Annotated in this window: 110 protein-coding genes (2 of these 110 cut by a window edge); 39 read left to right on the top strand and 71 right to left on the bottom strand. The window is 68.1% G+C overall.

Going from position 1 to position 113,674, the window contains the following annotated elements; genetic code table 11:
* The 10 genes from DNK52_RS13220 to DNK52_RS13265 all read right to left on the bottom strand — a co-directional run.
* A protein-coding gene (locus DNK52_RS13220) for an FHA domain-containing protein (protein ID WP_110241473.1) crosses the window boundary here: on the bottom strand, positions 1–332 show its 5' portion. It extends 187 nt beyond the left edge of the window; the window shows 332 of its 519 coding nt (coding positions 1–332); its start codon is at positions 330–332; the stop codon falls past the left edge of the window.
* A 115-nt stretch (positions 333–447) separates the two neighbouring features.
* Positions 448–831: a glycine cleavage system protein GcvH gene (gene gcvH, locus DNK52_RS13225; RefSeq protein WP_110241474.1), complete on the bottom strand. Its 384-nt coding sequence runs from the start codon at positions 829–831 to the stop codon at positions 448–450.
* 43 nt (positions 832–874) lie between these two features.
* Positions 875–1,750 carry a DUF881 domain-containing protein gene (locus DNK52_RS13230; RefSeq protein WP_239455588.1) on the bottom strand — a complete coding sequence of 292 codons (876 nt, stop codon included), beginning with the start codon at positions 1,748–1,750 and terminating at the stop codon, positions 875–877.
* Positions 1,734–2,066 (bottom strand): small basic family protein, encoded by a 333-nt coding sequence (locus DNK52_RS13235; RefSeq protein ID WP_110241475.1) that lies wholly within the window; start codon positions 2,064–2,066, stop codon positions 1,734–1,736. Before DNK52_RS13235 ends, DNK52_RS13230 begins: the two co-directional genes overlap by 17 nt.
* 26 nt (positions 2,067–2,092) lie before the next feature.
* Positions 2,093–3,022, bottom strand: a complete 930-nt coding sequence (locus DNK52_RS13240) for a DUF881 domain-containing protein (RefSeq protein ID WP_110241476.1) — start codon at positions 3,020–3,022, stop codon at positions 2,093–2,095.
* On the bottom strand, positions 3,019–3,624 hold the full coding sequence (clsA, locus tag DNK52_RS13245; RefSeq protein ID WP_110241477.1) for a cardiolipin synthase ClsA: 606 nt from the start codon (positions 3,622–3,624) through the stop codon (positions 3,019–3,021). Before clsA ends, DNK52_RS13240 begins: the two co-directional genes overlap by 4 nt.
* A gap of 74 nt (positions 3,625–3,698) precedes the next feature.
* Positions 3,699–4,748, bottom strand: coding sequence for a hemolysin family protein (locus DNK52_RS13250; RefSeq protein WP_110241478.1), 1,050 nt, complete (start codon positions 4,746–4,748; stop codon positions 3,699–3,701).
* Complete coding sequence (locus DNK52_RS13255) at positions 4,745–6,169, bottom strand: hemolysin family protein (protein ID WP_110241479.1); 1,425 nt, start codon at positions 6,167–6,169, stop codon at positions 4,745–4,747. The genes DNK52_RS13250 and DNK52_RS13255 overlap by 4 nt, the downstream gene beginning before the upstream one ends.
* A 132-nt stretch (positions 6,170–6,301) precedes the next feature.
* On the bottom strand, positions 6,302–7,018 hold the full coding sequence (locus DNK52_RS13260; RefSeq protein ID WP_239455590.1) for an acyltransferase: 717 nt from the start codon (positions 7,016–7,018) through the stop codon (positions 6,302–6,304).
* A 94-nt stretch (positions 7,019–7,112) separates the two neighbouring features.
* Entirely contained in the window at positions 7,113–8,000 is an 888-nt protein-coding gene (locus DNK52_RS13265; protein ID WP_110241480.1) for an oxygenase MpaB family protein, read from the bottom strand.
* 107 nt (positions 8,001–8,107) lie between these two features.
* Here DNK52_RS13265 and DNK52_RS13270 point away from each other — a divergent pair, with 107 nt between their 5' ends.
* On the top strand, positions 8,108–8,911 hold the full coding sequence (locus tag DNK52_RS13270; protein ID WP_110241481.1) for an SDR family oxidoreductase: 804 nt from the start codon (positions 8,108–8,110) through the stop codon (positions 8,909–8,911).
* On the opposite strand, the gene DNK52_RS13275 is transcribed toward DNK52_RS13270, so the two are convergent.
* The 4 genes from DNK52_RS13275 to DNK52_RS13290 all read right to left on the bottom strand — a co-directional run bounded on the left by DNK52_RS13275 (position 8,899) and on the right by DNK52_RS13290 (position 11,770).
* Positions 8,899–9,672 (bottom strand): VOC family protein, encoded by a 774-nt coding sequence (locus DNK52_RS13275; protein WP_110241482.1) that lies wholly within the window; start codon positions 9,670–9,672, stop codon positions 8,899–8,901. The genes DNK52_RS13270 and DNK52_RS13275 overlap by 13 nt on opposite strands.
* Positions 9,673–9,977: 305 nt before the next feature.
* Complete coding sequence (locus tag DNK52_RS13280; protein ID WP_110241483.1) at positions 9,978–10,712, bottom strand: FadR/GntR family transcriptional regulator; 735 nt, start codon at positions 10,710–10,712, stop codon at positions 9,978–9,980.
* 63 nt (positions 10,713–10,775) lie between these two features.
* Positions 10,776–11,462: an alpha/beta hydrolase gene (locus DNK52_RS13285; RefSeq protein ID WP_110241484.1), complete on the bottom strand. Its 687-nt coding sequence runs from the start codon at positions 11,460–11,462 to the stop codon at positions 10,776–10,778.
* Complete coding sequence (locus tag DNK52_RS13290) at positions 11,459–11,770, bottom strand: antibiotic biosynthesis monooxygenase family protein (RefSeq protein ID WP_239455631.1); 312 nt, start codon at positions 11,768–11,770, stop codon at positions 11,459–11,461. The genes DNK52_RS13285 and DNK52_RS13290 overlap by 4 nt, the downstream gene beginning before the upstream one ends.
* Before the next feature lie 57 nt (positions 11,771–11,827).
* On the opposite strand from DNK52_RS13290, the gene DNK52_RS13295 reads away from it, so the two are divergent.
* Complete coding sequence (locus DNK52_RS13295; protein ID WP_162598766.1) at positions 11,828–12,649, top strand: hypothetical protein; 822 nt, start codon at positions 11,828–11,830, stop codon at positions 12,647–12,649.
* Entirely contained in the window at positions 12,646–13,509 is an 864-nt protein-coding gene (locus tag DNK52_RS13300; RefSeq protein WP_110241487.1) for an NAD-dependent epimerase/dehydratase family protein, read from the top strand. Before DNK52_RS13295 ends, DNK52_RS13300 begins: the two co-directional genes overlap by 4 nt.
* A gap of 89 nt (positions 13,510–13,598) precedes the next feature.
* Here DNK52_RS13300 and DNK52_RS13305 read toward each other — a convergent pair whose 3' ends face one another.
* From DNK52_RS13305 to DNK52_RS13330, 6 genes are all read right to left on the bottom strand, one after another.
* The gene (locus tag DNK52_RS13305; protein ID WP_110241488.1) at positions 13,599–14,888 is read right to left on the bottom strand and encodes a hypothetical protein; all 1,290 of its coding nucleotides are present in this window, start codon (positions 14,886–14,888) and stop codon (positions 13,599–13,601) included.
* Complete coding sequence (locus DNK52_RS13310) at positions 14,888–15,505, bottom strand: neocarzinostatin apoprotein domain-containing protein (RefSeq protein ID WP_162598767.1); 618 nt, start codon at positions 15,503–15,505, stop codon at positions 14,888–14,890. The genes DNK52_RS13305 and DNK52_RS13310 overlap by 1 nt, the downstream gene beginning before the upstream one ends.
* Before the next feature lie 74 nt (positions 15,506–15,579).
* A complete protein-coding gene (locus DNK52_RS13315; RefSeq protein ID WP_110241490.1) occupies positions 15,580–18,474 on the bottom strand; it encodes a branched-chain amino acid ABC transporter permease/ATP-binding protein in 2,895 nt (964 codons plus the stop codon).
* The gene (locus DNK52_RS13320) at positions 18,471–19,217 is read right to left on the bottom strand and encodes an ABC transporter ATP-binding protein (protein WP_162598768.1); all 747 of its coding nucleotides are present in this window, start codon (positions 19,215–19,217) and stop codon (positions 18,471–18,473) included. Before DNK52_RS13320 ends, DNK52_RS13315 begins: the two co-directional genes overlap by 4 nt.
* Positions 19,207–20,580, bottom strand: coding sequence for a type 1 periplasmic-binding domain-containing protein (locus DNK52_RS13325; RefSeq protein WP_110241492.1), 1,374 nt, complete (start codon positions 20,578–20,580; stop codon positions 19,207–19,209). Before DNK52_RS13325 ends, DNK52_RS13320 begins: the two co-directional genes overlap by 11 nt.
* A gap of 66 nt (positions 20,581–20,646) precedes the next feature.
* A complete protein-coding gene (locus tag DNK52_RS13330; RefSeq protein WP_162598769.1) occupies positions 20,647–22,785 on the bottom strand; it encodes a hypothetical protein in 2,139 nt (712 codons plus the stop codon).
* 57 nt (positions 22,786–22,842) lie between these two features.
* On the opposite strand from DNK52_RS13330, the gene DNK52_RS13335 reads away from it, so the two are divergent.
* Complete coding sequence (locus tag DNK52_RS13335; protein ID WP_110241494.1) at positions 22,843–23,514, top strand: class E sortase; 672 nt, start codon at positions 22,843–22,845, stop codon at positions 23,512–23,514.
* Positions 23,515–23,557: 43 nt separating this feature from the next.
* Positions 23,558–23,719, top strand: coding sequence for a hypothetical protein (locus tag DNK52_RS16185; RefSeq protein ID WP_204163530.1), 162 nt, complete (start codon positions 23,558–23,560; stop codon positions 23,717–23,719).
* 28 nt (positions 23,720–23,747) lie between these two features.
* On the opposite strand, the gene DNK52_RS13340 is transcribed toward DNK52_RS16185, so the two are convergent.
* From DNK52_RS13340 to DNK52_RS13395, 12 genes are all read right to left on the bottom strand, one after another.
* Positions 23,748–24,500 (bottom strand): maleate cis-trans isomerase family protein, encoded by a 753-nt coding sequence (locus tag DNK52_RS13340; protein ID WP_110241495.1) that lies wholly within the window; start codon positions 24,498–24,500, stop codon positions 23,748–23,750.
* Positions 24,497–25,189, bottom strand: a complete 693-nt coding sequence (locus DNK52_RS13345; RefSeq protein ID WP_110241496.1) for a hypothetical protein — start codon at positions 25,187–25,189, stop codon at positions 24,497–24,499. Before DNK52_RS13345 ends, DNK52_RS13340 begins: the two co-directional genes overlap by 4 nt.
* The gene (locus DNK52_RS13350) at positions 25,189–25,992 is read right to left on the bottom strand and encodes an SDR family NAD(P)-dependent oxidoreductase (protein ID WP_110241641.1); all 804 of its coding nucleotides are present in this window, start codon (positions 25,990–25,992) and stop codon (positions 25,189–25,191) included. Before DNK52_RS13350 ends, DNK52_RS13345 begins: the two co-directional genes overlap by 1 nt.
* Positions 25,989–26,960 (bottom strand): hypothetical protein, encoded by a 972-nt coding sequence (locus DNK52_RS13355; RefSeq protein ID WP_110241497.1) that lies wholly within the window; start codon positions 26,958–26,960, stop codon positions 25,989–25,991. Before DNK52_RS13355 ends, DNK52_RS13350 begins: the two co-directional genes overlap by 4 nt.
* Entirely contained in the window at positions 26,957–27,697 is a 741-nt protein-coding gene (locus tag DNK52_RS13360; RefSeq protein WP_110241498.1) for a hypothetical protein, read from the bottom strand. The genes DNK52_RS13355 and DNK52_RS13360 overlap by 4 nt, the downstream gene beginning before the upstream one ends.
* Positions 27,698–27,737: 40 nt before the next feature.
* The gene (locus DNK52_RS13365; protein WP_110241499.1) at positions 27,738–28,958 is read right to left on the bottom strand and encodes an aromatic ring-hydroxylating dioxygenase subunit alpha; all 1,221 of its coding nucleotides are present in this window, start codon (positions 28,956–28,958) and stop codon (positions 27,738–27,740) included.
* A gap of 10 nt (positions 28,959–28,968) precedes the next feature.
* Positions 28,969–29,964: an alpha/beta hydrolase gene (locus DNK52_RS13370; RefSeq protein ID WP_162598770.1), complete on the bottom strand. Its 996-nt coding sequence runs from the start codon at positions 29,962–29,964 to the stop codon at positions 28,969–28,971.
* A gap of 5 nt (positions 29,965–29,969) precedes the next feature.
* Entirely contained in the window at positions 29,970–30,785 is an 816-nt protein-coding gene (locus tag DNK52_RS13375) for an oxidoreductase (RefSeq protein WP_110241501.1), read from the bottom strand.
* Positions 30,786–30,896: 111 nt separating this feature from the next.
* Entirely contained in the window at positions 30,897–32,339 is a 1,443-nt protein-coding gene (locus DNK52_RS13380; protein WP_110241502.1) for an aldehyde dehydrogenase family protein, read from the bottom strand.
* Positions 32,340–32,396: 57 nt separating this feature from the next.
* Positions 32,397–33,893, bottom strand: a complete 1,497-nt coding sequence (locus DNK52_RS13385) for an aldehyde dehydrogenase family protein (protein WP_110241503.1) — start codon at positions 33,891–33,893, stop codon at positions 32,397–32,399.
* A 2-nt stretch (positions 33,894–33,895) separates the two neighbouring features.
* Positions 33,896–35,191 (bottom strand): acyl-CoA dehydrogenase family protein, encoded by a 1,296-nt coding sequence (locus tag DNK52_RS13390; protein ID WP_110241504.1) that lies wholly within the window; start codon positions 35,189–35,191, stop codon positions 33,896–33,898.
* Positions 35,188–36,462, bottom strand: a complete 1,275-nt coding sequence (locus DNK52_RS13395; protein WP_162598771.1) for a flavin reductase — start codon at positions 36,460–36,462, stop codon at positions 35,188–35,190. Before DNK52_RS13395 ends, DNK52_RS13390 begins: the two co-directional genes overlap by 4 nt.
* Before the next feature lie 170 nt (positions 36,463–36,632).
* Between DNK52_RS13395 and DNK52_RS13400 the strand changes: the two genes are divergently transcribed.
* Positions 36,633–37,322, top strand: coding sequence for a GntR family transcriptional regulator (locus DNK52_RS13400; protein WP_110241506.1), 690 nt, complete (start codon positions 36,633–36,635; stop codon positions 37,320–37,322).
* Positions 37,323–37,411: 89 nt separating this feature from the next.
* On the opposite strand, the gene DNK52_RS13405 is transcribed toward DNK52_RS13400, so the two are convergent.
* Entirely contained in the window at positions 37,412–39,076 is a 1,665-nt protein-coding gene (locus tag DNK52_RS13405; protein WP_110241507.1) for a carbon-nitrogen hydrolase family protein, read from the bottom strand.
* A gap of 83 nt (positions 39,077–39,159) precedes the next feature.
* Between DNK52_RS13405 and DNK52_RS13410 the strand changes: the two genes are divergently transcribed.
* Positions 39,160–40,596: an MFS transporter gene (locus DNK52_RS13410; RefSeq protein WP_110241508.1), complete on the top strand. Its 1,437-nt coding sequence runs from the start codon at positions 39,160–39,162 to the stop codon at positions 40,594–40,596.
* A 90-nt stretch (positions 40,597–40,686) separates the two neighbouring features.
* On the opposite strand, the gene DNK52_RS13415 is transcribed toward DNK52_RS13410, so the two are convergent.
* From DNK52_RS13415 to DNK52_RS13425, 3 genes are read right to left on the bottom strand one after another with little or no spacing between them, the layout of a single operon-like run.
* The gene (locus DNK52_RS13415; RefSeq protein ID WP_110241509.1) at positions 40,687–41,265 is read right to left on the bottom strand and encodes a hypothetical protein; all 579 of its coding nucleotides are present in this window, start codon (positions 41,263–41,265) and stop codon (positions 40,687–40,689) included.
* A complete protein-coding gene (locus DNK52_RS13420) occupies positions 41,262–41,915 on the bottom strand; it encodes an isochorismatase family protein (protein ID WP_110241510.1) in 654 nt (217 codons plus the stop codon). The genes DNK52_RS13415 and DNK52_RS13420 overlap by 4 nt, the downstream gene beginning before the upstream one ends.
* Before the next feature lies 1 nt (position 41,916).
* Positions 41,917–43,125, bottom strand: a complete 1,209-nt coding sequence (locus DNK52_RS13425) for a CaiB/BaiF CoA transferase family protein (RefSeq protein ID WP_110241511.1) — start codon at positions 43,123–43,125, stop codon at positions 41,917–41,919.
* Positions 43,126–43,188: 63 nt separating this feature from the next.
* Between DNK52_RS13425 and DNK52_RS13430 the strand changes: the two genes are divergently transcribed.
* The 3 genes from DNK52_RS13430 to DNK52_RS13440 all read left to right on the top strand — a co-directional run bounded on the left by DNK52_RS13430 (position 43,189) and on the right by DNK52_RS13440 (position 46,323).
* A complete protein-coding gene (locus tag DNK52_RS13430) occupies positions 43,189–44,097 on the top strand; it encodes a hydroxymethylglutaryl-CoA lyase (protein ID WP_110241512.1) in 909 nt (302 codons plus the stop codon).
* A gap of 124 nt (positions 44,098–44,221) precedes the next feature.
* Entirely contained in the window at positions 44,222–45,529 is a 1,308-nt protein-coding gene (locus DNK52_RS13435; RefSeq protein WP_110241513.1) for a DUF4437 domain-containing protein, read from the top strand.
* 14 nt (positions 45,530–45,543) lie between these two features.
* Positions 45,544–46,323: a hypothetical protein gene (locus tag DNK52_RS13440; protein WP_204163532.1), complete on the top strand. Its 780-nt coding sequence runs from the start codon at positions 45,544–45,546 to the stop codon at positions 46,321–46,323.
* Between the two features lie 78 nt (positions 46,324–46,401).
* Here the strand turns inward: DNK52_RS13440 and DNK52_RS13445 are convergent, their stop codons facing one another.
* The 7 genes from DNK52_RS13445 to DNK52_RS13475 all read right to left on the bottom strand — a co-directional run bounded on the left by DNK52_RS13445 (position 46,402) and on the right by DNK52_RS13475 (position 52,861).
* On the bottom strand, positions 46,402–47,766 hold the full coding sequence (locus DNK52_RS13445; protein ID WP_110241514.1) for an aldehyde dehydrogenase family protein: 1,365 nt from the start codon (positions 47,764–47,766) through the stop codon (positions 46,402–46,404).
* Between the two features lie 67 nt (positions 47,767–47,833).
* Positions 47,834–48,589, bottom strand: coding sequence for an SDR family oxidoreductase (locus tag DNK52_RS13450; protein WP_110241515.1), 756 nt, complete (start codon positions 48,587–48,589; stop codon positions 47,834–47,836).
* Between the two features lie 3 nt (positions 48,590–48,592).
* Positions 48,593–49,060 (bottom strand): DUF3598 family protein, encoded by a 468-nt coding sequence (locus tag DNK52_RS13455; RefSeq protein WP_110241516.1) that lies wholly within the window; start codon positions 49,058–49,060, stop codon positions 48,593–48,595.
* 47 nt (positions 49,061–49,107) lie between these two features.
* Positions 49,108–50,136 carry a nitrilase-related carbon-nitrogen hydrolase gene (locus DNK52_RS13460; protein ID WP_110241517.1) on the bottom strand — a complete coding sequence of 343 codons (1,029 nt, stop codon included), beginning with the start codon at positions 50,134–50,136 and terminating at the stop codon, positions 49,108–49,110.
* Positions 50,133–51,179, bottom strand: a complete 1,047-nt coding sequence (locus DNK52_RS13465; protein WP_110241518.1) for an ABC transporter substrate-binding protein — start codon at positions 51,177–51,179, stop codon at positions 50,133–50,135. The genes DNK52_RS13460 and DNK52_RS13465 overlap by 4 nt, the downstream gene beginning before the upstream one ends.
* Positions 51,180–51,248: 69 nt before the next feature.
* Entirely contained in the window at positions 51,249–52,061 is an 813-nt protein-coding gene (locus DNK52_RS13470; protein WP_110241519.1) for an ABC transporter permease, read from the bottom strand.
* On the bottom strand, positions 52,058–52,861 hold the full coding sequence (locus DNK52_RS13475; protein WP_239455598.1) for an ABC transporter ATP-binding protein: 804 nt from the start codon (positions 52,859–52,861) through the stop codon (positions 52,058–52,060). Before DNK52_RS13475 ends, DNK52_RS13470 begins: the two co-directional genes overlap by 4 nt.
* Positions 52,862–53,168: 307 nt before the next feature.
* Here DNK52_RS13475 and DNK52_RS13480 point away from each other — a divergent pair, with 307 nt between their 5' ends.
* Complete coding sequence (locus DNK52_RS13480) at positions 53,169–53,858, top strand: FadR/GntR family transcriptional regulator (protein WP_110241521.1); 690 nt, start codon at positions 53,169–53,171, stop codon at positions 53,856–53,858.
* Between the two features lie 27 nt (positions 53,859–53,885).
* Here DNK52_RS13480 and DNK52_RS13485 read toward each other — a convergent pair whose 3' ends face one another.
* Together DNK52_RS13485 and DNK52_RS13490 are read right to left on the bottom strand one after the other, a co-directional pair.
* Entirely contained in the window at positions 53,886–54,698 is an 813-nt protein-coding gene (locus DNK52_RS13485; RefSeq protein WP_110241522.1) for an IclR family transcriptional regulator, read from the bottom strand.
* Positions 54,699–54,768: 70 nt separating this feature from the next.
* Positions 54,769–55,347 (bottom strand): hypothetical protein, encoded by a 579-nt coding sequence (locus DNK52_RS13490; RefSeq protein ID WP_110241523.1) that lies wholly within the window; start codon positions 55,345–55,347, stop codon positions 54,769–54,771.
* A gap of 185 nt (positions 55,348–55,532) precedes the next feature.
* Between DNK52_RS13490 and DNK52_RS13495 the strand changes: the two genes are divergently transcribed.
* Entirely contained in the window at positions 55,533–57,080 is a 1,548-nt protein-coding gene (locus DNK52_RS13495; protein WP_110241524.1) for a class I adenylate-forming enzyme family protein, read from the top strand.
* A 61-nt stretch (positions 57,081–57,141) separates the two neighbouring features.
* On the opposite strand, the gene DNK52_RS13500 is transcribed toward DNK52_RS13495, so the two are convergent.
* Positions 57,142–58,815: an alpha/beta fold hydrolase gene (locus DNK52_RS13500; protein WP_110241525.1), complete on the bottom strand. Its 1,674-nt coding sequence runs from the start codon at positions 58,813–58,815 to the stop codon at positions 57,142–57,144.
* Between the two features lie 159 nt (positions 58,816–58,974).
* On the opposite strand from DNK52_RS13500, the gene DNK52_RS13505 reads away from it, so the two are divergent.
* Both DNK52_RS13505 and DNK52_RS13510 read left to right on the top strand, forming a co-directional pair.
* Positions 58,975–59,907: a VOC family protein gene (locus DNK52_RS13505; RefSeq protein ID WP_110241526.1), complete on the top strand. Its 933-nt coding sequence runs from the start codon at positions 58,975–58,977 to the stop codon at positions 59,905–59,907.
* Positions 59,904–60,596 carry an SDR family oxidoreductase gene (locus DNK52_RS13510; RefSeq protein WP_162598772.1) on the top strand — a complete coding sequence of 231 codons (693 nt, stop codon included), beginning with the start codon at positions 59,904–59,906 and terminating at the stop codon, positions 60,594–60,596. Before DNK52_RS13505 ends, DNK52_RS13510 begins: the two co-directional genes overlap by 4 nt.
* A gap of 58 nt (positions 60,597–60,654) precedes the next feature.
* On the opposite strand, the gene DNK52_RS13515 is transcribed toward DNK52_RS13510, so the two are convergent.
* From DNK52_RS13515 to DNK52_RS13580, 14 genes are all read right to left on the bottom strand, one after another.
* Positions 60,655–61,695, bottom strand: coding sequence for an ABC transporter ATP-binding protein (locus DNK52_RS13515; RefSeq protein ID WP_110241528.1), 1,041 nt, complete (start codon positions 61,693–61,695; stop codon positions 60,655–60,657).
* Positions 61,692–62,735 carry an ABC transporter ATP-binding protein gene (locus DNK52_RS13520; RefSeq protein WP_162598773.1) on the bottom strand — a complete coding sequence of 348 codons (1,044 nt, stop codon included), beginning with the start codon at positions 62,733–62,735 and terminating at the stop codon, positions 61,692–61,694. Before DNK52_RS13520 ends, DNK52_RS13515 begins: the two co-directional genes overlap by 4 nt.
* Positions 62,732–63,733 carry an ABC transporter permease gene (locus DNK52_RS13525; protein ID WP_162598774.1) on the bottom strand — a complete coding sequence of 334 codons (1,002 nt, stop codon included), beginning with the start codon at positions 63,731–63,733 and terminating at the stop codon, positions 62,732–62,734. The genes DNK52_RS13520 and DNK52_RS13525 overlap by 4 nt, the downstream gene beginning before the upstream one ends.
* A 5-nt stretch (positions 63,734–63,738) precedes the next feature.
* Positions 63,739–64,704 carry an ABC transporter permease gene (locus DNK52_RS13530; RefSeq protein ID WP_110241531.1) on the bottom strand — a complete coding sequence of 322 codons (966 nt, stop codon included), beginning with the start codon at positions 64,702–64,704 and terminating at the stop codon, positions 63,739–63,741.
* Positions 64,705–64,806: 102 nt separating this feature from the next.
* Positions 64,807–65,715, bottom strand: a complete 909-nt coding sequence (locus tag DNK52_RS13535) for a hypothetical protein (RefSeq protein WP_110241532.1) — start codon at positions 65,713–65,715, stop codon at positions 64,807–64,809.
* Between the two features lie 143 nt (positions 65,716–65,858).
* Positions 65,859–66,644 carry an IclR family transcriptional regulator gene (locus DNK52_RS13540; RefSeq protein WP_110241533.1) on the bottom strand — a complete coding sequence of 262 codons (786 nt, stop codon included), beginning with the start codon at positions 66,642–66,644 and terminating at the stop codon, positions 65,859–65,861.
* Between the two features lie 40 nt (positions 66,645–66,684).
* The gene (locus DNK52_RS13545) at positions 66,685–67,134 is read right to left on the bottom strand and encodes a YybH family protein (protein ID WP_110241534.1); all 450 of its coding nucleotides are present in this window, start codon (positions 67,132–67,134) and stop codon (positions 66,685–66,687) included.
* A 44-nt stretch (positions 67,135–67,178) separates the two neighbouring features.
* Positions 67,179–67,883, bottom strand: a complete 705-nt coding sequence (locus tag DNK52_RS13550; RefSeq protein WP_110241535.1) for a hypothetical protein — start codon at positions 67,881–67,883, stop codon at positions 67,179–67,181.
* Between the two features lie 85 nt (positions 67,884–67,968).
* Positions 67,969–69,546: an ABC transporter substrate-binding protein gene (locus DNK52_RS13555; protein ID WP_110241536.1), complete on the bottom strand. Its 1,578-nt coding sequence runs from the start codon at positions 69,544–69,546 to the stop codon at positions 67,969–67,971.
* Between the two features lie 101 nt (positions 69,547–69,647).
* Entirely contained in the window at positions 69,648–70,373 is a 726-nt protein-coding gene (locus DNK52_RS13560) for a DUF3108 domain-containing protein (RefSeq protein ID WP_110241537.1), read from the bottom strand.
* Between the two features lie 48 nt (positions 70,374–70,421).
* Positions 70,422–71,861: an FAD-dependent oxidoreductase gene (locus tag DNK52_RS13565; protein WP_239455606.1), complete on the bottom strand. Its 1,440-nt coding sequence runs from the start codon at positions 71,859–71,861 to the stop codon at positions 70,422–70,424.
* A 115-nt stretch (positions 71,862–71,976) separates the two neighbouring features.
* Complete coding sequence (locus DNK52_RS13570; RefSeq protein WP_110241538.1) at positions 71,977–72,939, bottom strand: VOC family protein; 963 nt, start codon at positions 72,937–72,939, stop codon at positions 71,977–71,979.
* Positions 72,936–74,387, bottom strand: coding sequence for an FAD-dependent oxidoreductase (locus tag DNK52_RS13575; protein ID WP_110241539.1), 1,452 nt, complete (start codon positions 74,385–74,387; stop codon positions 72,936–72,938). The genes DNK52_RS13570 and DNK52_RS13575 overlap by 4 nt, the downstream gene beginning before the upstream one ends.
* The gene (locus DNK52_RS13580) at positions 74,384–75,259 is read right to left on the bottom strand and encodes a VOC family protein (RefSeq protein WP_110241540.1); all 876 of its coding nucleotides are present in this window, start codon (positions 75,257–75,259) and stop codon (positions 74,384–74,386) included. The genes DNK52_RS13575 and DNK52_RS13580 overlap by 4 nt, the downstream gene beginning before the upstream one ends.
* Before the next feature lie 162 nt (positions 75,260–75,421).
* On the opposite strand from DNK52_RS13580, the gene DNK52_RS13585 reads away from it, so the two are divergent.
* Positions 75,422–76,834: an MFS transporter gene (locus DNK52_RS13585; protein ID WP_110241541.1), complete on the top strand. Its 1,413-nt coding sequence runs from the start codon at positions 75,422–75,424 to the stop codon at positions 76,832–76,834.
* On the opposite strand, the gene DNK52_RS13590 is transcribed toward DNK52_RS13585, so the two are convergent.
* Together DNK52_RS13590 and DNK52_RS13595 are read right to left on the bottom strand one after the other, a co-directional pair.
* Entirely contained in the window at positions 76,825–77,634 is an 810-nt protein-coding gene (locus DNK52_RS13590; RefSeq protein WP_110241542.1) for an alpha/beta fold hydrolase, read from the bottom strand. The genes DNK52_RS13585 and DNK52_RS13590 overlap by 10 nt on opposite strands.
* 96 nt (positions 77,635–77,730) lie before the next feature.
* Positions 77,731–79,314 carry an ABC transporter substrate-binding protein gene (locus DNK52_RS13595; RefSeq protein ID WP_110241543.1) on the bottom strand — a complete coding sequence of 528 codons (1,584 nt, stop codon included), beginning with the start codon at positions 79,312–79,314 and terminating at the stop codon, positions 77,731–77,733.
* Between the two features lie 323 nt (positions 79,315–79,637).
* Between DNK52_RS13595 and DNK52_RS13600 the strand changes: the two genes are divergently transcribed.
* From DNK52_RS13600 to DNK52_RS13625, 6 genes are all read left to right on the top strand, one after another.
* Entirely contained in the window at positions 79,638–80,834 is a 1,197-nt protein-coding gene (locus DNK52_RS13600; protein ID WP_110241544.1) for a CaiB/BaiF CoA transferase family protein, read from the top strand.
* A 43-nt stretch (positions 80,835–80,877) separates the two neighbouring features.
* Positions 80,878–81,708 carry a cyclase family protein gene (locus tag DNK52_RS13605; protein WP_110241545.1) on the top strand — a complete coding sequence of 277 codons (831 nt, stop codon included), beginning with the start codon at positions 80,878–80,880 and terminating at the stop codon, positions 81,706–81,708.
* Between the two features lies 1 nt (position 81,709).
* Positions 81,710–83,212: an MmgE/PrpD family protein gene (locus DNK52_RS13610; protein WP_110241546.1), complete on the top strand. Its 1,503-nt coding sequence runs from the start codon at positions 81,710–81,712 to the stop codon at positions 83,210–83,212.
* Positions 83,209–84,675, top strand: a complete 1,467-nt coding sequence (locus DNK52_RS13615; protein ID WP_110241547.1) for a dihydroorotase — start codon at positions 83,209–83,211, stop codon at positions 84,673–84,675. Before DNK52_RS13610 ends, DNK52_RS13615 begins: the two co-directional genes overlap by 4 nt.
* A 23-nt stretch (positions 84,676–84,698) precedes the next feature.
* On the top strand, positions 84,699–85,715 hold the full coding sequence (locus tag DNK52_RS13620; RefSeq protein ID WP_110241548.1) for an MDR family NADP-dependent oxidoreductase: 1,017 nt from the start codon (positions 84,699–84,701) through the stop codon (positions 85,713–85,715).
* Positions 85,716–85,794: 79 nt separating this feature from the next.
* On the top strand, positions 85,795–87,219 hold the full coding sequence (locus DNK52_RS13625) for a phytoene desaturase family protein (RefSeq protein ID WP_239455608.1): 1,425 nt from the start codon (positions 85,795–85,797) through the stop codon (positions 87,217–87,219).
* Here DNK52_RS13625 and DNK52_RS13630 read toward each other — a convergent pair.
* The gene (locus DNK52_RS13630; RefSeq protein WP_110241549.1) at positions 87,182–88,687 is read right to left on the bottom strand and encodes a flavin-containing monooxygenase; all 1,506 of its coding nucleotides are present in this window, start codon (positions 88,685–88,687) and stop codon (positions 87,182–87,184) included. The genes DNK52_RS13625 and DNK52_RS13630 overlap by 38 nt on opposite strands.
* Before the next feature lie 107 nt (positions 88,688–88,794).
* On the opposite strand from DNK52_RS13630, the gene DNK52_RS13635 reads away from it, so the two are divergent.
* Positions 88,795–89,577, top strand: a complete 783-nt coding sequence (locus tag DNK52_RS13635) for an alpha/beta fold hydrolase (RefSeq protein WP_204163535.1) — start codon at positions 88,795–88,797, stop codon at positions 89,575–89,577.
* Here the strand turns inward: DNK52_RS13635 and DNK52_RS13640 are convergent.
* Positions 89,559–90,461 (bottom strand): LysR substrate-binding domain-containing protein, encoded by a 903-nt coding sequence (locus DNK52_RS13640; protein WP_110241646.1) that lies wholly within the window; start codon positions 90,459–90,461, stop codon positions 89,559–89,561. The genes DNK52_RS13635 and DNK52_RS13640 overlap by 19 nt on opposite strands.
* A 154-nt stretch (positions 90,462–90,615) precedes the next feature.
* Here DNK52_RS13640 and DNK52_RS13645 point away from each other — a divergent pair, with 154 nt between their 5' ends.
* Both DNK52_RS13645 and DNK52_RS13650 read left to right on the top strand, forming a co-directional pair.
* Positions 90,616–91,386: a CoA transferase subunit A gene (locus DNK52_RS13645; RefSeq protein ID WP_110241550.1), complete on the top strand. Its 771-nt coding sequence runs from the start codon at positions 90,616–90,618 to the stop codon at positions 91,384–91,386.
* Position 91,387: 1 nt separating this feature from the next.
* Positions 91,388–92,044: a CoA transferase subunit B gene (locus tag DNK52_RS13650; protein WP_110241551.1), complete on the top strand. Its 657-nt coding sequence runs from the start codon at positions 91,388–91,390 to the stop codon at positions 92,042–92,044.
* Positions 92,045–92,134: 90 nt separating this feature from the next.
* On the opposite strand, the gene DNK52_RS13655 is transcribed toward DNK52_RS13650, so the two are convergent.
* Positions 92,135–93,076, bottom strand: coding sequence for an NAD(P)/FAD-dependent oxidoreductase (locus DNK52_RS13655; RefSeq protein WP_110241552.1), 942 nt, complete (start codon positions 93,074–93,076; stop codon positions 92,135–92,137).
* A 117-nt stretch (positions 93,077–93,193) separates the two neighbouring features.
* Between DNK52_RS13655 and DNK52_RS13660 the strand changes: the two genes are divergently transcribed.
* Positions 93,194–93,760, top strand: a complete 567-nt coding sequence (locus tag DNK52_RS13660) for a helix-turn-helix domain-containing protein (RefSeq protein ID WP_110241553.1) — start codon at positions 93,194–93,196, stop codon at positions 93,758–93,760.
* Between the two features lie 4 nt (positions 93,761–93,764).
* Here the strand turns inward: DNK52_RS13660 and DNK52_RS13665 are convergent, their stop codons facing one another.
* Complete coding sequence (locus tag DNK52_RS13665; RefSeq protein ID WP_110241554.1) at positions 93,765–94,364, bottom strand: flavin reductase family protein; 600 nt, start codon at positions 94,362–94,364, stop codon at positions 93,765–93,767.
* 198 nt (positions 94,365–94,562) lie between these two features.
* Here DNK52_RS13665 and DNK52_RS13670 point away from each other — a divergent pair, with 198 nt between their 5' ends.
* From DNK52_RS13670 to DNK52_RS13695, 6 genes are read left to right on the top strand one after another with little or no spacing between them, the layout of a single operon-like run.
* Complete coding sequence (locus DNK52_RS13670; protein ID WP_110241555.1) at positions 94,563–97,391, top strand: DUF4040 family protein; 2,829 nt, start codon at positions 94,563–94,565, stop codon at positions 97,389–97,391.
* The gene (locus DNK52_RS13675) at positions 97,388–97,723 is read left to right on the top strand and encodes a sodium:proton antiporter (RefSeq protein ID WP_110241556.1); all 336 of its coding nucleotides are present in this window, start codon (positions 97,388–97,390) and stop codon (positions 97,721–97,723) included. The genes DNK52_RS13670 and DNK52_RS13675 overlap by 4 nt, the downstream gene beginning before the upstream one ends.
* A complete protein-coding gene (locus DNK52_RS13680) occupies positions 97,720–99,228 on the top strand; it encodes a monovalent cation/H+ antiporter subunit D family protein (RefSeq protein WP_110241557.1) in 1,509 nt (502 codons plus the stop codon). The genes DNK52_RS13675 and DNK52_RS13680 overlap by 4 nt, the downstream gene beginning before the upstream one ends.
* Positions 99,225–99,572, top strand: a complete 348-nt coding sequence (locus DNK52_RS13685; RefSeq protein WP_204163536.1) for a Na+/H+ antiporter subunit E — start codon at positions 99,225–99,227, stop codon at positions 99,570–99,572. Before DNK52_RS13680 ends, DNK52_RS13685 begins: the two co-directional genes overlap by 4 nt.
* On the top strand, positions 99,569–99,829 hold the full coding sequence (locus tag DNK52_RS13690) for an MrpF/PhaF family protein (RefSeq protein WP_110241558.1): 261 nt from the start codon (positions 99,569–99,571) through the stop codon (positions 99,827–99,829). Before DNK52_RS13685 ends, DNK52_RS13690 begins: the two co-directional genes overlap by 4 nt.
* The gene (locus DNK52_RS13695) at positions 99,826–100,206 is read left to right on the top strand and encodes a cation:proton antiporter (protein WP_110241559.1); all 381 of its coding nucleotides are present in this window, start codon (positions 99,826–99,828) and stop codon (positions 100,204–100,206) included. Before DNK52_RS13690 ends, DNK52_RS13695 begins: the two co-directional genes overlap by 4 nt.
* Before the next feature lie 71 nt (positions 100,207–100,277).
* Here DNK52_RS13695 and DNK52_RS13700 read toward each other — a convergent pair whose 3' ends face one another.
* Positions 100,278–101,507 carry an HNH endonuclease signature motif containing protein gene (locus DNK52_RS13700; protein WP_162598775.1) on the bottom strand — a complete coding sequence of 410 codons (1,230 nt, stop codon included), beginning with the start codon at positions 101,505–101,507 and terminating at the stop codon, positions 100,278–100,280.
* A 555-nt stretch (positions 101,508–102,062) separates the two neighbouring features.
* Here DNK52_RS13700 and DNK52_RS13705 point away from each other — a divergent pair.
* From DNK52_RS13705 to DNK52_RS13715, 3 genes are all read left to right on the top strand, one after another.
* Positions 102,063–102,299 carry a PLDc N-terminal domain-containing protein gene (locus tag DNK52_RS13705; RefSeq protein ID WP_110241561.1) on the top strand — a complete coding sequence of 79 codons (237 nt, stop codon included), beginning with the start codon at positions 102,063–102,065 and terminating at the stop codon, positions 102,297–102,299.
* Positions 102,300–102,454: 155 nt separating this feature from the next.
* On the top strand, positions 102,455–103,114 hold the full coding sequence (locus tag DNK52_RS13710) for a DUF305 domain-containing protein (protein WP_110241562.1): 660 nt from the start codon (positions 102,455–102,457) through the stop codon (positions 103,112–103,114).
* A gap of 100 nt (positions 103,115–103,214) precedes the next feature.
* Positions 103,215–103,613: a hypothetical protein gene (locus DNK52_RS13715; RefSeq protein ID WP_110241563.1), complete on the top strand. Its 399-nt coding sequence runs from the start codon at positions 103,215–103,217 to the stop codon at positions 103,611–103,613.
* 72 nt (positions 103,614–103,685) lie between these two features.
* On the opposite strand, the gene DNK52_RS13720 is transcribed toward DNK52_RS13715, so the two are convergent.
* Both DNK52_RS13720 and DNK52_RS13725 read right to left on the bottom strand, forming a co-directional pair.
* Entirely contained in the window at positions 103,686–104,276 is a 591-nt protein-coding gene (locus tag DNK52_RS13720) for an RNA polymerase sigma factor (protein WP_110241564.1), read from the bottom strand.
* Positions 104,273–105,112, bottom strand: coding sequence for a hypothetical protein (locus DNK52_RS13725; RefSeq protein WP_110241565.1), 840 nt, complete (start codon positions 105,110–105,112; stop codon positions 104,273–104,275). Before DNK52_RS13725 ends, DNK52_RS13720 begins: the two co-directional genes overlap by 4 nt.
* 262 nt (positions 105,113–105,374) lie before the next feature.
* Between DNK52_RS13725 and DNK52_RS13730 the strand changes: the two genes are divergently transcribed.
* The 3 genes from DNK52_RS13730 to DNK52_RS13740 are packed head-to-tail and all read left to right on the top strand — an operon-like array spanning position 105,375 to position 110,517.
* A complete protein-coding gene (locus DNK52_RS13730) occupies positions 105,375–107,456 on the top strand; it encodes a hydantoinase/oxoprolinase family protein (RefSeq protein WP_110241648.1) in 2,082 nt (693 codons plus the stop codon).
* The gene (locus tag DNK52_RS13735) at positions 107,453–109,273 is read left to right on the top strand and encodes a hydantoinase B/oxoprolinase family protein (RefSeq protein WP_110241566.1); all 1,821 of its coding nucleotides are present in this window, start codon (positions 107,453–107,455) and stop codon (positions 109,271–109,273) included. The genes DNK52_RS13730 and DNK52_RS13735 overlap by 4 nt, the downstream gene beginning before the upstream one ends.
* Before the next feature lie 50 nt (positions 109,274–109,323).
* The gene (locus DNK52_RS13740) at positions 109,324–110,517 is read left to right on the top strand and encodes an amidase (RefSeq protein ID WP_204163537.1); all 1,194 of its coding nucleotides are present in this window, start codon (positions 109,324–109,326) and stop codon (positions 110,515–110,517) included.
* A 32-nt stretch (positions 110,518–110,549) separates the two neighbouring features.
* On the opposite strand, the gene DNK52_RS13745 is transcribed toward DNK52_RS13740, so the two are convergent.
* The gene (locus tag DNK52_RS13745; protein WP_110241567.1) at positions 110,550–111,257 is read right to left on the bottom strand and encodes a FadR/GntR family transcriptional regulator; all 708 of its coding nucleotides are present in this window, start codon (positions 111,255–111,257) and stop codon (positions 110,550–110,552) included.
* A gap of 203 nt (positions 111,258–111,460) precedes the next feature.
* Here DNK52_RS13745 and DNK52_RS13750 point away from each other — a divergent pair, with 203 nt between their 5' ends.
* Complete coding sequence (locus DNK52_RS13750) at positions 111,461–111,940, top strand: Hsp20/alpha crystallin family protein (RefSeq protein WP_110241568.1); 480 nt, start codon at positions 111,461–111,463, stop codon at positions 111,938–111,940.
* A 167-nt stretch (positions 111,941–112,107) separates the two neighbouring features.
* The gene (locus DNK52_RS13755; protein ID WP_110241569.1) at positions 112,108–113,187 is read left to right on the top strand and encodes a phosphatase PAP2 family protein; all 1,080 of its coding nucleotides are present in this window, start codon (positions 112,108–112,110) and stop codon (positions 113,185–113,187) included.
* On the opposite strand, the gene DNK52_RS13760 is transcribed toward DNK52_RS13755, so the two are convergent.
* Positions 113,188–113,674 carry the 3' portion of a response regulator gene (locus tag DNK52_RS13760; protein WP_110241570.1) on the bottom strand. It continues 173 nt past the right edge of the window, so 487 of the gene's 660 nt are visible here — the last part of the coding sequence; the start codon falls outside the window, past its right edge — the gene reads right to left on this strand; its stop codon occupies positions 113,188–113,190.

Here is a 113,674-nt window from a genome sequence, read left to right on the forward strand (position 1 = left end):
TCGTCGAGGAAGATCGACGAGTCGGGGTGGCGCCCCACGGTCACCGTGTCGGTGTCGAGCAGGAACCGGCTGCCCGAGCCCGGACCCTTCTGGACGATCAGCAAGGCCGAGCCGACAGGAAGACCGTCGACCGCTGCAGCATCCACGGCACTCAGGTCGCGGTCCGAGGTCTCGACGCGCTCGACCACCGCATTGATGCTCGTGGTGGTGTCCGAGGCCTGTCCCTCGCTCCCCGTGGGTGCCGTCTCGGACGAGGCGAGACGAGTCCCGCACTGGGCGCAGAATCGCGCATCGTCGGGGTTGTTCTTGCCGCAGGCCGTGCAGAACGGCATGTGTCCTCCGATTCGCAGATGTCCGGCGTCCACCCGGCGGTCAAACCCTCAAGGTAGGACTGAGACCCAAGGTTGCACCGAAACTACCAGTCACAGCAACCGCCGGGTCGCTCGATCAAGAAAGAGAAGCCTGGTATCCGGCCGCGTCCAGCAGGCCATCCAGGTCCGAAGCATCCGTGGGGACGATCTCGAAGAGCCAACCGGCTGCGTACGGGTCGTTGTTGACCAGCTCAGGGGTGGCGTCCAGGGCGTCGTTGGTGGCGACCACTTCCCCGCTCACCGGCGCATAAATGTCACTGACCGACTTGGTCGACTCCAGCTCTCCACACGTCTCCCCCGCCGTCACGGTCTCCCCCGTCTCGGGGAGCTGGACGTAGACGATGTCGCCCAAGGCGTCCTGCGCGAAGTCAGTGATCCCGATACGAACCGCACCGGCACTCTCACCGGGGGTGCGGACCCACTCGTGCTCAACCGTGTACTTCAGGTCTTCGGGGTACATCTCCGGCTCCTTCGATCGAACTGCTCGGACGGTCGGGACGAGGTTACTGCCCTTCAGCAGGCTCCGCGAACTCCGCCGGGGGCAAGTCACGCACGCTCTCGATGTCGACCGACTCGAGCTCCTCGATCGCCACCTCGGCGCCCTCCTTGTTGCGCAGGTTCGACACCGGACCGCTGGGGAAGGTGACCCCGGAGTGCAGGGTGGAGGCGTCACCGACCACCTTGAGCACGTACGGCGAGCGCAACGGCTGTCCGTCCAGGTGGATGACGTCGTCGATCACCGAGAACGAGCTCGAGGCCACCAGCCTGACCGAGCGGTTGAACTCCATCGCCTCAGCCCCCGCGGTACGCAACTCCTGCACCATGTCGAGCAGGGAGTCGACGCTGACCCGGTCGGAGGTCTCGGTGACCGTGATCCGCAGGCCGGGTCCGGTGACGGGCACCAGGCCCGCCAGGATGTTGAGCGTCTCCAGACGATTCTCGGCCTGCTCGATGGCGGTGCGCCGAGCGCTCGTGTCGACCTGCAGGTCGCGGCGGGTCTGCTCGAGCTGGGCGATGTCACGGCGGGCGCGGTCGGACGTGCCGGTCAGGCCGTTGAAGATCTCGATGAGGTCTTCCTGACGCCGTCCCTCGTACGTGGTGTCGACATCGTTGCTGCGGACCTGGGTGACGGCAGCAAAACCGAGCACCGCCATCAGCACACCCACGACTGCCTGGGACCTGGACGGTCGCATGATGGAGTGCTTGATGCGACCGAGCGGGGTGACGGAGTCTGACTTCGCGGTCTCGTCCGCCTCGGCAGACATGGGGGGCGGTGCGACCTCGGGCTCTGCCGGCGGCTGCTCGGAGTCGACCGGCTTCTCGGAGTCGACCGGCTCATCGGGCGCGGCCGGCCTCGGGTCGTCAGGCGTGGAAGACATGGCGACGGATGGCGGCGGAGTTGGAGAAGATTCGGATCCCGAGGACGACGATCACACCGGTCTGGAGTTGGGTGCCGACCCCCAACTTGTCTCCGAGGAAGACGATGGCAGCTGCGATCACGACGTTGCTCACGAACGACACCACGAAGACCTTGTCGTCGAAGATCCCGTCCAGGTAGGCCCGAGCGGCACCGAAGACGGCGTCCAGCGCAGCAACGACTGCGATGGGCAGATAGATCTCGACGCTGGGCGGGACGTCAGGCTGCAGGAGCAGCCCGGCCACGATGCCCAGAAGCAGTCCGACGGCGGCAATCACAGGTGCAACTCCTTGTCCATGGCCACTCAGTCTGCCTTGTCTGCAGAAACAGCCGAACGCAACGGTCGTACGCGCGCTGCCGGAAGTTCGAGTGTGTCAACATCCTCCAACTGGAAGACGAATCCCAACGTACGCGCCACGCCGTAGAACAGTGAACCGTTTGCGCTCGCGAGGAGACGCCCCTCAAGTGTGTCCGGGTCGCCGATCCCCTCGACCACGTACGGTGGGTTGAGCGGCCGCACGTTGACGTGGATCGCGCTGCCGGAATTCTGGATCGACGACAGCACGGTCAACCGCTGACCATTGATGGAGATGGCCTCGGCACCAGCCGCCCAGAGACCGTCCACGAGCAGGACGAGGTCTTCGTCGCGGACCTCGGAGTTCGGCCCGCCCCCCGGAGCGTCGTCGACGACGATCCTGAGTCCCGGACCTCGTACGGCCAGGTAGCCGTTGCGCGCGCCCAGCCGGCTGACGCGGGCGGTCAGGCTGGACTCGCGCTCGCGCAACTCCCGCAGGGCGCCCTCCGAGGCTGCGTTCTCGTCCCGCAGTGCGCCGGCCCGGTTCTGGAGCTCACGCACCGACTCCTTCTCCAGTTGGATCCGTTCCACGAGACCGGCCTTGCCCAGCGCGCGCACATCGGCCTGCTGCGAGGTCTGGACGGCTGCCACGGCGATGAGGCTCCCGAGCATGGCCACCACGACGGCAGTGACGATCGCGAGCCGCCTGCCGGTGGTCGGTGCGGCCGACGTGCCGGCCGCAGCCCGTCGGTCTGCCACGTGCCGGTAGTCCAGATCCAGTGACTGCTGGGTCACCAGGCTCAGCAGGGGCATGGTCACGTGGTCCGGCAGCCGGGCACGGTCTGCCGCCCCGGTGGGAGGGACCGAGCTCTGCTCTGCGGGCTCGGCGTCGGGCCCGCCAGAGCGTTCGGTCCCGGCCAGGTACTCGTCGTGACTCATTCTCGGCCTCCGCCCCGAGGCACCCTGACCGTCTGGAGCAGGAGCGTGCGGACCTGCCACGCATAGACCAGGCCGGCCCACCAGTAGAGGCCGATGCCCCAGCACGCAAAGGCCCAGCCGAAGACGTTCGCCAAGGTCGAGAGGACGCTGTCCCCGCCGCCCAGCAGGAGCAGCGGGAACGCGTACAGAAGATTGAAGGTGGCGGCCTTGCCCAGGAAGTGCACGGGCAGGGTGGAGTGCCCACGGGTCCGCAGGAGCGGCACCAGGCCCCACAGCAGCAGGTCGCGCAGCGGCAGGATGAGCGCCACCCACCACGGCACGATGTCGCGCAGGGCGAGCGCCACCACGACGGCCAGGATGTAGAGCCGATCCGCGATCGGGTCGAGCAGCGCGCCGAGCTGGGTGCGCTGGTCCAGACGCCGCGCGAGGTAGCCGTCCAACCAGTCGGTCAGACCCGATGCCATCAGGACGACGAAGGCGATGGCGTCGAGCTCCGGGCCGAGGACCAGCCAGAGGAACAGTGGGATCCCAGCCAGCCTGAGCATGCTCAGGACGTTGGGAGCAGTCCACACGCGTGACTCACGCTCGCGGATGTCTGCCAAGGCTGCTGCTCCTGATCCTCTGTTCACGACGCCGCTCCACGACGACCGGGCCAGCCTACTCAGTCGGCCATGGCTCAGACCGTCTCCTCCTGGTGCGCCGCGTCGCGGATCTCGCCCACCAACTCCTCGAGCACGTCCTCGAGTGTGACCAGACCCAACATCTCGCCGTCGTCGCTGACCACCCGGCCCATGTGCGCGCCGCGGCGCTGGAGCGCTTCCAGCGCCGTGTGCAGCGGGTCGGTGGGGCGCACGCTGGCGAAGGGTCGGATCCACTTGTCGTCCACCACCCGGTGTCGACGCGTCTCGTCGGTCTCCAGCACGTCCTTCACGTGGAGATATCCCAGCAGCGAGCCCCCCTCGCCTCGCACCGGGAAGCGGGAGAAGCCAGTCGCCGCGCAGACGTCCTCGATCTCCGCCCCGGTGACCCCACGGGTGACCATGGTCAGGTCGTCGGGTGAGAGCAGCACCGAGGCGACCGTCTGTTCGGTGAAGCCCAGGGCGCCCGAAAGTCGGTCGTACTCGTCCGACTCGATCAGGCCCTCACCGCGTGACTCCTCCACCAAGGCCGCCACCTCCTGACGGGTGAAGACCGAGTTGACCTCGTCCTTCGGCTCGATGTGCATGGCACGCAGGACCACGTTGGCGCACGCATTGATGAAGAGGATCAGCGGCTTGAGGACGGTGACGATCACCATCATCGGCGGCCCGAGCACCAGGGCTGAACGCTCCGGGCCGGCAATGGCCAAGTTCTTCGGGACCATTTCGCCCAGCACGACGTGCAGGTAGACCACGATGGTCATGGCGATGACGAAGGCGATCGGGTGAACGAACTCCCCGGGCACGTTGAGGGCGGACAGCCCCGGCTCGATGAGGTGCGCCACGGCGGGCTCCCCCACCGCGCCCAACCCCAGGGAGCAGACCGTGATGCCGAACTGGGCGCCGGCCATCACCACCGAGATCTGCTCCATGGCGCGCAAGGTGGTGCGCGCCACTGCGGATCCCGCTTCTGCAAGGGGCTCGATCTGGGAGCGGCGAGCCGAGATCAGGGCGAACTCAGCGCCCACGAAGAACGCGTTGAGGGCGAGGAGCACAACGGCGATCACGACGGCCGTGAGGTCGCTCATGCTTTCACCCCTACCCGACGGTCATGCCCTACCCGACGGTCATGCCCTGCCCGGCTGTCATGCCCTGCCCGGCTGTCACGCTCTGCCGCAGGTACGGGCGGCGCCAGGACCAGTCGATCGATCCGTCGACCGTCCATCCGCTCGACCAGCACATGCATCACGTGGGTCTGGCTCTGGCCCTGACCATCGCGTACGGGCACCTCGATCTCCACCTCGTCCCCAGCCTGCGCAAGGCGACCGAGGACCTTGACGACGAGTCCGGCCACCGTGTCGTAGTGCTCGTGCTCGGGGAGCATCCACCCGGTCAGGTCCTCGACCTCGTCTGGGCGGAGCAGGCCGGAGACCGACCAGGTGCCGTTGCGACGTTGCCGGGCGCGCTCACCCCAACGGTCGTGCTCGTCGGCGATGTCACCGACGATCTCCTCGACGACGTCCTCCAACGTGACGATTCCCGCCTGGCCGCCGTATTCGTCGATGACCACGGCCATCTGGAAGCCGTCCTGACGCAACAGGGCCAGCAGGGGGTCGAGTCGCAGCGAGTCCGGCACGACGGTCGGCCGGACCATGATCCGGCGTACGCGAGTGGTGGCGCGCTCGTGCACCGGAACCGCCACCGCGTGCTTGACGTGGACCGTGCCGACCACGACGCCCTCGTTGTCGAGCACCGGGAAGCGTGAGTGTCCGCTCTGGCGGGCCAGTTCGATGACTGCGGCGGCGCGTTCGGACTCGGTGAGGCTGCTGGTGCGCACCCGAGGCGTCATGATCTCGCCGGCCGTACGGGTGCCGAACTCGACGGAGCGCTCCATCAGGTCGGCGGTCTCCGGATCCAGGGTCCCAGAGACTGCGGACCGCTGCACCAGGGAGGCGAGCTCACTGCTGCTGCGCGCGGAGCGCAACTCTTCCTGCGGTTCCACCCCCAGACGCCGCACGATCGAGTTCGCGGAGTTGTTCAGGCCCCGGATCGGCCACGCCATGATCTTGGTGAAGCCGCGCTGGAACCGTTGCGTGGCCCGGGCCGTCGCCATCGGGACCGAGAGTGCCAGGTTCTTGGGGACCAACTCGCCGATCAGCATGGTGAAGAAGGTGGCCAGCGTCAGCCCGATGCCGATCGAGATCGGCGTCACGGCAGACTCGTGGACACCGGCCCAGGCCAAGGGGCCGTCGACCAGCTGGGCGATGGCCGGCTCGGCCAGGAAGCCGATCGCCAGGTTCGTGATCGTGATCCCGACCTGGGCGCCGGAGAGCTGCGTGGAGAGGCTTCGCAGTGCGCTCTGCACGCCCTGGGCGCCGGCATCACCCTCCGCCGCTGCCCGGTCGACCGTGGCACGGTCCACAGTGACCAGCGAGAACTCGGCGGCGACGAACATGCCACACGCCAACATGAGCAGCAACGAGGCGCCCAACAGCATCAGCTCGGTCATCGGCTGACGTCCGGCGCGTGGGGGAAGTCGGAGGTGCGGAGGGGATGGCTACTTTGCGGGCCGTCCATTGCGTACAGGAAGTCCTTCGGAACTCGACGACGTGTGCGGGCCACTCTAGCCCGGTCCGTGGCGTCAGCCCACTGCTGCTTCCTCCGCGTGCAGGAAGAGTCCGAGCGCAGCGGCGACCTCGTCGGTGGAGACCTCCGGCAGCACGTCCTCGGGGCGAGCGACCGAGACCCAGCCCACGCCACGCTCGAGCCGGCGCACGACCTTCGCCGGCGAGCCGACAGCGACACAGTGGTCATCGATCCGGCCCCGCACCACGGATCCGGCGCCGATCACCACGTTTCGACCGATACTGGTGCCCGGCAGGATCACTGCCCCCCGGCCCACCCACGATCCGGCTCCGATCTCGACGGGGTCGTGCTTGCCGAACTGCAGACCGATCGGCACGTCAGGGTCCTGGTAGCCGTGGTTGGCATCCGAGATGTAGACGTCCTGGCCGAACCAGACGTCGTCGCCGATGACCACGGACTCGTGGGCCGTGATCGTGGCGCGCGCGCCGACCACGCATCGCGCACCGATCACCAGCCCGCGCTCGGGGGCGTTCGGGTCGTCGGGGCCGTAGCCGACGCCCAGCGAGCACGCCCGCCCGATCATCGTGCCCTCACCGATGTGCATGGAGCGGGTACCGAAGAGGGACATGGGCGGAAAGGCGATGCAGCTCCCCGAGCCCAGGGTGCCGAACTCGTCCCCCAGGGCCGTCCCCGGAGCGATCGCTCCCGCACGCTCGATCCATCGGTGCGCGGTGTGCAGAACTGCGGCGACCAGTCGCTGGCGTGGTTTCACGCGGCGGACCCTACCCGCGCTCCCTGCGGGTGTCCGGAGAGTGCTGACATCCCCGCTGTGACGTTCAGCGCTGTGACGTTCAGGTCTGTGACGTTCAGGTCTGTGACGTTCGGATCTGGGGCAGCACGATGGTCTGTCCCCCGTCGGCCAGGATCTTGGCCTCGGTGGCGGTCACGATGCGGAAGAGTCGCGTGTTGCGTCCCAGACGTACGCGGTCCGGCACGACCCGGAGCAGCGTGCGGACGATGCCGGTCAGGACCCGGTGCAGCAACGCGTGGGCGGGTGTCCAGCGCAGACCGAAGGCCCTCCGCACGCGATCGGGCAACAGGCCCACAACCACCAGGTTGGTGCCGCGTGAGCCGATCCGTAGGCGTCCGGGAACAGGCATGTCGGTGGCGATCGCACGACCCACGACCCGGGCCTCGTCGGTCACGTGGAACTCCGGTCCGTTCAACTTGCCCGCCAGCCACTCGTCGAAGTCCTCCACCGTGGCAGGCGCCACCGATCGCGGCATCCCGAACAGCTCTCCGAAGCGGATCCAGTCCTGCCACAACTCCTCCCGCTCCTGCGGTGAGAGAGGGCGCACGAGAGCCTCGAAGCAGACACGGGAGGAGTCGGCGAGCACGGCCATGGTCCAGAGCATGAGTTCAGGGTCGAAGGCGTCGTAGCGGGTGCCGGCCGGGAACGGCCCTTCGTCGCGCGGCAACTCCCCCTTGACGTGGGAGTGCATCCTCCGCACCTTCGCGAGCACGCGGTCGGCCTCGTCACGATCTCCGAAGAAGATGGACTCGAAGTCTTCTGCCGTGGCCGAGAGTCGGGCGAACGGCCTCTCCTTGGCCAGCGTCGAGGAGCTCGTCCCGACGTAGGGCACGGGCGAGGTGGCGCCGAGGATCAACGCGCGCTGTCCGTACGTCTGTCCCACGGCACGGTGCGCCTGCACGCTGCGCAGCAACGAACCCTCGGGGAAGTAGCCGTCGGCCATCGCAAGCTCCTCTGTGTGGCGGAAATTTCAGGCTAGCCCGTGGACGTAAGGGCGACGAATGTGGTGTCTACACCATATATTTCCTGTATTCCATCTCAGGAGGACACATGCAGACCGCCGTGATCACCGGTAGCACCAAGGGCATCGGCCACGCCATGGCTCGCGAGTTCAAGCGTCATGACGTCAACGTCGTCATCTGCGGACGCAGCGACGACGCCGTCTCCCAGGCCATCGCCTCACTGGGAGGTTGCCCGGGCAGCGGGAAGCTGCTGGGGCGCGCGACCGACGTCACCGACCCGGCACAGCTTCAGGCCCTGTGGGACTTCGCCGTCAGCGAGTTCGGTCGGGTCGACATCTGGATCAACAACGCCGGCGTGGCCCACACCACCACCCCGATCGTCGACACTCCGGTCGAGGACGTGACCACGATGGTGACCACCAACATGTACGGGACGATCTTCGGGTCCCAGGTCGCCGCACGGGGATTTGCGGCGCAGCGGAGTGGGCGACTCTTCAACGTCCTCGGCGGCGGCAGTGACGGTCGTATCCGGCCCAACATGGGTGTCTACTCAGCCACCAAGCGGGGTCTGGACCTCTTCACCAAGGCCCTCGTCAAGGAGACCGCGCAGAGCGGAGTCCTGGTGGGACAGATTCGACCCGGCGTCCTGATCTCGGACGGTTGGCTGCGCGAAGCAACCCGCGCGCCCGAACAGGTGACCACTCAGCGCAAGATGCTCAACATCATCTCTGACCACGTCGACGACGTGGCGCCCTACCTGGTGGAACAGATGCTGAGCACGCAGAAGACCGGCGCCGAGATCTCGTGGCTGACGACGGGCCGGTTGATGAAGCGCTTCATGACACCCGGCTATGCAGCCAAGAACGACGTGATGGCCCGTTACGGGATGTGACCGTGCGAGAGCCGGCAGCGCGCCAGGAACGCCTGGTCGCTCCGGCTCTCGAGCAGCTCCACCAGCACTCCGTCGGCCGTCGTGCCGTAGCGCACGGCGGCTGCTCCCCCGCTGGACTCCGTCACCGGGTGGTTCCACTGGACCCCTGTCGCCGCAGCACTGATCGCCTCGATCCCACGGACGTCCAGGCAGAGGTGATTGACTCCGTGATCGACCGGGCTGGGGGCGCCACCCAGCGCCTCCCCCGGCACGTACGTCAGCGCGACCGGGCCAGCGACGCCGGCGAAGACGTGCGCCGCGGGCTCCTCCACCAGAACCTCCACCCCCATCAGGCCGCGGGGACCGTCTCCCGCCGGCACCAGGCGGACCTCGGTGCCGTCAGGACACTCGACCACCCCCGGGCGCGTCACCGGGCTCCCTGTCGCGCGGGCCGCAAGGACAGCGCCCTCGACGTTGCTCACCGCCCATGTGAGGGCACTGACGCCGGGACGGCGCGCCGGTCTGGCTCGGGGCGCGGGTGAGGAGAACGCGAAGAGTTCCATGAAGGCTGCGTCCGTACGCAGCAGGAGCACGTCAGCCGCCGTGTCCAGCAGCCCGAGCGAGTCGTCGGCGGGAGTCGTCCCTACTGCCCACCCGAAGGCGCCGTACTCCTCCGCGCCCAGGACCTCGACCCAGAACCTGCGGGCAGCGGCCATGTCCTGGACGCTCACGCCGACATGGTTCACGGCGAGCAGACGCGCCGGGCCAGTGGTCAGATCCATCTTCGTCAGGGCATCGGGAGGTCGATGCGCTGGCACTTCTGGCACGTGCGACGAGTGGGAGCCTGGCCCACCCGTCCGGAGTTCCGCCATCCGTGTCCTCGCAGTCTGCAGCTGAGCGGCAGCCTGGCGGGGGAACTCGCGCCGGGAATGGTCGCCCCCCACAGGCCCGCCCTGCGGGTTGCGACTGCGGCTGCACCCAGCACGCCGACGGATGCAAGGACGACGCGAACTCTGTTGCTCATCACAACCTCCAGTACCGGGAACAGACAGAATATATTTTAGAGCCTATCCCGTCACCCAGGTCATCAGCCCCCGTTGGCGCGTCGTTCCCTGTCGATCTGCTCGTACGTCGGCTGGAGGTCTCCCAGGTGGGCCCGTTGAGCCTCTTCGGCGCCCTGGACGTCGCCTGCGCGGACTCGATCGAGAATGTGCCGGTGGTCGTGGTCCACCCGGTTCCAGAACTCAGGTGGCGCCTGACGCCGCACGAACCGCTCGTAGACGACCCCGAAGATGGGCGTGGCAACGGCTTCGAGGACCTTGTTGCCCGTGGCGCGCAAGAGGTTCAGGTGGAAGTCACGGTTGGCCCCGAACATCAGGTCCGGGTCCTCCCCGCTGGGGTCGAAGATGGTGGCGTCCAGGGCCTGCAGGTGCTCCTGCGAGTGTCGGGCGGCCGCGATGCCGGCAGCCGGGACCTCCAGCATGTAGCGCACCTCGAGCAGGGAGGCGACCGAGACGGCGTCGACGGACGTGAGCAGCGCCAGGCTCGACTGCACGAGCCCAGCGATGTCCCCCGGCTCGGGCGTCGCGACGAACGACCCGCCGGAGACACCCCGACGGGTCACGAGGAGACGCTCGGTGGCCAACGCTCGCAGGGCTTCGCGCACCGTGCTGCGGGAGACGCCGTACAACTCACACAGCTCGGACTCGGCAGGCAGACGGTCCCCGGGCCTCAACTGCGCGGAGAGTATCTGGGCGCGCAGGGTGTCGGCCAGTACGCGGTAGGCCGGGCCGGGCCCGGATCCGTCATCGCCGTGTCGCATGAGCGCACCTTAACGTCTCGACGGCCCTGCGGATCGCCGCTCGTCCCCTGTCCGGATGGAACGTCATCCGAGGAGTCCCAACAGCGCCGTGAGCACCACCTCCGGCGCAGTGATCGGCGCGTCATGGCCGGCCTCCAGGATGCCGTAGGGCACGCCCCTGCTGTCGAGGCGGCCACGGGTCATTGTCGAGGGGTATCCCGACGGCGTCCTTCGGCAGAACAGGTACTCCTGACGCACCCGCGCAGGGACGCCCGGCACCGGGTCCAGGGAGGGACCGATCGGTGTGGGAGTCATTCGGCTGCTCATCCAGGCCACCGTCGCTGCGTCGTACTCGGCATCCACGGCAGGGAGCCTCGGGGGAACGACCGCCCCGCGAGGTGGCAGGTCTCCACCTCCCGGACCCAGGTCCACACCCCGCTCCCCCGGCCCGGGGACCGCAGCGTCGAGATGCACCAGGATCCGGATCCGGTCAGGCACTCTGGCCGCGAGCGCCGTGGTGACCAGTCCCCCCTGGCTGTGTCCCACGAGCACCAGGTCGTGCAGGTCCTCGGCCTCCACCAGGGCTTGCACCTCGTCGACCCAGGTGTCGAGGGTCAGGACCCGGTCGATCTCACCCACGCGCTCACCGGCCCCTCGAAGACTGGGGGCGAACACGTCGTGTCCAGCAGCCACCAGCCCGGGACGCACCTTGCTCCACGCCCAACCACCTCGAAAGGCGCCGTGGACCAGCAGGAAAGGACACGGACTCACGCGATGAGCGGCTCTTCGTCAAGCACGACCTCGACGAATTCGCGCGGGTAGGAGTCGTAGGGCTGCAGGTGCGCGTACATGACCTGCGTGTGCTCGACGTAGCCCGGTCGACGGGTGCACTCCTCGTAGCTCTCCACGGAGTCGAACCAGCGGATGTGGGTGAAGTGGGTCGGGTCCTCGAGACCCCGCACCAGCTGTCGGCCCCGGAAGCCGGGGTGGTCGCGGAAGAACCGCGCGAACTCGCCACTGAGGTGTACGTACGCCTCGGCGTGGTGCCCGCCCGGCTTGGTCCAGGCCTGACTGATCACGGCTATCAATTTGAACCTCCTCTACCTGAATAGATCATATATCGGTATCCTGTGATGGTGAGCACAAGTAGCGCGCAGACCAAGACCATCCACGAGTTCCTGGCCGACAATCCCGACGTCGACAACTCGGAACTCTGGGCCACCTTCTGGCAGATCCTCAGCGATGCGAAGGACAGGATCGTTGCTGAGTTGCCGGTCCAGCCGCATGCATCGAGCGCGGGGCTCGACTACTGGGCCACCGAGGACGGCAGCTACGAGGGCGCGATGAACACCTTCGCCGGCGACCCGGACAACGGAGCGGAATGGTTGGTCCACTCGTGGATCGGCAACCGCAAGAACTCGATCCTCGACATGAACCTGCAGGTCTGGTTGGGGCCGCACATCGACGTGCCGCACCTGATCCTGGTCTTCGGCACGATCCCAGACATCTTCTTCTACAGCGAACTGGTCCCGCGCCACGACCTGATGGTGGACGTGGAGTACCTGGCCAAGCACTACGAGCCGCTCAACCAGGACTTTCTTGAGCTGCGTGGTGACGACCGGTTCAGCTGGTCGGTCAGCCACGGTTCCTACATGCGTGCCTTCCTCTCCCCCGTCGCGCACTCGTACGTGGCCAAGGACCGGTCGACGGAGACCGTCGAGGTCCTACGCAACGTCGTCAACACCCGGGTCGACAAGTGGTTGGAGGCGGTGCGCACGGCCACCGAGGTACCGACGGAAGAACGCGCAGCCCTGCGCGAGCGTGACCACAAGGTCCGCACCTATGGCTACACACTCGACCCGATGAACGAACTCTCGAAGAAGTTCCTGGGCGCCGAGCGTGTCGACGAGCTGGTCGCAGTCCGCGCCGGTTTCAAGCAGATGGAGGAACTCGCATGAAGGTCTTGGTCATCGGAGCCGGATTCGTCGGCTCTGCTGCCGCTGAGCAGCTGATCGCGCTCGGCCATGAAGTCACGGTCACCACGACCACCGAGGCGAAGGTCGCCGGGCTCACCGAGCGCTTCGGCAACGCCGTCGTCCTCAAGGGCAGCGACCGCGAGCTGGTCCACGCTGCGGTCGCTGACGCCGACGCCGTCGTCATCACCGCCGGCCCCTCGGCGCAGGGCTCCATGACGCCCGAGGGCCGCGCCAGGACGTACCGCGAGATCCTCGTCGGCACCGCGGAGAACGTCGTCTCTGCCCCCGGAGACGCGCACCTGGTGTGCCTGTCCTCGCTGTCTGTCTACGGCAACGCCGCCAACCACCTCGCCGAGGTGACCGAGGACGCCCCGGTCACCGACTCCGACGACCCGAGCCCCTCCAACTTCATCCTGATGGAGAACACCTACCTCTCCGCCGGTGACCGGGTCGCGGTGCTGCGTTGCGGTGACATCTTCGGTGAGGGCGACCCGCCGATCGAGGCCAAGGTCGAGATGGCGCACCAGTACCTGAACGGTTCCGTACCGTTCTCCGGAGACGCTCTGCTCTACCGCCTCCAGGTCGAGGACGCGGCCGAAGCCGTCGTCCACGCCGTGCACAACAAGATCAAGGGTGTCTTCAACCTCACCCACGCCGAAGTGCCGCCGACCAACTCCAAGTTGTTCGACACCATCTCGGTCTCCAAGGGCCTTCCGGCCCTCGAGTACCGCAACGAGATCGCGGGCCCGACCAAGCCGATCTCGGTGCAGCGCCTGATCGACAGCGGCTTCACGCCCAGCCGCTCGTTCGACCCGGCGCTGGCTGCCCTGCGGGACGCCTGAGACCAGCTGCTGAGTACGCCGGTCCTCACGGACAAGCAAGAAGGAGCCCCCGACCACTGGTCGGGGGCTCCTTCGTGTTCAGGTGGTGATCAGCTCTCGCGCACCCGTCGCGGCATCCAGACCAGGAGGCCGGCACCGGCGACGCCGAAGGCCAGGGCCCACAGGGTGATGACGGGCATGGCGTCGCCGCCACCCGTACGGGGCAGGGTGGTGCCGCCAGCACCGCCGTTGCCACCGCCACCGCTGTTGCCGTCACCGGGGCGCGGCGCAACGTCCTCGAGCGAACCGACACCGATGGTCATCGCACCGAGAGCGGCGCCGGAGTCGGCCTTGCAGTCGGCAGTGATGGTGAGTCCCATCATCGGCTCGAAGGCGAAGGCGAAGGTGTCGATCTTGACGTCGACCTCGTCCGCGTCCGTCTGCATCGAGGTCTCCAGTCGTGGCACGGGGACCTCGGCGTTGGCCTCGGCGTTGACCGTGCTCTTGCCGCTCAGGGTCACCGCTTCGCCACCCATGGTGCCCTTGACGGTGACCGTCATCTTTCCGCCGTCGATCGGCACGGGCGCGATGCCCGGGATATCCCCGAACGAGCCAGCGATGGACACCTTGGTGTCACCAGCCTTGGCCCTGACCGCAGCCACGGAGACATCGGCCTTGTACGGGAAGTTGGTGTTGAAGGGCTTGAGGAGACAGGTGAAGGCCATGTTGCCCTTGGCCGGTTGGCCGGTCTTGCCCTCTTCCTTGGGCTCCTTGGTCGGCTTCGGGGTAGGCGTCTCGCTCGGGGTCGGCTTCGGCGTCGGCTTCGTGGTCGGCGTCGGCTTGGGCGTGGGAACAGCGCCCACCTCCGGAGTGATGGCGTCGAGGGCCACTGCAGGATCCGCGGTGCAGGTCCCGCCGACACCGGCGACGTCGAAGTCGAACGAGTTCACCTCAACCACGACGTCGGACTCAGTGGTGGCCACCTCGCCCTGGATGTCCTTGGGAAGCGCCACCGGCTCCTTGGTGCCGTTCTGCTTGGGGTTCACGTCGGTGGTACCAGAGACGGCCAGTTCGGCGGCCGTGCCTGCGACCGAGACTCCCAGCTTCAGCTTGACCGGCTGTCCCTTCATGGAGATGAACTCCGGCACCACACCCGGAAGGTCGCTGAGCTCGGCGACCAGGGTGACCGGGCTGGAACCCTCGGCCGCACGAATGCCCTTGATCTTGATGGTCGCGTCGTAGTCGAAGTCTGCCGAGGCGCCGAACGCCGGCATCTCGCACTTGAAAGGGACACTCGCGGTGGCCTCGGCTTGGGCCGCCGCTGCCTGCTGCACTCCCCCGAGCACGAGACCTCCGGCCAGTGCGGCAGCGCCGAGGCTGCGCACGAATGCGGTACGCATCAGACCACACCATTTCCGCGACGGGGCATGAACCAGAGGGTGGCGCCACCCAGCAGCAGCATGAGCGTGCCCAGGACGAGGGCCAGGGCAATCTCCTGGCCGGGGCCGGTCTTCGGCAGTTCCTCGCCAGCAGCCGCGGGAGCTGCCGCCGGGGCCTCCTCGGCCGCAGGGGCCGCAGCCACATCACCGAAGGAGATGTTGTGGTACACGGTGTTGGCCGCGACCTCGGCGTCGGAAGCAGTGCCGGGCAGCGGCTGGGCGCCGATGGTGCACTGCTGCGTGGTGCAGTCGTAGGACCCGAACTTCTCCTTGACCACGATCGTGAGCGAGGCGATGTTGCCCGAGCCGTCGGCGTCCTTGAAGGTGGCACCGGTCGCGATGTTGCACATCGACGGCCCGTTGGCGCCCTCGACGCACTGACCGACGGCGATCTCCTTCATCCCGGGTGAGAATCCGGCACCGCTGATGGTCACGCTCTGGCCGTCCTTGAGGCCCTCGAGCTGGCTCACCTCGATCGTCGCGGCCGCGAAGGCCGGCGGCGCCGAGAGGAAGGTGACGAAGAGCAGGGCCACGGCACCGGCAAGCGCCCTGGTCCACAGAGTCTTGGTCTTTTTCACTGGTTCTCCTCGTGTCACGACCTCAGCTGGCGAGATCGAAGGTTGTTGCTGGAATTTTTTGTCGGTACGGGGCTTCAGGGGGTGGGAACGGGGAACGTCCTGGTGCCGTTCTGGGGGGACGGTTCATCAGGGTCGCGGGCCAGATGTAGACCCGAGCGGTGGATGGCCGCCGACTCCGCCCCCAGGTAGGAGCGGACGACCGCAGGGTCGTTGCGCACCTCGGTCGGAGTGCCGGAGGCGACCACACGACCCAGGTTCATCGCGATCATCCGATCGCTGATGTGCGACAGCAGGGGCAGGTCGTGCTCGATGACGACCATCGTGGTGCCCAGCTCACGCCGGATTCCGAGGAGCAACTCACCGAGGGCGTCGCTCTCGCTCTGCGCGATCCCGGCGGACGGCTCGTCGAGCAGCAGCACGCGGGGCTTCAGGGCCAGCAGGCCGGTGATCTCGACAACCCGGCGGGTGCCGGTCGAGAGTTCGCCGATCTCGCGGTCCGCGTAGGCGGTGAGGCCCATGCGCTCCATGAGTTCGTCCGCTGCCGCGGCCTTGGCCTTCTCGGCGGTACGGACACCCAGCAACGACCACCACAGACGGGTCGGCGCGACACGTTCCTGGGCGACCATGAGGGTTTCGCGCACGGTCAGCGTCTGGAAGAGGGCCGCGTCCTGGAAGGAGCGGACCAACCCCGCCACGGCACGCTGCTCGGGTGAGGCCCTGGTGACGTCCAGGCCGTCGAACAGGATCTGTCCGGAGTCGGGGGTGGTGAAGCCGGCGACCATTTCGAAGAGTGTCGTCTTTCCCGCACCGTTGGGACCGATGATCCCCACGATCTCGCCGGGCGACACCCGGAAGTCGACGCCGTCGGCGGCGACCACGCCACCGAATCTCTTGGTGATCTGGGAGATCGTGAGGATCGGCTGGCCGCTGTCGGAGCCGATGTGCTCCGCATCGAGGTCCGCGATCCCGTCCAACACACCGTCGAGGTTGACCGCGCGCTGCAACGGCGAGATCGCCGGCATCGAGGGCCCCAGACGTACGTGCACCGGGTCGATCCCCCGACGACGAGCGAGCATGTCGTAGAACATGTCCCGCAGCTTGAGGCCGACGCCGCCCAGCCCGTCGGGCAGCAGCACCACCACCAGGAGCCATCCGATGGCCAGGAGGGCCTGACCGACCAGACCCAGCCCGAAGAGGGCAGGGATCCCCACAATGATGAGGGCTCCGATCAGCGGACCGGAGGTGACGGTGAGCCCACCGATCACTGCGATGGCGACGACGTCGATGCTGGCGCTGCTCGGGAAGGAGTTCACCGTCAGCTGCGACTGGCTGTGCCCGATGACCACACCACCGAGTCCAGCGATGGCGCCGGCTACTCCGTAGAGCTGGAGCTTGCGCATCCTGGCCGGCACGGTCAGTGCGCGGCTGGCGTCCTCGTTGTCACGCATCGCCTGGAGGGAGCGACCAAAGCCACTCTCGCGGAGGTTCTTGGTGACCCAGAGCCCGAGCGCGAGCATCAGGAGGGCGAAGAGGTAGTAGTCGACCGCGTAGTCCAGCGGGTAGCCGAACCACGTGGGCTTGGCGGGCGCAATTCCGTCACCCAGGAAGATGTCGAGCCGGAAGAGCCAACTCGTCGACGCCAGCGCGAAGGCGAGCGTTGCCAGAGCCAGCGCCAGACCCTTGAGCCGCATGGCGGGGATGCCGATGAGCATGGAGGCGATGGCGCCGGAGGCCACACCGACGGCGACACCGAACGGGAAGCTCTCGGTTGCCGTGACCACGTGGATCGAGCCGGCCGCGGCGATGCCGGCGAAGGCGAACTGACCCAGCGAGAGCTGACCCGAGACCCCGGTGAGCAGGCTGACACTGAGGGCCACCAGCGCATAACCCGCCACCGTGGTCAGCGCCGAGGCCGTCTCGTTGGTGATCACGTAGGCCAGCCCGATGGCCAGGATGACGACCGCGGCCAGTGAGACGCGGGGCAACCACCGGACGAGGAAGATGTCCTTGTACGCCTCGGGGACCGGCGGTGCGACCACCCGACGCCAGGAGACTCGCTCGTTGCCCGCACGACCAAGTATCGGCTGACGCAGCAGAGCGACAATGATGATGAGACCGATCACGACGTTGACGAGGCCCGCGGTGTCGGGGTTGGACCGGAGGATCTGCTCGATCACGCCGACGCCCAGCGAGGCACCGACGGCGATCGGGATCGAGGTCATCCGTGCGATCACGGCGCCGGCCAGACCCTTGAGCAACAGCTCGGGCCCAAGACCGTCGAAGGAGACGCCGGACGTGGTCGGCGTGACCAGGATGGCCGAGAAGGCCGCGATGCCACCGGCGATCGCCCACGACAGCGTTGCCATCCGGCGGGCCGGAATGCCCTCGAGTTGAGCCGCGTCAGGGTCGTCAGCAGCGGCGCGAATGCCCATGCCGAGACGGTGGTGGTTGAGGAACCACCACAGCCCTGCCAACAGCGACGGACCGAGGATCAACATTGCGATGATCTCCGCCCCCACGGTCAACGTGGCGACCTTGAAGGTCGGGATGTACGGCGGCACCGGGAAGCTGATCCCGCTGGCGCTGCTGATCAACAGCGCACAGACGATGAGCAACTGGGAGATGCCCAGGGTGGCGATCATGCCGATCAGGCTCGGGCGGCCGACGAGACGACGTACGACGACGATCTCGAGGAGCGCGGAGATCCCGGCTGCCGCCCCGATGGCAATGACCACGGCCGCCCAGTACGGGACGTTCGCCTCGAGCACGAGCATCGCCAGGACGGAGGCGCCGAGCGCCCCGATCGAACCGTGGGCGAAGTTGACGAAACGGCTGGACTTGTAGACCAGCACCAGACCGATGGCCAACAGACCGTAGGTCAGGCCCGAGAAGAGTCCGATGACCAGTCGCTCGATGCCGAAGTCGAATCCGCCCAGGAAGAGCGGTACCAGTGCGGTGTGGAGGCTCATGCGTGCGCCTCCATGTGTCCACCGAGCATCAAGGCCTGGACCCGCGCCGGGTCGGCAGCCAGGACTGCGGCGTCTTCTTCAGCGATGATGGTGCCCTTTTCCATGACGTAGGCGCGGTGGACGAGGTTGAGCGCCACATTGACCGACTGCTCCACGAGCAGGATCGAGGTACCGCGGTCGTTGAGGCGGCGCACAAGATCCATCAGACCGCCGACCACGACCGGGGCGAGACCCAGGGAGAACTCGTCGACCACCAGGACCTTCGGGTCCCCCACGATGGTCTTCGCCAGCGCGAGCATCTGACGCTCCCCACCGGAAAGCGTGTTGGCCAACTGGTTGCGGCGGGCATTGAGTCGGGGAAAGACGGCCAGCGCCGCCTCGGTGGCTTCCTTGGTCCAACGCTGGTCAGCGTTGGCGAAGCCGTGCATGAGCAGGTTCTCGGTGACCGTCATCGAGCCGAACGACGACTGCCCCACGACCTGACAGAGTCCCGCTTCCACCCGCTTGCGCGACGAGGCCGAGGTGACGTCGGCACCGAAGAGGCTCACCGTTCCGGCGTCAGGGGTCAGGAGACCACCGATCACCTTCAGCAGCGTGCTCTTACCGACTCCGTTGGGTCCCAGGAGAGCGACCATCTCGCCCTCGTCGACCCGGATGCTGGTGTCGAAGAGCACCTGGAGAGGGCCGTACGACGCGCGGATTCCGTGCGCGACCAGGGCAGGGCGGGAGGAACTACTCGACATCGAACTCGCGCTCCTCACCATCATAGGTGAAGCAACCACACTCGCTGTCGAACCGCATCACGTAGTAGCTCCCAGATGCGGCGTGGGTGCTGCCGAGTCCGTTGCCGAAGCCGGAAGCGGTCTGGAACTCGCCGCCCGTGCTCTGGATCGCGTCGGCCCAGTTGCTGGCGTTGAAGTTGCCCGACATGGAGTCGGCGCCGTGCTTGAGCATCCGGACGGCGTCGCAGTACGGAAGACCGACACGGGCGGCTTCACGGTTCTCGAAGGTGATGCCGGCCTCGGCGTAGATGTCCGTGCAGAGCTTCTCCTCTGCGTTGGGGAAGTCCAGCGCCGCGGTGGTGAGCTCCTGTGGCGGGTGGAATCCGACTCCCAGCATGCCCTCGGTGACGCCCTCAGGGATCAGCGTGGGGTTGTTCGTGAAATAGGTCGGGTTGTCGAAGCTCGACATGGCGAAGCGGGGTGAGTACTGCGCCGTGGCGGCAGCAGTGGCGAACATGGAAGCCATCCGCTGGCCGCCGAGGAACATCACCTGGCCGTACTTCTTGCCGCGGAAGGTGACAGCGGCCTGCTCGAGACCGGTGAAGAGGGTGGAGACGCCGGTGGTGTCGACCCACGAAGCCTGGGCATCGATCCCCAGATCCTTGAGCATCGGGATCACCAGGTCATTGGTGACCCGGCGGTTCACCTTGTTGTCAGCCGCCACGATGCCGACACCGGTGTCGTCGAAGAAATCCTTCTCCTCGAGCACCTGGACCATCGCCTTGGCGAAGGCGCCGTACTCGGGGTAGCTGGCCGACCACAGGTACGGGTGGAGCTCCTCGTAGTACTCCTGGTCGCTGGCGACCAGTGCGGCGTCGAACATCAGTGTCTTGCGGTTGGCGTAACAGGTGCGTGCGTTCGGCTGGTACTGACCGGTCATGACGACAGCGAAGGCCTTGTCGTCCTGGGTGATCAGGTTGCAGAGCTTCTCCTCCGAGGCAGGACTGGAGGTGTTGGCGTCGTAGAGGCGGTAGATGGCCTCCATCTTCTTGCCGCCGAGACCGCCATTCTCGTTGACCCACTTCTCCATGGCCTCGGCCTGAGCTTCGAGGTCCCCGGGGTTGGCGGTCTTGAAGCCGGTGAGCTCCTCAACGGCCTGCAGGTCGGTGCCGATGAAGGCCACCTTCACGGTGTCTCCGACACCCGGGCCGTCTTCGTTGGCCGGAGCTGACATCCCACCCGAAACGTTGCCTCCGGGCATGACGGCGCCACAGCCCGCGAGTCCGAGGGCGAGTGCGGCCGTGGCAACGCCTGAACGCAGGAGGGCCGACCGGTCTCTCCAGATGCTCGAGGGCTGCACGTCCTTCTTCCTGCCAGGTGCCACGAAAATCTCCTCAGAAGGTGGGTGAATAGAAGAATATATGATCTAGAGACCTCAGCGTGCTCCAGGTCACGAAACTTTGTCGTCGCGTCGTGCCCACCAGCGGTCAGCCGCGTCGAGATCGACGATCGAATCGTTGTCGTCCGGCTCGACGGTGACCTTGCGTGACACCCGTCCGTGCTCCCACCACTCGTCGAGTGCCGTGATGTCGATGACCGAGGCACCGGCCTCGTCTTCCTCGCCCTGGGCGAGGAAGGGAGCCGGGTTCGTGCGATTGCGCTGGCGGCGGCGTACGCCCCACGCCAGAAGAGCGACTCCGGCCAGGTTCAGAGCAATGAGGCCCCAGGGGTAGGTCTCCCACTTCAGCGTGAACCGGGCGTCTTCGGAGTCACCGACCTGGCCCACGACCTGGTAGGTGCCGAAGGAGGCCATCGGGAGCGCAACGTCGACACTCAGCACGACTCGGGCCCCGGGCTGCAGGTCACCGACCTCCGCAGCGACGATCACCGGGTCCACCTCCGTGTCCCGGCCGACACCCAGTCGCATCAATGGGTTGGTGGCCACTACGGTCCCGGTGTTCTCCACCAGGAGGATCACCTCACGCCGCGATGGGCCGCCGAAGAGCTCGCCCAGGCTGGCCTCACCGTCGAGGCGCACCTCGGAAACGGACAACTCTGGTGTGGTGCCTTCAGGGGTCGGCGGAGCTTCGACCTTCTCCACGGGCACCTTGGCCGGCACCGGAATCGTCACAGGCGGATTCACCGTGGCGGGCGCCGCGGCCGGCGGGGTGACACTGCTGGGCGGCGGGGCGCTGACGGGCGGCGGCACCTCCTCCTTCGGAGGCGGCGGCCTCCTCGTCCCAGGCACCTTGTTCTCAAGGCTCTGGCGAAGTTCGAGCGCTTCAAAACCTGCGGGGCGCTCCTGGCGCACCCGGATCTGCACGGCCTGCGGGTCGGTGACCTCGAAGGAGGCGGTGAAGGTGCCGTCGGCGGCGGCATCGACGGTGATCCCCTGCTGGCCACTCATCCTGTCGTCGTCGACGAGGCCCTTGATCTTGATGAGGGCATTCGGGTCCCAGTCGGCACCCTCAACGGTGACCGTGACGCTCTCGTCCCCGACCTCTTCGGAGGTGGCGATTGTCGGCGCGCCGAGCACCACCAGGTCCATCTCCAGCAGCGTCACTCCCCCGCTGGCGATGCGGATCTTGGCGTCGCCGCTGGGCAGCTCCTTGGACACGGCCAATGATGTGGTGGCGGCGCCGGTCGCATCGGTCACGAGGTCGTCGGTGCTCATGCTGCACACCTCGGCACCGCAGATCTGGGCCGTGAACTCAGTGTCAGGGGCGAGTCCAGCGATCCTGAGGTCCAGCGTGTCGCCGGCCCGAGCGGCGCTGGTGACCGATTGCCCCTGGACCCCGACGACCGTGACGGAGCGCACCGCGGTGGCCGTGAACTCGGCGCTCACCCCGGTCGCCACCGGCGTGGTCGCGGGATTGATCCCCGGGACCGGCTCCGCCTCCGGGAGCCCCGGGGAGTCGACGTCGACAGGGTCCCGGAACGAGGGCTGACCCTTGGTCTGGGCGTTGCAGACGAGCACCGACCCCGGATCTCCCGGTGACTCCCCCGGGATGTCGAAGACCAGGGTGTCGAGACGCAGGACCTGCAGGCCAGCAGTCGCGATCGGGAACGAGTCCTTGATCTCCAGCTCCGAGAGCGCCTCCCCTGGCTGGACCTCGAGCTCGACGGGGCTGGAGCGGACCACGAGCGGAGCCTCCCCCGGGGGCAGGCCCACCGCCGGGGTGACGGAGAAGAGGGCAGTGCTCTCGACCGTCACTGACGCCGGTGGCACCGGCCCGCCCTCGCTGGGCGGTGGATCAATCGGCAGCTCGCGCTCCGGGACGACGATCGGCCCGTCGGAGAGCGTCAACACGTACTCCCGAGTGCCAGAGATCTGAGTCTCTCCCGAGGTGTCGAGCGAGAGGCGGGTCGACACCGGGTCGCCCGGGCCCCACGGCTGCACCTCGGTGGAGATGTCACGAGCCAGCACCGGCGGGAAGATCTCGACGTCATCACGGTCCGGGACGTAGGCCCAGCAACCGCCGACGGGAGTGATCGCGTCAGCCGCGACGGCGGGCGAAGCGCCCAACCCTGATGTGACCGGCAGCGCAACTAACATTGCGGCCATGAACACCTTCGCCCTGCTGCCCACGCGTGACCTCCGTATAAGTGCGACCTGCGTCACTCTACGCGATGATATATTCTTCGTGTGAACACCGCATTACGGAATCTCACCACGGGCGCGATACGCGTCACAGCGGAACTGGCTCTCACCGCGGGGTTCGTCCTGCTGCTGTTCGCCTTCTACCTCCTGGTCTGGAGCAACCAACGCACGGCCGCGGCCCAGGACGACCTGCTCAGCGACTTCCGCTCGCAGTCCGAGGACGCCGACGGTGCGACTTCGAAGGCACGGCCGGGACCAGGTGACGGAGTTGCCGTCATGCACATTCCGCGTCTGGGTGACGACTGGGAATGGGTCGTCGTCGAGGGCACCGAGGACTCAGATCTCCGCAACGGCCCCGGACGTTTCACCGACTCCGCGATGCCCGGCAAGATGGGCAACTTCGCCCTCGCCGGACACCGCGCCACGCACGGAGAGCCCTTCGCGCACGTCGACAGGTTGGAGGACGGCGACCAGATCGTCGTCGAGACCGCGAAGGAGTGGCTGGTCTACCAGGTCGCCTGGTCACGGATCGTGGCCCCGACAGCCACTGAGGTCATTGCCCCGGTGGCAGGACACCCCGGACAGAAGCCCACCCAGAGGACCATGACGTTGGTGACCTGCCACCCGCGCTGGGGATCGACCGAACGGCTTGTCATCGGCAGCCAGTTGGTCGAACGCCGCAGCGCAGCGGCCGGCCCCCCGGACGGCATCCTGTGAAGTCCCACTCCCCCACCGCGCGCCACCTCTGAGAGGAACTCACATGTATGCCGCCCTCTGGCGCCTGCTCCCGGGACCGCCCTGGCTCAAGGTCGCCGAGGCCCTGGTCCTGCTGGTCATGGTCTCCGCAGTCCTGCTCACCTGGGTGTTCCCGGTGGTCGAGCCCCATCTGCCCTTCGACCGCATCATCATCGGCGAGGGGTGAGGCGGGCCCACCGCCGGGCCAGCACGGATCAGTGCTCGCGGAGCAAGGTCCCGTAGCCGTGCATCTGGTCCTCGATGCCGTTGTCGCGCAGCGCCATCCACCAGGTGGCGGCATTGATGGCGATCACCGGCTTGTCGAGCCAGCGCTCCGCCTCGTCGGCCAACTCCGTCATGCAGAGGTTGGTGCCGCACTGCACGATCGCGTCGACGTCGGAGTCGTTGATCTCGATGAGTGACTCACGCAGGGTCTTCTCGGTGACCTGGGCAATCGCGACTGCGTTCGGGACACAGAGTCCCTTGATCTGGCCGACCTCGAAGCCGAGCTCGGTGAAGAACTTGCGTACGTTCGCATCCCCGATGGGCGTGTATGGCGTGACGACCGCAATCTTCTTGGCCCCGAAGAGGTTGAGCGCGCGTTCGCACCCCTCGGCCCCGGTGGCGACGCCCAGCCCCCCGGAGAGGTCCTGGATCTGCCTGACGAACTGGCGGTTGCCCTCGACCCCGTCCCAGAAGGTCTCGGCGCTCATGCCCATCACCATGTAGTCGGGCTGCATGGTCATCAGGCGCTCGACGCAGGAGTCCATGTTGGCCCGGATCTGCTCCAGCAGACGCTCCATCCCCGCGTCGTCACCGATCGTGCCGTCGGGGATGTGGATCCGGCCGTAGTGGGAGGTGACCCCCGGGACCCGCATCATGTCGAACTCGGGCTGGACGATGGTGTTGGTGCTGGGGGCGATGACCCCGAACTTCCTGCGCCAGCCCAGACGGTCAACTCCGCTCATGCGGGTGCTCCTGTCTTCTCTACCGCGACCGTGGTCGCCTTCTTGGTCAGGTGCTCACGCAGCCAGAGCGCTCCCAGCAGGAAGCACAACTGGACCCCGGAGTTGGTCAGTTGCTCGGCCCACTGGATCTCTTCCGACTGCCTCGGCTGGGCGGCCAGCGGCGGGAGGATGTTGGTGCCGAGCACATAGATGATGAAGAGGATCCCGACGGACGTCTTGCCCGCCTTGAAAGCGGTGACCGCTGCCGTGACCCCGAAGAGGGTCGCACCCACCGCGGCTGCGATCAGGAGCGGCCACGTGTCCCCCATCCAGAGGGCGCCGATGGCCGCAGCGAGCGGGAAGGCGACGAACGGCCAGCCGAGGACCAACTGTCCTTTGACGGCGCTGAGCAGTGCCCACGCCATGGCGGCGAACCCGAAGGCGATGCACGGGAAGAGCAACTGCTCCAGCAAGGGGTACTCCCAGCATCCCGTGGCCACGAGGAGCTTCCAGGTCGCCTTGCCGAATCCACCCACCCCGATGAGCAGTGCGCCCAACGCAGCGACCCCGAATGCCTTCGGAACACGCTCACGAACCATCAACGCCAGGACGACGAGTGCGCCGGTCGCCAGGATGCAGGGGACGAAGTCCTCCACCGCCAGGGCCACCCCGTACTCGGTGCACACGTCGACGCCGCGAGTTGCGAGCATCAGGTGTCCTGGAACAGATCGCGCTTGGTGAAGCCGGCCGTCAGGAACCGCTTCGCAGCCTTGGGCCCGGTCAACCACGCGACCCGCGCGCCGGACTTCGAGGCCTTGAGGACGCCGTCGGCCAGGAAGGGTGTCACCGTCTCGACCTTGTCGCCGAGGATGTTGAAGATCTTCTTCGCCTTGGCGAACCCCTCGGGGTCGTTCCCGTAGTCACCCACCAACAGGTCGGTCACCACGATGCCTGGCGAGAGGAAACCGATCTTGACGTCGGTGCCCTTGGTCTCCTTGACCAGCGCCTCGGTGAGGTAGTTGACCGCCCGCTTCGACGCGCCGTACACGGCGATGCCGGGCTGGATCTGGCCGTTCGACCCTAGGCCCTCCATGTTCCAGATCCATCCGCCGCCGGGCTGTGACGTCATGCCTTGACCGGCGACTGCGCAACCGTTGACGACGCCGTTCACATTGATCGAGAAGACTTCGTCGAACTTCACCATGTCGGTCGCGAGCAGCGGCACCCGTTCGGTGGAGATGCCGGCATTGTTGACCCACACGTCCACACGGCCGAAGGTCGCCATGGCGTGGTCCCACAGTGCCTGGACCGAAGCGCGATCACTGACGTCGGTGGGCAGTCCAGTGGCCCGATCGCCGGCACGCAACTGGGTCAGGGCAGCCTCCACCGACGCTGCAGAACGACCACAGATGACGACGCGTGCGCCTCTGGCGAGGAACTCCCGGGCCAGGCCGAGACCGATCCCGCGGGTGCCTCCGGTGACGACGACGACCCGACCACGTGCGGCGCTCATCGTGCCTCCCACTGCAACGAGCCGTGCACCCAATGAGTGGTCCGCTCGCCCGACATGAGTTGCCAGACGATGGCGAGCTCCCGGGTCTCGGGGTCGATGAGGACCTCGCGGCCGCGGATCTTCTCCACTCCCCGTCCGTCGGCGCCCATGAGGTGCTGGACGGTGAAGAGCGCACGGCCGTACGACGTGGCGTTGCCGAACACCTCGGGGCCCTCGAACATGGTGCGGGCGCCGTCCCGGTAGCGGTCAAAGCTGTACGACCGGTCCAGGTCACCGGTCCAGGTGATGGTGTGACGAGCGGAGCGCAGGGACGTCGGGTCGTGCTCGATCCTCACCCGGACCTCGCCGGTCGCGCTGGTCTGGTCGGCGTTGTCCACGAAGAGGGTCCCGGTCCAAACGCCCTTCTCCTTGGTGGGGAGCACCTGGGGCCGGGAGCCACGCTCCTGCTCGAGGGCGCGCCACTCGTCGACGAACTGCTGCGTCTCCGGGTTGGTCTCACGGTCGGTGGTCCGCTTGTAGATGCCGTTGAACACGGCGCAGACGGCCCAGCCGTCGTGCAGCACCGAGGAGTACACCTGGGTCTCGCCGTCGGCGAGCACCTGGTTCCACGTGCGAAGGTCGGCCTGCCAACCGGGTGAGTAGTAGTTGGCCTCGACGAAGAAGCCGTACGGCTGTCCGGTCCCGTAGAAGTCGGGTCCCGTGTAGACCCTGTTCTCGTCGGAGTCTACGACGCCGAAGTCGAACTGGGCCCCGAGCTCAAACCGGTTGCGCAGCGGACCGGAGCCCGAAAGCTTGGAGTCCATCCAGTAGCGGGAGCCCTCCGGGGTCACCTCGCTGGCACGAGCGATGTACTCGAACCCGACGTGGTTGCCCTGGGCGTCGAAGAGCGCAGGAATCCCGTGCCACTCCCCCTCGATGCGCTTCTGCCACTCGGAGGTCTCGACCTCCGGGTCCCTCGTCGCGCTCATGCAGGCGTGTCGTTGGTGACGAGTTGCATGCGGATCGACTCGGCCACCGGTTCGGTGAGCAGGCGCGAGATCTGCGCCCACACCTTGTCGACCTCGGGGCTGAAGAGGAGACCACGGTTCTTGGCGTCGCGTGCAGCCAGGTCGGTGTCCGCCACGTCGGCGGTGACCTCGGCCGGCACGTCGCCCTCGACGAGGGAGAACCAGTGGTCGAGGTACGCCTTCACGGGCGCGTCGAGCTCGGCGAACGCCTCCTCGGTCGAGCGCGCTGCCAGCATCCAGGAGGACATGACCGTGAGCTGGCGCGGATCGAGCGCAGCCTTGGTGTAGCCGGGGTTGGCCTGGACGCTCTCGTAGGCCTCGGTCAGCGGGGTGTGGGCCCAGTCGTTGTAGACCATGTGGGTCCCGGCGTCGACGCGCTGGATCAGGTCGAGGTGGAAGGCCATGTGGCCACCGGCCTGGACGGAGTCCAGCGTGAAGTGCGGGACGACGCCGCCGTCGGGCATGAAGGCGAAGACCATGTGGCTGTCCATCTGGATCTGCGGCACCACGATGCCCACGTAGACGACCTTGGCGATCTTGTCACCGCTGAAGATCCGCACGGAACCGACCGGGTCCGGACCCATCACGGAGCCGAGCACCTGGAACGGGCCGCCGTCGGCACCGGCGACCTCGGTCAGTCGACCGCGCTCGATGATCGCGTCGAGGGTGGAGATGCAAAGCTTCTCGGGCAGGCTCACGTACGTACCTCTTCAGGGTGTGTTGGGTGGTTGGAAGGCGTCAGTTCTTGGTCGCGGCCTCGGCCACGGTCTCCGCGTCGATCGCCTCGCGCTCGGAGGTGGTCATCACCTGGTGGGCACGGCCGTCCAGGATCTGGCGGCTGCGCACCTCCTTGAAGTTCCAGGCGCTGGCCAGTTCGGGCACTCCCTTGCGTGCCGGCGACGGGATGACCCGGGCCTCCACGCGGGCGGGACCCTCACCGACGATCGTGTTGCCCTCGACGCTCCAGCCCATGTCGATGAGCTCCTGGCGACGGCGACGGTAGAGCGTCGCGTTGTAGTCGCTCTTGACGTGCAGCTCTGCCGAGAGGTCGAAGGGCAGCAGCTCGGGGCGTACGGCGTCGACGATGGCCTGGTCCTCGTAGAGCACCTTGAAGACGCGACGACGGGCATCCGCGTCGGCCCAGGCGCCCTTAAAGAAGCCGCGCAGGGCGATGAACTTGACGAGCGTGGTGTCCTCGTCGATCGGGATGTTGACGTCGTAGATCTTCAACGGTCCCATCGGCGTCTCGATCTCGAGCAGGATCATGTTCGGCAGCCACCACGTGTTGGACACCTTGACCGGCGGACGGTTGGCCAGGTCCTGCTTGTTGGGGTTGATGAAACCCCACATGCCCTTGGACTTCGGCGGGTGGAGCTCGACGGAGATCTTGCAGCTCCACTCGGTCTCCTCGACCGCGTAGTCGGGGACCTCCGGCTTCTCCGGGTTGCCGAAGACGCCGCCGTGGACGAAGGGGGTGTGGGCGACGTCGACACCGTTCTCGAGGATGCGCTCGTAGTTCGACTTCCAGAGGAAGGAGCCCCGCACCGCCCGGTAGTTGACGGTGTCGTTGACCAGCGACCAGTCAGGGATCGGAGGACGCTCCTCCTCGGGGAGGTCGCCCATGTAGACCCACACGAAGCCGTACTGCTCGAGCGTCGGGTAGGAGTCGACGCGAGCCTTGCGCGGAATGCCCTTGTCGGGGTGCGCGGGGATGCGGCTGACGGCACCGTCGGGTTCGTACTCCCAGCCGTGGTACGGGCACACGACGCAGTCGCCCTTGACCTCACCGTCGGAGAGAGCAGCACCGCGGTGGACGCACAGGTCGGACATCGCGACCACGGAGTTGTCACTGCCCTTGCGGTACAGCACCAACTGCTGCCCGAGCACCTTCACCTTCATGGGCTTGCCTGCGACGACATCGTCGGTGAACTCGACGGCGTACCAGAAGTTCTTGAACATTGCTGTCCTCCTAGCGTCGCCGGAGCTCGGCGAAGTGAAGTGGGGGTGTGGAGAAATAGTGGTCCAGATCTGCCTGCGCCGCAGGGAGCTGGAGTACGTGCGTACCGAGAAAGGCAGTCAGCAGACCGATGAAGGTCTGCCTCAGCTCGTCCTGGTCCGCTGTGAGGGGTGTTTCGAGGAATCCGCGGGCGGAGGACTGGTCCTCCGGTGTGGAGACGAGCAGGTGGCCGGCCCCCGAGATCACCGCGAGCCATGCCTCCTTGCTGTGGGACAGGGCCTCGCTCCACGTACGCAGTACCGGATCGTGCGTCGTGTCGTCGCCGGACTGCCCGTAACGGACGGCGCTGGCCCGGACGACCCCGTCCTGCGCACCACTCACCAGCAGGACCGGCACCGTGGCCGGTGACTCCACGATGGTGTCGGGGGCAAAACCCAGCTGGGTCGAGGCCATGAGGTGCGACCCGTAGGTGACGACCGCGCTCAACTCGGGGAACCAGTCGGAGCTGGCGGACTGCAGCGCCACCGTGCCGCCGGCGGAGTGGCCGAGCAGGACGACTCGGGTCAGGTCGAGCATCCCGGCGAGGGCTCCCGACCCGTTCAGCTGGTGGAGCCTGTCCAGCAGAGGCCGGAGGGCGGGCGTGGTCGGGGCCGATCCGTAGGCCTCAGGAGTGGCGACGCCGACGTCCACCCCCGGGGTGAGCCCGACCTGCCCGGGGAACAATTCACCCACCCAGTCATAGGTCACCGCCACGAACCCGGACCGCACGAGTTCCACGGCCAACCAGGTGTATCCGGCGGAGGCGACGTTGACGCCCCCCAGCACCACGACGACCGGGTGGGGCGCACGGGTCCGGTCCACCTCGAGCATCCCGCTCATCCGTTGCGCGTCGGTGGACGCCGGCAGGGCTGGGTGTCGCACCGTGAGGTGGACCGTGTCGTGGGGCGCAGGCGCGCCGGGCACGCGTACCGCATCGCGGTACGCACGCACGACCACCTGGTTGTCCATCGTGATCAGGCCTCGTGGGGTCGGGGCAGCACGCGGTCGCCACCCCACAGTGCACTGACGAGTTGCGCGGTGCGCTCCTCGCCGAAGTAGCGCACGGCGACGACGTTGGCGGGGTCGAGCTCGGCGATGTTGCGACGCGTGTTGAGGTCGGCCTCGGCCAGCTCGGCACGCTTCTCGACCGGGACCTCCTCGGCCTCCTCGACCCACTGCAGCCAGCGGTCCATGTGATCGTTGGCGGTCTTGCGGACGAGGTCGAAGTACTCCTGCGACGGCTCGGCCATGATCGACCACGCCGTGGGCGAGTAGGTGGCGCGCACGAAGGCGTCACGCGAGACGAACTCGTCGATGCCCGGTGTGCCCTTGTGGAGCCGCTGCCACTCGTCGTTGAAGGGCTCGTAGTACTTCTGGTAGTACTCGCGGTCGGTCGAGATCACCTTGCGGGGCACGGAGTCCATGAACATCCAGGCCTGCGGGAAGGCGCCGAGCGCCATGCCGAAGTGCGGGACGTCGATGTGGGGACCGAGCCAGATGGTGAGGTGGACGTTGACGAAGCCGAGCGTCTGGTTCTGCATGTGCGAGTGGATCAACCAGTCGACGTCCTTGCCCGAGTAGGCGCGGATCTGCCCGGTGGGGCCCCCGTCGACTTCCGAGGCGAAGGCCTCGAGCTCTTCGGTGGAGGGATCGCGGAGCACGTCGAGACGGGCCATGGCCTTGTCCTTCAGCCCTTCGATGATGTCGAGCCACTCCGCGAAGATCGCGGAGACATCGGTGACCGGTGCCTCGTCCAAGAAGTCCTGGACGAACTTCATCTGCTCACTCATGTGACGTCCTCGTAGGTGTCAAGGGATCGTAGACCCCGAACTATATATGATAGCGGTCACGTCGGGGGTATTGCACCCGCTGCGTACCGAAGTGGTGGGTCCGCCCGACGCTCAGGTGCCCGGGTAGGAAGCCGCGCCGGAGCCCGCACCGCCCTCGCGGAACGCCGCAGGAGCATGGATGACACAGGGCTGGACGTACTCCAACAGGCCCTCGTCCCCGTACTCTCGGCCCCAGCCGGAGCGCTTCACGCCACCGAAGGGCGCGCGCAGCGCCATACCGGTGCGGTTGTGGGTGTTGATGAAGGTGAACCCGGCGTCGAGCCGTGCTGCCACGTCGAAGGCGCGTTCCTCATCGGGTGACCACACCGAGGCGCCCAGCCCCAGGTCGCCCGCGTTGGCGCGCCCCACCACCTCGTCGACGGTGTCGAAGGCCAGCACAGGAAGGATCGGGCCGAACTGCTCCTCGGCCACGATGCCGTCCGCGTCGTCGGCACCCAACACCAGTGACGGACGTACGAAGTAGCCACGCGTCAGCTCGGTGGTGTCGTCGAGGGTGCCGATGGGCAGCACCTCCGCGCCGCCGGCGCGGACCTGGTCAGCCAAGTGGTCGAGTCGCTGCCTGGAGGCTGCCGAGACGACCGGCCCCATGCTGTTGCCCGGATGGAGCGGGTCGCCCATCCGGAGGACCCGATCGGCGGCTGCGCGGATCTGCGCGACCACCTCGTCGAAGCGCGACCGGTGGACGTACAGACGCTTGATCGCCATGCAGACCTGGCCGCTGGTCGCGAACGCAGCCATCACCAGTCGCTCGGCATCGGCATCCGTCAGCACCACGTCGTCGAGCAGGATCGCGGCGTCGTTGCCGCCGAGCTCCAGGACACTGGGCGTCAGCGCCCTGCCGGCCATCGACGCGATCGCGCGGCCGGCCGCATCACCACCCGTGAAGGCAACCCGGGCCACCGCCGGGTGCTGGACGAGCGCCGAGGCCGTCTCCACATCACCCTGCACCACCTGGACCAGACCGGCAGGCAGAGAGTCCGCCACCTTGCCCAGGAAGGTCTGCACCCCGAAGGGCGCCAACGGGGACGGCTTCACCACGATCGCGTTGCCCGCCACGAGGGCGGGTGCGACCTTGAGCAGCGACAGGATGATCGGGGCATTCCACGGGGTCACTGCCCCTACCACTCCGAAGGGGCGGTGGCGCACGCTGAGGCGCCCACGGGCGTCGTCGCTGGTGGGCTGGGCCAGCAGCTCAGCGCCTCGATCGGCGTAGAAGCGCATCACCGCGACCGCGAATCCGGCCTCGCCGCGCGCATCGCCCAGCACCTTGCCGGTCTCCCGGGCCACCAGTTCAGCGATGTCGTCGAGGTACGGCTCCACAGCGGCCGCGGCGGTCCGTACGGCCGTGGTCCTCTCGGCCACCGAACGCGTGGCCCACAGTGCCTGGGCCTCGGCAGCGGCATTGACCTGCTGCCCCACCCGGTCAGGCGTGGTGGTCTCGATGACCCCGACGAGCTCGTCGATGCGGGCGGGGTTCTCCCGTTCGATCCGCATCAGGCGTCGGCCCGGGTCGTGAAGGGCAGGACGAGCAGTCCTGATGAGGCGCTCACCTCAGCGTCCGTGCAGGGCGAAACCGCCCTCGACGCCGACGACCCTGGCACCGGTGAAGATCCTGATGGTCTCGACGGTGCCCTCCTCCCCCATGCCGGACAGACCCCAGGCGGGCCGCGGCGTCATCAGGTGGAGGCTCATGATGGTCGAGCCGTTGACCTTGACCTCACCGGCGCGGACCCGGCGGGCCACTGCGAGGGCTGCTTCGGTGTCGGTGCCGACGACGTAACCCTCGAGGCCGAACGGCGTGCCGTTGGCCAGCTCGACGGCCTGCTCGACGTCGGAGTAGGTGTGCACCGTGGCCACCGGTCCGAACAGTTCGTGGATCGCTGCCTCGCTGGGCACGTCCCGGACCAGGGTGGGCGCCAGGAAGTTGCCCGGACCCGTCGGGAGCTCGGTCGTGCTGAAGGCACGACCCCCTGCGGCGACCCGCTCCTCGATCCCTTCGTGGAGGGAGGCCAGATGTCCGGCGTGGACGATGGGCCCGAATTCCGTGGCGGCGTCCAGTGGGTCGCCCACCCGCAGGTCGGACAGTCGCGCACCGATCCTGGTGATCACCTCGTCGGCGATGTGCTCCGGGAGCACCAGGCGGCCCAGGGCTCGGCACCACTGGCCGTTGAGGGTGGTGAGGAGATCCGCGGCGCTGCGAGCTGCCACGTCGAGATCGGCGTCCGGCATGATCACGAGCGGGTTGTTGCCCCCCAGCTCGAGCTGCAGCGCGGTGAAGTTGGTGGCACATGCGGCGGCAATGGCCCGACCGGCCTGGAGGCCACCGGTGAAGGAAACCGCCCTGATGCGCGGGTCGTTCACGAGCGCGCCTCCGACCTTCGCGCCTCCCTGCAGGAGCTGGAAGGTGCCAGCGGGCGCACCCTGCTCAGTGAGGACGCGGTCGATGACCATGGCCAGCGCAGTGGTGCCCCACGGGGCGTACTCGCTGGGCTTGAGGATCGACGGGGCGCCTGCCGCCAGCGAGCTGGCGATCTTGTGCGCGGCCATCGGGGCCGGGGCGTTCCACGGGACCAGGCTCAGCGACGGGCCCAGCGGCAGTCGGTGGACCTCGACGTTGTTGCCGTGCTCGCCGACCGTGTTCTCCAGGAGCACGCCGTTGCGCAGCATGCCGGCAGCCAGGTGGAAGGCACCCGGCACGATCACGCCGACGATGGACGTCTGGGAGATCGGGACCCCCGTGGCAACCGACTCCAGGGCGGCCAGGTGGGGCACCTCGGCCTCCAGCGCTGCGCCGATGGCCTCGAGGATCTCGGCACGGCGCTCGACCGGGACACTGCTCCAGACTCCGGTGTGGTGCACCCGGTCCGCAGCAGCCAGGGCTGCTTCGACCGCTTCGTCGTCGCTGGCTGCGGCGGCGCCCAGGGCCTCGCCGGTGTACGGGTCGCAGAGGTCGACCTGGAGCGTGTCGGTCGGCATCGACCAGACCCCGTCGACGAGTTGCTCGACGGCAGGCCGCCGGAGGTCACCACGCGAGAAGGCGTCGGACATCCTCACGCCCCCGGCTTCTTGAAGCTGTCAGTGGTGGTGAGACCGGCGTAGCCCTCGTCCTCGACGATCATCTTGGCGAGGTCGAGCTTGCCACGCTCGGCCGGGAACGCCTGGACCAGACCCATGGCGGTGTCGCGGACGGCGCGCCCGATCTCGTTGCTCATCAGGGCACCGGAGGTGCCACACATCTTGAAGGCGATCATGGCGACCTCGTGCGCGTGCTCGGTGATGGCACCCTTCGCCAGCTTCCAGCTCTGCACGACCTCCTTCTTCGGCAGGATCGGCGGGTCGGAGGCCTCCAGGTCGATCTGGCGACGCAACCACAGGTGGGCCTCGGCCAGGTGGGTCTCGGCTTCCCCGATCATCACCTGGTGCATCGGGGAAGAGGCGATCGGCTTGCCGGTGTCGGCGAACTTCGCGTTCATCACCCGGTTCAGGGCGAAGCCCCAGACGCCCTGGGCGATGCCGGCGTAGATCGACGCGATGGCGATCTGGTTGCCGACCCAGGAGCCGCGCGACATCGTGGTGGCCCTGGAGAAACCACCGGGGACGGCGAGCGCCAACTCGTCGGGCACGAACGCGTTCTCCATGACCAGACCGTTGTTGTCCGAGGCACGCATCCCCAGACCGACCCACGGCGAGCGCGAGCGGGCGCCGACGGTGTCTCGGGGCACCAGGAAGAGGGTGAGGGCATCGAGCCCCTCGACGTCCTCACGACGGGCCGTGACGAGGTAGTAGTCAGCCGAGCCGGAGAGGCAACCGAAGGACTTCTCACCGTTGAGGAACCACCCGCCGTCGGTCCGGGACGCGGTGGTGCGGATCAGCACGTTGGCGTTGGAGGCCTTCACCGCCTCGGAGGCGAAGTTGCCGATCGCCTTCTTCTCGGTGCCCATCAGGTGGAGCACCTTCTCGGCGAAGGCACGCACTTCGGGGGCCTCGTCGTCGCTGTAGAGGCCGGCGTCGAGCGCGGCGAGCGGCAGCATGCCTCGCGAGGACGAGGAACAGTGGAAGAAGAAGGCCAGGGCGGTCGAACCACACACCGTGCCGAGGGCGTACGTGGTGGCCGCGAGGTCACGCAGGCCACCGCCGAGGCCACCGAACTCCTCGGGCACAACCAGACCCAGCAGACCAGCGTCGCCGAGCAGCTTGATGTGGCCTTCGGGAAGCGCCGCGTCGATGTCCGCCGACTCGGCTGCAGCGGCGATCGCCGGCAGCACGGACTCGACCCGGCGAGCGCGCTCGCGCTCCGCCTCGGTCAGGTCGGGGAGGATGTTCTCGGCGGTGAGCTTTTCGGTCATCCTGTTGCTCCTACGGTGTTTCGGGCGCCCAGCGCCGTGCGGTCGGTGTGGTGGATGGTGCCCAGTCGCACGGCGAGGGCACTGATGGCTTCGCCGTCGACTGCACAGGCGACGTCGAGGGTGCCGAGCAGGCGGATCAGGTCTTCGACGGCGACCGAATGGCTCAGCTGTCCCAGGGCGGTGTCGAAGTCACGCACTCCACTCTTGAGAGCGGTCAGGACCTTGACCAACGCCAGGCGGTCACCGCTGTCGAGCCGCATGCGCAGTGCGGTGGGGCGCGCCAGGGGCACTGCTTCCTGCAGCAGGTCGCGCACCTCCAGCGCGGTTGCCGCGCCTGCTGTGTCAGGGAGACAGATCTCCTTCACGCCAGCGGCGCTGAGCTGCTCGACGGACTCCAGCACGGCCTCGCGGAGTGCGGGGTCGAAAGCCATGGCCAGTGAGACCGACACTCGGTCGGCGATCCCGTCCAGACTGGACAGGGCCTGCTGGAGGCTGGCTGGCACGCCGGGATCAGCGGTCAGCTCGATCACGCCGGCCCCGCACTCCAGCGCCTTCTGGGCCTGGAGACGGTCGCCGACCAGCACGCTCGTCATGGTGCGGTCGCTGGGCCAGGGAACGTCCGACAGCACGACGTCGTCCTCGGCGGCACAGGTCAGGTCGGCCACGCGCAGTCGCACTCCGGCGGCCGTGGTCACCGCGACGGCGTCGGTCAACTGCGGGGCGAGCCTCGAGTTGCGCAGCGCGTCGACGAGACCGGTGTCGCTGATCGTCGCCACGTCGGGCAGCACATCGGCGAACTGGCCCCAGCCTCGCGAATGGAACAGAAGCGGAGCAGAACGTCGCGCGTTGTGCGCCGCCACGACCTCTCCGACGAAGATGGTGTGGTCGCCTCCGTCGTACTCGTGCACCACGCGACAGTCGACCCAACCGAGGGCGGAGTCGAGCAGCGACGCACCGGTCTCGGCGACGGTCCACGACTCGCCCTCGAACCGGTCCTCGACGCCCTTCACCATGCCGGCGAAACGACGCGCGACCTCCATGTTGTCCTTGGCGAGCACGTTGACCCCGAAGATCCCGGAGTCGGAGATGAGCTTGTGGGTGTAGAGCGTCTTCACCAGACAGACCGACACCAGGGGCGGGTCAAGACTCACGCTGGAGAACGAACTGGCCGTCATGCCCTTGCGCACGCCGTCGGCGTCGACCGTGGTCACGATCGTGACCCCACTGGGCCACTGCGCCATCACGTCCCGAAACGTAGCGGGATCCACCATGGAGGCACCTCCTGTCTGGATCGAGAATATACGATATCTACTCCAGTTGCGACGCCGCATCGCCCAATGTTTCTGGAGAAGCGCCTGTCCCCGCTATATGATCTAGTGGATCGCGCTCGTCGCCGGGCCTGTGATCACCCCTCACCCGTTTTTCGAGAAGGCTGGAATCCATGACCGCTCGCACGGACCCCCGAGTGCGTTCCATCAGCCACCGTTCCCTCGTGGACCGGGTGACCGACGAGCTGCACCGCGCGATCCTCAACGGTGACATCGCGCCCGGATCGACCGTGTCGATCGTGGAACTCTGCAAGGAGTTCGACGTGAGCCACATCCCCGTGCGCGAGGCGCTGCGGCGACTCGAGAGTGAGGGCGTGGTGAGCCTGCGCCCCGGACGCTCCGCCGTCGTCGCGTCGTTGAGCGCCGAGGACCTGAGCAAGATCTACCACCTGCGCAAGCTCATCGAGGGCGACCTGGTCGTCAAGGCCACTCCGCACCTGGACGCCGCGGCACTCGAGCGCGCCCAGGTGGCGATGCTCGAGTACGCCACCATCGAGCGCGAGGCTTCCCGGCTCGCTGCCGCGCACCATGCCTTCCACGCGGCCTTCCTCGACGACGCCCTGGGCACCGCGGACCGTCGCATCCTCGAGATCCTCTGGACCTCCTCCGACCGCTACCTCCACCTGCTGCTCGGCGACCTGGACAAAGGACCCGAGAAGACCCAGGCCCGGATCGACGAGCACCAGGAGCTTCTCGACCTGGCCAAGGCTGGAAAGACCGAGCAACTGCGTGACGCCTGGGTGGCTCACCTGGACAGCTCGGAGCAGGCCCTGCTCGAGGCACTCGCAGCACGCGAGAGCTGAACCGCCACCACGTCGCATGCACTCCGAGGCGCCACCCGAGTTGACGGGTGGCGCCCCGTTGCGCTGTGGAGGTCACTCAGAGTGGCCGGTCAGCGCCTGAGGAGCGAGTCCGTCAACTGCCACGGGCGACCGTCGACCAGGTCAGTTCCCTTGCTGACGAAGCGGTTGACCGCGCACTCGGGCCGCAGTACGGCCGTGGTGATCGGCCCCTCGGCGAGCACCGGGTCCGGGCGACTGATCACTCCGTCGAAGGGTCGCTCCCAACCCGATCCCCACAGGGTGAAGTTGTGCGAAAGCGGCACGAGCATCCCGCCCGGAAGTTCGCGTCCGGCGCGACCGGCCACAACCAGGTTGACCCTGTTCTCGGCGGCACGCTCCAGAAGCATCGGGTCGAGGTCGTGCGCCGTCTCCACGGAGAAGGGGACGGCGACCACGTCGGCATCCCGGAAGGCCACCAGGCGGAAGGTCTCCGGGTAGAGGGCGTCGTCACCCACCACCACCGCCAGGCGACCCCACGGGGTCTCGAGCAGGGTGACCTCGTCACCGAGGCTCTTCACCCACTGCGCATGACGTGCACTGTGATGGAGTTGCACCTGGCGCAGCAGCACACCGCGCTGGCCGATGACCAGGCCGACGTGTCGGTCGCCGTCGACGACAGAGGTCACCACGAGCGAGTCGGACCCCGCGAGCAGACCCGTGATCGCCTCGACGCCGAGGCCAGCGGCGGGCTCGGTGGTCCCGTCTCCCCCCGCATGGGCAGCCAGCTCCGGGAGCACCACCAACTCAGGTCCTCCTGCCAGGGCCGCGGCCAGCAGTGCGGCGAGATCATCGCCCTCGGAGGGGGTCACAGCCACGGCGGTGATCGCCGGCGCTCCGGCCGGAGCCCGACGCCCGACCGGCGCAGCCCCGATCGAGCCGTACAGCTCGGGACGCCTGGAGGTGAAGATGTCGGTGCCGTCGGCGCGCCGCTTGTCCGTGGCCAGGGTGACGTCGATGTCAGCGACCACGACCGCCTCGCCTGTCTTCGGCCCCATGGCGACCACCGTGCCGTCCGGCGCCACGATCTGCGCCTCGCCGACACCGTGCAGGCGTTCGACCGGCACGCCGACCCGCGAGGCGACGGCCTCGATGCTGTGTGCCGGGACCAGCGGGCCCACCTTGTTGGCGGCCACGATCCACACCTTGTTCTCCACGGCACGCACCGGCACGTGCAGGGTGGCCTCGTCCAGGGCGAACGAGTTGATGCTGTTGAGCAGCACTGTCGCGCCGTCCAGGGCCAGCATGCGTGGGGTCTCGTTGATGACGCCGTCCATGCAGGAGTAGAGACCGAAGGTGGCGAGCTCGGTCTCCACCACCGGGACGCGCTCGACGGCAGGATCGAGGTGGTCGCGCTCGCTGCCCATCAGGACCTGCTTGTCACTGACCGACAGGATCTGGCCCTCAGGCGAGAACAGGACGTTGGATCCGCTCACGCGCCCGTCGGTGCGCTGCAGCGTCACGTTGACCATCAGATGGAGGGAGTGCCGGGCCGCCCGCTCGCCCAACGCGGCGAGGAACGGGCCGTCCAGCTTCAGCGCCTTCGTCCTGGCGTGCTCACGATCGGAGTACCACGAGACGTGGTTGCTGAACTCCGGCAGCACCACCACCTCGGCGCCCTGGGCGGCCGCCTCGTCGGTCATCCGCAGGCACGTGGCCAGGTTGGCCTCGACGTCCTCGGTCACGGCGAACTGCAGGGCAGCAACGCGAAGCGTCACGGTTCCTCCTCTATATCCTGATACGATTTCGCAATCTTGCCATAGCCCCGCCCTCCATTCTCCTGACGCCGGAAAGAGGAACCATGTCGCACGACGTGTCCCCGCCCGAGCTCGAAGGCGACACCGCCTTCTCCGCAGCACCCATGACGCTCGTGGCCTTCCCCAAGAAGCCGGCTGTCACGATCGACCCGAACAAGGAAGCACCCTTCGGCTGGTGGCCCGCCGTCGTGATCGCCCTGGTGGCCTTCATCGACCGCGTGGAGGTCAACCTGATCGCCGGGGCCCTCCCCCAGATCCAGGACCACTTCGGCTTCAGTGACACCTGGGCGGGGGCGATCCCCACGGCGGCCTCCGTGGCTGGAGCACTCCTCGTGCTGCCGGCGGGTCGCCTGGCCGATCGGGCACCTCGCGTCGTCACGATCGCGGTCGTGGTGCTCATCTGGTCGCTCTGCTCGGTGGCCAGCGGCCTGGCGACGGGCTTCATGATGTTCTTCCTGGTCCGGATCATCATCGGTGGTGCCGGTCAGCTGTACAACCCGCCCGCCTCCTCCCTGCTCGCCGACTACTACCCGGCCCGCAGCCGCGCCAAGGCGTACGGTTTCGAACGTGCCGGCTACTACATGGGTCTGCCGGCCGGCGTCATCCTCGGCGGCGCGATCGCCGAGGCCTTCGACTGGCGCACGGTCTTCTTCGTGGCCGCGGTGCCGGGTCTCCTCGTGGCCGCCATCGTGCTCACGGTCAAGGACCCGATCCGCGGTCTGGGCGACCGTCTCGAGCACGCCCGCACCGGCAACATGGCGGCTGCCAACAGGGAGACGGTGACCGACACCCGGAGCATCTGGTCCCAGACGTCTGATCTGCTCAGCATCCCCACCCTGCGCGGAGTCACCGTCGCACTCGCGATGCTCTCCCTCGGTGTCGCCGGGCTCTTCTACTGGGTCCCCACCTTCTTGCACCGCGTCGAAGGCGTCAGTGAAGCAACGGGCGCCACGCTCTCCGGAGCTGTCGGCGGCACCGGCATCGTCATCGGCATCGTGCTCGGCTCCAAGTTCGGCGACAAGTACCACGGCATCCGCAAGGGATGGCGGATCAACGTCTCCGCCGCCTTCCTGCTCGTCGGCGCGATCGGTCTGACCGGCACCGTCCTCCTGCCCGGCGTGGAGATGCGCAGCGCCATGATCGCCCTGGCCTGCGTCGGCTTCGCCGCCGCCATCCCCAACATGACTGCAGCCAACGCTGACGTGCTCCCGGCGAATGGTCGAGGCATGGGTTTCGCCGTGCTGACCTTTCTCGTGACGCTGGGCGGCTCTGCCGGCCCGCTGCTCATCGGCTTCGTCTCCACGCAGATCGGCTCCATCTTCGAGCTCAACCAGGCCGACTCACTGCAGTACGCGATGTTGGTGCTGTTGCCACCGCTCTTCATCTGCATCGGCGTCGCACTGCGGATTCGCAACACCTACGACGACGACGCCGCGCGAGCCATGGCCTCGGGTGGCCGCGAAGAGCCCCTCGTCCACTGACGTCGGGGACCACGTACGCCAGGGGCGTCGACGGACATGGGGTCCGTCGACGCCCCTGCTGCATTGCCTGACCGCACGAGGGTGCAGGGGTCAGAGCAGGATGCGTACGACCGCCGCGCCGGCAACGTCGGGGACCCGCTGACCGGCGGGCACGAAGGCGTACTGCTGGGCCTGGACCCAGACGACCTCGGCGTCGGCGAAGAAGGTCGCACCACGGACCTCGTCGCGCCACTCGAGAAGCCCGGCGAAACCCGGACGAGGTCCGCGCACGAGGCCCTCCCCCAGATCGTGCAGGCTCTTTTCCCCCGTCACGAGTTCCTCGCCGTCCATCCAGCCACCTCCGGCACCGGTGAAGAAGACCACCGCTCGTGTCCCGTCCGTTGTCGAGGTGGCGGCACGAAGGGCGCGGGGCTCGATCACGAGCAGCTGACCGGGACTGGCGGTGACTCCGCTGATCGACAGGGAGCCACTCAACGGGAGCATCTCCTCGGCCGCGGGCTGGGTGCCGACGGCATCGCGGCGCCATCCGTCGGGGAAGTCCACCAGCACACTTCGTACGCCACGATCAGCGTCCTGGTGCAACATCGACATCCTGGCAGGCAGCTCGGCACCCGCGATGGAGGCCTCGAACCAGGTCAGGTCATCGGAGGTCAGGTCGACGACGATCATGGGTTCTCCTGGTTGGGCGCGTGCGCAGCGAAGCGCGACAGGGTCTCCGCTTCGGTGATCACGTCCGCGTACTTCGCGTTGAGGTCGAAGAGGTTCTGTTCGTGGGTGGCAGCCTCGCGATCGCCACACGCCTGCGCCACGACCTGCGGACGGAAGCCGTGCTGCAGGGCGTCCAGGGCAGTGGCCCGTACGCACCCAGAGGTCGAGAACCCGAAGACGTACGGAGTGTCGACGCCGAGGGCGTTGAGCGTGGAGGCCAGCGAAGTCCCGAAGAATCCGGAGGCGTACTGCTTGTGCACCACCGACTCGCCGCGCAGCGGAACAGGTCCGGCCTCGGGGTGCTCACCCAGGGGGTTGCCCACCTCGAAGACCTCCAGGCTGGGGACCTTCTTCGCGAAGAAGCCTGCGTCGGCGAGACCGGGTTGGAGCACCACGCGGGTGAAGAGCACCGGGACGCCCGCCGCACGGGCAGCGTCGACCACGCGGACAGCGCTGGCCCGAGCCGACTCGAAGCGACCCGAGGAGTCGGAGAGCGGTGAGCCCGGGTCGAGGTACGCCCGGCAGACGTCGACGACCACCACAGCCGGAGAGACCCCGGGGCCGAGGTGCCCCTGGAATCCGGCGCCGGCGCTGTCCGCGACCCGGTCCATGTCAGATCACGCCGCGTGCGTTGAGCTCTGCCCGCTCTGCGGGGGTGAGGCCGAGGAGGTCGCCGTACACGTCATCGTTGTGCTGGCCCATCTCCGGACCCGTCCAACGGATCGAGCCAGGAGTCGCCGAGAGCTTGGGGACGACGTTCTGCATGCGCAGCTGACCGAAGTTTGCGTCGGGCACCTGGACGATCGACTCGCGGGCCTGGAAGTGCGGATCCTCGAGCATGTCAGCCGCCTTGTAGATACGCCCGGCCGGGATACCGCCGGTGTCCATCAGCTCGAGGAGCTCGTCGGCAGTGACCGTCCTGGTCCACTCGGAGATCAGGTCGTCGAGCTCGCTCTGGGCCTGTCCGCGGCCGACGTGCGTCGAGTACTGGTGCCCGGGCTCGGACCACTCCGGCCTGCCCATGATCGCGAAGAGGCGCGAGGACACCGAGTCCTGGTTGGCCGCGATCAGGATCAGCTGGTCGTCCTTGGTCGGGTAGACGTTGGAAGGAGCCACGTTGGGCAGGATGGCGCCGGTGCGCTCACGCTGGTAGCCGGCGACGTCCCACTCGGTGACCACCGACTCCATCATCGCGAGCACGGACTCGTAGATCGACGCGTCCACGACCTGGCCCTCGCCGGTCACGTGGCGGCGCTGCAACGCCGAGAGGGCGCCCACGGTCGCGTGCATGGCGGCGAGGGAGTCGCCGATCGAGATGCCGGCGCGCGAGGGCTGTCGGTCGGGGTCACCGAGGATGTAGCGCAGACCGCCCATCGCCTCACCGATCGAGCCGTAACCTGCACGGTTGGAGTAGGGACCCGTCTGCCCGTACCCGGTCACCCGCACCAGGATGATCCCGGGGTTGACCTCCTTCAGGCGCTCGTAGGAGAGGTTCCACTTCTCGAAGGTGCCGGCGCGGAAGTTCTCGACGACGATGTCGGCCTCCGCGACGAGCTTGAGGAAGAGCTCCTGCCCCTCCTCCTCACGTAGATTGAGGGTGACGGCGCGCTTGTTGCGACCCACCACGGGCCACCACAACGACTTGCCGTCCGTACGACCCCACTGCCTCATCGGGTCCCCCATGCCGGGGGCCTCCACCTTGATCACGTCGGCGCCCTGGTCGGCCATCAGGGTGGCGGCGAACGGGCCGGCCAACAGCTGGCCGGCCTCCAGCACACGAACTCCGGCCAACGGCCCTGTCACAGGAGTGGAAGTCGTCATGGGCAAATCCTATATCCGATACGATTGCAGTGCACACGCTGACTCGAGACTGGGACGGAAACGATGACCGCTGTTGAGATCGTAGAGGTCGGCCCTCGCGACGGGCTCCAGAACGAGAAGCGCGTGCTGCCCACCGAGGTCAAGGCCGAGCTGGTGCGGCGTAGTCTCGACGCCGGACTGAGGCGCATCGAGGTCACCGCGTTCGCGCGACCCGACCGGGTGCCACAGATGGCCGATGCCGAAGCCCTGCTCGCCGAGGTGGCGGACGATCCGCGCCTCACCTCCATCGGACTCGTCCTCAACCGCAAGGGTCTGGACCGCGCCGTCGCCGCGGGCTGCGACGAGATCACCGCCGTCGTGGTCGCCTCCGACGGTCTCGCGCTGCGCAACCAGGGTGTCGACACGGCCGCCCAGATCGAGGCCTGGAAGGCCATCGCCGCCGACGCTCGTCAGGCCGGAGTGAAGGCCACCGTCATCATCGCTGCCGCCTTCGGCTGCCCCTTCGACGGCGAGGTCAGCACGGCCCGCGTGCTGGAGGTCGTCCGCGGCGTCCTCGACGGCGGACCGGACGAACTGGCCATCGCCGACACGATCGGGGTCGGCGTGCCCCGACAGGTGCGCGAGATCGTGGGTGGCATCCGGGAGATCAACTCCCAGGTCCCGCTGCGGGCCCACTTCCACAACACCCGCAACAACGGCTACGCCAACGCGTTGACGGCCGTCGAGTCCGGAGTCACCGTCCTCGACGCCTCCACCGGTGGCATCGGTGGGTGTCCTTTCGCGCCGGGCGCCACCGGCAACATCGGCACCGAGGACCTCCTCTACCTGCTCGACAGGTCGGAAGTGGCCACCACGACCAGGATCGACCCGGACCTGGTCGCCGAGACCGGCCTCTGGATCGCCGATCAGCTGGGACTCCCCCAGGCCCCCGCGCAGCTGGGTCGGGCCGGCTGGTTCCCCTCTCCCGCCTGATCGGAGGGCCGGAGCAGATTTCTTGCCCGAATCGCCCCCGAACGACTTGACGAGACACTTTGTACCGTTATTCTTCTCTCATCGCACACGGCGCCCCCACACGCCCCAAGTCATCGGAGAACACATGCGTCCCCATGTTGAGTTGATCCAGGAAGACGACTACGTCTGGCACGGAGCCGAGCTCCCCAACGGTGAAGGGCGCGCCAGCGAGCGTCGCCTCTCCGTCGACGAGGAGGACGGCTCCTCGTCCCTGCGCGTCGACTTCCACACCGAGTGGGGCCGCAGCGCCGGCATCCACCACGCGAACACCGAGTACTACGTGCTCGAGGGTGAGATCGACTACGGCGGTCGCAAGATCGGCAAGGGTGGCTACCTCTACGCACCCAAGGGTGTCCCGGTCGACTACCTCAAGGTCGCTGAAGGCAGCAAGCTGCTGCACTACCGCGAGTACGGCGATGCCGGCTTCGACGCCGTCGACTCGCTCTCCGGCGCCCAGCGCTGGGCCGACGCCCGCGAGGACGCCATCGTCATCGACTCCGAGGCCATGAAGTGGGATGCCGTCCCCAACCCCGGCCCGATGCCCGGCCTCTTCATCAAGTACCTCCACGTCGACCCCGAGACGGGCTTCTACACCCGTCTGGTCCACGCCCAGGAGGGCTGGAGCGACCACCGTCTCGCCCACCACCCCTGCTACGAGGAGGCGTACACGACCCAGGGCCACATGGAGTACAACTTCGGCACCCTGGACCTCGGTACGTACTTCTTCCGCCCGGCGCGCGTGAAGCACGGCCACTTCACCACCATGGAAGGCGGCGCCACCTGGCTGCTGCGCTCCGACGGTGAGCTGAAGAACTGGTACACCCAGAACGAATGGGTCCGCTGGGGCGGCGACGGCGTCAACTACAGCCCCGACGGCGTCATCGAGGAGCCGCACACGCCGGTCCGCCACGCACACTCGACGCACGACATGGCCGAGCCGTGGCGCACCGAGGAGGACATGCGTCAGATGAACGCTGCATGGCAGTTCCAGATCGACCAGGGCCAGAACAACACCCCGGTCAAGCACCAGGGCACCGGTCACGACCCGTCGATCATCGCCATGATGAAGGCCATGGACGCTGCCAACCTGCAGGGTGGGCACGGCGACGACCACGGTCACTCGCACGACCACGACCACGACCACGAGCACGGTGACGAGCACGGTCACGACCACTCGCACGACGAGAAGTCGGAGCAGCGCGAGCTCATCAACCTCGACTGGGGCTGGGCCGGCAAGGACACCGAGCACCCGGAGGACCGTACCCACGCGGACGCCCACAACTGGGGACGCAAGGTGGCCTGGAAGGACGGCGACCCCGTCCCCGCGCCCATCCTCTCCTCCCTGCCCGTCCGCAGCCGCTCGCGCGGCCGCTGGGACGGCGACGGAATGTGACCGGAAGGAACTGAGTGTTCTCCCCCCTGCTCTCCGGTGCAGCGTCGTCGGCGGTCGAGGTCTCCTCGGCCGCCGCGGCGACGTCGACCCACGGTCTCAGCATGTTCACCGTGGCGATCGTCCTGCACATCGTCCTTTTCGTGTATTGGCTCGGTGGAGACCTCGGTGTCTTCTACTCGAGCCGCTTCGTCATGAAGAAGGAGCTGTCTCCCGAGACCCGCGCCATCTCGGCCAAGATCATGATGGGTTGCGACCTGGCACCACGGTTCTCGCTCATCCTCTTCGGCGCCAGCGGTGTCACCCTGATGTACTACGGACCGCTGGGTGACAAGTTCTTCCTCAACGGCTGGGGGCTCGCCGCTGTCTGGGTCGGCACCCTGGTCTGGGTCTACCTGTCCCTGCAGGAGGCCCGTACGTCGGGCCAACCGTCGCACCACTTCTTCCACCGCGGCGACCTCGTCGTACGTTGGCTGGCGGCGGCAGCGATGATGGGCTTCGGTCTGTTCGCGCTCGTCGTGAACGAGCCCTTCGGCGTGGACACCAACCCGAAGTGGCTGGGTGCCAAGGTGCTCGCCTACGGCGCAGCCATCTTCTGCGGTCTAATGATCCGCCGGGCACTCGTGCCCTTCGGGCCGGCGTTCGGCGCGCTGCTGGCCACGGGTTCCACCCCCGAGGTCGAGGACGGCATCAACGGCTCGATCAAGCGTTCGGAGCCCTGGGTCTACGCCATCTGGGCCCTGGTCCTCGTGGCCGCGATCCTCGGTGTGATCAAGCCGGGTCAGACGGCCTTCTGACGCGCAGCACCACCGAGAAGGGCGCCCCGGCCGAGGCCGGGGCGCCCTTCTCGTCTGTCACGCCTGCGATCCAACCGTCTAGCGGTACCACCAGGGCTGCATCGTGGGCTCCACCCGCGTCAGCAGGACTCGCTGACGTCGGAAGCGGCGCAGCGACGCCGGGCCCATCCGGCTGGGCCCCATGCCCGACTCCTTGAACGCCTGCTTCTCGCCCTCGGGGACGAGCCCGGTCAGCAACACGTCGTTGATGCTGATCCCACCAGCCTCCAGACGACGGGCGACGGCCGTGGCCACCTCACGCGGACCGAAGACCGCGCCGGAGAGGCCGTACCGGGTCGCGTTCGCCAGCGTGACTGCCTCGTCCATGTCGGCCACCGCCATCACCGGCAGCACCGGGCCGAAGGTCTCCTCGGTCATCACCGCCATCGAGTGGTCGACTCCGGTGAGCACTGTCGGGCGCAGGTACGGACGACCGCCGTGGGTCTCCACCTGGCCGCCGCAGCGTACGACTGCGCCTGCTGCCACCGCGGCGTCGATCTGGGCCTGGACGGCGACGGCCTGCCGAGGGTCGATGAAGGGGCCGATCTGGCCCCCGTCCTCGACCATCTCCAGGCCGATGGTCTCGGCCTTGGCCACCAGCGCCCTCACCAACTCCTCCGCGACGGTGTCCTGGGCGTAGACACGCTCGATCGACATGCAGGACTGACCGGTGTTGGCCGTGCCACCCCACACCAGCGCAGCCGCCACCATCTCGAGGTCCGCACCATCAGCCACCACGGCGGCGTCCTTGCCCCCGAGCTCGAGGAAGGCCGGGATGAAGGACTCCGCGGCTGCGGCGGCGACGCGTCGACCGGTGGCCACGCTCCCGGTGAAGCAGACCACGTCCACCGACTTCACGATGGCCTCCCCGACCTCAGGGCCACCCTCGACGAAGACGAGCACCTCGGCCAGCTCCGGAACGGCCGCCACCGTCTCGCGCAGCGGCTTCACGAACTCGGGGCACACCTCGGTCGGCTTCACGATGACCGGACAACCCATCAGCAGTGCCGGTACGGCGTCGATGAGCGCCAACTGGAGCGGGAAGTTCCACGGGGAGATGACTCCCACGACGCCCACCGGCACGGAGGCCTCGGTGAGGGTGACACCCGGGTTGGAGCTGCTCCGCTCCCCCTCGCCCGCGAAGATCTCCGGCGCCCAGGCGCCCTGCCGGGCGACCGACGCCAGCACGGCGTCGATCTCCATGTCGGAGAGCTCGACGCGGCCGGTGTCGCGACTCAGGGAGTCACGCAGTTCGCTCCTGCGCGCACGCACGACCTCGGCCCAGCGCTCCAGGACGCAGCGCCGGGCCTCGACGCCGAGGGCGTCCCAGGCTGGTGCAGCCCGTCGCAGGTGCGCCACCTGCTGCGCGACTTCCGGAACGGACTCGTGGGTGACTTCACTCATCTTCTCTGTCTCTCCTGTGGTCGGTGCGGCCGCGCGTGACGCAGTGCGTCATCGTCGCGTCGCAGGGTCAAGACTGTCTTGTGTTCTCGGTCTGGTCTGGGGCTGGGTCGAGCTGGGTCAGGTCGACCCTGCTGAGCACGGCATCACCGGGCATCGCCAGGACCGCCTGGATCGCACGGGCCACGTCGGCAGCGGGCAACCTTCGTACGCCACTACGTCCGGAGAGCTCACTCTCGACGGCCGCGGCCACGACGATGTCGCTCACCTTGATCCCCTCCGCACCGACCTCGCGGCGCAGCGCGTCGGAGAGACCCATCAGGCCGAACTTCGACGCGGAATAGGCAGCCCCGGGGGCATAGCCGCTCAGCCCGGCTCCGGAGTTCACGTTCAGCACGTGTCCGCGCACACCGCAGACCCGATCCTGGGCCCGGAAGGCAGCGACTGCGCTCTGCGCCATGTGGAATGCACCGGTGAGGTTGGTCTGGATCGTCGTGTGCCAGTCGTCGACCGAGAGCTGGCTCGCTGTCCCGCGTCGGAAGACCCCGGCGTTGTTCACGAGTACGTCGAGCCGCCCGCTCTCCGCCACCACGCGGGCGACGACCTCGCGACCCGTGTCGGGGTCGGTGACGTCGAGGAGGTGCACGGTGGCCACCCCGCCGGCTTCGGTGATGAGGCCAGCGACACGGACCAGGGGGTCGGCCCTGCGTCCGGTCAGGTGCACGTGGTGCCCGTCGGCCGACAGGCGTACGGCAGTGGCTGCGCCGAGGCCGGAACCGGCCCCGGTGATCAGCACACTGCGCCCGGCGGGCCGCGTGTCACGCACGACTCAGACCGGGTTCTCGACCGGGTCCCAGCGCACGGCCTCGGCTCCGGGCACGCGCCGCTCCTCGATGATGGTGAGCTTGCTCAGCTCGCCGTCGGTGAAGTGCTGCCAGACCCGGGTGCGGTAGTCACCGTCCGGGCGGGTCACCTCGATGATCCGCTCGTTCGGGCGTTCCTGCCACCCGAACGAGAAGATCACCGCCTCGTCGCCCACACGACTGGTGCGGCCCCACATGTTGCCGTTGTGAAAAGTGACCTCGTCACCTTCCACGGTGGCGTGGTAGTAGTGCTCGTACGGCTCCTGGCCGGGACGGAGGTAGGTGACGCGTTCGGTCCAGGTGGTGCCCTCCATCCGCCCCTCCTGACGGCTGTCGAACTTCTCGATCAGCGCGCCCGAGGGCTCGAGCACGGTGTAGGTGCCTGCCCAGACTCCGGCCACCTTCTCGCGCAGGATGTCGTTGATGGTCGTCATTGGTGTGTCCCTTCAAGTCGTCGCCGGGAGAACCCGGGGGTCGATGCTCAGATGACGCCGCGGTCAGCCAGGTCGGCGATGACCCGCTCCTGGACGGCGCGGAAGTCACCTCGCTCGGGAATGTCCGCGACCTGGTTGGCCGGATGCATCCGGGTGCCTGCGTAGGTCGGCGCATAGAGCTCGAACCGCTGGCGGGCCAGCATGTTCTCCATGGCGACCCGGCGCCGGAAGGTGCGGAGCCCGCCGAGATCGATCTCGGCGTTCGCGGCCATCGAGGCGCCCTGCGCCGCCTCGGCGAGCACGAGGCCGCGGTGGTCCACGATCTTGCTCGACCCGTCCCCGGACATCGCGGGAAGCCCGGAGCCATAGAGCCCAGCCGTGTTGGCGGAGATCACGTACGCGCTGTTCTCCTGGGCGCGTGCCAACTTCGCCACGTTCTTGGGGCTCATCAGTGCCGAGGCCACCTCCGAGGAGTTGTGCACGAACACCTCAGCCCCCCGCACCGCGAAGCAGCGCGCGATCTCGGGGTACAGGATCTCCTCCGAGGCGATCGGCGCGAGTTTGCCGATCTCCGTGTCGGCCACCGGGAAGAGCGACTCCGGTCCGTAGATCTCCAGGTAGCGGTCGAGCACGTCGTGCGGCGTCACCGCCCACATGGAGTTGAGGCGGCGGTAACGCAGGACCACGGCGCCGCTCGGATCGAAGATCACGCACGCCTGGAAGTAGATCCCGGGGAAGTGCTCGTCGACCTCGTAGTTGTTGACCGAGAGGAAGACGTCCAGGTCTCTGGCCATCTCGCCCATGCGGGCGTACTCCACGCCGTCAGGAGCGAGGCCGGCCCGTTCGCCCCAGAGCGGGATCGACTCCCCCGCAGGTGGACCGGTGAGCACGAACTCAGGAAGGACGAGGAGCCTGGTGTCACGTCCTGCCGTGGCCAGGGACGCCGTCGCCTCGCGGTGGATGCGGTCGATCCCGGCGAGGATGTGCGAGCGTGCTGTCGCGGTGTCCGCACACCCGTTGACGGCGTGACAGGCCGTCTGCAGCGCGAGGGCTCGGTATCGAAGACTCTGGGTCACAGCAGCGCCTTGGCCTCGGCGAGCAGCTCGGGCAGGACGACCTCGGACAGGTCAACTTCCTTCTTGATCAACTTGGCCTTGAAGAGTGCGGACTGCATGGTCGCCCAGTTGTCGGTGTCCATGGTCATCAACTTGTCCTCGCCCGCAGCCAGGTAGAGCGGACGGACCAGGTCGAGCTGCTGCTGGGCACCTTCGGGGGTGATCTCGCGGTTGTACTTGCGGATCCACTCGATGGTCTGTTTGTCGTTGCTCTCGTCGCAGGCGTACTCAAGACCCTGGTAGAAGGCCGCCAACATCTTCACGACCGTCTCGCGGTTCTTGTCGAACTCGTCGCGAGTCGTGATGTAGCAGTCGGCCGGAGTCGGCATCACGTCGTCGAAGTTCCAGGTGTGCACCTTGCTGCCAGCCGCGTTCAGGGCGTCGCGCTCAGCGGCACTGCCGATCCACGCAGCCACGTCACCCTTCTCGGCGAACTGGTAGGCCGCAGTGCCGAGGCCCGTGACCTGACGCTTGATCGACTTCGGGTCGATGCCCTCCTGCACAGCCATCAGGTCGACCATCTGGTCGGTGGTGCCACCGGCGGAGACGATGCCCACGGTCTTGCCCGCGAGGTCGCCCATGCTCTTGACCGGCTGCTCCGCCATCGACTGCATCTCGAAGGACGAGCGCTGGACCGGCATCCCGAAGGCCACGAAGGGCGCGTCCTCGTTGGCCACGGTGATCAGAGCGCTGATGGCCTGGAACCGGCTGTACTGCGTGCTCAGGGAGAGCAGACCGGACATCGCCTGCGGCGTGCCCGTCGATGAGATGACCTGACCGTCGATCCCGAGGTCAGCGAAGAAGCCGGCCTCCTTGGCGATCATCTCCGGGCAGTTCCCGACGTTGTAGCCGAAGGCAGTCTGGTAGACCCGTGCGGTCCCCCCGGTCCCGCTCGAGGTGGAGTCGTCGGCACAGCCGGCCAGGAAGGACGTCGCGGGGATGGCGACCCCGATACCGGCAGCAAGGGTGAGGACACGTCGACGGGAGAATCCGGGGTGGTTCATCGCAACTCCTGGGAAGTTCGAGGCACGGGGCCTCGGTGATGTGGGTGGAACGGAAGGTGGTTCAGCGGCTCATTGCGGGGGGCGCGAGTTCACCCGTACTGACTCGTGCCACGGGATGAGGAGACGTTTGAGCGAGGTCACGGCCAGGTAGAGCACGAGACCGAAGAGCGCCATCAGCACGATGGCCCCGAAGAGAAGATCGATCTGGAGATTGCTCTGCAGGTTGAGGGCGTAGCGGCCCAGCCCCTTGTCGCCCCCCAGGTACTCACCGACGATGGCACCGATCGTGGCCAGGACGACCGCCTGTTCGAGGCCGGCCAGGATGTAGGCCATCGTGTGCGGCAGCTCCACCCGCAGGAAGCGGAAGGCGCGCCCGGCACCGATCGAGGTGGCCATGTCGTTGTGCCCCTGGGGCAACGACTGGATGCCGAACGCGGTGTTCACCATCAGGGGGAAGAAGCAGACCAGGGCCGCGAGCGCGACCTTCGAGGACTCACCGAACCCGAACCAGAGCACGAAGAGAGGCGCCAGCGCCACCTTGGGAGTGACCTGGATCAGGACCAGGAACGGCTTCAGCACGAGGTTGAGCACTCGGGACTTGCCGATCGCGAAGCCGGATCCGACACCGATCACGACCCCGATCGCGAGACCCATGACGGTCTCGATGAAGGTCGTCCAGACGTGCTCGCGCCAGATGAACGGATCGGTGACCTGCGTCGTGAGCGCGGCCCAGACGTCAGCCGGAGCCGGCAGGATGAAGTGCGAGACGCCCGTGACCTCGATGTAGAGCTGCCACAGACCGACCAGGGCAACCGCCACGAGCGGGGTGGTGATCAGCGCGAGGTACTTGTCCAGGAAACCGCGCGCAGTCGTGCGGCTCATGCGAGCACCCCGTCCAGTGCGGGAGCGGCGAGGTCGTTCAGCGCCTCACGCAGGAGCCCCGTGTAGCGGGCGAACTCCGGTGTCGCCATCACGTCGACGCCGCGCGGGCGAGCCAGGTCAATCATCGTGTCAGCGACCACGCGACCGGGCGCCGCCTGCATGACCACCACCCGGTCGGCGAGGAACACCGCCTCCTGGATGGAGTGGGTCACGAAGACGACGGTCTTCTGCTTCTCCAGCCAGATCCGCTGCAGCTCGAGGTTGAGGTTGTCCCGCGTCTGGGCATCAAGGGCTCCGAACGGTTCGTCCATCAGGAGCACGTCGGGGTCATAGGAGAGCGCGCGGGCGATCGCCACGCGCTGGCGCATCCCGCCGGACAACTCGTGGGGCAGTTTGCCAGCCGCTGGGGTCAGACCGACGAGGTCGAGCATCCTGCGTCCCGTCTCACTCCTGGAAGCCTTGGACACCCTGCGGGCCTCGAGCGGCAGCTGGACGTTCTGCTGCGCCGTACGCCACGGCAGGAGGTTGTGGTCCTGGAAGACGAAGCCGACGTCGGCCAGGGCATCACGGCGGGCTGCTGCGCCGCTGGTGACCGCCTTGCCCGCGATCGAGACATCGCCGGCAGTGGCGGTCTCGAGACCTCCGACGATCCTGAGCAACGTGGTCTTGCCGCATCCCGAGGCTCCGAGCAGCGCGACGAACTGACCTTCAGGGATCTCGAGATTGATCTGGCCGAGGACGGGATCAGTCCCCTGGGGACCGAAACGTTTCGACACGTCGGTGATCGAGATGGCTGTCACGGGCGAGCCTTTCTGGGACGGAGCGAACCCCGATGGAGGGGTCGCCGGTGCGCGCTGGGAGAGGCGGGCGAGGTCCCACAGACGCGGTGTGGGGGCTGGCGGGTGGTGTGGTTCCGAGTGGTCCGTCGATGACCCTCGTCACCCGACGGGTGACCTCCACCACACGGCTATGATTGGCATCTGAGGGACGCAATGGGAAGGCATCCACCAATTGTCAGACTTTATACAGCGTGGAGCCTCCGACAACGCCGGTGGTCTTCCCCTGACGCAACGCCCACTGCCTCCCGACCCGCATCACGTCGCCAGCATGCACGGCGTCGTCGTCGAGTCCCTGGGCAGTGGCATCGCGCTGGGCCAGATCACCGGAACCCTGGACCTGGACGAGATCGCGGCACACTTCCAGGTCTCGCGCTCACTGATTCGCGAAGCCCTGCGGACCCTGGCGGCGAAGGGCATGGTGGTGGCCCGGCAGAAGACGGGGACCAAGGTGACCGCACAGGGCGAGTGGGCAGCCCTTGATGAGCACGTCATCCGTTGGCGGGCGGCCGGACCAGAGCGCTTCGCGCAGCTGCACGACTCGCTCGAGGTCCGCGAACGGCTGGAGCCCCTGGCCGCCCGCCGCATGGCCGAGTCCGGGCCCGGGTCAGCCCTGGAAGCGCTCCGTCGAGCCGCTGGCGAGATCGAGACCGCGAATGCCACCCAGGACACCCTCTTGATGCTGCGCGCCGACACGGCGTTCCACCGGGCCCTCTACCTCGGCTCCGGCAACGACTTCCTGGCGGAGATGGCCGGCACCGTCCATGCGTGTCTGAGGGTGCCCGACTTCCAACGGTTCCACCGCTTCTCGCCCAGCACCGCAGTGCGTCACCACGCCCTGGCGCGGGCGATCGCCGACGGGGACGCCGAGGCTGCAGAAAGCATGTGCGCCGAGGTGATGGCCCAGACCCGTGCGCTCTTCACCGAGGCCCACCACGCGCTGCGCAGCCAGGGTCCCTGACCCGACGCAGCAGCATGGGGTACGGGATCAGAGGCCGTGCCACCCGAAGCGGCGCGAGAGCTCCCGGCTGGCCGAGAGAAGTTCGGTCCTGCAGTGCTCCACGTTCTCGAGCAGTCGCTCGCGCGGACCGCAGACACTGACGACCGCGACCGGGAAACCGTCGTGGCTCAGCACCGGAGCGGCCACTGCCGCCGCCCCTCCCTTGCGCTCTCCGTCGGAGACCGCCCAACCCTGCTCGCGCACCTCGGCCAGGACGCGCCTGAGCTCGACCTGGTCGGTCAGGGTGTTGTCCGTCATCCGCGTCAGGGGCGACTCCTGCAGGTAGGCGTCGACCGCGGAGCTGTCCATGTGGGCCAGGAACACCCGGCCAGACGCACCGGCGTGCAGTGGATAGGGCTCTCCCATGGTGACCGAGAGAATCACCTCGCGATCCGGCGTCACCTGGTCGACGTAGATGCGCTCCTGCCCGCCGAGAAGCACCGACAACGTCGTCGTCTCCCCGGTGCGCTCCGAGAGACGCTCCATGGCCGGACGTCCCATTCGACGCACGTCGATCCGGTCCAGATAGGCCAGGCCCAGACGCAGCGTGCCCACGCCGAGTGCGTAGCGACGGGTGCGGGGATCGAGGTCCACGAGACCCTTGAGGCGCAGCGTGGCCAGGACGCGATGCACCGCGGCCTTGGACATCTCCAGGTCCTCGGCCAGCTCGGTGATCCCGAAGTCCGGTCCTCGCGACGCAGCCATGTGGAGCAGCATGTCTGCAGCCCGTTCGACGGTGGCGATCGTCGTCGCCGACGCCTTGGTGGCTTCTCCGTTGTGACTGTCCTGAGTGATCGACATGAGCACTCCCTCCCTACTTCTGATGAACGTCTGTGCGTCCGGTTTCCGCCAGCGTGACGGTCCGCAGGGCTCAGCCCCAGAGCTTGACGACGGCGCGACCTGCCACCTCGGGGGCTGCGGTCCCGGCCGGAAGGTGTGTCCACCGTAGGGCCTCGACCCAGAGCAGGTCCGCGTCATGGTCGAAGACGCGCCCGGCAATCTCCTCGTGCACCTCGATGGATCCGTTCAGTCCCTCGCGTGGTTCACGCACCACCCCGGGCTCCAGGTCGACGACCTGCATGTCGAACGGCGGGTCGTGCGGGCCTTCCTGCCACCCCCCACCCTCGCCCGAGAACCACACGAGAACCCGCGTCGTGGGCTCGTTCCAGGTGTCTGCGCGCGTCGCGTGCGGCACGCCGACCAGGAGTTGACCGACCCCGGCACGCAGGCCGTTGATGTGCATGGCACCGCTCAGCGCGACCATCTCTTCCTGGGCCGGCTGGTGACCAGTCGTTTCGCGGCGCCAGTCATCCGGGAAGTCGACGAGCACCGAGCGCAGCCCACGTTCCTCGTCCTTCCACAGCATGCTCATCCGGGTCGCCCGGGAGGACCCGGCGGGCAGCAGGTCGAACCAGGTCAGATCTGCGGTCTCGATGTCGACCAGCGTCATGGAACCATTCCTCTCGCGTGTGCGGACGGCGCGGGCACTTCGTGGGCCGCCAGCATTTACACTAGACGGAACGCTGTTTCATTGCGATGCCTTCCGTAAGACGATATCTGGACCCGAGTCGCCGCGACGGAGGTGAAGGACCTGCAGAACCTTCTCTCCCGGCGGCCCCCACTCCAAGGAGAATTATGGCGCTCAAGCCCGGCGGTTCCCCCCTCTCCATCGCCCAGGGGGTGCGTGAGTTCGCGCGCAGTTCCCCCGGTCAGGTCGCTGTGATCGACGGGGACCGCACCCAGACGTACGCCCAGCTCGAAGAGCGCTCCAACCGGCTGGCGCACCACCTGCTGGGCAGTGGGCTCGAACGCGGGGAAAAGGTTGCCGTACTCCTGGGCAACCGCTTGGAGTTCCCGGAGGTCGCCACGGGCATCGCCAAGGCGGGCCTCGTGATGGTCCCGCTCAACCCCCGCCTCACGGGATCGGAGGCCGAATACATCCTCGAGCACAGCGGGACCCACTTCCTCGTCATCGACGGCGCACTGGCGCCGGTGGTCTCCGACGCCGTCCGGGCGCATGACCTACCTGTTCTCACGCTGGATGCGGAGAGCATGGGAGCCGACGCCCTGGGCGCCGACTACGAGTCCGCTCTGGCAGCGGCGCCGGCCACGGACCCCGGGATCGTCGTCGACGAGTCCGAGCCGTTCTGCATCACGTACACCTCCGGCACCACCGGTAAGCCCAAGGGCGTGCTGATCTCGCACCGGAGTCGGGTCCTCACCATCTACATGTCGGCCCTCGAGTACGGGCTCGGCACCGGACGCGTCTCGGCAGCGGTAGCGCCGATGTACCACGGAGCGGGCTTCGCCTTCGGCTTCGCCCCGGTCTTCACCGGGGGCACGGTGACCATGCTCAACAAGTGGAGTCCGGCAGACTTCCTGGAGCTCGTCGAACGCGACCACGTCCAGTCCGCCTTCCTGATCCCCACCCATGCGCAGGGTCTGCGGGCGCTCGGCCCCGACGTCGTCTCCTCCCGGGACCTGTCCAGCCTCGACACCCTCTACTTCAACGCAGCCGCCCTGCCCTGGCCCTTGAAGCAGTGGGTCATGGAGACCTTCCCTGACGTCGGCGTCCACGAGCTGTACGGCTCCACCGAGTCCGGGATCATCACCAACCTGCGTCCCGTCGACATGCGCCGCAAGCCGGGTTCAGTGGGCCACCCCTGGTACATGACCGAGGTCAAGGTCGTCGACGAGGCAGGAGTCGCGGTGCCTGCGGGCTCGCCCGGCGAACTCTTCAGTCGCTCCCCCTACCTGATGAACGGCTACCTTGACGACCCCGAGGCCACGGCCGCCTGCACCACCGAGGACGGTTTCGTGACCTGTGGCGACATCGTGGTGGTCGACGAGGAGGGGTACATCTCGGTCGTCGACCGCAAGAAGGACCTGATCATCTCGGGTGGCACCAACGTCTACCCGCGTGAGATCGAGGAGGCACTGGCCTCCCACCCGCACGTGGTCGAGTCCGCCGTGGTGGGTGAGGCCGACGAGACCTGGGGTGAGACGGTCGTCGCCCATGTGGTCCTGAAGAACGGCAGCACCCTCGACGCCGACGCCCTGGAGTCCCACTGCCGCGAGACCTTGGCGGGGTACAAGATCCCGAGGCGTTGGTACGCCACCCCTGCGCTCCCCCGCAACGCCGGAGGCAAGGTCGTCAAGCGCGACCTCAAGCCTCCGCTCTGACATCACGCCCGACTGCGACCCCGGACCGCCACAGCGGTCCGGGGTCGCAGTCCTTGCATGCCTACCGGACCGGGCTGGTCATCTCGCGCACGGCCCACGCCGCGTCGCGTCCGGCATCGGGCTCGAGCGCGACGAAACTGACCAGTCCTGACGAGAGCGCCTCGCTGCCCTCGCGCAACATGTCCTGGGGCGTCGCGCAGACCACGACGGGCACCTCGCACGCCGCGAGCCGATCCGGGGCCCGGAAACGGAAGGCCGCCGAGTACGACTGCTTGTAGGAGGGTCCACTCTTGATGAACTCCATCACCAACCGGTGCAGCTCAGCCGTGTCGGAGGGCGCCGTCGGTCGGTGGGTCTCGATGTCGCCCCCGTACCAGGGCCAGTAGAGCTGGGCGTCGCGCACCGTGTGCCACGCGCGCACCAGGTGCTCGCCACCACGACTCGGAGTCATGTCGATGAAGTAGTTCTCCAGCAGGTCCGCCACGAATTCGTCCGAGAAGGCCGGCAGTCCGTCCGCAACCAAGCCCCGGACCAGGTCTGGACGCTGGCAGGAGAGCTCCAGGGCGAGACAGGCACCGGTGTGACTGCCGTACGCCGGGATCCCCGCCAGGCCGAGCTCGTCGAGCACCGCCGCGAGCGCGCGAGCGAAGTCGGCGATCTCGGGCTGGTCCAGGCCGGAGGGGGCCGAGTATCCGTTGCCCAGCGTGTCCGGGGAGATCACCAAGTGGTCGCCTGCCAGGTCGAGGATCAGTCCCTCGAAACTGTCGGCCGAGCCGGGAGAACCGTGCACCACCAGCAGCGGCGGGTGTTCCGGCGACCCGTCCAGACGTACGTGCACCTCACCGAAGTCGGTGCGGACGTAGCGCCGACTGGTTCCGCCACGGTGGACAGGCCGCGGCGCCACACCGGCATCCGGGAGACCGGTCGTGTCGTCGAAGGCCTGCGCGATACGGGCGACGTGCTCGTCGTTTCCCACGCTGTGCACCGTCAGGGTCGGCGCCTCGACGGCCAACCGGTCCAGGTGTTCGTGCAGCGGGTCGGCGTGCTTGGCGACCAGCACTGCTGGGACGGCCAACCGACCGAGGGCCGCGCGGGCGTCGTACCGGAAGGCGGCCCGGTAGGACAGGCCCCAGTCAGGTCGAGCGCGCAGGAGGTCGAACGTGAGCTGGTGGATCACGTCCACTGACGGCAGGTCCTCGGGGAGCCGTCGATCGGCCTCCTGCCGGTACCACGGCCAGAAGGTCCACATGTTGCGCACCATGTGCCAGGTCTTCAGCATGTGCCCGCCGTACCAGTCGGGCTCCACCGGCGGGGTGTAGCGCTCGAGCTGCTCCTCCAGCTCCGGACCCGTGTAGAGGCCCAACCCGTCCATCACCAGTTGCGCCACCCTGTCGGGGGCGATCACCGCTGTCTCGAGCGCGATCTTCGAGCCGGTGTGGGTGCCGGCCACGATGAATCGATCGATCCCCAGCGCGTCCGCGAAGTCGAGCACCCGCTGCGCGTACTCGGGGATCGATCGCTCGCGACCCGTCTCTCCGGGCAACGGGTCGGACTGTCCGTAACCGGGCGTGTCCATGGCCAGGACGGTGAATCGCCCGGCGAGGGCGTCGATCCACTCCACCATGGTGGCCGACGACATCGGGGAGGAGTGGAGCAGAATGACCGGCGCTCCGGAGCCCGCCCTCAGATAGTGCACCTGCCCGTCGGCGAGGTCGGCGTAGTGACGTTCGATCACTCTGGTGACTCCTGGTCGTGAGGCAATGGTTCCACCCCATCATGTCGCATTGTCCCGCACAACGGAACACCCCACCGCTCTGCGGAATTGTCCGTTGACACGGCCGAGCCTCGCGCGCAGGATTGGAAACATTGTTCCAATCAACGGAATGGAGAACCCGTGATCAGCGAGATCAAGGTGAGCACTGTCGGAGTGACAGACCTTGCAGCAGCCGTCGCCTTCTATTGCGACACCTTCGACTACGTGGTTCACGGCGAGGGTCCGATCCGCCCGGAGGAGACCGTGCAGCTCTGGGGTGGTTCGCCTGACCAGAGGGGTCGCCAGGCCGTGCTGGGTCCCGACGGCACCTCGTCGGGTCTCCTGCGACTCGTCGCGTACGAGGCCGCGACCCCGATCTACTGGGGTGACTACTCCTCCCTGGAGGACTACGGCCACTACGCCCTCAACATCCGCGTCCCGGAGCTCACCTCCACGCTCTCGACCCTCGCGGCCAGCGGCGGACGGACCAGGTCCGGACCGACCCACTGGACGGTGACCGACGACCTCTCGGCCTGGGACTCACTCAACTACGGTCCGGACGGGGTCCTGCTGGACGTCTTCCAGCTCGAGACGAAGCCCAGCCACCCCTTGCACGCGTACGACGGCCGGGCGACCGGTCTGCAGACCGTCTGCATCCACTCCAGTGACGCCCGCCGATCGGCTCGGTTCTACGCCGCCCTGGGCCTCCGCCCGATGTACGACAAGTTGCTGGAGTCGATGGAGGGCTTCTTCCACCTCCCCGACGGCACTGGTCTGCACAACATCAACATGATGAACCCCGAGGCGTCGGGCCTGGGTCGCCTGGAGATCGCCCAGTACGTCGGATTCCCGGGTCGCTCGCAGCGCGACCGAGCGGTCGCAGGCGCCGCCGGGGTGTTGAGCGCGTCCTTCGAGACCGACGACCTCGACGCCACCACCTTGTTGCTGCGTGCCATCGGGACCGAGCCGAGTGGCGAGGAGATCATCGTCGACCAACCGGCCTTCGGACGCGTCCGGGTCAGCGGCTGGTTCGGGCCGGATGACGAACGCCTCGAATTCTTCGAGCGCCTGTGAAGCGCCACGCACTCGTGACCGGCGCGGGCACCGGGATCGGTCGCGCGATCGCGATCGCGCTGGCCGAGCGCGGCCTGACCGTCCATGCCGTCGGGCGCCGACAGCCCCCACTGGAGGGGCTGCGCCAGAGCGCGGCAGACCTGCCGGGTGAGGTCGTGGTGCACGTGGCGGATGCCGGAGTCCCGGGCAACCTGGAGGACCTGCTCTCCGGGGTCGAAGGACGACTCGAGGTGGCTGTCGCCTCGGCCGGCTTCTTCGAGCGAGGCGCCGTCGCGGAGTTGTCCCCCGCGTCCTGGGACGCCCAGGTGCACGGCAACCTGACCACCGCGTTCCACACACTCAAGGCTGTGACGACTCGCATGCAGTCGCAGGAGAAGATCGACGGGTGCGCAGGGCACGTCTTCACGCTCAACTCCGGCGCGGGGGTGCAGGGATTCCCCACCGGATCGGCGTACGCAGCCTCGAAGCACGGCCTGCGTGGTCTCGTCGAGAGCCTGCGTCAGGAGCTCACGGGCACGGGCGTCAAGCTCACCGACCTCGTCGTCTCCGCCACCGTGGAGAGCGAGATGAGCGCCGGTCGCGACGTACCGATGATCAGCCCCGACGCCGTGGCCCACACCGTGACCGCATGCCTGGACCTCGGGGGCATCGCGACCTGGGACCGCGTGGACATCTCCCAACTGCGCTGACCATCCGTCGCGACAACGCACGAGCCCTCCGCCACCACCATGGCGGAGGGCTCGTGCGTCAGACCGGGGTGATCGGGAGCTGGGTGGCGCCCACCAAAGGGCTCGGGGCGACCAGGTGGCACGCCACCTGCTGTCCAGCCGCCTTGGTTTCCAACCTCGGGTAGTCGGTGAAGCACTTGGCCTCGGCCAGGGGGCACCGCGGGGAGTAGAAGCAGCCCGTGGGCCGGGTGATCGCGTTGGGCACCTCGCCCAACGGCGCCGACTCCTTCTTCCTGAGTCGCGGGTCCGGCTTCGGAGCAGCCGCGAAGAGTGCCTTGGTGTACGGGTGCTGCGGCGCGGACTCCAGCTGCTGCTTGCTACCGATCTCGACGATGCGGCCCAGGTACATCACGGCGATCTGGTCGGCGATGTAGGAGACCACGGCGAGGTCGTGACTGATGAACATCATCGTGAGCCCGAGCTCGGACTTGAGGTCCGTCAGGAGGTTCATCACCTGGGCCCGCACCGACACGTCGAGTGAGGCGGTGGGCTCGTCCGCCACCAGGAACTCGGGGTTGGTCGCCAGTGCCCGGGCGATGCCCACCCGCTGCAACTGCCCTCCGGAGACCTCGTGGGGGTAGCGGTGCAGGAAGTCACGGTTCAGACCGACCAGCTCGAGCAGCTCGACCGAACGCTGACGCCGCGAGGACGCGTCCCCGACGCCGTGGACCCGCAGCGGTTCGGCGATGATGTCGACGAGTCGGTTGCGCTTGTTGACCGAGGAGTACGGGTTCTGGAACACCATCTGCATGTGCTGGCGTTCGCGACGCAACTCCTCCCGACTGAGACTCGTGATGTCACGGCCGCGGAAGGAGACCGAGCCCCCGGTCGGCTCCTCCAGACGGAGGATCGAGCGACCCATGGTCGACTTCCCCGAACCGCTCTCGCCGATGATGGCCAGGGTCTGGCGCGGGGCGATGTCGACGCTCACACCGTCGAGGGCGTGCACGATCTGCTGCTGCCCCCGCAACTTCGTGAGGAGTCCACCTCCCACCGGGAAGTGGGTGTGCAGGTCCTTGACGCTCAGCAGCGGGGCGGGCGTGGGCACGTTCTCGGTCATGAGTTCTTCCCTTCTCCACCGGCGATCGCCGGGTCGGGCACGCGGTGACACGCGGCGAGTCCCCCGGTCGCGGTGACCGGGTAGAGCGGCGGTGGGGTGGTGTCGCAGATCGACCCGAGCTTGGAGTCACAGCGGTCGGCGAACCAGCAGCCCTGGATCTCGGTGGCCAGTCCGGGCACCGCTCCGCGCATGGCATAGAGACGCTCCCCGTCGTGCGGGAAGCCGGGGATGGCTTGGAGCAACTGCTGGGTGTACGGGTGCTGGGGGCTCTCGAAGAGGTTGAAGACGTCGGCCACCTCGACCACCTGGCCGGCGTACATGACGACGACCTTGTCGCACATCTCGGCGACCACGGAGAGGTCGTGGGTCACCAGGACCATGGACAGGTTGCGCTCGACCCGCAGGGTGCGCAGGAGTTCGAGCACCTGCGCCTCGATCGTCACGTCGAGGCTGGTGGTGGGCTCGTCGGCCAGCAGGACCTTGAGTTCCTTCGAGGCACACGCCACCGCGATCATGATCCGCTGCAGCTGCCCCTGACTGAACTGGAAGGGGTAGGAGTTCAGCTTGCCCCGGCCATCGATGCCGACGCCCTTGAGCAGACGCAGGATCTCCTCGTCGTACTCCTTGCGTTCGAGGTCCGGGCGGTGCAGTGAGAGCACACGTCGGAACTGGCTGCCGATGGTCCACGAGGGGTTGAACGAGTTGATCGGGTCCTGGAAGATCATCGCCATCTCGCCGCCGCGGACCTTGCGCATCTCCTCCTCGGAGAGCGAGCGCAGGTCGCGACCGGTGAGGATGATCTCCTCGGCCTCCACCTGGGCCGGCGGTCGCAGCATGCCGAGGATGGACTTGAGGGCCGTGGACTTGCCCGACCCGCTCTCCCCCACGAGCCCGACGATCTCGCCCGGCTTCACCGACAGGGAGAAGCGCTTCACGGCCGGGACCGGGAGTCCGCGGAACTGGTACGTGGTGCGCAGGTCGGTGACCCGCAGGACCTCGTCGGTCTCCACCGCCGTGGCGGCTGTGCTGGGGTTCGTCACTTCTGCTCTCCCTTCGCGGAGGCGCCGGACTTCTTCGACTTCTTCGTGGTGCTCTTGGCCCGAGGATCGAGCTCGTCGCGCAGTTGGTCTCCCAGAAGGTTGAAGAACAACACGAAGAGCGCGATGGCGATGGACGGGAAGACCACCAGCCACCAGGCGCCGAGAGTCACGTACTGACGTGCGTCGGCCAGGAGCGTGCCCCAGCTCGCACCGGGCGGCTGCACGCCCAGCCCGAGGAAGGAGACCGCAGCCTCCACCGAGACCGCCATGGCGAGGGCGAACGCAGCCTGGACGACCAGGGGTGCCGAGATGTTGGGGAGGAGGTTGCGGAACAGGATGTCCTTGCCTCGGCCGCCGAAGGACCGTACGGCGGTGACGTAGTCCTCACGCATCTCGGCCAGGACGGAGGCTCGTGCGATACGCGCGAACACCGGGACCAGGACGATGCCGATCGCGATGGCGACCAGGACCTCGGGGGTGATGGAGACGGGTCCGAGGGAGAGCTGACGCTGAGCCAGGATGCCGGTGATGACCGGGACGAGGACCAGCAGCGGGAAGGAGAGGATCACGTCCATGAGGCGCATGATCACCGAGTCCCGCAACTTGCCCGACTTCATGCCGGCCAGCATGCCCAGCAACGACCCCACGACGAGGGCGAAGAGGACGGCCAGGAACCCGACGAGGATGGAGACGCGCGACCCGTGCAGGAACCGTGAGAACACGTCCCGGCCGACCGAGTCGGTGCCCATCCAGTTCTGAGCGCTGGGTCCAGTCAGGGGCTCGTCGCCCAGGGCGGCGGGGTCGAAGGGCGCGAAGAAGGGACCCACGAGGGCCAGCAGGAGGAAGAAGCCCACTCCGGCCAGGCTGATCGCGGAGAGCTTGCGGCTCGTGAGACGGCGCAGCAGGCCAACCTCGTCCGCCCGGTGGGCCGAGTTGTCAGCGGGGTTGTCGGCGGGGTTGTCGGCGGGGATGCCGTCCTTGGTCTCGGTGATGGCCACGGGGCTCACTCCTTGCCGCTCGCGTAGCCGATCCGGATACGGGGGTTGATGACCCCGTACAACAGGTCGACCACGATGTTGACGAAGACGAACACGGCGGCGATGAACATCATCACGCCGATGGTGATCGGGTAGTCACGGATGGTGAAGGACTCGACCAGGAGTCGTCCCAGCCCGGGGATTCCGAAGACCGTCTCGACGACGACCGATCCTCCAAGGAGGAAGCCGGTCTGCACGCCCAGCACGGTGATCACCGGGAGGAGAGCGTTGCGCAGGGTGTCCTTCCAGATGATGACTCGCTCACGGACACCCATCGCACGGGCGGCCGAGACGTACTCCTGTCCCATGACCTCCAGCATGCTCGAGCGGGTGAGTCGCGCCACGAGTCCGATCTGGGGGGCTGCGAGCGCAAAGGCCGGGAGCAGGGTCGAGCGCAACGACTCGACCATGTTCTCCCCGAAGGGTGTGTATCCCTGGTAGGGCATGTAGCCCGGGAACCACCAGCCGAAGATGAGCACCAGGAAGAGCGCCACCACGAAGTTCGGCACCGAGATGCCGGCCAGCGATCCCACCCGGATCACCTGGTCGACGAAGGTGTTGGCCCGGAGCGCCGAGATGACGCCCAGCGGGACACCGACGGCAATGATCATGAACAGCGCCATCACCGCGAGCTGGAGGGTGATCGGCAGCCGGTCCGCGATGGTCTGCGTCACCGGGGACTTGTCGGAGTACGACGTCCCGAGGTCGCCGCGGACCAGGTCACCGAGCCAGGTGAAGTACTGCATCCACATCGGGTCGTCGAGCCGCATGTCCGCTCGGGCCTTGGCCAGAGCCTCGGGCGGCGCCTCGAGCCCGACCGACAGCAGTGCCGGGTCGCCGGGTGCCAGCCTGAGCAGGGTGAACGCCACGATCGAGATCAGCAGCAGTACGGGCACTGCCGAGACAAGTCTGGAAACCGTCATCCTCAGCATGGGGCCCTCCTATCGCGTTCCGTCCACGACTGGGGTCGCGGAGATGTCTGCAGGTCATGGGGCCCGGGGCGGGTCCCACGGAGCATTGGGCCGGTGAGCTGTTCAGTTGCCATGGGATCCGAGGACCACGTGGGGGACCTGGTGCGGTGTGCCCAGGAGGACTGCCTGGTTGCGACCGAGAAGGTCCAGGGTGACCGGGGGGCCGGCTGCATCCCCCGCACGCTTCAACAGGCTACTCATCTCGTCGGTGACGAGGAGGGCTCCCAGGAGTCCGCGCCGCGGGGCGCGCGCGCGGCCCAGGAGCGTGCCCTCGGACGCTTCGGTCAGCCCGTAGTCGATGAGCCCGAAGTACGGCTCGCGTGTCGAGGGCCCCACGTTGCGCGAACGCAGGACCAATTCCTCCACCCCCACCATGGCCGCGAAGCTCGGGTCGTCGATCGCGTACTCGAACACGACCTCCCACCCGAGGACGTCGCGGTAGAAGTCGACGGCGGGCTGGGCATCGGTGAGCGGGGCGGAGATGCTCTGCACCTCGCTCACCCACCCGTCGGTGCGTTGCGCGAAGTCGGCGAAGAAGTCGGCCGGGCCACCGAGGAACGCGGTGACCACGTTGTCCGGCCCCCAGAGGTGGGCTTCGCGAAAAGTGCCTTCGGGCAGTTCGTAGGACGCCTCGGACTCGATGACGCGGTAGCCCAGATCCTTGGCCCGGGCGATGGCTCCCTCGTAGTCGGGCGCGTAGAAGTCGATCACCTTGAGCGCATCACGCGAGACGCGGGTCTCCCAGCTGCGTACGGTCTCGGTCGACGCCGGTGAGAAGGCGACGAGCACCACACCGGCCTCCACGCCCGGTGTGCCCAGGACTCGCACCTCTGCGCCGTCCACCTCGGTCTCATGATCGATGCCGAACACCGTGCGGGCCTGGGTCGCGTCGAGGTGCAGCGTCTCGACCAACTCCATGTCGAAGACCTCGGTGAAGACCTTCTCCTGCGCGGCCAGATCTGCTGTGGACACGATGGGGCCATAGATTCGCGTCGTCGTTGGGGGCACTCGACACTCCTGGGATGCTGGTTGAGCCGGGCGGTGGGTGATCCCGACTGCAGGACCCTAGTTTCACTCACAGGAACACCGTTCCACAAGCATCCCGGACAAAAATGTCAGACGTTCCAGCCGAAACGGGCGGAAAGAGTGGCCGCCGCGCCCAGCAGATGGGCTGTGTGCTGCTCCACGGAGCTTGCGAATCGCAGCGCCGGGCCGCAGACACTCACCGCAGCCACCGCCTCTCCTCGATGGTCGAGCACCGGGGCCGCGACGGACGCGGAGCCCGGCATGTGCTGACCGCCGGAGCGCGTCCATCCCTGGGAGCGCGTGACCTCAATGAGGCCGCGGAGCTCCGAGAGCTCCTCGCTGGCACGCTCCCCCACGACCGTCGACTCCCAGCGCGCCAGATAGGCCCGCTGCTCGCGTTCGGGGAGGAAGGCCAGCAGGGCCCGCCCGGACCCTCCGGCGTGGAGTGGGTAGGGCTCGGCCTCCGTCACGGTCATGCGCACCTCCCGGTCCGGCAGGACCTGGGCGGCGTAGATGCGCTGCCAACGCCCCACCCGCACCGAGAGCGTGGCAGTCTCGCCGGTGACCGAGGAGAGCTTCTCCAGCACCGGACGTGCCAGCACCGTGACGTCGGCACGCGACAGGTAGACGGTGCTGAGACGAAGCACCGCCCAACCCAGGGCATAGCGCTGCGTGCGTGGATCCTGCTGCACCAGGCCCCGGGCGGCCAGAGCGGTGAGGATGCGGTGCACCGACCCCTTGGGCATGCCCAGGGCCTGGGACAACTCACTGACACCCCGGTCACCGTGTCCGTGCCCCAACTCCTGGAGGACATCGAGGGCACGCTCCAGCGTCGCGACCGGTGCCGGGCCGCCGACTGCGGGCCGGTGCATCATGGCGGGCACTGTCGTGACCTCGCTCGGTGTCGTCGGTTTCTCAGGCCTCGGGGCGCTCGACCAACCAGTCCCCGGTCCCGTACGGGTCCGCCAGGGGCTGGGAGCCGTGCTCGTGCACGATGCGCCACACGCGGTCGTCGAGCCGTCGCACGACCCAGGTCATGCGCATCGGCAGCGGTCGCGACTCGCCCGCGCCTTCGAACTCGTACTCGATGCAGCCACAGACGACGGCCAGGTCTCCCGACTCGAAGACGTCGGGGCCGTCGGTCCAGCGCCACTCGATGAGCCGGATGGGCGCCTCGAAGTAGTCGCGCCATCCCTGGGCGATCTTGGCGCCGTCACGGTTGGTCCAGCGCGGACCCTCCACGAAGACGTACGTCTCCGGCGACGGGTCGAAGCAGTCGAGCACGCCCTCCAGGCTGCGGTCGCGCAGCGAGTCCAGCATGAGTGCTGCGGTCTGGAGCGGGGTGCGGTCGGGGTTGGCGATCATGGTTCTCCTCGGTGAGTGGTCGGGCGACGGGTGAGGCGGTCTGGTCAAGGGGTCTGGCCGCTGGTCGGTGGATGGTCGGGGTGGGACAGTTCGACCAGCTCGTACGTCGTTCCGTAGTGACCCCAGACGGAGCGGACGAGGGTGAGGTCCTGCGGCAGGACCCACACGTCTTCGGCGCCCAGGCCATCGGGGGTGAAGCGGAAGTGCAGCGTGTCGAAGGCGCCGGCCGGGGTGGTGATCTGCTCCGGTCCGAGACACTCGGCGACCATGGCCGTGCTGGCCAGCATCGGTGCGGAAGCGCCGTTCGGCAGAGGTGAGGAGATCAGGATCCCCTCGACGCGACGCGGCCCGGACTCCCCCGGCTCGAGGAGAGCCGCCTGCCAGCCGTCACCGGCCACCTGATGGGCGCCGAACATGGGCGCGCGGCCCGACGAAGGCAGGCGCTGCGTCAGCTGCCCCAGGAGCGGGCTGTCGATCTCTGCAGTGGCACCTCGGTCGTCGAAGCGGAACCACGCCGTGCCCACCCAGAGGTCGGCCACGCTCACTCGGACGTAGCTCTCCGCGGGACGCCAGTCCGGGCCCACGGTGAGGGTGACGTCGCGCAGGATCTCCGAGTCGTCGATCTCCGCCACGCTCCGCATGGTCCGACTGCCGTCAGGGGCGATGGTGACGTGGAACCATTCGCGTCCGCGCTCGTGGCCCTCAGGTCCCAGGTAGGCGAGTCGTCCTCGCACGCTCGAGTGGTTCACGGTCCGCTCCGTCCTTTGGTTCGGCTGAAACTCCGGCCCCGCAGCGGGGCCGCGGGACCGGAGTGTCTGGGGGTGACGCGGCAGATCAGTCGGAGAGCCAGGCCTGGTCGAGGTCCCGCAGGCTGAACAGGGACGACGGCGTGTGTCCCTGGAGCCGCGACGAGTAGCCCTCGACGTAGGGGGCGCGTACCGTCGGGATCAGCGGCACGGTCTCCAACTCGCGCTCCTGGACAGCGGCCCAGGCAGCGTCCGGGTCCTTGCTCTCACCGATGGCCTTGACGAGGAGCTCGTCCAGCTTCTCGTCGCTGAAGCCGGTGAAGTTGCCGCCGGACTCCGAGTGGAGCGCGGAGTAGACGTACGTCGGGGTGAACCCGGAGGTCAGCCCCACCTCGATGTTGAGCATCATCAGGTCGAAGTCTCCGGCGAAGAGCTTGGGCAGGTAGGCAGCCGACTCCTCGGGCGACAGGCTCGCCTCGAGCCCGAGGGCACGCAGGTTCTGCTGGATGATCGTGCCCATCGCGATGGGCATCGGCTCGTTGCGCACGATGAGGTTGATCTTGGTTCCGGCCTTCACGCCGGACTTGGCGAGCGCTGCCTTGGCCTCGTCCAGGTCGGGGTCGTCGCCGTAGGTGGTCCCCAGGTCTTCGTTCCAGTGAGGCGTGCCCTGCGACATGACCGTGGAGGCAGACTCAGCCCGGTCCTTGAAGACGTTGTCGATGATCTGGCTGCGGTCGATGGCCCAGGCAACCGCCTTGCGGAAGTCGGCGTTGGCGGTCGGGCGACCTTCCTGCATCGACGGGAAGAGCAGCGGAAGAAGTGCCGACTTGTCGGTGACCTCCACGTTCGCGCCACGCTTCTCCAGGGCATCGACCTGGTTGAAGGGCACCATCGGCATGATGTCGGCGTTGCCGCTGGAGAGGTTGGCCATGCGGGACGCGTCTTCGGGCACGGTGCGCATCACGACGCCGTCGAGCAGCGGTCGGTCCTCGACCCAGTAGTCGTCGTTGCGCTCCAGCTCGACCTCGACGCCCTGGTCCCAGGAGACGAACTTGAACGGGCCGGTGCCGTTCATCTCTCGGGCGTAGGTGTCGACGGGCTTGTACTCGGTGTCCGCAGAGATGATCGGGACCTGGGAGATGATGCCCTGCAGCACCGCGTGGGGTCGCGAGAGCGTGACTTCGACGGTGGTGTCGTCGGTCACCGAAACCTTCGTGATGGGCGAGAGCCCGGCGTACCAGATCGAGCCGTTCTCGGGGTTGATCACCTGCTCGATGGTGAAGGCGACGTCCTCGGCGGTGAGGGGGGAGCCGTCGTGGAAGTTGACGCCTTCGCGAATCGGGAAGGTGACGGTGAGCCCGTCCTCGCTGACCTCGGGGTCCTCGGTGGCCAACTCCGGGTCCAGTCCGCCCTCCTCCGTCCAGCGGTAGAGGGTGTTGTAGACCAACCCCACCAGGTTGTACGTGCCGAGCACGTTGTACTTGAGCGGGTCCAGGCTGGTCGGGTTGGCGACCCAGTCAATGGTCGCGACGCCCCCGGCGCGCGGCTCGCCTGCGTCACCCTCCTTGTCGGCGGAGCCCTGGCCGCAGGCGGCCAGCGCCATGGAGGCGACGGCCATTACAGCGGCAAGTCGGACGGGACGAGATCGAAGACGCTCGGGGCGCATAGTTCTCCTTGGGGGGAGGTCCCACTACGTGGAACGGGATTCCTGTAGGTGAAACCTTATTCCGCTCTGTGATCCGCGTCAATAGATTTTGGTGACCTGCCTCACGTGGTTGCGCCGCCGGCAGTCACGGCCGGCCACATCGGTTCCTCGCTCAACTCAGTCAGGACGTAGGTGGTGGCCAGGCGGTCGGAGCGCAGCTTCACCAGCGTCGCCCAGTGGTCAGCACTCACCCAGAGATGCTCCTCCACACCGGGGCGTGCGCTCACCACGAAATGGTCAACGTCGAAGGCCCCCGCCGGCACCTCGATCGTCTCCTTCCCCTCCCAGCGCAGGCGCAGGCCGCCGTGGCGCTCGGTCAACGGACCCGTGGACCCGTCCGGCAGGAGCGAGGTGGTGTAGCCGCGCAGCACCTCCCGCCACCCCTGCTCCCCCGGCGGGTGGTGCGGGGTGATCCACGAGTCCGCCGCCACCGCGTGCGGGACGAAGTAGTCCAGGGGCCCGTCGACCGGCACCCGCTGCGTCACCTCACCCATGCCCGCGACCCGCGTGCTGGCGATCACGGCGTCGGGCTCCACGAGGAATCTGCCCTCCCCCAGGAACTCACCAGCCCGACGCTGGCTGACGTACGAACGCAGTGGCCGCAGCGAGCCGTCCACCGTGTGCACCACCCAGCGTTCGACCCGGGTGTCGTACATCCGGCAGTGGGCCTGCAGCGTCATGGTGCCGTCGGGCGCTCGGCTGACGGTGAACGTTTCCCGGCCCCGGAGCCCGACGTCTCCGCGGTACTCCACGACGCCGCGTCTGAGCTGTTCTGTCTGAGCCTGCATGTGTGTTCCTTCCAGACGCAGCGGCAACACGATGTGGTGTTCCTTGCCTCAGGCCGTGGCCAGCCGGGTGCCGAGGAGCCGACCGAAGGTCAGGGCCGGCGTGGTCAGCATCCCGGAGCAGAACGAGTTGCCACACGTGGCACCCGCTCCGATCACCTCGCCGATGGCGTACAGACCGGGGATGACCTCACCGGCTTCGTCGCGCACCTGGAACTCGGCGTCGATGTCGAGACCCTGGAAGGTCACCAGCGTGATCGCGTGGTTGCGCACCGCGTAGAAGGGTCCCTGCGCGATGGGGGCCGGGAGGTACGTACGCCCGAACTCGGGGTCCTCGCCGGCTGCCACGTAGGAGTTGTACGTCTCCACGGTGGACACCAGGCCGGCGGGGTCGATCCCGGCCTTGCGGGCGAGCTCGTCCAGCGAGGAGGCGGAGTGGACTCCGACCCGGGTGTCGGCGACTGCCCGGACCGCATCTGGCTCGAGCCCCACGATCATCTCGTTCATGGTGCCGGTCGAGAGCGCCAGGGCGGCGTCGTCGAAGATCGTCCAGAACGTCTGGTCCGGGATCCCGACCAGCGCCCGCTCCTTCTCGTCGATCGACTCCTCGTCCTCGCGGACCCACCGCTTGCCGTCCATGTCGACGTAGATCTCACGGGGAGGACGTTCACTGGTGAGACGCTGCCGGTCGTTCCAGTTGGCGCGCCCGGGGCTCTGCGGGTCGGGCAGGCCACCGAAGGTGGGCAGGTAGGTGCCCGCTCCCTGGAGACGCGCACCCACCGCCATGCCGAGGTGCAGGCCGTCACCCGTCGAGGTCCGTGCCGCCGCGGAGACCAGCGGGGCGCCCTCGAGCTCCTGGAAGAGCTCGGCGTCGGCGCCGTAACCGCCCGTCGCCAGCACCACGGCGCGCGCCGTCACCTCGACCTCGTCCCCACCGCGCAGCACTGACACACCGGTGGCGACGCCCTCGGAGTCCTGCAGGATCTCGGTGACCGGGGAGGCGGTCCACACGGTCAGGTCGTGCTCCGCCACGGTGCGGTCGAGCTCGGCCTGGAAGACCTCGAGGATCGAGACCCCCTCGTCCTTGCCGTAATAGGTGCGGGCGATCTCGTAGGGCTCGTGGCCGTAGACGATGCGCGGCGTCTCCGGGGCGAACGGGAAGTCACGGTCCTGGAGCCACTCGATGGTCGCCGCAGCGTTCTGGGCCACCACGGTCACGAGGTCCTCGCGCGCGGTGCCCTGGGTGATCCGCTGGATGTCGGCCAGGTGCAGCTCGGCGGAGTCCTCGATGCCGCGCTCGGCCTGGCGACGGGTTCCGGCCGCGGCCATGTGCCCACCGGTCACGTGCAGCGTGCCGCCGATCTTGGGGTCCTTGTCGAGCAGGAGCACCTTGGCTCCGCCCTGGGCGGCATGGATCGCACACGGAAGTCCGGCGGTGCCGGCTCCCACCACGACGACGTCGAAGTCATGTTCTCTGCTGATGTCACTCACTCCTCACAAGACCGGTCCGGGACCGGTGGTCTGACGGGGTCGGCGGTGCCGACGGGGAGAACCACGGGCACGTAGGCACTGCCGGGTTCGGGCCGAGAATTCCTGGAGCGCCCGATCAGTGCGGGACCTCGACGAACGTTACGGGGAGACCGTTGGGCGTATTGACGAACGCTGCCGGTGCGCCGGCGAAGAGGCCGCCGGGGCCAGCCGCCACAGAGTTCAGCACCTCGCCGCCCAGGTCAGAGACCCGGGAGAGGGTCGTGTCGAGGTCGGTCACCTCGAAGAGCCAGCCCGTGTGGCCGGGGTGGCGGGCCGTACGTTGTTGCGCGCGGTGGTCCTGGCCCAGGGTCTGGTCGTCCAGACGGGTGATCTCCAGGCGTGCCGTGGTCGCCCCGGCAAGGAACGAGAGCCGCATGACCGAGCCTTCCGGCAACTGAGCCATCTCGTCGAGCCCGGGGTGGGTGAAGCTCACGTCGTACCAGGACTGCAGACCCAGTCCTTCGGGACCCCAGAAGCGCACCTCGGCCTCGAAATCGGGCACGTGGCACACCACCGACGTCAGCTCGGTGTAGTGGCGATCGGGGTCGACGTCCCAGGCGGCCGTGCCTCTGGCTGCGGCCGGCTCGACGAAGACGATGTCGACGCCGTCGGGAGCGAGCAGGAACATCTGGGTCACCGAGACCAGCGTGTCGTTCAGCGGCACCGCCCACGTCGCCGGCGGCGTGCGGAACTCCTGCCCGGCTGCGCTGAGCTCCCGGTGGCTCACCTCGATGTCGCGGGTGTACATGTTGATGGCGACCAGGCCGGTGTCGGCCTGCATCGGGTGCGCCGGAGCAGCCTGCTGGGGCACCCCCAGCAGGATCAGCCGCCCGTGATCGGCCCCTGCGGCACGTAGCTCCACGAAGGGGGTCTCCCCCACTCCCTCTCCCCACAGCCCTGCGGCCTCGGCGGCCGAGAACGTGCCGGAGCTGTGCACCTCCCAACCCAGCTGTCCGACGTAGAGCCCGAGATGGGCGTCGACGTCCTGGACGCCGAGGAAAGCGGCGTTAACGCCGCCTACGAGAGTGGGGTTCTTCACTGGTCCTCCAGAGAGCTGGCGAGGGTGCGTCCGAGGTGACGCCCCAGGGTCATGGCCGGGGTGATGCTCATGCCGCCGACGTAGTTGTCGCCGGCGAAGACGTTGTTGCCGAGGATCTCGCCCACCGCGTACAGGCCGTCGATCGGCGACCCGGCGACGTCGAGCACCCGCAGTCCGGTGTCGACCCGCAACCCGTCGCGCGACAGGATCGAGGCGGCCGTAGTGGTGATGGCGTACCACTCCCCCTCCCCCAGTCGGGTCGGGAAGGTGGTCCGCCCGAAGGGGTCCGGTTGCTCACCCGCGCCGACGGCGTTGTATTGATCGACCGATGCGCGGAGGGAGGCGGCGGGCACCTGGAGGCTCGTGGCCAACTCCTCCAGCGTGTCGGCCCGTGTGATCCAGGGGCTGTCCGCGCATGCTTCGGCGAACCGCTCCGGGGTCCATTCGTCGGCTGGGTTGCGGATCAGGCTCACCTGCGCCGCCGCCAGCACACCGTCGTCGAAGACGACGTGCATCAGGTTGCCCGGCTGCCGGATCAGGGCGCGCTCGCGCTGCTCCGGCGAGGTGGTGTCCTCGGCCACGAACCGGTCACCCTCGCGGTTCACCCAGATCTCGTGGGGCGTCCGGTAGGCCGGGGCCATCTCGACGAAGGCGACCCGGTAGTCGACCGCGTGCTGGGGCCGTTCGGGGTCGGGGATCATGCCCATGACAGGCAGGAAGATGCCGTCGGCCGAGACGTCGGCGCCGAGCTCGCGCGCCGCGATCAGCCCGTCGCCCGTCGCGTGGTCAAGGCAGCCGACGAGGACATCGGCACAGTGCTCGGGGAGGAACTCGTTGCGCAGCGCGAGGTTCGCGTCGTAACCACCGGTCGCCAGGACCACCGCGTCACCCAGCAGCTCAACCCTGGTCCCGGCGTGCTCGACGCTCACGCCGACCACGACGTCGTCGTCGGTGAGCAGGCTGGTCATGGCGGTCTCGAGGTGCAGCGTGATGCGACCGGCGGCGATGTGCTCGATCAGCAGGGGCTCCAGCGCCTTGATCACGGAGCGGCCGTGCTCGACGCCCCAGTAGGTGCGCGGGACGTCGTAGACCTCGTGACCATGGATCAGGCCGGGGCAGTCGGGGTGGAAGTCGAAACCCAGGTCGTCGAGCCAGTCGACCGTCTCGCCCTGCGCCATCACCGACAACCGTGCCAGCTCGGGATGCACGCGGTCGTGGGAGATCCGGCGCACCTCGGCCAGGTGCTTCTCGGGGGAGTCCTCGATGCCGTGTGCCGCCTGGCGGCGACTGCCCGCCCCGGAGAACTCGCCGTTGGCGATGTGCAGCATCCCGCCGATCTCCGACAGCTTCTCCACGAGGTGCACCCGGGCACCGTGGTCCGCAGCGGCGATCGCGGCACACAGGCCGGCTCCCCCCGTGCCGACCACCACCATGGTCGAGACGCTCACCGGTCGGACTCCACCAGGTCGAGCACCACACCGACAGGACCGCGTACGCCCCCGTCGACGAGGGCTTCTCCGCCTGCGGCCAGCAGCGCGGCCCGGGTGGTTGCAACGTCCGTGCAGGCGAAGACCAGCCGCTGGATGCCGAGCGGGGAGCCGCTCAGGTCCCGGGTGGGCGCGCCGCTGAAGGACATGATCTCGAAGCGGGCGGGGAGGTGTTCGCTGCCCCCCAGGAAGGCGAGCCGCAGGGTGGCGCCGACCGGCATGCCGGTGAGCTCCTCGAAGTCGGCGCCGGCCATCTCACCGTCGAAGACGGTCTCGAGCCCTCCGGCCGTGAAGAAGGCGAGCGCTGCGTCGTGGTCCTCCACGACGAGCACGGCGGTGTGGAGCTCGGAGTGGAGACGCTCCGCATTTCCCGCGTACGCAGCACTGGGGCGGTGCGCACCCGTGACGGCCCGCGGGACGGTGAACCAGACGTCGTCCGGACCTCCTGCCACGATCTCCGAGAGCGAGGCAGCTCCGTAGGGATAGGTGACCGGGCGTCGCGGTCGACCGCCGGCTGCCGCCACCGCGTCGTAGGTGTCCTCGAGGTCGCGGCTGTAGATCCCGAGGAGACGAGCCCCGAGGTCCCAGACCTCGGCGCGCTCAGCGGCAGCGTCCTGAGGGTCAGTGCCCTCAGCAGCAGGGCCCCCAGCAGCAGGGCCCCCAGCAGCAGGGACCAACCGCAATCGTCCGGACGGGGCGCCGCCCGCCGCGAGCAGCACGCCCCGTGCGGAGCGCTCCACCACGTCGAAGCCGAAGGCGTCTGCGTAGAAGCGAGTCGTTGCCGCAACGTCGCGGCAGGCCACGACGACCTCGCGGATGCAGATCAAGGACATGAGGACTCCTCCGGTAGGGCGGCATGCGAGGCAACGCAGATGACGGAGAACAGTGTTTCATGTAGTGGAACACAGTTTCAAGAGTATTCGGCACAATCTGCATCAGGAAGTGATCAGAAGCTCTTCACCTTGAATCCCGCGTAGCGTAACGTCGTTCCAGAAATGAAACGAGTCCGAATCACCCCGAGCGCCTCCACTTCGGTCTCCCCACTGGCAGCGGCCCTCATCTGCGCGCTGGGCATGGGCTGCGTCATGTACGAGCAGACCTCCCTGGTGGTGAGCGCCCCGGTCATCATCGCTGAGTTCGGTGCCGGACTCAGCGGACTGCAGTGGCTCACCGCGCTCTTTCCCCTCGTGGCCGCCAGCGCCATGCCGCTCAGTGGGCTCCTCGGGCAACGGATCGGCTCCCGGGCCACGGTGCAGTGGGGCCTGGTCGTGATCGTCGCCGGCGCGGCCCTCGCTGCGCTCGCCCCCAGCCTGGCGGTCCTGCTGGGCGCCCGAGTCATCCAAGGGGTGGGGGCCGCCCTCGTACTGCCCAACTCCGCCACCCTGTTGGGAGCCAACGTCCACGACCCGGTGCAGCGCACCAGGGCGATCGGCATCTGGATGACGGCTGGGACCAGCACCCTGCTCTTCGGTCCGCTCCTCGGCGGAACGCTGGCCGAGCACGTGGGCTGGCGGGCCACCTTCGTGGTGTGGATCCCGGTCGCGATCCTGGCGCTCATCCTCCTCCGACGCCTGGACTCCAACCCACGCGCCACGGCCGGGCGCGTCGACCTTCTCGGTCTCCTCCTGGCCTGCACGACGTTGGCGCTGGTGGCGTGGAGCCTGATCGCCAGCGGACGCCACGGTGCTGAGTGGCGGTGGATCTGTGCGGCCGCCGTGGCAGCCGTCCTCCTCGGTACGGCCTTCGTGTGGGTGGAGCGCCGCGTGCGCCACCCGCTCCTGGACTTCGCCGTCTTCCGGCCGCGACGCCTGCGGATGCTGCTTCTGGCCTGCTTCACCTACAACGCCGCCATCAACGGCACCGCCATCCTCATCTCGGTGCACTTCCAGGACCAACGCGGCCTTTCCGCCACGACCGTCGGACTGATGTTCATGGTGGCCAACCTGGGCATGCCGCTGGCCGGACTCCTGGTGCCACTGCTGCGCCGCCACCGCGACAACGTCGAACTGATGGTGGTGGGGCTGTGGGCGCTCGCGCTCGCCTACCTGTGGCTCGGAACCGGTGCCGGGTGGCACCCGGTGCTGCTCGGCGTCCCGCTGGCCCTGATCGGCCTGGGTGCCGGAGTCCTCTACTTCGTCGACACCAACACCGTGCTGGACCAGGTCAGCGGCCCGGAGACGGCCAGCACCATGGCCGCGCTCGCACTGATGCGCCAGATCGGCAGCGTGATGGGCATCGCTGCTCTGGCATCACTCGGCCAGTGGACGACGACGCTCGGGTTGAGCGCCCATCCGGCACCGCCAGCTCTCCTGATCGCCGGATCGGCCCTCGCGATCATCGCGGTGATCGGAACGCGCTGGGTCCTGCGTCGCGACCCGGGTCCCGAGGTCGGACCCACTCAGCCCTGAAGTGAATGCTCCCGGAGCAGGGCAGCCACCTCGCTCGCGCGGGTGATCATCATCTGGTGACCCCACTCAGGCAGCCGCAGGAACCGTCCTCGACGTAGCAACGACTCCGCCCTGAGGGTGGGGACCTCGAGGTCGTCGGCCGGACACAGCAGGAGCACCGGCTGCGTGACCCTCGGCAGCATCTCCGCGTGCCGGTAGTCGAACGCCGCGAGGTAGCCCCAGTGCGCACCCGCGCCGCCACGCTGCTGCTCGCCGAACTCGCGCTGTGCCAACGCGAGGGGCGTGCCCGGAGGCAGCCAGCGCACCAACTCGCTGAACTGCTCCACCAGGTGGGAGCCGTCAGGCCGTGGCGCCCGCGGGACGGCCAGCGCCTGGCGCTGCGCGAGCAACTCCTCCTCGGTGTAGACCGGCGCAGAGACCAGCGTGACCGCCCGGACCCTCTCCGGATGGCGCAGCGCCAGCTCGACTGCGATCTTGCTGCCCGTGTGATAGCCGAGGACGTCGAACTCCTCGACACCGTGGTGATCCACGACGGCCTCGATCGACTCTGCCAAGGTGGCAATGTCCACCGGCGCCAGCGGAGGGTCGGAAGCACCGAAGCCCGGCGTGTCGGGTGCCATCACGAACCGGTCGGCGCCCAGCTCGAGCAGCAGCTCGGTGTACATCCGTCCGGACCCGGGCGAGAGGTGAAGGCAGACCAGCGGCCGCTCCCCCACCCCCGGCCGACCAGCGGTCAGGACGTGTACCTGTCCGTGCGGTCCCTCCACGTACCCCTTCGTCACGTTCACTGCCTCGTCCATCCGACTTCCCTTCTCGCAGAACGCACCGGGGGCGGTGCCGTTGTCGGCCCCGCCCCCGGTTCTTCACAGGCCCTTCATCGGGGCCGTGTCACACCCTCACTTCACGTCGCGCAGGGTGTTCAACCAGAGCAGGGCGGACGGGGTGTAGCTCTCGCCCAACTCCTTCGACCATCCCTGGGCCGTCTGCGAGACGACGAACTGGATGTTGCCCTGCGTCTCGAGGTCACGCTCCTGGACGGCCTTCCACGCCGCAGCCTGCTCTTCCTCGCCGGCCGCCGTCATGGCGGTGCCGAGCAACTGGTCCATCTCGTCGTCCTTGAACTGGGCGAAGTTGTTCGCCGCGCTCGAGTTGAGACCGCCGTTGACATAGTCCGGCGAGAAGCCGGTCGAGGTCGACGCAGCGGCGTCGAACATGATCAGGTCGTACTCACCCGAGACCAGCGCGCCGTAGAAGCCCGCGATGTCCTGGGACTCCACGGTGGCGTCGATGCCCAGTTCCTTCAGGTTGGCCTGGAAGATCGTGGCAGCGTTGGTGACCTGCGGGTCCTTGACCGCGATGATGTTGAACTTGCGGTCCAGCTCCACGCCGGAGGAGGCCAGCAGCTCCTTGGCCTTGTCGAGGTCGGGGTCGGCGCCGAAGGCATTGCCGAGCTCCTCGTCGTGGAAGAGCGTCCCGTAGGTGAGGTACGTACTGTTCGGCCGTCCTGCACCGCCGTAGACCTGGTCCACGATCCGCTGGCGGTCGATGGCGTGGGCCAGGGCGAGACGGAAGTCGGTGTTCGACGTCGGACGGTCGGCCTTCATCGACGGGTAGGCGAAGAGTCGCGAGACGTCTTCCTCCACCACCGTGGCGTTGGCTCCCCGATCGGTCACCAGGTCCACCTGGTCGGCGGGAAGGTCCGGCACGATGTGCGTCTCACCGTTGGCCAGGCGCGCGATGCGCGAGGCGTCCTCCGGGACGAGCTTCAGGGTGATCGTCTCGAACGGGTACGCCTCGCCGTAGTAGTCCTCGTTGCGCTCCAGCGCGATCGAATCGCCGCGCTTGAGCGAGGTCAGCTTGTAGGGCCCTGACCCGTTCTCGGTCGTCGCGTAGGTCTTGTTCGTGGCGTACTCGTCCTCGTCGGAGAGGATCGGCAGCATGGCCAACTTCCCGTCGAGGTAGGCGTACGGCTCACTCAGGGTCAGCTCCACCGTCAGGTCGTCCAGCGCCTTGGCCTCCTCGACGTAGGTCAGACCTGAGAGCCACACCGCGCCGTTCTCGGGGTCCTGGGCGAGGTCGATGGTGTTGACCACGTCATTCGCGTCGAGCACGGTGCCGTCGTGGAAGGTGACGCCTTCGCGCACCTTGACGGTGTAGGTCAGACGGTCCTCGCTCACCTCGGGCATCTCGGCCGCAAGGTCAGGCTCCAGGGAGCCGTCCTCGTTCCACTGCAGGAGGCTGGAGTAGGTGAGGCGGTAGATGCGCTGGGCCTCGGGGACGTTGCGGTAGAACGGGTCGAGCGAGTCCGGCTCGGCCGTGACGTCGACCACCAGGTCGGTGACCGAGTTCTCCGCGCTGCCCGACCCGCCGCCGTCGTTCCCGCCGCCTCCACAGGCGGCCAACATGCTCAGACAAGCGACGGCGGCCGTGGCCACTCCCGCCCGCCGAAAACCATTCTGGCTACGCAGGGTGAACTTCATGCGAGCTCCAATTCAGATGACCTCGGCGAGCTGAAACGTCTTCGGAAGCGACGATCTGTTCCACGAGGCGAAACGATGTACCGACAAGCGGTATTCAAACTCCGTTCCGGCCCGCGGTCAAGGAAATCTGGCCGTTCCGCCGTGGGCCAACCCCGCGCCAGACTCAGAATCCGGACTGATTGCCACAATGTGAGGGCCTCGTTCCCACTTTCCGCGCAAGAATGCCGTCCTGGATGGCCCACTTGACGGACTGGTCCTCGCCGTCGTCGTATAGTTGCACCAAATCGGAATGCTGTTTCATCAACCGGAACGGGGAACTCTCGGTGTCAACTGGTCCTCTCTCAGGCGTCAAGGTCATCGACGCCTCCACCATTCTCGCCGGGCCGCTCGCCTGCCAGATCCTCGGCGACTACGGCGCAGAGGTCATCAAGATCGAGCACCCGACCAAGCCCGACGGCATGCGCGGACACGGGCCGGCTGTCGACGGGACCCCGATCTGGTGGAAGGAGGTCGCTCGCAACAAGCAGACGATCGGCCTCAGTCTCTCCGCCCCCGACGGCGCTGCTCTCTTCCTGGACCTCGCCGCCACCGCCGACGTGGTCGTGGAGAACTTCCGGCCCGGCACCCTCGAGCGTTGGGGCGTGGGACCGGAGCAGTTGCACGCGGTCAACCCCGGCCTGGTCATCGTGCGGATCACCGGCTTCGGCCAGACCGGGCCGTACGCCTCACGCGCCGGTTTCGGCACGCTCGCGGAGTCGATGAGCGGCTTCGCGCACCTCACCGGACAGCCCGACGGGCCGCCCACCCTGCCCGCCTTCGGCCTGGCCGACTCGATCTGCGGCATCGCCGCGTCGTCGGCCGTCTCCATGGCCCTGCTGGCTCGCGAGAAGAACGGTGGCCGGGGCCAGGTCATCGACATGGACCTGCTCTCCCCGATCATGACTGCGGTGGGCCCCGGCCCCACCGTCTACCAGCAGACCGGCGTCGTCGGGATGCGGCACGGCAACCGCTCGACCAACAACGCTCCGCGCAACACGTACCAGACCTCCGACGGTCACTGGGTCGCGATCTCCACCAGCGCCCAGGCGATCGCGGAGCGCGTCATGGTCCTCGTCGGCCACCCCGAGGTGATCGAGGAGCCGTGGTTCGCGGCCGGCAACACCCGGGCCGAGCACACCGACCTCCTCGACGGCATGGTCGGCAGTTGGATCGGCGCCCGGACCCGCGACGAGGTCGTCACGGCCTTCACCGACGCCGGCGCCGCGATCGCACCGATCTACTCCGCCAAGGAGATCGTCGAGGACGAGCACGTCCGCGAGACCCAGATGCTCACCGAGGTCGACGACGTCGACTTCGGTCCCCTGCTCCAGCACAACGTGATGTGGCGGATGTCCGAGACCCCCGGGTCGATCCGCTTCACCGGACGCAAGCACGGCGAGGACACCGACGAGGTGCTCACCGGCCTAGGTGTCGACGAGACCCGACTGGCCGACCTGCGCGAGCGCAACGTCATCCGCTGACGCCCCACCCCACCAGACTCTGCACAGACGAGAACGAGGACCGATGACCAACACCACCACCACCCAGCTCCTGGCTGCGGTCGCCCAGGGCACCGAGATCTTCGACCTGGGTCGCACCCTCACCGTGGGTATGCCCCAGTCCCCCAACCACCCGGCGTACTGGCACGCGATGCCGCGACGCCACGGTGACATGACGCGGGGCGACGGCGGCTCGGCCGCCAACGACATGATCTCGATGGGCACCCACGTCGGCACCCACGTCGATGCACTGGCCCACGTCTCCCAGGACGGCAAGCTCTACGGCGACGTGGACGCGTACGAGGCCCAGGTCGGCGGCAAGTTCCTCGAGCACGGCGCCCACACGATCGAGCCGATGGTCCGTCGCGGCGTCCTGCTCGACGTGCCCGGGACCCTCGGCGTCGAGCGCCTCGAGCCCGGCCAGGAGATCACGGTCGACGACCTCAAGGCCACGCTCGCCAAGCAGGGCACCGAGATCCGTGAGGGTGACGTGGTCCTGGTCCGCTCCGGCTGGGGCCAGCACTTCGACAACGGCGACGGCGACCTCTTCCGCGGCCTCTCCACGGGAGTGCCCGGCGTCTCCGACAGCGGCGCGACCTTCCTCGCCGACTTCGGCATCCACGCCACCGGCGCCGACACCATCGCCTACGAGCAGCTCAAGCCCGGCGCGGGTCACGGCCTCCTGCCGGCCCACCGGGTGTTGCTCGTCGAGCGCGGCATCTACATCATCGAGGCCATGGATCTCGAGGCCCTGGCCAAGGCCGGCACCCACGAGTTCCTCTTCGTGATGAGTCCGCTGAAGTTCTTCGGCGCCACCGGCTCCCCGGTCCGTCCCCTCGCGGTGGTCGGCGCCTGAGATGACAGCCTCGGTCCCTGAGTACTCCCCCGCACCCGACGCGCGTCCCGAGGGCAACCCGACGTACGCCGCCGACGGTGGCCCCACGTTGGCCCAGCAGATCGGCGCGTTCGCCCACCACTGCGCGGTCCACGGCATCCCCGCCGAGGTCACGGCCTCTGTCGGCCAGCGCACGCTGGACATTCTCGGTCTCTGCGTCGCTGCCCACCGCCTCCCCACCAGCGCCGCAGCCATCGCGCACGTGCTGGACCAGGGCGGACACGCCCAGGCCACGATCGTCGGGGAGTCCACCCGGGTGAACGCTGCCCAGGCGGCCTTCGCCAACGGTGTCCTGGCCCACTCGCTCGACTACGACGACACCCACCTCCCGTCGGTGCTGCACCCCAGCGCCTCGGTCGTCCCCGCAGCACTCGCCGCCGCGGAGCACGCCGGCGCTTCCGGTGAGCTGACCAGCCGTGCGATCGCGGTCGGCATCGAGGTCGCGGTCCGACTGGGCATGGCCGGCTACGACGCCGAGCTCGGCAACTCCGTCTTCTTCGAGCACGGCCAGCACGCCACCTCGATCACCGGCGCGATGGGCTCGTCGGTCGCGGCCGGGATGATCTACGGCCTGGACGCCGACGGCATCGCTGACGTCCTCGGCCTGACCGCCTCGATGGCGGCCGGCGTGATCGAGGCCAACCGCACAGGCGGCACGGTCAAGCGCCTGCACTGCGGCGTCGCCGCCCAGGCCGGAGTCACCGCCGCCCAGTTGGTGCGGCGCGGATTCACCGGGCCGCCGACCGTGCTGGAAGGACGTTTCGGCTTCTTCCAGGGCTGGCTGCACGGGCAGTACTTCCCCACCGCGATCACCGACGGTCTGGGCACCGAGTGGTCAGTGCCGGGCATCTTCTTCAAGCCCTACCCGGCCAACCACTTCACCCACACCACCGTGGACGCCGGCCGGGCCTTCCGTGAGCGCGGGATCACTCCCGACCAGGTCGCCAGCGTCGTGGTCGGTGTCGCCGGTTCCACGGTGCGCACCATCGGTGAGCCGATCGAGGTCAAGCGCACCCCCGAGACCGGCTACCAGGCCCAGTTCTCCGGGCCGTACGCCTTCGCTGCCGGGCTGCTCGGCGGCGGCGGCCTCGGCACCGGGTTGGACGACTACTCCGATGCCCTGGCCCAGGACCCGGTGCGCCGGGACCTGATGGCCAAGGTCGACGTGGTCTCCGACGACAAGTGCAACGAGATCTTCCCGTTCCAGTTCCCGGCGGTGGTCACGTTGACCACCACCTCCGGCGAGGTCATCGTGGAGGAGGTGCTGGCCAACCGCGGTGGGCCGGCCCGTCCTCTCTCGGACGAGGAGCTGGCGACCAAGTTCCGCGACAACGTCGCCGGCCGTCTCTCCCCGGAGACCGCCACCACCGTGAGCACCGACGTGCTCGACCTGCGCAGCGCACCTGACCTGACGGCCGTCCTGAAGCCGTTGTCGACCTTCACCCCTCAAGGAGAGTTCCAGTGACCGAGTACGACGTCCTCCTCACCAACGTCAAGGCCGTCCTGCCCGGCCACGACGAGCCGCAGTCCGTCGACATCGCCGTCAAGGACGGCAAGTTCGCCCGGATCGAGGCCGGCATCCCTGCTGACTCCGCCGACACAGTCGTCGACGGCGGCGGCAAGGTGGCCTTCCCGGGCGTCGTCGACGCCCATCAGCACTGGGGGATCTACAACCCGCTGCCGATCGATGTCGCGAGCGAGTCGCGCGCTTCGGCGCAGGGTGGTGTGACCACCTCGCTGTCCTACATGCGCTCGGGCCAGTACTACCTGAACAAGTCGGGCGACTACGCCGACTTCTTCCCCGAGGTGCTGGCGCAGACCGACGGCAACGCCGCGATCGACTACACCTACCACCTGGCTCCGATGAGCAAGTCGCAGATCGCCGAGATCCCGGCCCTGGTCAAGGACCACGGCGTGACCTCGTTCAAGATCTTCATGTTCTACGGTTCCTACGGTCTGCACGGTCGCAGCTCGGACCAGTCCTCCTTCCTGATGACCCCCGAGGGCGAGCGGTACGACTACGCGCACTTCGAGTTCGTCATGCGCGGCGTGCAGAAGGCCCGCGAGGAGAACCCGGAGATCGCCGACCAGATCTCGCTCTCCCTGCACTGCGAGACCGCCGAGATCATGGCGGCGTACACGAAGATGGTCGAGGAGGACGGCACCCTGACCGGCTTGCCCGCCTACTCCGCCTCCCGCCCGCCGCACTCGGAGGGCCTGGCGGTCACCATCGCCTCCTACCTGGCGCACGAGACCAACCTGCCGACCATCAACCTGCTGCACCTCACCTCGCGCAAGGCGATGGAGGCGGCACTGACGATGGCGGCCGCGTTCCCGCACATCGACTTCCGCCGCGAAGTCACCGTCGGTCACCTGCTCGTCGACTGCGACACCGCGCACGGCGTCGGCGGCAAGGTGAACCCGCCGCTGCGTCCCCGCGAGGACGTCGAGGCCCTGTGGGACTACCTGCTCGACGGCAAGATCGACTGGGTCGTCTCCGACCACGCGTGCTGCAAGGAGGAGCTGAAGTTCGGTGAGCCGAAGGACGACGTCTTCCTGGCCAAGTCCGGCTTCGGTGGTGCCGAGTACATGCTCGCCGGCATGGTCAGCGAGGGGCGCAAGCGTGGTCTGGCCTTCGGCCGGATCGCCGAGCTCACCGCGCAGAACCCCGCCGAGCGCTACGGCCTGGGCCGGACGAAGGGTTCGATCGCCGTGGGCAAGGACGCCGACATCGCGCTGGTCGACATCGACCACGACTGGACGGTGCGCGCCGAGGAGTCCGTCTCCACCCAGGAGTACACCCCCTTCGAGGGCGCCGAGCTGACCGCCAAGGTCACCGACACCTTCCTGCGCGGCACCCAGATCGTCACCAACGGTGTCGTGACGGACGAGAAGCACGGCAAGTACCTGTCGCGTCCGACCGCCTGACCCGCCCCGTCCCAGGAGTCCACATGCAGAGCACCCGCACCGTCCAGGCTGTCGTCCTCGCCTCCGTCCCCGAGGGGGTCCCGGTCGCCACGGACTTCACCACCACCGAGCAGGCACTGCCCGAGGTGGGTCCCGGACAGGTGCGGGTGGCCGTACGTGACCTCTCGCTCGACCCCTACATCCGGTCCACGCTAGGCGGCAGCCACCTCGGTGACGCGCCGGTGAAGCCCGGGGGCGTGGTCGGTGGGCGAGCGGTCGGCGAGGTCGTCGAGAGCCGGTCCGACAGCCTGGCCGTGGGCGACCTGGTGGTGGCCGAGACCGGCTGGGTCAGTGAGGCCGTGGTGGAGGCGAGTGCTGCCACGAAGGTCGACCTCCCCAGCGGCGTCCCTGCCTCTGCGGCCCTCGGCGTGCTGGGCATGCCCGGACTGACTGCGTACGCCGCCCTGGAGCGCCACGTCATGCCGGCGGCCGGGGAGACCGTCGTGGTCTCCTCGGCCACCGGTGGCGTCGGGGCTCTCGCCGGACAGCTGCTGGCCGCCGCGGGCGCTCGCCCCGTCGCGATCGTCGGGAGCCGGGAGAAGGCGGCGCTCGCCACCCAGAAGCTTGGCTACGCCGCTGCCGTCGTGCGTGGCTCCGACACCTTCGCCGACGACCTGCGAGCTGCCTGCCCCGACAAGGTCAACGGTTACCTGCACATGGGCGACCAGGCCACCCTCGACGTCGTGATGGAGCAGCTGGCCGTCGGCGCCCGGGTCTCCCTCATCGGTGTCATGGACCAGAGCAACGGAGCTCCCGCCACCCGCGTGCGCGCCGGGGCCGTGATGGCCGCCCGGGCCACCCTGATGGGCATGGTCATCTACGACCACTTCGACCTCGCCGCCGAGCACGTCGCGAAGGTCGGCGCGCTGGTGGCGGCCGGCGAGATCGCGGCGTTCGAGGACCGCACCGTGGGCCTGGACCAGGCCGGCGCCGCCTTCGCCCGGATGATGTCGGGCGCCAACGTCGGCAAGGCCGTGGTGGAGGTTTCGCGCCGCGTGTGAGCACCGATGGGCGACGCCTGCAAGACTTCGACCTGAAGACGTCGTCGTCCCGCAAGAGTTGGCAGGAGTTGGTGTTCTCGTGCATGCAGTGGTGGTGGGCAGTGGGCCCAACGGTCTGGCGGCCGCGATCAGGCTCGCCCAGGAAGGGCTCGAGGTCACGGTCGTCGAGGCGTCCGAGCACCCCGGTGGCGGGGCCCGTACGTCCGAGCTTACCCTCCCCGGCGTGCTGCACGACGACTGCTCGGCCTTCCATCCCACAGGGGTGCTCTCGCGCTTCCTGAACTCGCTCGACCTCGGCGCCCACGGGCTCGAGTGGTTGTGGCCCGAGGTCGACCTGGCCCATCCCCTCGACGACGGACGCGCGGGCGTGATCTCGCGTGACATGGCTCGGACGGTCAGTTCGCTGGGCGACGACGGCGACTCCTGGGCGCGACTCTTCACGCCTCTGACACGGCACTTCGACAAGCTCCTGGACGAGATCTTCCAGCCGATCCTCCACATCCCGGATCACCCGTTCGCCCTGGCCCGTTTCGGGTTGGGCGCCGTCCTGCCCGCCACGATGATGACCCGCCGGTGGGACGACGAGCCCGCACGCGCGCTCTTCATGGGGGTCGCCGCCCACGCCTTCGGGCGCCTCGACACGCCGCTCAGCTCGTCCGTCGGGCTGATGCTCGGGACAGCGGGCCACGTCGCCGGATGGCCGGTGGCCAAGGGAGGCTCCGGAGCGATCACGACCGCGATGGTCAGCGTGCTGGAGTCACTCGGCGGCCGGGTGGTCACCGGGACGACGGTGACCAGCCTGGACCAGGTGCGCGAGCTCGTGGGTGAGCGTCCCGAGGTGATCATGCTCGACACCGCCCCCGACGCGGCCGTACGCATCGTCGGGGACGCGATGCCCGCCCGGATCTCGCGCTCGCTGCGCCGTTTCACCTACGGCCCGGGCGTCTTCAAGGTCGACTACGCGATCGAGGGTGACGTCGACTGGCTCAACGACGAGTGCCGTCGCGCCGGCACGCTGCACCTCGGGGGCACGGCGCCCGAGATCGCCGCCGCGGAGGCCGAGACCGTCCGCGGCAGGATGCCGGAGCGCCCGTACGTGCTCGTCGGTCAGCAGTACCTGGCGGACCCGAGCCGCTCAGCGGGATCCGTCAACCCGATCTGGGCCTACGCCCACGTCCCGCACGGGTGGACCGGGGACGCAGGCGAGGCCGTGACGGCGCAGATCGAGCGGTTCGCGCCCGGCTTCCGCGACCGGATCCTGGCGACCCACTCCCGCTCGGCGCCGGAGATGCAGACGTACAACGCCAACTACGTCGGTGGTGACGTGAGCGCCGGGGCGAACACCGCGAAGCAGATCGTGCTGCGGCCCCGCCTGACCACCGACCCGTACTCGTTGGGAGTCGACGGGGTCTACCTCTGCTCGTCCTCGACGCCGCCGGGCGGCGGGGTCCACGGCATGTGTGGCGTCAACGCTGCTGAGCGGGCGTTGTCGCAACTCGCCTGAGGGCGGGGCCGTCGAAGTGCAGGTGCTCGTCGACCAGCGCCCCGGTGCGCAGGGTGCGGCGGTCCGCGATGTAGTCCATCGACATCAGCCAGGGCGCCTCGGTGCCCTGGAGCGGCAACGTGTCGATCGCCCGCTGCACGTATCCGGCGGCGAAGTCGAGGAGCGGCCGGGTCTCCATGCCCTCCTCCGCGACCGGCACGACGACGTCGTACCCGTGGGCGTCCATGTGGCTCAGCAGGCGGCAGAAGTACTCGCAGAGCAACCCGACCTTAAGCGTCCATGAGTTGTTGGTGTAGCCGATGGCGAAGGCGAAGTTGGGCAGACCGCTCAACATCACCCCGCGGTAGGCCACGGCCCGGCGCTGGTCGAACGGCTCACCGTCGAGGCTCAGCTCAATGCCGCCGAAGGTCTGGATCCGCAACCCGGTGGCGGTGACGACGACGTCCGCCTCGAGGTGTTCACCACTCTCGAGCTGGATGCCGGTCTCGGTGAAGCTGGCGATGCGGTCAGTGACCACCTCGGCGTCGCCGCGACTGATGGCGGCGAAGAAGTCGCCGTCGGGGGCAAGGCAGAGACGCTGGTCCCACGGCTCGTACGGCGGGTTGAAGTGCACGTCGACCGGATAGCCGTCCGGCAGCAGGCGGCGGTTGACCGCACCGATCACCTTGCGACCCTGGTGCGGGAAGCGGCGCAGGAACCGCCAGAACATCCGGAACTTGTGCACGTTGAGTGTGCGGCTCATGGCATAACCGCGCTCGGGACCGAAGATCTTCTGCAACCGGTTGGCCACGGCGTCCACGCTCGGCAGCGCCATCACGTACGTCGGGGTGCGCTGCAGCATCGTGACGTGCGCGGCCGTCTCGGTCAGCGACGGGATGAGTGTCACCGCGGTTGCCCCGCTGCCGATCACCACGACCCGCTTGCCGCGGGTGTCCAGGTCGTCGGGCCAGTGCTGCGGGTGCACGATCTCGCCGCGGAACCGCTCACGTCCCTCGAAGTGGGGGGTGTAGCCCTCGTCGTAGCGGTAGTAGCCGCCGGCGTTGAAGAGCCAGGTCGCGCTCAGGTGGTGCGTCTGTCCCGTCTCGGGGTGCACGACCTCCACCGTCCACCGCGCGTCCCGCGACGACCAGTCGGCACTCACGACCCGGTGGTGGAAACGGATCAGCGGGGCGAGGTCGTTCTCCTCAACCGTCTCCTGGAGGTAGTTCAGGATCCGCGGCCCGGTGGCGATCGCCTCACGGTCACGCCACGGCTTGAACTCGTATCCGAAGGTCTGCAGGTCGGAGTCGGAGCGCACTCCCGGGTAGCGGAAGAGGTCCCAGGTGCCACCCACGGCACCGCGCGCCTCGAGGACGGCGATCGTCCGCGCGGGGTGCTCGGTGCGCAGGTAGCGTGCCGCAGCGATTCCGGAGAGCCCGGCCCCAAGGATGAGCACGTCCAGGTGTTCGGTGGGGGCTGCGTCCGGCATCAGTTGACCTCTTCCGTCTCGTCGACATGGGTGGTGTTGGCACCAGCATGGGCCACGGTGCCTGATACTGCATCCGTGGCACGCACACCTTTGAGACGGAGCACGAGTTGACCACCACCCCCACGCCCCTGGTCCTGATCTCCCCGGCCATGGCGATCGGCTCTGCCTACTACCGCCCCTTGGTCGAGGAGTTCCGGGCCCACGGCTGGGATGCCCGGGCCCTGCCCCGTCGGGGGTTCGAGCGCGGCCTGCCGGTGGCCAGTCGGCGCCACGACTGGGCGTACGCCGACGAGATCGCCGAGCTCAACGCCGGGCTCGTCCGCGCCCGCGCCGAGGAGCCCGACCGTCCCGTCCTCTTCCTGGGCCACAGTCTCGGCGGTCAGATCGCCGTCGGCCACGAGCTCAGCGGCCCGCCGGTGGACGGCATCGTCACCGTGGGTGCCGCCATCCCCCATCCCAGTCACTATCCGTTGCGAGGCCTGGGGATCCGCTTCATGGCGAAGGTGATCGTGCCAGTGCTGACCACGCTGTTCGGTTACCTTCCCAAGCCTCTCTTCGGTGCGCCCGGCGCACGGACCCTGATGCGGGAGTGGGGACGGATGGTCATCACCGGCGAGCCACCTTTTCCCGCCGACGAACCGATCCGTACGCCGGCCTTCATCGTGAGCCTGCAGGGTGACACGTTGGCGCCGGCGAGCTCGGTCAACCGCTTCAGCACCCGCCTTTTCCACCCCGACGCGGTCACCCGCTGGCACTACCTGCGCGACGAGGTCACCCCGGGCGCCAGCAACGACCACATCACCTGGGTGCGTGGCAGCTCACCGGTGGTCGAGCGGGTCGTGGCCTGGTGGGACGCTCGTCAGGACCAGACTCAGCGTCCGGATCGGTGACTCTGGCGGGTCAGCGCGGTGAGGATGTCCAGCGCTCGTGCCAGGACCGCTGAGGAGTCGCCTGCCCGCGTGGCTGCCGCGAGTTCCACCTGCCCGGCGCCGACCAGCGGCCGGTAGGTCGTCCCGGCCACACCCAGGGCCTGTACCGGCTCCGGGACCAGCGCCACCCCCAGGCCTGCGGCGACGAAGGTGACCAGGGTCGACGTCTCCCCCACTTCCTGACGGACGCGGGGCTCGAACCCCGCCTCGCGACACATGGCCAGCACGGCGCCGCTCATCACCGAGCGGCCGTGGGCAGGGTGGACGATGAAGTCCTCGTCGCGCAGGTCGGCGAGCCGCAACCGCTTGCGCTTCGCCAGCCGGTGGCCCTCGGGCAGGGCCACGATGAAGCGTTCGCGTCGCAGGGTCCCGAGCACCAGGTCCGGATGGTCGACGGGCGGGCGCAGGAGGGCGAGATCGATGTGTCCGTCGAGGAGGGCCTGAGCCTGCTCGGGCACCAACATCTCACCGCGGAAGCTGAAGTCGACCGCCGGCAACTCCTCGCGCAACGTACGCGCCAGACTCGGCAGCAGGCTGTAGGTGGCGGATCCGACGCACCCGACCACCAAGCGGCCCTCGAGCCCGGCGCCGATGCGTTGGGCCTCGGCGCTGGCGACGTCGACGGCCGCCAGCACCTCCCGCGCCCGCTGGAGGAAGGCAACGCCTGCGTCCGTGAGGTCGACGCGGCGGGTGGTCCGCTCGAGCAGTTGGACGCCCAACTCGGTCTCGAGCTGGCGAATCTGTTGGGAGAGCGGCGGCTGGGCCATGTGCAGGCGTTCGGCAGCGCGTCCGAAGTGCCTGAGCTCGGCGACGGCCACGTAGTAGCGCAGATGACGAAGTTCCACGCCGACGATGATGGCAGGCCTCGCGTCGATTGACACCTTTGTCGTCCTAGTCAGCGGCAAACGAATACTTCCCCATATCACTGGGGTGTCCTAGCGTGAAGGCCATGAGCGACGTCATGACCTGTGCCCCCAACGCACTCCCCGAGGAGATCTCATGACGCACGACAAGGTGGTGGCCAGTGCCGCCGCAGCCGTCGCCGACGTGAAGGACGGCTCCAGCCTGGCCGTCGGTGGCTTCGGCCTGTCCGGCATCCCGTGGTTCCTGATCGAGGCACTGCTGGAACAGGGTGCGAGTGACCTGCGCGTGGTCTCCAACAACTGTGGTGTCGACGGCGCCGGCCTCGGCCTCCTCCTGGAGAAGGGGCGGATCAGCCGGGTCATCGCCTCCTACGTAGGGGAGAACAAGGAGTTCGCACGGCAGTACCTCTCCGGCGAGCTGACCGTCGAGCTCACCCCGCAGGGCACGCTGGCCGAGCGGATGCGTGCTGGGGGCAGCGGGGTCGGTGCGTTCTACACCCCCACCGGTGTCGGCACTTTGGTCGCCGAGGGCGGACTGCCGTGGCGTTACCACCCCGACGGTTCGGTCGCCCTGGCCTCACCCCCCAAGGAGGTGCGGACCTTCCACGACGTCCCCATGGTGTTGGAGGAGTCGATCGTCACCGACGTCTCGCTGGTGCGCGCAGCTGTGGCCGACCGTGCCGGCAACTGCGTCTTCCACGCAGCCGCCCGCAACTTCAACCCGCCGGTCGCGATGGCTGGCCGGATGACGATCGTCGAGGCGGAGAAGGTCGTCGAGGTCGGCGCCCTCGACCCGGACGCCGTCCACCTCCCGGGCGTCTTCGTGCAGCGAGTCGTCGAGCTCACCCCCGAGCAGGCGGCCCACAAGGAGATCGAGAAGCGGACGATCCGCGAGAGGGTGATCTGAGATGGCATGGACTCGTGACCAGATGGCGGCGCGGGCGGCGCTCGAACTCGAGGACGGGGCCTACGTCAATCTCGGCATCGGACTGCCGACCCAGATCCCTGACCACCTTCCGAAGGGGTCGACGGTGACCCTGCACGCCGAGAACGGCATCCTCGGCGTCGGGCCGTTCCCGTACGACGACGAGGTCGATCCTGACCTGATCAACGCGGGCAAGCAGACCGTCACTGTGCTCCCCGGAGCCTCCTACTTCGACTCGGCGACCAGCTTCGCGATGATCCGTGGCGGCCACATCGACGTCGCGGTGCTCGGTGGCATGGAGGTCTCGAGCGCCGGCGACCTGGCCAACTGGATGGTGCCGGGCGCGATGGTCAAGGGCATGGGTGGCGCGATGGACCTGGTCAGCGGCGCCCGCCGGATCATCGTGCTGATGGACCACCAGACCAGGAAGGGGGGCTCCAAGCTCGTACGCGAGTGCTCGTTGCCGCTGACCGGCCGTGGCGTGGTCGACCGGGTGATCACCGACCTAGGCGTCCTGGACGTCGCCGGTGAACACTTCGAGCTGGTCGAGTTGGCGCCCGGCGTCACGCGCGAGCAGCTGCTGGAGGCGACCGACGCACCCGTACGTGACCCTCGTGACCTCGCGACCCTCGTGACCTGATGGCCTGACCTGCGGACGCGACCCGGAATCCTGGCATGGGGTCCTGGCATGGGGGTCCTGATTCGGGCCCGCCCGGGAGCGCCCCACGGATCAGAGGAGCTCGCCGGCCAGCGCGTACCCGGCGGTGGCACCGGCACCCACCGCAGCCGCGACGCTGAGCATCGGGTTGACCACATTGCCTGCGGCATGCAGACCCGGCACTGAGGTGCGTCCCATCTCGTCGGCCGCGATGCAGGCGATCCCGAAGACGTCCTGGCGCTCGAGGTCGTACGCGGTCACCGCGGAGTCCCGCGGTGTCGGGGTGGGGCGTACGAAGAGCGCGTCGACCCGACGTGTGCGGCCGTCCGCGAACTCCAGGTCCAGCGGGCTGACCTCGCCGCCGTCGTCGTCCCCGTCGCGTTGTACGGAGGTCAGTGGTGTGGGGTCGATCTCCACACCTAGCGCCTCCATGAGCGCCACCTGCTCCGGGTCCAGCACCTCGAGGCCATTGGTCAGCACCGTCACGTCGTCGGAGAGGCGGCGCAGCAGCTTCACCTGGTGGATCGCCTCGGGCACGTCCAGAAGCACGGCGATGCGCTGGTCCGCGTACTCCCAGCCGTCGCAGAACGGGCAGTGGTGCACCCCGCTCCCCCAGTACTGGGCCAGGCCCGGCACCTCAGGCAGAGCATCAGCGGCGCCGGAGGCGAGCAGGACCCGGCGCGCGCGCAGTTCCCGGCCGTCCGACGTACGCACGGTGAAGTCATCGATCGCACCTGTCACGAGTTCGGCCTCGACCGAGCGGACCTCCACGCCGTAGCGGGCCAACTCGCGGCGACCGTCGGCCGTCAGGTCGAGCGGCGAGGTGTGGTCGCGGCCGAGGTAGCCGTGCATGTGGCCGGCCACCCGATTGCGAGGTGCACCGTGGTCCAGGACCAGCGTCCGGTACCGGATCCGCCCGAGTTGCAGCGCCGCGCTCAACCCTGCGCTGGCTCCGCCGACGACGATGACGTCCCACTGCGCTGTGCCTGCGTCTGTGTCTGTCTCTGTGTTCATGCCGCCAGCATTCCCCCGCACCGACCACCTGGCAACTACTCTTGCCAGAACGGCAACTCTGCCGAGGGCGTGGCGACTTGCAAGTGCGAACTTGCGAACTGACGAGAGTGGGAACCGATGGACGAGCAATCGACCAACACCGTGGCGTCACGGCTGCGGGCGATCCGGACGCACCGCAACTTCACCCTCACCGAGATCGCGGCGCGCACCGGCATCTCGCTGAGCACGTTGTCCCGGCTCGAGTCGGGGGCCCGCAAACCGACATTGGAGCTACTCGTCCCGCTCGCCCGGCTGTACGACGTCTCCCTCGACTCGCTGGCCGGTGCGACGAAGAGAGCTGACCCACGCGTGAAGGGCAAGCCGTTCCGGCGCGGGGGCATGACCTTCGTCCCGGTCTCGGAGCACACCCAGGACGTCGCAGCCTTCAAGGTCACGATCCCGGTGCAGCCGCGCAAGCACCGACCTTCCCTCAAGGTGCACCCTGGCCACGACTGGTTCTACGTGCTGTCCGGTCAGATCCGCCTCTACCTCGGCGAGGAGGAACACCTCTTCGGGCCCGGCGAGGTGGCGGAGTTCGACACCCTCACCCCGCACGCCTTCACCGCTGCGGGCAACGAACCGGCCGAGGTGCTGCACCTGATGGGCCGCGCCGGTGAGCGGGTCCACGTACGCGAGTTGGGTTGAGGGACTAGCGAGGCCGTTGGACAGCGATCGTCTCGGGCGGCAGGCCCCACTCGTCACGACCGAGCCGCGACAGCGGCGCCAACCCCTCGATGGTCGGGTGACCGTCGCGCAGCGCCTCGTCGCGCACCGTGATCGCCACGACCTCGCCCAGCACCAGGGTCGACTCCCCCAGCTCGACGGTGGAGTGCAGCCGGCACTCGATCGAGGCCGGGGAGTCGGTGACCCGGTGTGGCGAGACCCGCTCGCTCGCCTCCAGGGCCACCCCGACGGCCGCCGCTTCGTCGATCGCGGCGTCGTAGGAGGCACTTGAAGCGTTGATCGCCTCGAGCATCGGCAACGAAGCCAGGTTGACCACGAACTCCTGCGTCGCGAGCACGTTGCGCAGCGTGTCCTTGGTGCCGACAGAGGTGAACTGCACGATCGGCGGCCGGGCGCTCGCCACCGTGAAGAAGGAGTGCGGCGCCAGGTTCCCCACCCCGTCCGCCGACACGGTGGAGACCCAGGCGATCGGGCGGGGCACGACGAGCGCCGTCAGCAGGCCGTACGCGTTGACGCCCTCGGTCCCGGGCAGGAACACCTGACGAAGACTGCGCTCAGCACTCATGGTTCCACTGTGTCAGCCAACAGGTGAGCCGGTCGACATTCCCTCCCGATGCCTCGGCGGCGTCGGGCCAACCCACCCCCCAGAACGTTCGGTCGCGATTGCTACTGTGATTCACCAGACACGAGCATCGCTCCTGCTCGGTCCGGGTCCGACTCGACCCGCGCGCCGACACCTCGACCGGTCGAAAAAGGGTCTTCAATGACGTTGATGTGGCTACTCGCCGCTCTCGCGGCGGTGCCCGTCCTCGTGGTCCCGTTGACCAGCACCCTGGGCCGGCGAGCCGGGTGGCCGTTGGCGTTCGTCTTCCTGGCCCTGGCCGCCTCGATGATCCCGGCGGCACGAGTGGTCCTGGAGGGCGACGAGGTCACCCAGACCTACGCCTGGCTACCGGCGCTCGACGTCAACCTGGCCCTGCGCCTGGACGGTCTGGGCCTGGTCTTCGTGATGATCGCCCTCGTCATCGGTGCAGCTGTCTTCCTCTACTCCGCGGAGTATCTGGACCGGAGTCGCCAACGCGGGTTCTACCTGTGGATGACCGCCTTCGCCTTCGGCATGGTCGGTCTCGTCCTGGCCGACGACCTGATCCTGCTCTTCGCCTGCTGGGAGATCACCTCCCTGGCCTCGTTCCTGTTGATCGCTCGGTCGGGTCCCGGCGGCGAGGCCGCCTCGACCCGCACCCTCTTCATGACCTTCGTCGGTGGGCTCACCCTGCTCATCGCGGTCGTGGTGATCATCGTCGTCACCGGCACGACGTCGCTGTCGCAGGCACTTGCCTCCGACGTGTGGGGCACCCAACCCGGGGTGACCGCGACGGTCGCGGTCCTGGTCGCCGTGGCCGGGTTCACCAAGGCAGCGCAGTTCCCGTTCCACCCGTGGCTCCCCGACGCGATGGCTGCTGCCACCCCCGTCAGCGCCTACCTGCACGCCGCAGCGGTGGTCAAGGCCGGCATCTACCTGATGCTCCGCTTCTCGGAGGCGTTCTCCGACGTGCTGGTCTGGAACGTACTGCTGCTCAGCGTGGGGCTCTTCACCGCCGCGATGGCGGCACTCTTCGCGTTCCAGCAGCACGACCTCAAGCGACTGATGGCCTACTCGACCGTGAGTCAACTGGGCTTGATCACCGCCGCCATCGGTGTCGGCACCGAGAAGGCGCTCACCGCCGCGGTCATCCACACCATCGCGCACGCGCTCTTCAAGTCCGGGCTCTTCATGATGGTCGGCGTCATCGACCACTCCGCCGGGACCAGGGACCTGCGTCGGCTCCCTCAGTTGCGTCGAGTGATGCCGTGGAGCTTCGCGACGGTCATCCTGGGTGCCGCCGCGATGGCGGGCATCCCGCCCCTGCTCGGCTTCGTGAGCAAGGAGTCGATCCTCGGCTCGATGCTTGAGGCCCCCGGGCCCGCGTGGGTGGGAGTGGTTGCGCTGGTCGCCGCCGGCACCGGCTCGATCCTGACCTTCGCCTACAGCGCCAAGCTCGTCCTCGGCGGCTTCGTCGACGGCGAGCGGGAGCTGGAGGACGCCCACGGCCCGAACGCACTGCTCTTCCTGCCCGCTGCGGCGCCGATCTGGGTGGGTGTGCCGCTCGGACTCGCCGTCGGTGTCCTCGACGTCCCGGTCGAGCGTGCGGTCCAGGCAATGGGCGCCTCCGCCTCGTACCCGCTGCACCTGTGGCACGGCCCGGTTCCCGAGCTCTTCGTGACTGCTGCCGCGATCGCGATCGGGGCCCTGCTCATGACTCGTCGCCGCGCCCTGTACCCCCTCGTGCAGCGCGACTTCCTGCCCGGCACCGGCGCCGATGCCCTCGAGCGCATCTTCGAGGCGGCTGCCGACCTCGGACGCACCATCGCCCGTACGGTCGCCGCAGACCACCCCCGCCGCCACGTCGTCCCGCCCCTGATCGTCCTCACCCTCCTGCTGGGAGCGGGCAGCATCGCGATCCTGACGACCGGCGACCTGCCGGCCACCCAGCCCGACCTCTGGCGTCCGGTCGACATCGGCCTGCTGCTGCTCATCGCCCTCGGAGTGCTCGGTACGTGCCTGGCCGACTCCCGGATCGCCGCCACTGTCTCCCTCGGCGGCGTCGGCATCGCCATGACCGTGCAGTTGTTCGCCCTCGGCGCCCCTGACGTCGGCCTGACCCAACTCATGGTCGAAGTGCTCACGGTGCTGGTCATCATGCTGGTACTGCGCCAACTTCCCAGCCGCTTCGGGCCCACCCACCTGAGCCACAGAAGCGGACCCGTCATCCTGGCCGTTGCCCTCGGGACGGCCGCAGGGCTCGCGACCTGGGTCCTGACAGGTCGTCGCGAGCGGTCCGGGCCGGCCGACTACTACGTCACCGAGGGCACCGAGGTCACCGGCGGGGACAACCTCGTCAACGTGATCCTGGTCGAGTTCCGGGCCCTCGACACCTTGGGTGAGTTGGCGGTTCTCGGCATGGCGGGCGTGGCCATCGTCGCGGTCCTCACCACCATCAGCTCACGCACGTACGACCCGCCCGATCGGGATCGCAGCGCTCCCCTGCGCCCGGTCGCGGGCCTGCGCGACCCGCAGGCCCGAGCCGCACTGCTGGATCCCCAGAGCAACCTGCGCGCACTGCAACTGTTGCTCCGGGTGGTGATACCCGGACTGCTCGTGCTCTCCGCGGTCATCTTCTGGCGCGGCCACAATGCTCCCGGCGGCGGGTTCATCGCCGCCCTCGTCGGGTCGGCCGCCGTCGCCCTCGTCCATCTCTCGAGGCCCGAGGACCGCGCTGTCGGGTCACCGCGGCTGCACATCGCCCTGATCGGCGGCGGCGTGCTGACCGCGCTGGTCACCGGCCTGCTCGGCTACACCGACTCGTCCTTCCTCCAGCCCCTGTACGGCTACGTCGCTGGCACGAAGCTGAGCTCGTCCCTGCTCTTCGACATCGGGGTCTACGCCGCTGTGCTCGGTCTGGTGATGGTGGCCTTCGACCGGCTCGGCTCCACGCCGCCACCGGCGACGGCCGAGGACACTCCCCACCGAGCCAAGGAGGAGGTCTCGTGACCGTCCTGCCGATCACTGCAGGGATCCTGGTCGCCGGCGGCGTCTACCTGCTCTGCCACCCGAGTCTGGTCCGCATCGTCTTCGGGATCACCCTGCTCTCGCACGGAGCCAACGTGGTGCTCCTCTCCGCCGGTGTCTCCGCCTGGCGCGGCGAGCCCCTGACGGGCGCGGGGAGCCCGCGTGAGGCCGGCGATCCACTGCCGATGGCCTTCGTCCTCACCGCGATCGTGATCACGCTCGCGGTCACGGTCTTCATGCTGGCGCTGGCCCGGGTGGGCCGCGACGACGACACCCGGCACCTTCCGGACACCGGAGAGGACCACCGCGCATGACCGGTCAACTCCTGCCGCTGATGGTGGTGGTGCCGCTCCTGGGCGCCGCCCTGGGCGCGCTCGTCCCCGGCACAGTGGCCCGCATTCTGCTCCTGCTGGGGCCGATGCTCACGACGACCGGCGGGATCGCCCTGCTCGTCACGCACCGCGACACCCCCGTGCTGGCCCACAACGTGGGTGGCTTCGTCCCCGGCATCGCCATCCCATTCGTCTCGGACATGCTCAGCGCCGTGATGCTGACCGTCACCGGCCTGGCCACCCTCGCCTGCGTCCTCTTCGCGCTGAGCGTCGGAGAGGCCCGGCTGCGGTTCTTCCCGAGCCTGGTGCTGATGCTGTCGGCGGGGGTCAACGGAGCCCTGCTGACCGGCGACCTGTTCAACCTCTTCGTCTTCATCGAGGTGATGCTGCTCCCCTCGTACGCCCTGATCGCGATGACCGGGTCCTGGCGACGCCTCGGGATCGGTCGACTCTTCGTGGTGGTCAACCTGGTCACCTCGACGATCCTGCTGATCGGCGTCGGACTGGTGTACGGAGTCGCCGGGTCGGTGAACATCGCCGTCCTCACCGAGGCGGACGCCGACGACCCGCGCTTCCAGCTGGCGGTGGCGATGGTCCTGCTGGCGCTCGTGATCAAGGCTGGCGTGGTGCCCGTGCACGGCTGGCTTCCTCGGGCCTACCCGGCCACCTCGGCCGCGGTGATGGCGCTCTTCTCAGCCCTGCACACCAAGGTCGCCATCTATGCGATCTTCCGGATCCACCAGAGCGTTCTCGACGGCGCGACCGCGTGGATGACGGTGCTCCTGGTCCTCTTCACGGTGACGATGCTGGTGGGGGCGTACGGCTCCCTCGGCGAGCGGATGATCCGCCGCAGCCTCGCCTGGCAGATGGTGGCCGGTGTCGGCTACATCCTGGTCGGGGTCGGGATCGGCACCCAGCTCGGTCTCGCGGCCGGGCTCTTCTACATGGTCCACCACATTCTGGTGATGGGGTCGCTGCTGCTGTGCGCCGGCGCCATCGAGCACGTCTACCGCACCCAGCAGTTCGTGGGACTATCCGGACTGATGCGCCGAGAGCCACTGCTGGCGGTGATGATGGCGCTCGGGATGCTCTCCCTGGTCGGGTTCCCGCCCTCCTCCGGATTCTTCGGCAAGGTGGGGATCGCCCGGGCTGCTGCCGAGCTCGACGGGTTCCACATCTGGTTGGTCTTCGGCGCCGTGCTGCTCGCCAGCATCGGCACACTCGTGGCGATGTCACGGTTGTGGACCGAGGTCTTCTGGGGTCCCCCACTGGAGGAGATGCCGTCCCGGGGCAAGGGACGCACTGACGCGCTCGTCGTCGCCGACGACGCCCGGATCCGGTTGCGGACCCTGGCGCCCGCCGGTCTGCTGCTGGCCACCTCGTTGGCGATCTTCTTGGTCCCGGGACCGCTGTGGGAGTGGTGCCTGCAGGCCGCTGAAGGGCTGCAGGACCTCGCTCCCTATGTGGAGGCGGTGACCGGGAAGTGACCCTGCTGCGACTCACGTTCATCTACGGGCCCTGGCTGGTCTGGCAACTGCTTCTGTCGACCCTGCGCCTGGCCGTCGACGTGTGCAGGCCCGTCTCCACCCAGCGCCCCAGGATCGTCAAACTCTCGCTGGGCGACCTCACGGACCTGGAGGTCAGTCTCTTGACCAGTTCGATCACGATCACGCCCGGCACTCTCGTCCTCGGGGTCTCCCCGCAGGACGGCGATGAACCCCGCGCGGCCTTCGTTCAGGCGCTCTTCGGAGACGACGAGGCAGAGGTCATCGGTGAGCTGGAGGGTATGCGGGACATGCTGCGGTCGTCGACCAGAGGAGGTAGACCATGACCTGGCTGATCGTCGCCGCCATCGCGGTGGTCATCCTTTCCTCCGCGCTGGGGACCGTGCAGATCGCCCGAGGACCTGACGACGCGACCCGCGCCGTGGTCGGCGATCTCCTCTTCTTCTGCGCCACCGCGGTGTTCATCCTCATCGGCGTACTGAGCTCCACCGCAGTGCTCTACGACGTGGTACTCCTGGCAACCCTGTGCGGGATCCTCGCCACAGCAGCCCTCGCCCGGATGCTCACGCGGGGGGACCGATGAGCGCCGCTGAGGTGGGTGGGGTCGTGGCTGGGCTGCTCATGCTGCTCGGGTCGCTCTTCTTCGCCATCACCGCGATCGGCATGCTCCGGGCGGGCGATGCCATCAGCCGGGTCAACAACCTCAGCCCTGCCACCGGAGTGGGCCTGCCCTTGATCATTCTCGGCGCAGTCGTCCACGACCTCACCGCTGGCGACCTCACCGCCCTGGACGGGGTCAAGGCCGCGCTCTCCATCGGCGCTGCCCTGATCGTCTCGTCAGTCGCGAGCAACATGCTGGGCCGGGCGGCGTATCGCAGCCAGACGCAACTCGACCCCCGCACCGTGGGCAACGCCCTCGAGCCTTTCGAGGAGCTGGAGCAGCCCAAGCACGACGAGTAACTGTGATGGAGGAAGACAGCGGCCCGGTCTGGGCACGGTCTCCACGGATGGCCCGCGATTCGCGGGCACTCCTACCGTCTGCGGTGGAACCTGAGGTCTCCGTTGGTCAGACGGGTCATGTCGTAGCCGGGGTCGTGGGCCCGGTGGTGGTGCTTGGAGCACAGCAACGCTGAGTTTTCGAGATCTGTCACCCCGCCCTGGGACCAGGGCACGAGATGATGCGCCTCGGACCAGGTGCCGGGGATGTCACAGCCCTCGCTCCGGCAGGTCTTGTCGCGCAGCAACAGGGCGCGGCGTTGGGCCTTGGTGAACAGCCGCTGACCGCGACCAAGATCCAAGACCTCGGAGTCGCCACCGAGGACGGCCGGGATGATCCGGGCCGTGCACGCCAAGCGTCGGGCTTGGGCGGCGGTGAGGGTGTCGAACCCGTCGCCCGGGGTACCGTTGTCGATGGTCGCGACCCCAAGGTCCCTCTTCAGGTCCGCGAAGGAGATCGTCACGGTCACGTTGGTGGCGTCGCCGCCGTGGATCGGGAGCCGCGACGGATCGAAGGCCTCCAGCAGCTGGCTGAAGGCTTCGGCGAGCTGCTTGGGGCGACCGAGCATCGCGAGCGGCCCACCGAACGCCGGCTTCTCGGCCTCACTCTGACCGGACTCATCAGTCTTGGATCGGACAGCGCCGTCTGACAGCCGAGGGTTGGTGAACGCATGCAGATAGGTCGCCAACCTCGCGGCAGTGGCGTCGGGGACGATGCCGCTGATCCGGGTCGTCCCGTCGCCCAGGGCTCGCATCTTCAACCGCTGCTTCTCCGCTGCGTACTGCTCCGCATCCGCCAGCTTGCGGGCCTCTTCCTCCTCGAACCGCTCCGGATCAATCACCTCCAGGATCCGGCGACCCAGCCGCGCCAACTCGGTCGGGTCGTGATTGGCGGCCAGCCCGACCAGATGGGCCTCGGCCTTCGCGATCACCTCCACCCCGACACGCGTGGGGAGCTCCTCCAACGCCGTGACGATCACCTTGGCCTGGGCGACGTTGACTCGACCTTCCCGCACCGCAGTTGCCAACACTGGACGGTCCCGATCCAACGCCTGCGCCAACGAGAGATCAGCGGCAGCATCACTACGCCGCAGCCGCGTGTGGTGCGACAACCACGCACCCGCCGACCGGAACCCCTCCGCATCCGCCACGTCATCGGCAGCCGACAGGACCCGCAACCGCAACTCCACAAGCCGCGTCTCAACCTCAACCAGGGACCGCAACGCGCACGCCTTGTCGTCAAGGGTCATGAACGTCGGGTTCACGTCCGCCACCGACTTCAACGACGACTGGATCGAAGCAACAACCCGGTTGACCGGATGCAGAGCAATTTCCGGATGCACGAGCGGACCTCCCCCCAACAACAACAACGACGACACACCACGTACACACGCGGCATCTACAAGTCGTCGCTCCTGGAGGCCCGGCAGAGCCGGACAATCACATCACCCTCGCAACTGGCCCCACCGTCTCCGAATCCAACCCCCGAAAGTGCTGGTCGATGTCCTGAGCAGGAACCTGAGAAGAACTTAGCGAACACACGTTCGAACGTGCAAGTGGCAAATGCAGCCTGTGGACGGAGAGAATCAGAAGAGCGTCGAACTGTGAGCCCTGCACGCCCCCGCAGGCTCACAGGTCCGCGATCGCGGCTCAGCAGTCGCTGCTGCAACCGTCTGAGCAGGCTGGCTCCGACTCCAAGGCCTCGGCCCCGGGTTCGGGTTCGGGTTCGGGTTCCGACGTGCATCGTCATGTGGCGATGACAACTCCGGCGGGCCAAGCGCCTCTGTCCGGAGGTACGACGATGGGCGTAGCGTTGCGCCATGCCCAAGAAGTCATGGTCAGAACTTTCCAACCCGGCCCGTGCCGCCATCGCAGCGGTCTCCACCGTCGAGATCCTCGTGACGCTGGCTGCGTGGCGGGACCTGAAGCGCAGGCCTGGGTCCGCACTGCGCGGCCCGAAGCCCTTCTGGGCACTGGTGAGCCTGGTGCAGCCAGTCGGACCCCTGGCCTACTTCGCCTTCGCGCGGCGATCGGCCACCCAACCCGACCACACCTGACCACCCGTACTGGCGAGACTCTGGCCAACCGCGATCCAGTCGCTGCCTCCCTGGGGCACACGGGCCCGCATCACCTCGGGAAGGTGGACTGTCTACCTCTGTCGCTGCCCCGATGGCAGGTCTAGTGTGGAAACGAGTTGAGGTGGGAGGCCGTGATGAGTCGCCGCGTTGGGTGGATCGTGGCCGTCATGGCCGTGCTGGTGGTGGGCATGACCATCGCACTGGCCGCGGTCGTCGCCCACGATGACCCCTCCCCCGGTCCCGGAGACCACATGGGTGGCATGGGTGGCATACGCACCGACAGCGAGTACGCCTACCTGACCGAGATGGTCGCCCATCACGAGGAGGCCGTCGAGGCTGCGGGGCAACTCCAGCGCTCCTCCCGCGCGGAGATGCGAGACTTCGGCGAGGATGTCGTCGCCACCCAGTCAGAGCAGATCGACCAGATGCAGGAGTGGTTGGCCGAGTGGTATCCGGATCGCACCGGTGCGGTTGATCACCAGCCAATGATGCGGGACCTCACCCGACTGGCCGGTGACCGGATGGACCAGGTCTTCCTGGAGGACATGATCTCGCACCACATGGGTGCGGTGATGATGTCGCAACAGTTGTTGTCGCGTGGTCTCGCCGACCATGACGAGGTCGAGGCGCTGGCCGAGAGCATCCGCGACGAGCAGCACGCCGAGATCTTCCAGATGCAGCAATGGCTCAAGGAGTGGTTCAACGTCGACCGGCAGCACGGCCCGCCCAGGGGCGGCGGCATGGGCATGCCCGGCAACGGCATGCCTCACCTGGCTGAGCCGCGGATGAGATGAACGTGCGGTCTCGTCGCCGATGTAACGCTTGAGGCACCTCGTGACAGGTAGTGGGTGTCCGCTCTTTCTTGCGGATTGTCAGAAACCCTGAGGAGCCCCCATGCAGATCAGCACCCGCATCGCCGCAGCCGTCGCCGCGGCCGCCCTGTCCTTCGCGTCGCTCGCCGCGCCCGCATCCGCTGCCCAGCCGGTGCCCGCCGAGCCCTGCGCCAAGGAGCAGGTCAAGGTCGAGAAGGCCGAGGCCGCCCTGGAGCGCGTGACCGCGGTCTTCGACAAGGCCCAGGCCAAGGTGAAGAAGGCCAAGAAGGCCGTCACCAAGGCCGAGGGCAAGAAGAAGGCCAAGGTGAAGGTGAAAAAGGCCAAGAAGGCTCTCGCCGTCGCCAAGAAGGAGCGCGTGAAGGTGAAGAAGGCCAAGAAGGCGCAGCAGCAGCGCGTCGCCAGGACCGCGCAGCGTCTTGCTGACTGCCTCGCGAAGGAAGCACCGCCCGCGGAGAGCTGACTCAAGCTGGGTTGAGGGGAGCGGGCGGCGAGACTTCGGTCTCGCCGTCCGTTTCTTGCGTCCGCGGGATGGTCAGGAGGCGGCGGCAGAGCCCGGTTCGGAGCGGGGCTCCCGCTCGCGGACGACCTCCAGGCGTGGTGCGGTGACCAAGTCCCGCAACCGCTTGAGGCCGCGGTGGCGAGCCACCCGCAGCGAGACTCGGCTGATGCCAAGGATCTCTGCTGCGGTGGCGTAGTCGATCCCGAGCCCGTAGACCAGTCCGATCACGGACCGCTCCCGGGGCGGGAGCGAGGAGAGTTGCGAACGCACCCAGTCGTTGGCCAGGACGTCGACATGGGGACCTTCGACCGCTCCGAGGAGCTCCGTCACGTCTCCGGGGGACGTGGCGCGCCGGTCGGACGTACGTCGGGCGGTGAGGCTCAGGCGCCGTGCGATCCCGAAGAGCCATCCCGCGAAGTCAGAGGTGGAGCCTTCGAAGTCAGCGATCTTCTGGGCGGCCACGAACCAGGCCTCACCAGCGATGTCCTCGGGCGAGGCCATCGTGTCGCCCGTGGGTCGCGTCTGCAACCACACCACGAGTCGTCCGCCGTGTTGGCGGTACAGGACTCGCCAGGCGTCGGGGTTGCCCTCCTTGGCGAGGGCGACGATTGCGTCGTCGGTCATCGGCGTACGCCCCCGCTCCCCAGCGAGCCAGTGGCTGGGGCGGTGTCCTCAGCGGGAGCCCTGCCTCGGCTCTTGGGAGTGACCGGGTTGCCGTCCGTCTTCTCTGCCTGCTCCGCGGGCCTGGACTCGGGGTCCGGCTTCTCCTGGGCCTCGGGCTCGGAGTCCGTCTTGCCCTTGTCCTTGTCCTCGTTCCTGGTTGTGGACCCTGACTTTTCCTGCGCGCCGTCCCGGCGCTTCTCGGACCTCGTGTCGCCCCGGTCCTTGGTCTGGTCCTTGGTGTGATCCTTGGTCTGGCCGCCGCCCTGCTTGACGCCGTCACCCGAGCCGTTGCCCTGGCCACCGTTGCCCTTCTCATCGCCCCGGCCGACGTCGTCACCCGGAGTGCTCTTGCCGTCCTCGCCCGGGGTGTCCGGGCCGGTCGCCTCGTCGCGCTCGCGCGGGTTCGCCTCGCCCGCGCCAGCCTCGCCCTGGTCTGTCTTGCCCGGGCCGTCTTCACCCGAATTCCCTTCAGGTCCGGCCTCGTCCGTTCCGGGCATGTCGGTGCCGGGCGCGTCCGTGTCGTCAGTCCCGGATGAGTCCCCCGGCGCCACGGGAGCTGGCGCCTCCTGACGCGGCGACGGCAGTCCGGGCACCTCGATCACTCCGGTGGCCCACGCGCCGCCGACCGAGGCCAGGAGCGCACCCGCAGCAACGGCGGAGACCGGGACCAGACGACGACCTCGACCAGCAGGCGCGGACGGCGCGCTCGTCCGCGCCATCTCGGACAACTGGTGCACGAGGTGGTCGGGTGGCTCGAGCTCTGGGGCTGCGAGTCGCAGGTCTGGTGGAGTGATCATGGTCGCTGGCCTTCGTGGTTGGCGAGTCTCACGATAACTCGGGTCGATGGCGGCCCGGGGTCGTTCAGTGGTTCCGCACACCCAAGGGGACTTGCCCCGGCAATCCCCATACAGCGGTGATTCCTCTGCTCTTTAGGCTCTCAAACCGGCCGCACGCCTCAACTGACCTCGATTCTGAACTTAATCATCAGAGGTATTGATTTCTGGGTGTGGTCCGGGTCACCATGGAGATCCCCAAGTGACGACCCCAGAACGGATGAGCATGAAGCGAATCGGAGTCGACGTCGGTGGCACCTTCACCGACCTCGTGCTGTGGGACGACGACGGCACGGTCACCGTGCACAAGACGCCCTCGACCAATCATGATCCCTCGATCGGCACCATGGACGGCATCAGCGTCCTCGCCGAGCAGGCCGGGATCGATCCCAGCGAGATCGAGATGTTCTTCCACGGCACGACCGTGGCCACCAACATCGTTCTCGAACACAACGGCAGCGACGTCGGGATGATCACCACCGACGGCTTCCGCGACCTGCTCCACATCGCGCGCAAGAAGCGCCCGCTCAACTACTCCAACTACCAGGACCTGCCCTGGCAGAAGTGGCAGCTGGTCCCCCGGCGCAACCGACGTACGGTGCCCGAGCGGATCGCGGCGAACGGCGACGTCATCACCCCCCTCGATGACGAGGCCGTACGCCGTGAGGTGCGCCTGCTGCGCGAGCGCAAGGTGGCGGCCATCGCCGTCGCGTTCCTGCACGCCTACCGCAACCCCACGCACGAGCAGCGGGTCAAGGAGATCATCCTCGAGGAGTACCCGGAGGTCTTCATCTCGCTCTCCAGCGAGGTGGCACCCCAGTACCGCGAGTACGAGCGCTTCTCCACGACCGCGCTGAACGCCTTCGTGGGCCCCAAGACGTCGACGTACGTGGCCAACCTCGCCAGGAAGGCAGCCGAGGCGCAGGTGGGCGAGGACGTCCACCTGATGACGTCGGCCGGTGGCCTGGTCACCTCTCGCAGCGCCAGCGAGATCCCGGTCTCCCTGCTGACCAGCGGCGTCGTCGCCGGCCTCCTGGGCGGGTGCGCGATCGGCAAGGCGTCGGGCTTCCCGAGCGTGATCACACTCGACGTGGGCGGCACCTCCGCCGACGTGGGCGTCGCCCCCGACGGTCGTCTGCGGATGAAGCACCTCCTCGACACCCGGATCGGCGACTACCACGCCATGATCCCGATGGCCGAGGTCGACACCATCGGCGCCGGCGGCGGCTCGGTCGCCGTGGTCGACGAGGGCGGCATGTTCCGTGTCGGCCCGCGCAGCGCCGGCGCCTACCCGGGCCCGGCCTGCTACGACCGTGGCGGTGTCGAGCCCACCTCCACCGACGCCATGATGGTCATGGGCTGGCTGCGTGAGGACAGCTTCCTCTCCGGCACGATGGCGGTGAAGCCCGAGCTGGCCGTGGACGCGATCCGCGAGCACGTCGCCGAGAAGCTCGGCACCAGCCTCGAGAAGGCCGCGATGGGCATCTTCACTATCCTCGCCCACTCGATGACCGAGGCGATCAGCCTCCACTCCGTACGCAAGGGCTACGACCCGCGCGACTTCTCCCTCGTCGCCGAGGGCGGCGCCGGCCCCCTCTACGCCTGGCAGATCGCCGAGCAGCTGGGCATCCCGCGCGTCATCGTGCCGGGCCACCCCGGGATCACCTCCGCGGTGGGACTGCTGACCACCGACATCCGCTACGAGGTCCCCACCACGGTGTGGACGTCGTCGGACGAGCCGGACCTGGCGCTGATCCAGTCGGAGATGGACCGTCTCGCCTCCGAGGCCGGCAACCAGTTGCGGGCCGACGGCATCGGTGAGGGGGACGTGACCCTGGAGCGCAGCGTCGACTGTCGCTACGTCGGTCAGGGCTACGAGCTGCGGGTGCCCGCTCCCGACGGTGAAATCACCGCCGAGTGGGTCCAGCAGGTCGCGGACGCCTTCCACGAGGCGCACGGACGTACGTACTCCCAGCGCTTCGACGACAAGTCGGTCCAGCTCGTCAACATCCGGGTCACCGGCGTCGGCGCTGTGCCCCACGTCCAGATCCAGGAGATCGAGTCGGGTGGCACGGACGCGTCGGCCGCTCTGAAGACCACCACCCGCGCCCTCTTCTGGGAACGCGACTCCGCGGAGCCCATCTGGGTCGAGACCCCGGTATTCCAGCGGGAGAAGCTGCTGGCGGGCAACACCTTCACCGGTCCCGCGATCGTCGAGCAGTTCGACTCCACCACCATCGTCGGCATCGGCCAGAAGGCAACCGTCGACAAGGTCGGCCACATCATCATCGAAAGGGCTTCCGCATGAGCAAGGACGTCATGCCCACGACCGGTGTCTCGCTGGCCGGTGAGGCCACCCGCACCTGGAACGACGTCGACGTCGACCCGATCACCCTCAGGGTCATCGGCGGCGCCCTCGACTCCACCGCCAAGGAGATGGCGCAGGTCCTCTACCGGATGGCCTACTCCAGCCTGATCCGGGAGTCGGAGGACCTCGGCGCAGGTCTCTTCGACGTCAACGGCCGCGAGCTCTGCGAGTCCGACTCGACGCCGATGCACTGCGGCTCGATCCCGGCCTACATCCGCGGCATCAACCGCCGTCTGGCCGGCACCTACAAGCCCGGCGACGTGGTGCTGCACAACCACCCGTACCACGGTGCGGCGCACTCGCCGGACTACGGCGTCGTCATCCCGATCTTCTGGGAGGGCGAGCACGTCGGCTTCGCCGGGTGCACCGGCCACGTCTCCGACATCGGCGGCAACTTCCCCGGGCTCTGCATGGACGTCGTCGACGTCTGGGCCGAGGGCAAGCTGATCGACTCGATGAAGATCTACGACGCGGGCGTGCGCAACGACTCGCTGATCCAGCACATCCTGGACAACGTCCGGACCCCGGAGCAGAACCGTGGCGACCTCGAGGCACTCATCGCCTCGGCCCGGATCGGCGAGAAGCGTTTCGTCGAGATGCTCGAGAAGTACGGCCTCGACGTGGTGATGAGCTCGGCCGAGCGGTGGATGGACTACTCCGAGGAGATGTTGCGCTCCCGGATCCGGGCCATCCCCGACGGCAGCTACTCCGCCCCGGTGGGCTACCTGGACGACGACGGCAAGAACCGTGACGTGCCGGTGGCCGTGGCGGTTCGGGTGCAGGTCGAGGGCGACGAGGTCCTCATCGACCTCACCGGGTCCAGTCCCCAGGTCCCGACGGCGTTCAACGTGCCGTTCGAGGGCTCGGTGCTCCCGGTGGCGGTCAGCGCGATCCGCACGATCCTCCTGGACGAGGCCGTGATCGACGACTACGTGCCGCAGAACGACGGTTGCTTCCGGCCGGTGAAGGCGTACGCCCCCGAGGGCACGATCTTCAACCCGGACTTCCCGGCCTCCTGCTTCGCGCGCTTCTCGCAGGTCAACCGGGTCTTCGACTCGATCAACCTGGCGCTGGCGCCGGTCCTCCCGGACCACGCGGTGGCCGGTTCGTCGGCGGCGCTCTGCGCGATCGCCTACTCGGGGCTGGCCGACGACGGCGAGTCCTACTGGGTCTACATCGAGATCAACGAGGGCTCCTACGGCGGGCGCCAGGGCAAGGACGGCATGGACGCCGTCGACACGCTGATGGCCAACACCCGCAACAACCCGATCGAGGAGCTCGAGCTCAACCACGCGATGCGCGCGTTGCGCTACCAGTTGCGCGACGAGGCGCCGGCTCCCGGCCGGTGGCGCGGCGGCATCGGTAGCCACCGCAGCTGGCTGATGCTCACCGACACCTTCCTGGGCTCGGAGGCCGACAACCGCTCCGACGCTCCGGCCGGTGCACTCGGGGGTCACGACGGCGTCTCGGGCTCGTTCGTCCGCAACGCGGGGACCGATCGCGAGGAGGTGCTCTACTCCAAGGTCACCCAGGAGATGATCAAGTCCGGCGACACCCTGGACATCAAGATGCCTTCGGGTGGTGGCTTCGGTGACCCGTTCGAGCGGGACGCCTTCCAGGTGCTCTCCGACGTGTGGGACGAGTACCTGAGTGCCGAGGACGCCGAGCGCGACTACGGCGTGGTCGTCGACACCGAGACGTGGACGATCGACGAGGAGGCCACGGATCGGTTGCGGGCTGCGAGGGCCGCCGCCTGAACACCGTGCTGGGAGGGGGTCTCGCGGCCCCCTCCCCCGACCGCCTGAGGGTGGACGAGCTCCTCAACTCCGTCATCACCTGGGTCCCCCCGGGTGAGCCGGAGGTGGGGCCGCTGTCCGGTCTCACGGTCGGGGTCAAGGACAACATCGAGGTCGGGGGCGTGCTCTCCACGTGCGCCTCCGACTTCTTCGCCGACCGCGTCGCCACCGAGGACGCAAGCGTCGTACGCCGGTTGCGCGCCGCGGGGGCCGACATCGTGGCCACCCTCAACCTGGCCGAGTTCGCGGTCGGCGTCACCTCGCAGAACTCGGCCGCCGGCGGCCCGCGCAATCCGTGGGACCCGAGTCGGGTGCCTGCCGGGTCGAGCGGTGGGTCCGGCGCAGCGGTGGCGGCCGGTCTGGTCGACGTGGCACTGGGCACCGACAGCGGAGGGTCGGTGCGTCTGCCGGCCGCAGCGTGCGGGGTGGTCGGTCTGCGGCCCACCCCGGGGGTGATGGACATGACGGGGGTCTACCCGGTCAGTCCGGACTTCGACACGGTCGGCCCGATGGCCCGCACGGTGGACCTCGTCGCGCGTACGTTCGACGTGCTCAGCGAGGTGCCGCGACGCACAGCTGCCCCGCGGCGAGTGGGGGTGCCGCGCCACTTCGTCACCGACGACCTGGATCCAGGGGTCGTCGAGGTGATGGCCGGCTTCCGGAAGCACCTCGGCGAGCTCGGACTGGACCTGGTCGAGGTCGAGATCCCCCTGCACGCGCAGGCCCAGAGCCACGTCTACACGTTGCTCTACTCCGACCTCGCGAAGTTGCATGCTGAGCGGTTGGGCGAGCCGGAGCGTTTCCAGCCGGCGACTCTGCAGCGGGTGCGTCAGGGGCTGACGATCACCGACGACCAGCGGCGCTTCGCGGCCCGGGCCCGCAGCGACTTCCGGGCGGGGATGCGGGAGGTGCTCCAGACGGTCGACCTGGTGGTGACCCCGACGCTGCCGGTCGACGTACCGTCGGTGCAGGAGGAGGAGGCGGTGCTGCGGCAGTCGGTACGGCTGGGCCAGCTCTCCTACCCGTGGTCGTTGCACAACGGGCCGACGATGTCGCTGCCCGTGGGGTTCCACCCCGACTCCGGCATGCCGGTCGGCGCCCAGCTGACGGCCGCGCACTGCGACGAAGAGGTCCTCTTCGCCGTCGGTCGCCGCTACCAGGCGGAGACCGACTGGCACACCCGGCGTCCGCCCGTCTGCCTCTGATCAATCGAGGCAAGTCAGGCGAGCGCCGCAGGTCACTGCTCGGTGCCGGTGAGCAGCGCCATCTCCTTGTACGCGTCCTCGAGACGGTGGAGGTGGCGCTGCATCCGTGACATGGCGGCCAGCGAGTCCTGCGACTCGATGGCCGCCATGATCGCGCGGTGGTCGGCCTGGGAGGTCTCCCAGAAGTCGGACGCGGTGCGTTCGGGCACGAAGCGTCGGCTCAGCACCCGGAAGACGGGGGCACAGACCAGCTCCAGCATCGGGTTGCCGGAGGCCTGCAGGATCTGCATGTGGAAGTCCTGGTGTCCGGCGTAGTCAGTCTCCAGTGCGGCCGACTCGACGGAGCGGCGCATGGCCTCCATCTGCTCCTGGCTGCGGTGACTCGCAGCGTGCCCGGCTGCGTGCACCTCGGTGAGCTGACGTACGTCCATGAGCTGCTCGACAGTGACCTCCAACGCCGCGGCCATCAGCGCCACGCTGTGCTCGAGGTGGGAGGTGATGGTGGCGACGTCCGGGCTGGCCACGAAGGTGCCGCCGGTGGTGCCACGCGTCGTGAAGACGAGGTTTTCGCTGGCGAGCGTACGCATCGCTTCACGGATCGTGCTGCGACTGTTGCCGGAGGACTCGATCAGCTCAGCCTCGCTCGGCAGCCGTTCTCCGGGCGCGAATTCACCGGAGAGGATCCGTCGCCGGATCTCGGATGCAACCACCTCGTAGGCGGGGAGCTTCACCTCGGCCATGCACGTCCTTCCGTCCTCGCAAGTCAATCACGGAAGGCCGTCAGGGCCCGAGGACGACGCGCCCGCACGCTGACCGCTCCCCCGCTCACAGACCCTCATGTCCGGGCTTGATTTCGTCGGCTCTGTCGTCTAGATAGAAATGTGTAAGTGCTGAACAGGCCGAGGGCCTGGTGCCCTCGCGATCAGAACCAGGAGGACATGTGATGTTGATCCGTACCGCTGACCCGTTCCGTGACCTCGATCGTCTGGCCCAGCAGGTGCTCGGCACGACCAACCGGCCGGCCGTGATGCCGATGGATGCCTGGCGCGAGGGTGAGCGCTTCATCATCGAGTTCGACCTGCCCGGGGTCTCACCAGAGAGCATCGACCTCGACGTGGAGCGCAACGTGCTCACGATCCGTGCCGAGCGCGTGGCTCGCAACGGCGACTGGGAGTCCTTGGCGTCCGAGCGGCCCAAGGGTGCCTTCAGCCGCCAGTTGGTGCTCGGGGACAACCTCGACCTGGACGCGATCGAAGCGGCGTACACCGGCGGCGTGCTGCGCCTGGTCGTGCCGGTCACGGAAAAGGCCAAGCCGCGCAAGATCCAGGTGAACGTCGAGTCGGGCGACGACAACCGCACCGCCATCGGCAGCGCGGAGCAGCCGGAGCAGCCTGAGCAGCCGGAGCACATGCATGCTGGCTGAGTCTGCGTGATCTCCCGGGAGCCTGACCGGTAGGGAAGGCTCCCGGGCTCACGTCCGGATCCCAGTGCTTGCGGCCCGTCGCCAGCAAGGGCTGCGCTTTGTCCCTAGACTCCCCACCGGTAGCAGGACGCACGTCCCACAGCGGGATCACGACGAAGGCGAGCAAGATGACGACCCCCACCTCCGACGTCGACCCGGTGGAGGTGGGCCCGATCCGGCAGTCGGATGCGGAGACCCGCTCGGGCCGGCCGCCTCGCCCGTACACGTCGCCGAAGCACCGGGTGCTCGCGATGGCTGTCTACGCGGCGGCACTCACCCTGTGGACCGCTTTCGTCGGGTTGCCCAACGACCCAATCGGGGTCTTCCTGTGGTTCTGGGCTGCCGGCATCGCCTGGAACATCGACGCGCCGCGTGGCTACCACCTCGGCTTCCCGCGGGACTGGTGGCCAGCGTTGTTGGCCCTGGCCATCTACTGGTTCACCCGCGGCCTGGCCGACGAGCTGGGTCTGGCGGTGCACGTCACCGAACCGATCCGGGTCGACCAGTGGCTCAACGGGCTCTTCGGCGGCAACCCCAATGAGATCCCCACCGCGGTCCTGCAACGCGAACTCTGCGGTGACCCGTGCTCTGCCGGCAACGAAGCCCGCTGGTACGACCTCTTCCTCAGCACCGTGTACGCCTCCCACTTTCTGGTCGGCATCTCCATGGCTGTGGTGCTGTGGGTGCGCAACCGCACTGTGTGGCTGATGTGGATGCGTCGCTACCTCGCGATCAACTACGCCGGTCTGGCCATTTACTTCCTCTACCCGATGGCGCCGCCGTGGTGGGCCTCGCGCGAGGGTTACCTCCCCGACCTGCCCAGGATCACCAGCCGGGGCTGGTCCGACATCGGTCTCGAACGCGCCAACATCGTGTTGCAGGGCATGGGAAATCCGGTCGCAGCGATGCCTTCCCTGCATGCGGGCATCGCCTTCCTGGTCGCCTTCTGGGCCATCGCACGTCTGCGCTCCAGCCTGCGGTACCTGATGCTGCTCTACCCGTTGACCATGTCGGTCGCCCTGACGTACTTCTCCGAGCACTACGTCATCGACCTGATCGCCGGTGGGCTGCTGGCTGGCGCAGTGATGGTGGGCTGCCGTGCCTGGGAGTCGTGGCGGGCACGGCGAGCCCGACCGGTGGTCACCACCGCGGAGGCTCAGGAGTTCACTGGATCAGCCGTGGCGGGCGGGCGATTCGGTCGGGGGTGATCAGCCCTTCGAAGAGCGTCTCAGGAGTTTGGTCGCCAACACCGCGGCCTGGGTCCGTCGCTCCAGGCCGAGCTTCGCCAAGATGCTGGAGACGTAGTTCTTCACCGTCTTCTCGGCCAGAAACATCCGCTCGCCGATCTGACGGTTGGTGAGTCCGTCTGCCACCAGTTCGAGGATGCGCCGCTCCTGATCGGTCAGGGCTTCCAGTTCCGGAGCCGCCCGGTCAGGGTGGCGGATTCGATCCACGACGACGTCCATGAGTCGAGGGTCGATCAGGGAGTGCCCCGCAGCCACCCGGCGCACTGCGGCGACGAGGTCCGCCGACTTCGCCTCCTTGAGGAGGTAGCCCGAGGCACCGGCCATGATGGCTGCGAACAAGGCCTCGTCATCGTCGTACGACGTCAGGATGAGCCCATTGATGGAAGGGTCCACGGACCTGACAGCGCGGCACACGTCGATCCCGGATCCGTCGGGCAGTCGTCCGTCC

The sequence above is a fragment of the Nocardioides gilvus genome, assembly GCF_003194605.1.
GTDB lineage: Bacteria > Actinomycetota > Actinomycetes > Propionibacteriales > Nocardioidaceae > Nocardioides > Nocardioides gilvus.

What these genes read in the sequence shown, in the direction of transcription:
- gcvH (WP_110241474.1), bottom strand. Translation starts at nt 831, where the DNA reads ATGTACCCCGAAGACCTGAAGTACACGGTTGAGCACGAGTGGGTCCGC.
- DNK52_RS13230 (WP_239455588.1), bottom strand. Translation starts at nt 1,750, where the DNA reads ATGTCTTCCACGCCTGACGACCCGAGGCCGGCCGCGCCCGATGAGCCG.
- DNK52_RS13240 (WP_110241476.1), bottom strand. Translation starts at nt 3,022, where the DNA reads ATGAGTCACGACGAGTACCTGGCCGGGACCGAACGCTCTGGCGGGCCC.
- DNK52_RS13250 (WP_110241478.1), bottom strand. Translation starts at nt 4,748, where the DNA reads ATGAGCGACCTCACGGCCGTCGTGATCGCCGTTGTGCTCCTCGCCCTC.
- DNK52_RS13255 (WP_110241479.1), bottom strand. Translation starts at nt 6,169, where the DNA reads ATGACCGAGCTGATGCTGTTGGGCGCCTCGTTGCTGCTCATGTTGGCG.
- DNK52_RS13265 (WP_110241480.1), bottom strand. Translation starts at nt 8,000, where the DNA reads ATGGCCGACGGCTACTTCCCCGAGGGTTCGTTGCTGCGCAGCGTGCAG.
- DNK52_RS13270 (WP_110241481.1), top strand. Translation starts at nt 8,108, where the DNA reads ATGCAGACCGCCGTGATCACCGGTAGCACCAAGGGCATCGGCCACGCC.
- DNK52_RS13275 (WP_110241482.1), bottom strand. Translation starts at nt 9,672, where the DNA reads ATGGATCTGACCACTGGCCCGGCGCGTCTGCTCGCCGTGAACCATGTC.
- DNK52_RS13280 (WP_110241483.1), bottom strand. Translation starts at nt 10,712, where the DNA reads ATGCGACACGGCGATGACGGATCCGGGCCCGGCCCGGCCTACCGCGTA.
- DNK52_RS13300 (WP_110241487.1), top strand. Translation starts at nt 12,646, where the DNA reads ATGAAGGTCTTGGTCATCGGAGCCGGATTCGTCGGCTCTGCTGCCGCT.
- DNK52_RS13305 (WP_110241488.1), bottom strand. Translation starts at nt 14,888, where the DNA reads ATGCGTACCGCATTCGTGCGCAGCCTCGGCGCTGCCGCACTGGCCGGA.
- DNK52_RS13315 (WP_110241490.1), bottom strand. Translation starts at nt 18,474, where the DNA reads ATGAGCCTCCACACCGCACTGGTACCGCTCTTCCTGGGCGGATTCGAC.
- DNK52_RS13320 (WP_162598768.1), bottom strand. Translation starts at nt 19,217, where the DNA reads ATGTCGAGTAGTTCCTCCCGCCCTGCCCTGGTCGCGCACGGAATCCGC.
- DNK52_RS16185 (WP_204163530.1), top strand. Translation starts at nt 23,558, where the DNA reads ATGTATGCCGCCCTCTGGCGCCTGCTCCCGGGACCGCCCTGGCTCAAG.
- DNK52_RS13340 (WP_110241495.1), bottom strand. Translation starts at nt 24,500, where the DNA reads ATGAGCGGAGTTGACCGTCTGGGCTGGCGCAGGAAGTTCGGGGTCATC.
- DNK52_RS13345 (WP_110241496.1), bottom strand. Translation starts at nt 25,189, where the DNA reads ATGCTCGCAACTCGCGGCGTCGACGTGTGCACCGAGTACGGGGTGGCC.
- DNK52_RS13350 (WP_110241641.1), bottom strand. Translation starts at nt 25,992, where the DNA reads ATGAGCGCCGCACGTGGTCGGGTCGTCGTCGTCACCGGAGGCACCCGC.
- DNK52_RS13355 (WP_110241497.1), bottom strand. Translation starts at nt 26,960, where the DNA reads ATGAGCGCGACGAGGGACCCGGAGGTCGAGACCTCCGAGTGGCAGAAG.
- DNK52_RS13365 (WP_110241499.1), bottom strand. Translation starts at nt 28,958, where the DNA reads ATGTTCAAGAACTTCTGGTACGCCGTCGAGTTCACCGACGATGTCGTC.
- DNK52_RS13370 (WP_162598770.1), bottom strand. Translation starts at nt 29,964, where the DNA reads ATGGACAACCAGGTGGTCGTGCGTGCGTACCGCGATGCGGTACGCGTG.
- DNK52_RS13375 (WP_110241501.1), bottom strand. Translation starts at nt 30,785, where the DNA reads ATGAGTGAGCAGATGAAGTTCGTCCAGGACTTCTTGGACGAGGCACCG.
- DNK52_RS13380 (WP_110241502.1), bottom strand. Translation starts at nt 32,339, where the DNA reads ATGCGGATCGAACGGGAGAACCCCGCCCGCATCGACGAGCTCGTCGGG.
- DNK52_RS13385 (WP_110241503.1), bottom strand. Translation starts at nt 33,893, where the DNA reads ATGTCCGACGCCTTCTCGCGTGGTGACCTCCGGCGGCCTGCCGTCGAG.
- DNK52_RS13390 (WP_110241504.1), bottom strand. Translation starts at nt 35,191, where the DNA reads ATGACCGAAAAGCTCACCGCCGAGAACATCCTCCCCGACCTGACCGAG.
- DNK52_RS13395 (WP_162598771.1), bottom strand. Translation starts at nt 36,462, where the DNA reads ATGGTGGATCCCGCTACGTTTCGGGACGTGATGGCGCAGTGGCCCAGT.
- DNK52_RS13400 (WP_110241506.1), top strand. Translation starts at nt 36,633, where the DNA reads ATGACCGCTCGCACGGACCCCCGAGTGCGTTCCATCAGCCACCGTTCC.
- DNK52_RS13410 (WP_110241508.1), top strand. Translation starts at nt 39,160, where the DNA reads ATGTCGCACGACGTGTCCCCGCCCGAGCTCGAAGGCGACACCGCCTTC.
- DNK52_RS13415 (WP_110241509.1), bottom strand. Translation starts at nt 41,265, where the DNA reads ATGATCGTCGTCGACCTGACCTCCGATGACCTGACCTGGTTCGAGGCC.
- DNK52_RS13420 (WP_110241510.1), bottom strand. Translation starts at nt 41,915, where the DNA reads ATGGACCGGGTCGCGGACAGCGCCGGCGCCGGATTCCAGGGGCACCTC.
- DNK52_RS13425 (WP_110241511.1), bottom strand. Translation starts at nt 43,125, where the DNA reads ATGACGACTTCCACTCCTGTGACAGGGCCGTTGGCCGGAGTTCGTGTG.
- DNK52_RS13430 (WP_110241512.1), top strand. Translation starts at nt 43,189, where the DNA reads ATGACCGCTGTTGAGATCGTAGAGGTCGGCCCTCGCGACGGGCTCCAG.
- DNK52_RS13435 (WP_110241513.1), top strand. Translation starts at nt 44,222, where the DNA reads ATGCGTCCCCATGTTGAGTTGATCCAGGAAGACGACTACGTCTGGCAC.
- DNK52_RS13445 (WP_110241514.1), bottom strand. Translation starts at nt 47,766, where the DNA reads ATGAGTGAAGTCACCCACGAGTCCGTTCCGGAAGTCGCGCAGCAGGTG.
- DNK52_RS13455 (WP_110241516.1), bottom strand. Translation starts at nt 49,060, where the DNA reads ATGACGACCATCAACGACATCCTGCGCGAGAAGGTGGCCGGAGTCTGG.
- DNK52_RS13465 (WP_110241518.1), bottom strand. Translation starts at nt 51,179, where the DNA reads ATGAACCACCCCGGATTCTCCCGTCGACGTGTCCTCACCCTTGCTGCC.
- DNK52_RS13470 (WP_110241519.1), bottom strand. Translation starts at nt 52,061, where the DNA reads ATGAGCCGCACGACTGCGCGCGGTTTCCTGGACAAGTACCTCGCGCTG.
- DNK52_RS13480 (WP_110241521.1), top strand. Translation starts at nt 53,169, where the DNA reads ATGCACGGCGTCGTCGTCGAGTCCCTGGGCAGTGGCATCGCGCTGGGC.
- DNK52_RS13485 (WP_110241522.1), bottom strand. Translation starts at nt 54,698, where the DNA reads ATGTCGATCACTCAGGACAGTCACAACGGAGAAGCCACCAAGGCGTCG.
- DNK52_RS13490 (WP_110241523.1), bottom strand. Translation starts at nt 55,347, where the DNA reads ATGACGCTGGTCGACATCGAGACCGCAGATCTGACCTGGTTCGACCTG.
- DNK52_RS13495 (WP_110241524.1), top strand. Translation starts at nt 55,533, where the DNA reads ATGGCGCTCAAGCCCGGCGGTTCCCCCCTCTCCATCGCCCAGGGGGTG.
- DNK52_RS13515 (WP_110241528.1), bottom strand. Translation starts at nt 61,695, where the DNA reads ATGACCGAGAACGTGCCCACGCCCGCCCCGCTGCTGAGCGTCAAGGAC.
- DNK52_RS13530 (WP_110241531.1), bottom strand. Translation starts at nt 64,704, where the DNA reads ATGCTGAGGATGACGGTTTCCAGACTTGTCTCGGCAGTGCCCGTACTG.
- DNK52_RS13540 (WP_110241533.1), bottom strand. Translation starts at nt 66,644, where the DNA reads ATGATGCACCGGCCCGCAGTCGGCGGCCCGGCACCGGTCGCGACGCTG.
- DNK52_RS13545 (WP_110241534.1), bottom strand. Translation starts at nt 67,134, where the DNA reads ATGATCGCCAACCCCGACCGCACCCCGCTCCAGACCGCAGCACTCATG.
- DNK52_RS13555 (WP_110241536.1), bottom strand. Translation starts at nt 69,546, where the DNA reads ATGCGCCCCGAGCGTCTTCGATCTCGTCCCGTCCGACTTGCCGCTGTA.
- DNK52_RS13560 (WP_110241537.1), bottom strand. Translation starts at nt 70,373, where the DNA reads ATGCAGGCTCAGACAGAACAGCTCAGACGCGGCGTCGTGGAGTACCGC.
- DNK52_RS13580 (WP_110241540.1), bottom strand. Translation starts at nt 75,259, where the DNA reads ATGTCCTTGATCTGCATCCGCGAGGTCGTCGTGGCCTGCCGCGACGTT.
- DNK52_RS13585 (WP_110241541.1), top strand. Translation starts at nt 75,422, where the DNA reads ATGAAACGAGTCCGAATCACCCCGAGCGCCTCCACTTCGGTCTCCCCA.
- DNK52_RS13590 (WP_110241542.1), bottom strand. Translation starts at nt 77,634, where the DNA reads ATGGACGAGGCAGTGAACGTGACGAAGGGGTACGTGGAGGGACCGCAC.
- DNK52_RS13595 (WP_110241543.1), bottom strand. Translation starts at nt 79,314, where the DNA reads ATGAAGTTCACCCTGCGTAGCCAGAATGGTTTTCGGCGGGCGGGAGTG.
- DNK52_RS13605 (WP_110241545.1), top strand. Translation starts at nt 80,878, where the DNA reads ATGACCAACACCACCACCACCCAGCTCCTGGCTGCGGTCGCCCAGGGC.
- DNK52_RS13610 (WP_110241546.1), top strand. Translation starts at nt 81,710, where the DNA reads ATGACAGCCTCGGTCCCTGAGTACTCCCCCGCACCCGACGCGCGTCCC.
- DNK52_RS13620 (WP_110241548.1), top strand. Translation starts at nt 84,699, where the DNA reads ATGCAGAGCACCCGCACCGTCCAGGCTGTCGTCCTCGCCTCCGTCCCC.
- DNK52_RS13630 (WP_110241549.1), bottom strand. Translation starts at nt 88,687, where the DNA reads ATGCCGGACGCAGCCCCCACCGAACACCTGGACGTGCTCATCCTTGGG.
- DNK52_RS13645 (WP_110241550.1), top strand. Translation starts at nt 90,616, where the DNA reads ATGACGCACGACAAGGTGGTGGCCAGTGCCGCCGCAGCCGTCGCCGAC.
- DNK52_RS13650 (WP_110241551.1), top strand. Translation starts at nt 91,388, where the DNA reads ATGGCATGGACTCGTGACCAGATGGCGGCGCGGGCGGCGCTCGAACTC.
- DNK52_RS13655 (WP_110241552.1), bottom strand. Translation starts at nt 93,076, where the DNA reads ATGAACACAGAGACAGACACAGACGCAGGCACAGCGCAGTGGGACGTC.
- DNK52_RS13660 (WP_110241553.1), top strand. Translation starts at nt 93,194, where the DNA reads ATGGACGAGCAATCGACCAACACCGTGGCGTCACGGCTGCGGGCGATC.
- DNK52_RS13665 (WP_110241554.1), bottom strand. Translation starts at nt 94,364, where the DNA reads ATGAGTGCTGAGCGCAGTCTTCGTCAGGTGTTCCTGCCCGGGACCGAG.
- DNK52_RS13670 (WP_110241555.1), top strand. Translation starts at nt 94,563, where the DNA reads ATGACGTTGATGTGGCTACTCGCCGCTCTCGCGGCGGTGCCCGTCCTC.
- DNK52_RS13680 (WP_110241557.1), top strand. Translation starts at nt 97,720, where the DNA reads ATGACCGGTCAACTCCTGCCGCTGATGGTGGTGGTGCCGCTCCTGGGC.
- DNK52_RS13690 (WP_110241558.1), top strand. Translation starts at nt 99,569, where the DNA reads ATGACCTGGCTGATCGTCGCCGCCATCGCGGTGGTCATCCTTTCCTCC.
- DNK52_RS13695 (WP_110241559.1), top strand. Translation starts at nt 99,826, where the DNA reads ATGAGCGCCGCTGAGGTGGGTGGGGTCGTGGCTGGGCTGCTCATGCTG.
- DNK52_RS13705 (WP_110241561.1), top strand. Translation starts at nt 102,063, where the DNA reads ATGCCCAAGAAGTCATGGTCAGAACTTTCCAACCCGGCCCGTGCCGCC.
- DNK52_RS13710 (WP_110241562.1), top strand. Translation starts at nt 102,455, where the DNA reads ATGAGTCGCCGCGTTGGGTGGATCGTGGCCGTCATGGCCGTGCTGGTG.
- DNK52_RS13715 (WP_110241563.1), top strand. Translation starts at nt 103,215, where the DNA reads ATGCAGATCAGCACCCGCATCGCCGCAGCCGTCGCCGCGGCCGCCCTG.
- DNK52_RS13720 (WP_110241564.1), bottom strand. Translation starts at nt 104,276, where the DNA reads ATGACCGACGACGCAATCGTCGCCCTCGCCAAGGAGGGCAACCCCGAC.
- DNK52_RS13725 (WP_110241565.1), bottom strand. Translation starts at nt 105,112, where the DNA reads ATGATCACTCCACCAGACCTGCGACTCGCAGCCCCAGAGCTCGAGCCA.
- DNK52_RS13730 (WP_110241648.1), top strand. Translation starts at nt 105,375, where the DNA reads ATGAAGCGAATCGGAGTCGACGTCGGTGGCACCTTCACCGACCTCGTG.
- DNK52_RS13735 (WP_110241566.1), top strand. Translation starts at nt 107,453, where the DNA reads ATGAGCAAGGACGTCATGCCCACGACCGGTGTCTCGCTGGCCGGTGAG.
- DNK52_RS13745 (WP_110241567.1), bottom strand. Translation starts at nt 111,257, where the DNA reads ATGGCCGAGGTGAAGCTCCCCGCCTACGAGGTGGTTGCATCCGAGATC.
- DNK52_RS13750 (WP_110241568.1), top strand. Translation starts at nt 111,461, where the DNA reads ATGTTGATCCGTACCGCTGACCCGTTCCGTGACCTCGATCGTCTGGCC.
- DNK52_RS13755 (WP_110241569.1), top strand. Translation starts at nt 112,108, where the DNA reads ATGACGACCCCCACCTCCGACGTCGACCCGGTGGAGGTGGGCCCGATC.